Origin of the sequence: Lancefieldella rimae ATCC 49626, assembly GCF_000174015.1 — a bacterium.
In the GTDB taxonomy this organism is placed as follows: Bacteria; Actinomycetota; Coriobacteriia; order Coriobacteriales; family Atopobiaceae; genus Lancefieldella; species Lancefieldella rimae.
Window position 1 is genome coordinate 1 of record NZ_ACFE01000004.1, and the last position, 115,343, is coordinate 115,343.

Consider the following 115,343-nt stretch of genomic DNA (forward strand, 5'->3'; position numbering starts at 1 on the left):
ACATTTACGGAGATTATCAAACTGTCCCTTCCAACCGCTAGCTTCATCAAGCGTTACCGTCTTACCGGTGTCAACACCGTCAGCAAGAAGGTGTACGGTGACAGGTCCTACCTTAGGACCAATCCAGCTCTTCTTTACAGGAAGCGAAATCTTAGTTGGCTTATTGGTGACTTTCTGAATGGCACCGCCTGTAGGAGTTACCTGAAGTGTGTACTCATCAGTTCCAAGCTCATAGCCTTTAGGAGCAGTTTTTTCCTTAACCTTATAGGTGCCTTGTACCAACACACCAGAGGTTACCGTACCATCCGCTCCTGTAGTAAGTTCAAAGGTGCTACCGTCAGGTTTAGTTACTGTAAATACAGCATCCTTCAGAGGTGTCGTACCATCTTCATCAACCTTGACAAGTTTGATTTTGCTTGCAAGATCACCGCTTGCGCTACCGCCACTTTCAGCAGATTGGTGCGTTGCAACTACTTCTTTCTGCTTCTGGTCAGAATCAAGCTTCATATGATTCTTGAGTACTGTACCAGGAACATACGTAGTTCTATATATGAGTCGGTATTGGTCGCTCGTATTTCCCAAACTAAGCGTAAACGACGTCATATCTGCTGAGAATTTCAATTTACCACTATTAATAAGATCATTCGCCTTGTATTCTTCTAAGACGCTGGTATCATCACCCATTTTGTCATATACAACTTTTCTAAGAATAAAGGAGTCTTTAATATAAGTCATACCTGAAGAGCCGAGGCTATCAGTAACTACCGCATTGGTTAACGAGGCCTTACTAAAGTTAATTCGAGACCACCATTCTGCTTTTGTTTTATCAGAAGTACCTTGGCCCCATTTTGTTAGATATTCTTCCTGAATTGGCTTTGAACCATTAATGTTTACACCTGTAGTAGCCGTATGTGAATGTCCTGCAACGTTACCATTGACAGTTATATCAAACTTATTTTCTTGATCTTTTTTAATTTTTGTTTCATCAAAACGGGCAGCTAAGTTAATACTTCCTTTTACGTTATATTTATTCTCCACGCCTTTACCGAAGGTAACATGTACCTTACCACCAGTATCATTGGGACCAGGAGTTACATGGGCATGTGCAATAACATTCCCGTTATCATCTGTGATATCAAAGTCTCTTGCTGTTGTACCAGAAGGGAACTTCATATTATTTGGAAGATCAATATCAAAGTAGTCTCCCTCATGCAAATCAGTACCATGCCCCGTTGCATTCCAATCCATCTTTAAAAGGAACGTATCTGAGTGAAAGAGGGTATCTGCTTTTTTATGATCTACAGTTTGAATCTCAAAATTCGTAATATTTACATCAACAACCTTAGGAGCTGCAACAGCACTCATAAGCGTTACAGGAGCAATCAAATTGCTCGAAAAATTTTGTTCAGTCGTTGTTTCAATATCTTCTCTAGACGAAGGGCCTGCCCTTGTACCATTGATGTCCTGATTAGCACCGTCCTCAGATACCTGTTGCTCTGAAGAGGAGCTTTGCTTATCCTCGGGAACAGTCTTGACTTGCTCTTCTTGAGTCTCTTGATCTTTAGCCTCAGAGCCATTCAAAGCTTGCTCAGTAGCTGCCTGAGAAGCATTGTTTCAGATGTACTCTCATCAGCAAATGCATTAAGAGCACCTCCTGGAATCATAAGACTCACGGCAAGTACTACTCCCAAGAAATTGCAGAATTTCTTTCTCATGGTGTACCTCACCTTTCTTTCTGCTTAGCTGCCTTGCATCTAACATACCGACATAAAAAACCTTTTTCCAAGCTGATAGCAACCATCGTTATCACACTTGGTAAAAGCTAAACAATGCTTGATAAGCATACTTTTAAATTTGTGGTGAATCAACTAACATATGCAGTATCTTCATGAATCCACATTTTAACTTCACAATTATCCAAAGAAAGTTTTGGACTCTCAGAGATACCTCTTATTTTAGAAGATATCTATCTACCTGTATAATCATGAAAAAGTATTAACTAGTTAACTTAATCAGATAACCAAAAGACTCAATACTCTTTAAGTTTTTAAATACACTTTAAAACTCTCTTGTCTGTCCGATAAAAATAATTAGAAGTTTCGATATCACTATATCCTTTAAAACTTTCAACCCTCAATAGCCGAAAACCTCTTATATAGAAGTCTTCGTTTTTTATTACTGCCTTCCTATTAATAAGGCCTAAACGTGCTATAGTTTTCGTGGAAGTTTCAGGGATGGGTGCAATTCCCTACTGGCGGTAACGTTTAAGCGCATAACAGAATGCGCCATCAAACGAAGTCCGCGACCCGCGCAAGCGGCTGACTTGGTGAGAATCCAAGACCAACGGTACAGTCCGGATGAAAGAAGCGGAGATATCAATATGTCTACAGCTCATACAACTAATCAGTCTCATGCAGTGCATGCTACCAGCGCATCTGCAAATGGCTGGTCAACCAAAAAAATTGCAATCCTTTCCATGCTGTGCGCAGTATCGGCAATCTGCACTCTTGTATTGCAATTCCCTATTTTGCCTGGTGTAACCTTCCTTAAATATGATCCGTCCGGCATTATCGCCCTTCTCGCCGGCATTGCATACGGACCGGCAGCAGGAGCCGTTGTATCAGTCCTTCCCTACCTCGTACACCTCGCAACCGAATCGGGAATCTACGGAACCGTTATGGCTATCTTGGCAACGCTTACCATGACGCTTCCTGCGACTGCCATCATTCACGGCCGCACAACTTCCACCAAGGTCATGGTTTTTGGTCTTGTCGCAGGCGGTGTCTGCAGCGTCATAGTCTGCATCGGAGGCAACCTCGTCGTCACACCAATCTACACCGGCATGAGCACAGATGCCGTTATTGGGCTTATTCTGCCTGCGCTTCTCCCCTTTAACATCGTTAAAGTTCTTATCAATGGCATCGTATGCGCCCTTATCGGTAAGTCTGCTCTCCGTGCTCTTAACGTCTTTTCTCCTCATGCATAATCCAGCGAACACTACGGCAAAAACAGAGACCATCGCATCTTTAGAGGACGTCACTTTTGTCTACGAAAACGGTACGGTGGCCCTCGACCACATTTCATTGAGTATTGAGGTCGGTAAACGTACCTGCATTATTGGAGCTAACGGCTCCGGTAAGTCAACCTTAGCCTCGCTTCTCTCCGGCCTTTCTGCTCCTGATTCAGGCTCAGTAACACTCGTTGGCGAGAAGGTCTTTGTTGCCGGAACGCCCAACTTTCAAGCGTATGAACAGGCTCGACGACAGCTCGGGTTGGTGTTTCAAAATCCAAAAGATCAAATAGTTACGAGCATCGTTGATGAAGACATTGCTTTTGGCCCTGAAAACCTGCAGGTTCCCAGCAATGAAATTAGTAGACGCGTAGCACGGGAGCTCAAACGAGTGGCCCTTCTCGACCGCGCTCATGCAGACCCCGCAACGCTCTCGGGAGGCCAACAGCAACGCGTAGCCATTGCCGGAGCGCTCGCCATGAATCCCAAGGTTCTTATTCTTGATGAACCCTCCGCTTCGCTGGATGTAATTGGTAGACGCGGCGTCATGAAACTGGTTAATACGCTTTGCGGTGAAGGTCGCACCGTTGTCCATATTACACACTTTATGGAAGAAGTAGTTGGCGCTGATCGCGTGGTTGTTCTGAGCCATGGACGGATTGCCTTTGACGGAACGCCGACCGACTTTTTTGCACGAGAAGCGCTTGTGACGTCTCTCAACCTCAGAGAACCCTTTGAGGTCAAACTGGTAAACATTCTGCGCGCGCACAACATAACGCTCCCCTGGACCATCTCAGCGGATGAACTGTTTCAAAATCTGTGTGCACTTCTCGGCCAAGTGAGTGCACACTCAAAAGCTAACGATCCAAAACGTGATGAAAGTAGCCTTGGCCTCACAAAGTCCCAGCCGCCCACAACAGACACCAAGAGTCCCATCGTTCATGTTGAAGATGTTTCTTACGCATATAACCAAGCTGCCCTTACCGATGTTTCATTTGAGATTTTAGCCGGCACGACCACCGCACTCATTGGCGCTACCGGATCAGGAAAGTCTACGCTCGCGCGCCTTCTGTGTGCCCTTGAAGTTCCTGACTCAGGTCACATTACCGTTGACGGGATACCCACGGATTCCAAGAAAAACCGCCGCCTTTTGCATGGCGTCATTGGTTATGTGATGCAACACCCCGAGCGACAACTTTTTGCGCAAACCGTTTTTGAGGACGTCGCGTTTGGTCCCACTAACTTGAAGCTCTCCAAAGAAGATGTAAAAGAGCGCGTGGAAGAAACGCTGAGTCTGGTTGGGCTTTCTCACAAAGCGCAGGCCTCGCCCTTTGAGCTTTCTGGGGGACAGCAGCGACTTTGTGCTTTAGCCGGTGTTTTAGCCATGAATCCACGTATTTTAATACTCGACGAGCCAACTGCGGGTCTTGACCCTCACGGCCGAGCGCATCTGCAATCTGTTTTGGATGCCGTCCGAAAAAACGGTACCACCATCGTGGAGATTACCCATTCCATGGACTACGCAGCCCTTGCTGACCAGGTAATTGTCCTACACAAAACTCACCTTATTGCCACGGGTACACCACACAAGGTCTTCTCCTCCCTTGGCGAGAAGGAACTTCTCTCTTTGGGCCTTGGTCTCCCACGACCACTTCTATGGTCAAAGCGAATCTGGGAGAAAACCGGCATAGATCTTGGTCAGCCTCTTTCCCTGCGTGAACTTGCAAGTACTCTTCTCCGCCAACTGAAAGATCAACAACTGCGAGGTGAGACGCATGGCGCTTAAAATCTCTGTCGGCCAGTATTACCACGCCGATTCTCCTGTCCACGCGCTTGACCCTCGAATCAAGTGTGCATGCGCACTCACACTTATGATTTCAACGTTTTTTGTACATTCGGCATCTCAACTGGCATTTCTTTGTATTAGTGCACTGTTTTTCATGGTTATGGCAAAAGTTCCTGTCAGGCAGGTTATTGCATCGATTATTCCCATTGCCTGGCTCTTGGTGTTTCTCGCCATCTTCAATGTTTTGCTTACACAAAACGGAAACCAGCTTTTTGCCTGGGGACCTTTTACCATTACCGATATGGGGGCGTGGTCGGCAATCCTCTATCCCGTGCGTATTTTAGTTGCAATTTTGATTGGTGCGCTGCTTATGCTCACCACAACGCCAAAAGAGCTTGGCGACGCATTTGATGCCGCATTTTCTCCCCTGTCGCGCATGGGTCTTCCCGGGCACGAGCTTGCCATGATATTCTCGCTCATGCTGCGCTTTATCCCTACACTTGCCCACGATGCCGCCGCAATTTCCGATGCCCAGGCCTCTCGAGCCGGAGATGTGGCACACGGATCAATTATCGCGCGTCTGCGAACTTTGAAATCTGTACTGGTAGCACTTCTTGCGAGTGCCACTCGACATGCAGAGAACCTGGCACGAGCGCTTGACGCTCGAAACTACGTGGCTGGAGCAGAACGTACCCGCTGGCATCCCTATACGCTGCACATCCGTGATGGAATCGCACTTCTCGTTACGTGTGTGTATATTGGCGGACTGGTGGCTTTGAGGTAATGACAACCATATACCGCTATCGGTAGTTCAGCAGACTAAATCCCCATGCCTTCAACGTGTCCTGTCTTTCTCTGAGTGCTCACGCTGAGCTTCCACAACAAAATCGCTGCAACCGTCCAAAGGGCGAGAAGTGCCGTCAAAGCTCCAATCCATGCGGTGATTTCAGAGCTACCAGCGCTCCCAAGTTCTCTTGCCGCATCGGTAAGCCAGCAAAGTGGTAACAGATGCAAGGCTTTTGTAATTACAGGGGGAAAATATGTAAGAGGAATGACGCTTCCACCCACAAGAGGAAATACAACGAGAAGGACGTTAGTTACCGCAAAGCCATCAGAAAAGAAAAGACCTGCTATAGAACCTAAGGCTCCAAAAATGCTGCCTCCCACGGTAGCGAAAAACAACAAGATACTCAGCGATAGTAAAGAAAATCCACCAAATCCTGCCAACCACACTGCAATACCTGACGTAATAAGTGAGCTCAGAAAACAAATGAACACAATCACAACGTATCGCCACATAAACATGCGGGCGGTTTGATGAGACGAAAGGGTCAAAAAGGTCGTAGTCTTGGCAAAACGGTCAAACACCACGATGTTAGCGGAGCATTGCAAAGCCAAAATCCACGCAGGCCCCACAAATGCCGCAACCAGAGCAGACAGCGACGAGTCAGAAAGCTGCATACCAAAACAATAAAAGAAGAGGTATGTCAGAAGTGGTTCGACCAGAAACTGTACTACAAATGCGTGCAGAGATCCCCAACTCTGAAGTGACGTAAGGGCAATCCGCGTACACGAGCGCAAAGTCTGCGCATACCACCTCATGCGTTGACGTATCAAGAGAAGTCTCCTTCCCTGCGTACCCGCGCAAATGAAGCAGCAACTACCTTGCTTCCAACAATGGCAAAACAAATCGAAAGCGCACAGGCAGCGATACAAAGCAGTACCAGCTCTTGAGCGCTGACAGCCGCAAGAATCTTTACCGCAACGGTGAGCGGATGGATACAAAAGAGCAACTGCACAGGTCTGCTAAAGTTTGAAAGTGGTACTACGATTCCGGAGATAAGCCATACACCGGTAAGAATAAGACCTTCGTAAATTGAAGCTCTTCTCGTCAACAGATATAAGGCAGAAAGACAAAGAGCAGACGCAGCACAAGCAAGTGTTGCAAGAAGAATTGCAAGCAAATAAACCGGGCGAACCACGACTTGATGAAACCAAAGGAAACCAAATAAAAGCGACGCTGGTATGCCCAAAACAAGTCCCAAAAACGCTGCCGATGCAATAAGAGGTACAAAAACCGCAGGTATTCCTTGTGGACTTAGTAAAAGATATGGAAACGTGCCTTGAAACCGTTGGTAGCCGATAAGACCGGTAGCAAGGGTGGTAGCAGCCCACAAAGAGGCGATGGCCGAATACACCCAAAACGCTTCACTGCCAGCCGTATCACCTGCAAAGGAGAAAGCCTTCAGAAAGGAAAAACTTACGCCCGAGCCTAAAACGCTGATAATAAAAAACGGTGTATGCAGAAGCGTTCGAACATGAAAGCTTAACATCATAAGTTCGGAAGGCAAAAAGTCCAAAATGCGTATCTCTAAAATGTGCCTCGCTTTATCGTTCATCTTTCTTGCACCTTCCACTCAAAAGACCCAGATAGACTTCTTCCAGCGAGGGGTTTCTCTCATTAACCTTTTTCCACGTAAACGTTCGCTCGTCAAGCTCGTTCGGGACAGACGCGGTCCAAGCAACATCAATGTAGTACGAATCAAACTTGTCGAGAACCTCAACGGATGAAACACCGGCCTGTTCTTTAAGCTTTTTGATCTGGTCTTCAGAAACAGCATGCGCCAGATAGGTAGACACATGATTGATCTCAACGCTGTTTCTCATCTCTTCAAGAGTTCCTTTGAAAATACTCTTGCCATCTTGAATGACCACGACCTTGTCAGCCAAAAGCTCAACTTCCCGCATGGTATGTGTAGTCAGAAGAATACCGCTGGGGACATGACGCAACTCTGAAATGAGCTGACGAACACCTGACGCGCTCTCTGGGTCAAGCCCTGCCGTAGGCTCGTCCAACAATATCAGGCTGTTTTGTGCGACAAGAGCACGTGCAATATGCAGCTTCTGTCTCATTCCACGCGAAAATGTTCGAACCGGCTGATCTCTGACTTCAAAAAGATTAACTTTTACCAGCGCTTCATTGATAAGAGCTTTCTGCTTGGTTAAAGGAACACCGGATACCTGCGCAAAGAAAAGCAAGTTGTCCACCGCAGAAGCACTCAGATAAAAGCCGTCTTCTCCGCCAAGAAGCAAAGAAAGGTGTCTGCACGCCTTACGCGGTTGCCGTACCGCATCAGCGCCGCAAATCTCCACAGTGCCGGAATCGGGAAGAAGCAGCGTGGAGGCAATTTTTACGGTGGTAGTCTTTCCTGCTCCGTTGGGACCAAGCAAACAGACTATCTCTTGGGGATGTATATCCAGCGACAAATCAGAAAGGACACTGCGTTTTATTCCCTTTACTTTATAGGAACGGCAGACGTTTTCCATATGAAGTATCGGATGTGTATGTTGCATTATTTAAGCCCTGCCGATCAATTCATGTATTACTACTCACAGTATAGCAATTACCCTCGTAGCACCTTCAGTTGATTTCAATACAACCTTTCACACTAAAAACTTGTTACAAAAACAGACACTTCTCGCCAAACGCAACACCTGCGTTGTAATCGTACCGTAGAATAGAGATGGTTAACTGAGCGCTCTGCACGGGAAAGGTGGACCTATGGTCTTGCGCGTTTATGTTCAAAGAAAGCCCGGTTTTAAGGGTGAGGCAACTTCCCTTCTCAAAGAGATTCAAGACTTACTTGGCATTACTGAACTGCGCCATATAGACCTCATCAATCGCTACGACGTTGAGGGCATCTCCGAAGAGCTTTTTGAATCGTGCATTCCCACCGTCTTTTCCGAGCCACAGTCTGACATTGCAACGCGCACTATGCCAACGCCGCACTACGCCGGCGAACAGGACCTTGACGAGCAGGGCCTTGGTGAGAAGAGCCTTCCCGTCCACACGTTTGCCGTCGAGTTTCTCCCCGGCCAATTCGACCAGCGCGCCGAATCCGCTGCCGAATGCGTGCAGCTCATCAGCCAGGGTGAGCGTCCGACGGTGCGCTCCGCTCGCATCTATGTCATCACCGGAAACTTGAGCGAAGCCGACGTCGTCGCCATCAAGAACTATGTCATCAATCCGGTTGAAGCGCGCGAAGCGTCACTTAACCTGCCTGAAACACTCAAAACCGCCGTTCCCGAGCCCGCCGATGTCGAGATTTTGAACGACTTTCGTGAGCTGGACAAAGCGGGGCTCAAAGATTTTCTCGCCACACGCGGCCTTGCTATGGACGCATCTGACCTTGCATTTTGCCAGCACTATTTTTGCGAGGAACACCGCGACCCAACCATCACTGAAATTCGCGTGATTGACACCTACTGGTCGGATCACTGCCGGCACACCACCTTTAACACCGGCATCACGGGCGTACAGATAGACGATCCCGTCATACGGGCGGCCTTTGAGAAATACCTTTCCCTGCGCCACGAACTCGGCCGAGAAGACCGAGCCGTCTCGCTTTGGGATATGGCTACCATCGGCGCCAAGTACCTGCGCCACCGCGGCGTCCTTACGACTTTGGATGAGTCCGAAGAGATAAATGCCTGCACCGTTAAGGTAAAGGTTGACGTCAACGGTCATGATGAAGACTGGCTTTTTCTCTTTAAGAACGAAACTCATAACCACCCCACCGAGATCGAACCGTTTGGCGGTGCGGCAACGTGCATCGGCGGAGCCATCCGCGATCCGCTTTCCGGACGCAGCTATGTCTATCAGGCCATGCGCGTAACCGGCGCGGCAGACCCCACGGTTCCCGTATCCAAAACGCTCCCCGGTAAACTTCCGCAGCGCACCATCGTCCGCACGGCGGCAGCCGGGTACTCTTCTTACGGCAACCAAATCGGTCTTGCAACGGGTCAGGTTTCGGAGCTCTATCACCCGGGATATGTGGCTAAACGCATGGAAATCGGTGCCGTTGTCGGCGCTACACCTGCCGATCACGTCCGCCGCGAACGCCCCGCTGACGGTGATGCCATCGTGCTCTTAGGAGGTCGCACCGGTCGCGACGGTATCGGCGGCGCAACCGGCTCCTCCAAAGCTCACGACGCCTCTTCCATTGAACGCGACGGCGCGGAGGTCCAAAAGGGCAATGCCCCTGTTGAGCGCAAGCTTCAACGGCTTTTCCGCCGCGGTGATGCGTGCCGCCTGATTAAACGCTGCAATGACTTTGGTGCCGGCGGCGTATCCGTTGCCATCGGCGAGCTTGCCGACGGTCTGGACATTAACTTGGACGCAGTACCTAAGAAATACGACGGTCTTGACGGCACGGAGCTGGCCATTTCCGAATCCCAAGAGCGTATGGCCGTGGCGCTTGACCCCGATGACGTTGCGGAGTTCTGCCGCTATGCCCGCGAGGAGAACCTTGAGGCTACCGTGGTTGCCCGCGTAACCGAAGATCCTCGTCTGGTGATGCGCTGGCGTGGCGAGAAGATCGTCAACATCAGCCGCGCATTTCTCGCCTCAAACGGCGCTCCTAAGTCTACGACCGTACGACTGAAAAAGCCTGAGGCTTACACGCGTTACAGACACGCCTGGGCAGGATCTACGCTGCGAGAAAAGCTCCACGCGTTGGTGCAAGACCTCAACGTTGCCTCCAACAAGGGTCTTTCCGAACGCTTTGACTCTACCATCGGCGCAGCTACCGTGCTTATGCCCTTTGGCGGCACACGTCAACTGACTCCTGCGCTTTCCATGGTGGCAAAGCTGCCGGTTTTTGGCGAGACAACCACGGTCTCGGGTATGGCGTGGGGCTTCAACCCTTACCTCATGGAATCCGACCAGTTCCGCGGAGCGTATCTTTCCGTTGTTGAGTCCGTTTCGCACCTGGTGGCAACGGGCTTTGACCACACACGGCTCTACCTTACCTTCCAGGAATACTTTGAGAAGCTTCGCGACGATCCCGCTCGTTGGGGCAAACCTGCAGCGGCGCTGCTTGGTGCTCTCATGGCACAGATTGACCTTGGGATCGCAGCCGTCGGCGGCAAAGATTCCATGTCCGGCAGCTTTGAGGACTTGGACGTCCCGCCCACGCTGGTCTCTTTTGCCACCGGTCTTGCACGCGTATCCGATGTTGTTTCACCGGAGTTCAAAGGTGCGGGACACCGGCTTGTTGTTATTGCCCCTACCTACGATGATAACGGCTTGTTGCCTGAAGCGACATCTCTCAAGACAGTCTTTGAGCTGGTCACGTCACTTGCGCGCTCCGGAGCTGCCCTTGCAATTACCACACCCGGCTACGGCGGAGATGCCGAGGTGCTTTTCAAGAGCTGCCTGGGCAACGGAATCGGCGTTGAGCTTGAGCCGGAATATGCGGCCGATAAACTCTTCTCGCCGGCATACGGTTCTTTTATCGTCGAGCTTAAACCCGGAGCTTCCCTTGATGACGTTGACGGCATTACCATAGCTCCGCTTGGAGTCACGACCTCCGAATACACGTTTTCTGCGTGTGGCGAGAAGATCGACCTCGCCTGGCTTCAGGAGGCGTGGGAGCGTCCGCTTGAGGGAGTGTTCCCGTATCGCAGCCACGGCGCAGGTGAGGATTCCGACGCTGTCGAAACTGTCACGTTTGACGGTACTGCCATACGACACAAATACAGCGGTCCCGCACTCAACCGCCCCGCAATCGATCACCCCGCGCTCATCCATCCTGCACGGCCCCGCACGGTAATCCCCGTTTTCCCAGGTAACAACTGCGAATACGACGTTTCTCGTGCCTTTGAGCGAGCCGGTGCCGAGCCCACGACGCTCATCATCAACAACCTTACGGCTTCTGACATTGCCGAGTCCGCAAACGCACTCGCCGCAGAGATCGACCGCAGCCAGATTGTCATGATTCCCGGCGGATTCTCGGGCGGCGACGAGCCCGACGGTTCCGCCAAGTTCATCTGCGCGCTGTTCCGGTCGCCCCAGGTCACCGAAGCAGTCCGCCGACTCCTGAACGACCGCGACGGCCTTATGCTGGGCATTTGTAACGGCTTCCAAGCCTTGATTAAGCTGGGGCTCGTTCCTTACGGCGACATTCGCTCCATGGACGACACCTGTCCGACGCTCACTTTCAACACAATCGGTCGCCACCAGAGCAAACTCGTTCGCACTCGCGTGGCATCCACGCTGTCGCCATGGCTTTCTCGCTGTACGCCCGGCGACATCCACACCATTGCTATCAGCCATGGCGAGGGTCGCTTTGTAGCTTCCAAGGAGCTTCTCGCCCGCCTCAAAGACGCAGGTCAGATTGCCACACAGTATGTTGACGCGGAAGGCGTCCCAAGCATGGATCTCTCGGTCAATCCCAACGGATCCATTTGGGCTATTGAAGGCATTACCAGCCCCGACGGTCGCGTGCTGGGCAAGATGGGGCACACCGAGCGCGCAGGTTCCGGCCTGTACCGTAACATTCCCGAGCTTACACCGGGCGACCAGTTCCAACCGCTCATCGAAGGCGGCGTTGATTATTTCGCATAGAGCAAGGGGGCGCAAACGACATCTAAGTATCTAGGTATTACCTGATTGGCTTAGGGTGTCGTTTGTGCTTCTCGACGTTTGTGTCTCTCGGCTATATGGCTATATGCTTTGTAATTTATATGCTATCTTACGGTGCTTCAAAGAATGCGGCTTAATGCGCGCACGAAATTTCCGTACTTCAAAAACACCTACAACTCAATTTAACGAAAGAGGTACCAAACCCGGTGTTTAGTGGTGATTTGATTCACCACTAAACGCTCAAATTCCGAGAAAACCACCACTAAATGCCATTTTTTCGGAAAAAACTACCACTAAACCTCACAAATAGTAGAAATCCGAGAAAAACCTGTTTAGTGGTAGTTTTCTGAAACGCCAAGACGTGCCGACATTAGGTGCGCGGCTTCCTTACTCTTTGTGGCAAAGCCTGCTCAGAGCGGATTCGACCATAGTCCGTCTCGTAAGGATCGGTGGCATCAACAACGTCGTCAAGCGAGAATACCGCGCGACATACATTAAGAAACGTTGCAAAACTCACCGATGGATCTCCGTTTTCAAGTCGCGAAATGGTAGCACGCGATACGGCGGCTTTATCGGCGAGTTGTTGGGAGGTAATACCGTACAGCTTCCTCCAAGTAGCAATATTCTCGCCAATGCGCCTTGCTGCTATTTTTGTCTGTGCAGGAATGGGTCTGTACACGGTATCCTAACGTCAATAATCTGATACGATATAGCCATTGGTGTAGCATATTTATTTCGTTATGTAGTACATACATCCGAAAGATCTCAGATCAAAGACTCTTTAGATTTTTTCCAGATATTCCGCACGCGAGAAGAACCATTCCGCTATCGGCCTTATCCGCTGCCGCTCACTATATGAGACTATAAGGCGTTATTCAAGAGGACCGGCATACCCTCGGATACCACCAATATTGCGTATATTCGTATAGCCCATCTGCTTCAAGGCCTTCTCGGCACGCGCACTACGGGCTCCGCTTGCACAGTACAGAAAAAGCGGAACCGTGCGGTCCGCAACGACTGAGGATATCCGCTCAATATCGGAAAGGGGAACATTTACGGCATCTTTTATATGACCGGACGCATATTCATCTGCCTCGCGAACGTCCACCAAAACAGCGCCCGAGGTCTCGCGAGCCTCAGCGACACCTTCGTTGATATTTGCCCCACCGCTAAAGAAAGAAAAGATACTCATAGAATTCCTCGCTTCAAAATGAACCGCAACACACCCATACGGATAACAGGATAAAACATCCTCGCGTTCTGAAGCTCCCAACGTTTTTATCATTTCAGCTTGACCCTTACGCAACGTAAGGGATTACTATCCTGTCATGGACCATGGCCATGATTCACACAAAAGATGTTGAAGGTATAACCGATACCGGAGGTTACAACCGTGGCAGAACAATACTCTGTAGGAGCACTTGCCAATATGGCGGGAATTTCTGTCCGAACCCTGCACCACTTTGAAGCGCAGGGATTGCTGCACCCCAAGCGCCTGGCAAACGGCTACAGAGTCTACGGAACAACTGAGACAGACCGGCTGCAGCAGATCCTGCTTTATCGCGAGATGGGCGTGTCGTTGTCGGATATTCGTCAGATACTTGACGATCCATCCTTCGATCAAAAAGCCGTTCTCGCCCAACACCTCAAAGAACTGCAAGCGCGCAAAACACACATTGAACGACTTATCAAAAGCGTAACAAAAACACTTGAGAGCTTAGAAGGAGGTACTCCCATGAGTACGGAGGAAAAGTTTGAAGCATTTAAACAGGACCTTATCGATAAGAACGAAAAGAAATATGGAGCAGAAGTGCGCAAACGTTGGGGAGATACCATCGCTGATGCGTCAAACGAAAAAATAAAGAAGCTCACTAAATCCGAATGGCAGCATCGCGACGAAATCGAAAAAGAGTTGAAAGCCGAACTCATTGCAGCCGTCAAAGAAGGAAACGCAACGGGTACCCATGCTCTGCATGCCGCTCAGCTACATGCTGAGTACCTGCGCTTATCTTGGCCAGACGGGCTATACTCCGCAGAAACGCATCGAGGGCTTGCACACGCCTATCTCGCTGACGAACGATTCAGGTCTTACTACGATGCATGGATTCCCGGGGCTACTGAAGTTCTTGTAGATGCAATCGACCATTTGTTGTCTGAGTCCACTGACTAAACAGCCGAGAAGGCTCACAAAGACAAAGCTTCAGCCAGAAAATTCAGCTGGAAAACTACACGAATATATGGCGGGGTAAAGAAACTGCGTGGTTAGATAATGTACTTTAAGGCTTGTAGGCGATGTACCACAATTATGGGACATCGCCTACAAGTACAAAATAAGAATCAATGGCAAAAAACTCATATTCCACCTACAAAGCCTGACAGCTTTTCACTAGAGCGCCAAAGCTTCTTGCTAAAGCGCCCATCCGGAAGATTGTTGCTGCAACTCAGACATATGGCGGAACAGGCCACCTTCTTTTGCGCGCAGCTCGGCGGGAGACCCTTCCTCAGCAACTTTGCCGTCCGCCAACACCACGATCTTATCGGCATTTTCAACTGTACGCATGCGGTGAGCAATCACCAGAACCGTCTTGCCGGCAAGCAGTCGAGTGAGCGCTTCTTGTACCTTAGTCTCGTTTTCCACGTCCAATGAGGCGGTTGCCTCATCCATAAGCACGATTGGCGCATCTTTTAGGAGCGCTCGGGCAATCGAGATGCGCTGGCGCTCCCCACCCGAAAGCCTGCTGCCGTTCTCGCCAATCATGGTCTGGTAGCCGTCAGCGAGCTTGTCGATAAATTCATCACAGTTGGCAGCGCGAGCCGCCGCCAACACCTCTTCATCCGTAGCATCTTTGCGCCCGATGCGAATATTTGCCATCACGGTATCGTCAAAGAGTGTGACATCCTGAAACACCATGGCATAGTCGGTAAGGAGCACCTCAGGATCAATATCGGCTATGTTCACGCCGCCCACGCAAATCGTGCCGGAAGAAGCATCCCAAAGACGAGCCGCAAGACGTGCGCAGGTGGATTTCCCCGAGCCTGACGGTCCGACAAGAGCCGTCACCTCGCCCTCCTTTGCCGTAAAGCTCACATTGTTGAGTACCGAAGACGGATTTTCTTCTTGGATGTTCTTCTCGCCATGTGCGCTTTTTGTTTTGTATGCAAAACTCACGGAATCAAATACGATATTGTGCCCGTCTGGAGCAAACGTGTCTGCTCCTTCAGCAACGGGTTCATCGTAGATAGCCTGCAGACGCTCAGCCGAAACCTCGGAGATAAAAAGCTCCGCGATAAGCGCCAACGCCTGGTCAAAGGGGGCATATATGCGGCTTACGGTAAGTAAATACATAAAAAAGACCAAAAAATCAATCTGACCGGCCAGCATGAGGTTGACACCCAAGATAATCGTTGTTGCCACGCCAAGGCGCATGATGACAGAGGCTGCGTTGACTACAAGCCCAACCCTCAGCTCTGCAAAAGCAGTACTTTGTTCGGACGTATCAATCTTAGCTTCTAGTTCACCAAGGTGGCGCTCAACCTGATTGGTAGCACGAATCTCACGTGCGGTATCGAGCATTTCCTGAATGCCGTCAGATACAATCAGGGCGTCGGCACGAGACCTTCTGGTGCTTTTGGCAAAGACTTTGCGCAGGCCAAAGAGCAAGCCAAACGCTACGGGCACACCCCACATAACCGCAATGCCCATACGCCAATCAAACGCAATAAGTGCAACGGCTACCACGGCCGTCGAAATATATGAGCCGTATAAATAACCAAGCACATGCGACCACACATGTTCCAAGCGATCAACGTCGCTCATGATGGTCTCGGCAAGATCGGCCAGATCACGACCGGCAAAAAAGGAGAGCGGAAGTTTACGCAGACGTTCGGCCAAACTTATGCGGATTTTTCCAACTTCTCCGTATACGGTGCCGTAGGTATTTTTGTATTGCATCTTATGGGCAACAAACGACACCACCAGAAACACGACGATGCCGCCAACATACGGCAATAACTCCGGAGAGGGAGCACCGCCAAGCAACGTCGCCATCAGTTGTTTCATGAGCATGAATAAAATGCCGATACCCGCAAAATCAATAAAGTTAACGATAACGGTCCAAAACGTGCCCTTCTTAACGTTTGCGACACCTTGGTCGGTAAGAGCAAACTTGCGCTTAAAAGCCTCACCAAACATTTACGCCACCTCCTTTGAAATCTTCCACGAAACAGCCTTCTGATAGTCGGCCCACATGCGCGCATACAGGCCGTCCCCATCCACCAGCTCTGCATGGGTACCCTGCTCAACTACCCGTCCTTCATCAAGCACCACGATGTTATCGGCACCCACGACGGTAGAGAGACGGTGCGCAATCATGACCACTGTACGACCTTGCGTAAGCTTGGCAAAGGCCTTTTGAATAAGGACTTCGTTCTCAGGATCGGCAAAAGCCGTTGCCTCATCAAGAACCACAATCGGTGCATCTTTCAAAATGGCGCGGGCAAGAGCAATGCGCTGCTGCTCACCGCCAGAAAGGAAGGTTCCGTGCGTTCCGATAATCGTATCCACGCCGTTCGGCATTTTCTCGATAATGTCGCTGCATTGAGCAGCCTCAAGCGCACGTAAAACTTCCTCGCGCGTTGCCTCGGGACGAGAAGCGCGCACGTTTTCCAAAATCGTCGTCTTAAACAGACGGTTATTCTGAAACACGAAAGCAACCTGCTCCATGAGTACTTTGGGATCGATCTCCCGTACGTCAACACCACCAACCGCTACCGAGCCCGAATCGACATCCCAAAAGCGAGGTATAAGACTTGCAGCCGTAGTTTTGCCACCGCCGGAAGGTCCCACAAGAGCCACGGTAGATCCTGCGGGAACCGTAAACGTCACAGTATCCAGGGCTTTCTTCTCGGCCCCTTCATACGTAAAGCTCACCGTCTGAAACTCGATGCCATTACCTGCAGGTACCTTGGGATTTTTAGGCACGCTCACCTGCGGAGCGGCGAGAATGTCCTCAACACGCCGCAGCGCGTCTTCTGCCTGCATCATGCCACCGGCGGCAAACATAATCTTTGCCAATGCGGTAGACATGACTGCCGAGAAGATCGCATAAAACGCAAAGTCTGTCACGAGGCGCACAAAATTACCGGAAGAAATTGCTCCCGGTACCAAAAAGATTGCGACGGGAATCAAAAACACGAAAGCCGCTTCAGTGAAGCTGAGATTGACACTATACGGGTTTTCACAGACCTCACCTTGGTACTGCTCGGCCTTAGTGCTGTATTCGTCAATGGCTTTTTTGAATACCGTAAAGGTATGCACCGTCTGCTGAAATACCTTTACCACAGGGATACCGCGCACGTATTCGGTACTGGCTTTGCCCATTTTATCGAGTGCCGTCTGATACTCGGTCATATAATTTTTGCCTTTACCGGACATTATCAAGGACATTGACGTTACGGAAATAATCACGATCATGAAACACGCAAGTCCCATGCGCCAATCAAATATAAATAGAAGAACCAACATTGAGACAAACATCGAGATAGAGCCTGCGATATCTGCAAGGTTATGAGCACACAGCTGCTCAATATTGAGCGTTGCCGCATCCATACGACGTCGCAGGATACCTGATGCATGGGTATCGTAATAGCCCAGAGGTGCTGCCATCAGGCGTTTTGCGCACGCTTTGCGCATGTTGGTCTCAATACGAAATGCCGCAAGATGCGTACACATAAGGCCGCCAAAGTAGATCACGATACCCGCAACGGCAAACCAAAAAGCCATCCACCCGTAGCCTGCAATACTCGTTGCTTCCCCCCATTTTGGCGCAACCGCAATAAGGTCGCGAACAACCAGCCAGATAAAAACGTAGGGCATCATGGTAAAAACCATGGAGATAGCCACAAGAACACAGCCGATGATGGTAAGCGGCCGTCGTGTTCCTGCAAAGTCCAAGATGCGAGAGATTGTTCCTCGCTTCTTTTTATTTTCTTGCTTTTTCTTATCCACCATATAAGCCTTCTTCCCCAACGCTTCATTTTTAACGAATAATGTTATCTTAGGCTAACTTATGGAAAAAAGTAAGACTGTTATTCCGGCATTCTCATGGGCGCAATTGATTCTTAATTTGATTTCAGAGAAATTTTCTGCTTTGAAGCGGATTTTGATTGAGCGTACGATTCATGAGAAGAGACCCCAGATCGACGGCGTATCATACCTAACTTGCCGATGGGGTCTCTACTCTATCTACCAGCTACGGTGTCCAGTCTATCCGTCAGAAACGACACCGCGAAGGATCTCCAGACCGTGAAAGACAGGTTCGATAACTGCAGAAATGTTTTCAACTGCAGCTTTGGGACTACCCGGCAAGTTGATGATAAGCGTGCGTTTCGCAATACCGGCAACCTCTCGTGACAGACAGGCCTTGGGCGTTATCAGCATCGACGCGCTGCGCATGGCCTCGGGGATGCCGGGTGTCAGGCGCTCACATACTTCGCATGTTGCCTCGGGCGTTATGTCGCGTGGCGAGAAGCCCGTCCCACCCGTCGTTACTACCAGCGCAACGTTGTCGGCAACGGCGGCGTGCAAGGCGGCGACAATCTCTGCGTGCTCATCGGGTACCAGTACTACCTGCTCTTCAACCGCAAAGCCCTTCTCGCCCAAAAAGGCAACGAGAGCCGGGCCACTGGTGTCCGCTCGCTCCCCACGTGAAGAGCGGTCGCTCACCGTGATAACCCGCGCCGTAAATGATTCTTCGTGTGTCGCGGCAGCTCCTTGGTGTGCCATGGCTACTCCTTTACGATAAGGCCGCCCTCACCCAGCACTACGAAATCGTGTTTGGTAAGTTCAATACCGGCAGCAATACGAGGAAGTACCAAGTCAAAAACAGTCGTGGCACTGTACATGACGCAACCGGGAAGGCCGAGGACGGGAATGGCGGAGGCACCCTTGTCGGCAGCATCAAGATATCCCAGACACATCATCGCACCCGGAAGCACCGGAGCACCGTACGTTACAATCCGCGCACCGGAGCGTTTAATGGCGCCGGGCGTGTTGTCGTCAGGATCAACGCTCATACCGCCCGTACACGCAATCAGATCGACTCCCAAATCCCGCGCTTCATGAATGGCCGCAACAAGCGCGTCCATATCATCGCCCGGCTTTGCGCAGTGCACCGTCTTAATGCCAAAAGCAGCAAGTTTTTGTTCAACGACCGGCGTGAACTTATCCTCGATAAGCCCTTTCTGCACTTCGGATCCCGTGGCGATAAGAGCCGCAGTTTTCACGCAAAATGGTGCTACCCGCATGAGTGCTCCGCGGTGCGCAACGTCAGCGGCGGCTTCTGCGGCCTCCACAACAGACGCATCAACCACCAGAGGAATAACGCGTGTGCCGGCAAGCGGGGTACCCTTCTTCACCGCAGTATGACCGCGACGAGTGGCAATCATTACCTCGTCAACCGCATTAACGGCATTCAGACGTTGCGTATCAAGCTCAAAAACACCGTCAACCGCTGCGGTAATGGTGAGTTTTCCTTCATGGGGCTCTTTGGATACCACGCAATTCTCGCCATGGCAAAGCGCCGCCATACGGTATGCCGCGTCGTTTTCGTGAAGCTGATCCTTCCCCAGCTCCCACACAAACAGATGCTCCTTGCCCATGCTGAGCAGCACGGGAATATCGGCTTCTTCCACTACGTGGCCTTTCTTAAAGCGCACACCCTTAAAGCGCGTTTTGTCGTCAGCGCTCTCACCGGGAATGATTTGGGTCATGTCGTGGCACAGCACGTGCCCGACCGCATCTTCCGTTCTAATCTGCTTCATGCCGAAGCTCCTTTGCGTCTAAAACATGAATAATATCTCCGGGTTTGATAGTACCGCCACGCAAAACCACCGTAAAAATACCGTCGGTGGGCATGACGCACGTACCAATGAGTTTCCGAATCTCGCAGTCATGATGACAGGTCTTGCCGATCTGTGTCACCGCGAGAAGAGCCTCTCCTATTGCAAGCACCGTACCAACCGGCAGCGCGCGCAAGTCAATGCCGGAAGTAAGAATATTCTCGGCAAAATCTCCCGGATGCAGCTCTGCGCCCTTCTCGCGCATGGTATCAACGGACTCGTTGCCTAAAAGACTCACCTGACGGTGCCAGTTTCCGGCATGCGCATCGCCTTTGATACCTTCACCCACACAAACCTCAATGGACTCAACGGGCTTTTTGCGTGTACCCTTTTTCACGCTGATGCAGCAGCTGAGCACCGTACCCTCTGCAGCGGATTTCACGTTCTTAAAACTCATTCGCAATTTTCCTCTCGCACAAAATGACCGGATGCTCCGCCGTCTTTCTCAAGCAGGCGAATCCGGCTGACAACCATGTCTCGCTGATGAGCCTTGCACATATCATATATGGTCAGACAGGCAACGGAAGCCGCCGTGAGGGCTTCCATCTCAACACCGGTCTGCCCTGTACAACGACAAAACGTCTCAACAGCAATGCCGTCTTCTTCAAACGAAAACGAAATATTTACTCCGGTGAGCTGGAGCGGATGACACATGGGAATGACATCTGAAGTGCGCTTTGCCGCCATGATGCCAGCCACCTGTGCCACTGCCAAAACGTCACCTTTTTTAATGCCGCCGGTACGCACCAACTCAAGCGTATCGGAGCGCATGAAAATCTTCCCTCCCGCGCGAGCCGTGCGCACCGTTATATTCTTGGCAGAAACATCCACCATACGAGCCCGTCCCTCTTCATTAAAATGGGTAAGCGCCATCTTAGCCTCCAATTTCATTCATCGCCCGAAGCGATTTGCTTGCGTGCGTCAAATCGATTGCATGACCTTTAGGTTTTTGAGCAATCCCCTTGCTTAAGGCAGACAAGAGTTCCTCACCCGAAAGTCCCCGGAGAGCAATCTCATGGGCCGAATGCAAACAAGGCTTTAACATACCGTCTGCGGTCACGCGAATCCTGTCGCAAGAGCTGCAAAACGTATGCGTCATGGGGCGGATAAGTCCCACCTTCCCCTGCCAACCGGGCGCGCCAAACAGCTCCGCCACACCGCCTGAGCCAAGCGGTATAAGTTCCGGCAACACATCGAGCACGCAATCGGCACTCACAAAACGCTCGGTCGGCCATCTTGAGCATTCGCCCATACGCATAAGTTCAATAAAGCGCACGTCAACAGGCTCATTTTTAGCCATTTCTGCAAGAGGACGAATCTCATCCTCATTCAGGCCGCCCAACAGCACAGCGTTGAACTTTGTGTGAGTAAATCCCGCTTCCCGCGCCGCTGCAATACCGGCAAGCGCATCGGCAAGCGTTCCGGTACGACTCAGCCTTGCGTAGCGTTTGGGATCAAGCGTATCAAGCGAAATATTGAGGCGAGAAAGACCGGCCTCCTTCAGATCTTTGGCGAGAGGTGCAAGTAAGGTGGCATTGGTGGTCATGACCACTTCTTCGATGCCATCTACCGCAGAGATCATACGCGTCAGATCCACAATGCCTCTACGCACCAAGGGCTCGCCTCCGGTAAGACGAACTTTTTTCACGCCAAGTTGTGCCGCGGCCTCAACAATCATGCGCATCTCTTCAAACGAAAGAATATCTTTATGGCAAAGCATGGGGACACCCTGCGCCGGCATGCAGTAGAGACAGCGACAATTGCAGCGATCCGTAACCGAAAGCCTGAGGTAGCGAATATTTCTTCCCAAATCATCACGCATGTGGCAACTTCTTTTCTTCCGCCGCGTCATATTCTTTTGCACTATCACAAAGAGGCATAACACACTCCGGGGCAATGTAGAACAAGATCCGTTGAGGTTCACCCAAGCTCGCCCAAGACTCTTTAGAACACTCATAGCGAAGAAGTGTGCCTCCGGGTGTTCGGGCCATCACAATGGTTGAAAACGTATTGTCAATCACACGATCAACCTCACAGGGAATAACATTTTCGTATTCAGTGGTGCAACCAACTACCTTAAAATAATGCGCGCGAATCCCAACGTATGTCACACTATCATCCATGGGCAACGCGGTGGTAAGGTTCAATCCCCAATCATCACAGAAAAGGCACTTCTCGCCCACCTTATGAGCACGGGACACGTTCTTGCATCCGGAAATACGTGCGGCGGCAAGCGTCACGGGTGTCGAAAAGAGCTCTTTTACCGATACTTTTTTATCGGAGTTCCCCTGGTTTATGACGCACACGGAATCACAGAGGCGATATACCTCGTCGCGATTATGGGAAACGTAAACTGTCCCTCCCGGAAATGTACGCAGCGTATCGCTCAGTTCAAACTCAAGCTGCCAGCGAAGATAACTGTCGAGTGCCGAGAAGGGCTCGTCGAGCAAAATGAGATCGGGCTTGCTGGCAAGAATACGCGCCATGGCACAGCGTTGCTGCTGACCGCCGGAAAGCTCATGGGGACGACGGTCAAGAAGACTCTCAAGCCGCATCTTTTTGAGTTGTTCGAGCGCACACGCTTCACGCTCTGCCCGTGTTGCCCCTTGGGCCCCCACCAGCACGTTTTGCATCACACTCATGTGCGGAAAGAGCGCATAGCTCTGAAACAGATACCCAACACGCCGCTCTTGCGGCGGCACATTGACGTGGGCTCCGGAATCAAACAGAATCCGATCGTTGAGAACAATGCGTCCACTGTCAGGCTTCACGATACCGGCAATGCACTTGAGCGTCATTGATTTACCGCAGCCCGAAGGGCCGAGAAGCGCCAAAACCTCATTGCTCTTCTCGACGGCAAACGAAACATGCAGATCAAAGCCACTCAAGTGCTTGGTAATGTCAACGGAAAGCGCCATGATCAAGCCCCCTGAGCAGGAGTTGCCACATGCGTCCGGCGGCTCCCTTTTTCAAAAACATTAAGGGCGAGAAGCACCACGGCCGAGATGGCGAGGTTGATAAGCACCCACTGCATGGCAGCCGCATCGTCGCTGGTTCTCCACAGCTGGTATACCGTCGTTGACACGGTTGCCGTCTTACCGGGCGTATATCCGCAGATCATCGAAGTGGCTCCGTACTCGCCCAGCGCACGTGCAAATGCCAGGACGGTTCCCGCCACAACACCTTTCATGCAGCACGGCATTTTGACATGCCAAAACACCCACGTGTTTGATTTGCCCAGTGTCCGGGCCGCATCGGCAAGCGTTTCGTCAAAGCTCTCAAATGCGCCTCGAGCGGTACGGTACATAAGCGGCAAGCTCACCACAACGGTGGCAAAAATTGCCGCGTACCATACCATGGTGAGTTTTATGCCAAATACGTCCAGCACCCAAAGGCCAATGGGACGGCGTGGACCCAAAAGCAGAAGGAGCAGATAGCCCACAACCGTCGGTGGCAGCACCAAAGGCAGCGTCAATATAACGTCCAAAAACCCTTTAACAACCCGAGGCGTTTTGGCAACAAAGTTTGCAAGAGCAATGCCCAACAAAAAGACAAGGGCAGTTGATGCCGCAGCAATCCTCAGCGAGTTATACAGCGGATACCAATCCATAAAAACCAATCCAGAGAGAAACGTGAAAACCCGAACAACTATGCCTTCGAAAGCGGAGTAAAGCCGACCTTCTCAAAGCACGCGCTGGCATCAGAGGTCTTCAGGAACTCAAGGAATTTCTTTGCGAGGTCTGCCTGCTTTGCATTTTTGGTTGCAGCAGCAGGATACACCACGCGTCCGCACATCTCCTCGGTTGCCTCACCGACCATCTGAAGCTTTGCAGAGGTGGCATCGGTCTTATAGATAACGCCGCAGTCAACGGAAGCTTCTTTAACCTGTGTAGTAACTTCCTTAACATTGGTTCCGTATGAGATATGCCCCTCTTTGGCAAGCGCTTCTTCATCGAGTTTGTAGTACTTCAAAATCTTCTGCGTGTACTGACCAACGGGGACATCTGAGTTGCCCATGCCAAGCAAAATCTCACCTGCACCAAGCTTTTGAGCCATGTCATCAAAACTCTGAACGGCTTTGGGGTTATCCTGAGGAACGCACAGGGTAACCTTATTCTCAAGGATGTCAAAACGAGTATCGGATGCAATGAAGTCCAGATCTTTATCGTGATCTTTCTTGGCGTTTGCATCAAGCTGATTCATCTGCTTCTGGCCGGCAGAAATGAAAACATCACAGTCAGAACCCTCTTCTATCTGCGTCTTGAGTGTGCCTGAAGAATCAAAGTTGAAACTGATATCAACACCTTGATTGTCATTCTTAAAAAGCTCTCCGGCCTCGGTCAGACTTTCGGTCAGAGATGCAGCCGCAAAAACAATGAGCGTTTGAGCATCGGCTTTCTTCTCGCCACCGGACGTGTCTTCCTTTTTAGCTCCGTTACTACCACAGGCGGCAAGCCCAAGTGTGGCAACTCCTGCTGCGCCGACAATGAACGAACGACGGGAAACACTGTTTTCGAACTTCATACAAACTCCTTTAAACGAACCTAACCTTATGTGACAGACCCTCCAACATACTCCGTTGGAAAAGTCCGATACACCAAACTATCTGCAGGCGAAAAGTACCTCTTCCCGCAGCACCACACCACGCATTTTATGTTGAAGACGGCCTCTTCTGATGCGGCTTCTCCGGGCGGAAATTGGCGCGACAACGAATCATCTCGGCTGCAATGGAAATGGCAATTTCCGACGGGGTAACAGCCATAATATCATCTCCGATAGGCATATAAATGGCGTCGGTCCACTCCTTGGAAATACCACGTTCCCCCAACGTTTTGCGGGCAAACGCTGACTTTCTCGCACTGCCAATGCAACCTACATACGCAGGCTTACATGGGTAGAGCTGTTCAAGTACGTCAATGTCAAAGGCGTGGCCGTGCGTTGTTACTACCGTGTAATCGCGACGGGTCACCTGCACATGCTCTGAAATATTTTTGAAGTCACCGCAAAAAACCGCCTCAGCGGCAGGGAAATCTTCCTTTACCGCCACGCCCTTGCGGTCGTCAAAAACCACAACCCGAAAGCCTACGCCGGCAAGCACGGGCGTGAGCGCACGGCCAACATGCCCTCCTCCAAAAATATATGCTACGGGATCAGGTCCCAACGGCTCCGTATACGTTGCCGTTGCCTCGTCCCACACGGGCATATCAGAAAGAGCACGAGGATCATCTTGCGACAACTCTTCAACAGGAAGTGCCTCAACGATTACATGAGCGGGATCTGCCCACTGTTCTGTAACGATAAACGGCTTTTTGGAATCAATCAGGCTAAGCAGCCGGTCTGCAAAAAAATCCTTTTGAGCAGACGTAACCAAGCGCAACGCAATGAGCGCGTCCCCACCGCATGCCATGCCTGTTTTGGCGTGGGTCATCCATTCGATCTGATCATGCTCCGTACCGGCCAGTATGTCACGCGAGCGCTGTTGTGCCATCAGCTCGATGGAACCACCGCCGACGGTCCCCAAAAACGTTCCGTCCTCTAAAAGTATCATACGGGCACCGGCATGCCGTGGCATCGACCCCTTTGTGGAAAGCAGCGTCGAAATTACAAAACTCCGACCTGCTTCAAGCTCCGCCAGAAGACGGCGCACCAAATGCTCATCGCAAAGTGTACCCTGTGAATCCGCCATGTCAGCCCTCCGTTCTTACCTGATGAAACGCACATCTCGGTTTCTCTTCTTGTCCCTGTGCAAGGTATGCCTGCGCAAATTATTCCTGCACAAGCTATCCCTGCACAAGCCTAATTCGCTTGGCATCCTGCGTACTTTCCTCATACTCCGTCATACGCCCCACCACACGCGCGGAAGAAACTTGCTCATCGGCGCAAAGTGCGGAAAGAAGCGCATCCGCATCTTCAGGCGCCACGGCAATAAGCAAGCCGCCCGAGGTTTCGGGACAAAAGAGCACGTCAACTCTTTCACGAGCAATCCCCGTGGCTTCCACGTACTTCTCGGCATAGTGACGATTACGATACATTCCTGCAGGTAAAATTCCAAGACGTGCAAGCTCAAACACATGGGGCGAGAGAAACTCAGGACCGTCCACGTTAATCTCGGCAGCAAGATCTGCTCCCTGGCACATCTCAAGCAGATGACCCATAAGCGAGAAACCCGTCACATCCGTTACGGCATGAACGTCAAAGTTCACCATAATGTCGCGGGCATACCGGTTGAGCGTCATCATGGAGCTCTCGGCAGCATCAATCTCTTCTGCGGTTGCCATATTGGCTTTTACTGCCGTGGTAATCACACCTACGCCAAGTGCCTTGGTAAGGATGAGCACGTCACCCGCATGTGCCCCTGAATTGGTATACATTTTTGACGGATTCACAAAGCCGGAAACCGCCAACCCATACTTGGGCTCACTGTCATAAATGCTGTGGCCGCCCACGATGTTTGCTCCGGCTTCATACACCTTGTCATAGCCACCACGCAAGATTTCATGCACCACCTCAGAGGGCATGTCTTCAGGTACCGCCATAACGTTAAGCGCAACCTTGGGCTCTCCGCCCATGGCATACACGTCGGAAAGCGCATTTGCTGCGGCAATGGCACCATACGTATATGGATCGTCGGCAATGGGCGGGAAGAAATCAATGGTCTCCACCAGGGCAATGTCATCGGTGACCTTATAGACCGCCGCATCGTCTGCCTTATCAAATCCAACCAGTAAGTTGGGGTTTTTGCGTACCTTGATATCCGAAAGAAGCTTTGCAAGCTCTCCCGCGCCAACTTTCGCACCGCATCCCGCACATTCGGCAAGCTTTGTCAGCTTTACGTCTTTTGCAGCCATTATCCATCCAGCCTTTCCGTAAAGTGACAGAGAGCCTCAAGTACGCCTCCGCCTATCGCACGAGCCTTATCGGATGCGGAAAAACAATGTCCTACCTTACAGCGAGGATCAATGTCGCCCGATTTCATACCCTTGGTTACCGGCACACCTTCTTGCAAAAGACCTCGCAGAACACCGTCAATGGTCGCTTTGACCGGAATGCCTGAAACCATGGCCACTATATCGCCGCGCTTAACCACGTCTCCGATTTTTGCCACAGGCTCAAAGATGCCCTCAGCTGGTGACCACAGCACGCGCTCTTTGGTAAAGCCACCGATGTTACCTGGAACACCGGTGTTCGGGATGGGCGTGCCGTCATAGATAACCTTCCCCAGATAGTGGCCTCGCTTTGTCTCAATTACCGCATGACAGTCAGACTTCGAGTCTGTACCGGCCTTAAACCCCGGCCCCACTCCGATTACGACAGGAGCCATATCCTTGGTAGTACCAATATTTCGTTTTGCGAGAATGGCATCTACCAACACGTCCGGCTTGAGCTCTGAAATACATGCACCTTCAGGGTCAACCAAAACCGCAATGTTCTTCTCGCCCACAATACGAAGCGCATCTGTAATGTCTTTTGCTCGAAACGCCTTGATACCCTCTACCTGAGCTTCGCCCAGGCGAATGGCCTCGGAAAATGCAACGGAGCGACGCACTGCCGTGGGAACCTCCACATCAAGCATCACGATGCGTGCACCTGCACGATAAAGTCTGAGCGCAATGCCTGAAGCAAGATCTCCTGCACCTCGTATTACTACCAGCATATCTTTCCTCTCCTTGCCGAGTTTTACGGCATTGGTATCACTGATCACAACTCAAGCTCATATATACCCACCGGCACAAAGTTTCCCCATGCCGCTTTTTCAAACGTCTCTCGCGCCTCTATCGGCATAGCCCACGCCAATCCACAATCCGCCTTAATTGCAACGGGAGTTGGAATAAGGCGGCCTGGTATCTCCTGTTCTTTACAGACGCGCTCACATTCGAGCGCCTCATGCGTGGAATCAAACGCCACCACCGCCCGCAGATGCCGAACGTGTATCTGATGAGTATGTCCGCGCTGATCCGACCCACACATCTCAACGCATCTCCTTGGCAAGCTCAAAAAGTGCCGAAAGCGCAGTATCTGTCTCATCCTCTGTCGTATAAAAACCAAACGAGAAGCGCACGGCGCCCGTCTCTTGCGTGCCAAGAGCTCGGTGCATACGCGGTGCGCAATGCGCGCCTGCGCGAACCGCAATACCGTAGTTCATGTCCAAGGTCTCCGCTAGCTCAGAGGAAGTCCATCCGGCCAGATTGAGTGTCACAACGGGAGCATGGTCACAATTTGGTTTTGAACCGTCAAGAATCGCAAGGTCATCAGGGTAGTCACCATAGAGCACCACCCCGGGGATACGGCGAACCCCCGCAACAAAGCGCTTGGTTAACGCCAGGTCATGGGCGTGGATGGTATCTACTCCTTGTTCGGCGATGAAGGCAACCGCTGCAGACAGACCGGCTATGCCATGTCCGTTGAGTGTTCCTGCTTCAAGATGTTCGGGATAGCGCTCAGGCATACCTTTCTCAAAGGAGAGTACTCCCGTACCGCCTTGAACTACCGCCTCAAGGTCAACGTGTGGACCTACGAGAAGAGCGCCCGTTCCCTGGGGCCCCATCAGTGCCTTGTGTCCGGTACATGCCAAAAGATCAAGACCAAGACCGTCGAAGTCAATCCGGAAAGATCCTGCCGTCTGTGCGGTGTCTACCAAGAGCAGTGCACCGGCCGCATGAGCGATGGCGACTGCTCGCGTAAGGTCGCAGACGTTACCGGTGAGATTTGAGGCATGCGTCACCACCACAAGCTTTGTGCCAAAAGTCACCAGCCGCTCAAACGCACTCCAGTCAAGACGACCCTGCCTGTCTGCGGGTACAAAATCAACGTTTACGCCGTGCTTCTCGCGAAGACGATAGAGAGGACGCAAGACGGAATTGTGATCCCAATCGGTTGCCACGACGTGATCGCCGGATTTCACAATGCCGAGAATTGCCTTGTTCAGAGCATCCGTTGCGTTTGCGGTAAACACCACGCGTTCCGGATGAGAAAACCCCAGAAGCGAGGCAAGGCGTTCACGCGCTACCATAACCGCGCGAGCCGCATCGAGTTCGGCGGCCGCAGCTCCGCGACCGGTGCTCCCAAGCGAGCAAAGTGCGCAAGAAACGGCATCCACCACGCAGGGAGGACGCATATATGATGTGGCGGCGCAGTTGAGATATATCATTCGAACGCCTTACAGCACCATTACACCCGGCTGCTTTGAGATAATCTCGGCAATGGCGTAGAGGTTGGTAACTTCACCCACCGCCAGCTTGTCTTTAATGCCATAAAAATCAAGACAGGTACCGCAGGTTAAAATCTTGGTGCCGCGCGATTCAAGCTCTTTGATATCCTCAAGCGACTCCGAACCCTCACACGTCAGATGAGCACCGCCGTTGTAAAACAGCATGGTCTCAGGAACGCTCTCTTGGTGCGCAAGAGCATAGATGAGGCCTTTCATTAAAATATGCCCAAGCTCATCATCACCGCGACCCATAAACTCAGCATCAACCGCAACAACCGTAGCGGAACGATCGGGAATATTGCAAAAGAACGAAGCCTCGGTAGCTGCGGACGCACTTGCCGCGACTGCTTCGTGAGGGGTAAAAGTCATAACGGTGTCTTCGCCGTCTTTTGTCGTGGTAAGCTCACAGTTCTTCTCGTCAGCCAAGCGCGTAAGGTTACCGAGAGCAACGGTATCGTTTATCACCACTTCAAGCACTTCTCCCTGTGCCAGTTTTGGCAACGCTTCAAGCGTCAGGATAACCGGCTTGGGACACGTTAGGTTGCGCGCATCAATTTTCATTGCAATCCCCCTCTTAAAATTGCACATTCTGCCTACGTATAGCGGGCAATGTGAGTGCTTTTTGCAATAAAATAAGTATATCGCTAATAAAAAACTTTTAGTTAGGCAACCACATGAACTGTTATGAAGTGCTGGGCGTTTTACCGGGAGTTACCTCAGTTGTCGGCAGTGGAGGCAAGACCACGCTGCTCTCAAAACTTTCCCAAGAAGTTCGGGGAACGGTCGTTTTAACCACGTCAACGCACATCCTTCCGTTCCCGAATATGCCTCTTTTGGAAAACCCCACGCTCTCTGAGATGAAAGACGCTTTGACAACACACCGCGTCATCTGCGTCGGAACCTTTTCAGGCGAGAAGCACAAATTGGGACCCTCAGCGCTTTGTGCCCAAGAGCTGGCGTCGGTTGCCGACTACGTATTTGTGGAAGCCGACGGATCAAAACGGCTGCCCCTGAAGGCTCACTCCCCACATGAGCCCGTCATTCCCGAAGGTAGCCGGCTCACCATTCAAGTCGTCGGACTTTCCGGCTTTGGGCTACCCGTCAACCAAACAGTTCACCGCAGTGAGATTTTCTGCGACCGCGCAGGCTGCTCGCCGGACGATCTCGCTACACCGGCTCGCATTGCTATGGTCATTGCCGCAGAACACGTTTCAGGAGCCGTACAAGCGGACGTTATTCTCGCCAATCAAGCCGATTGCGAGAAAAACCTCGCTCTGGCAAGAGACTTTACAAAGGAGCTCCGTTTGCGGGACGACAACACGCCCGTTGTTGCGGGCTCGCTTTTTAATTCGACTTTTGCGGAAATGCGTGATAGGTGATAACTACCGGCGCATCTTCGTTGTACTTCTCGCCTACCGAAAACTTTTTATCGCCGTCAATGGTGATTTCTTTGACCTGGTTCTCGTGATTGAGCAGGCCAATCTTGAGGTCCTCGTCCTTTTTGGTTGTGATGTTTGTAAAGCCCGCATGCTCAAATTTCTTTTGAGCTTCCTCGTAGTCATACTCGGAGACGTCTTTGCTGGCGAGAGGAACCTCTACCTTCACCGGCTCTTTTTTAACAGTCTCGGTTTGGGTGGGCTGTACGGATTGCGCCTGTTGGTTTGATGTCCACGGATGAAACGCTATGAGTATCACGCACACCACAAGCGCAACGATTGCGGTTACTGCAACAATAAACAGCTGGTTATTGGTGGTTTTCTTGACCGCTTCCGCTGCGATTTCTTGCTTGCTCTGTATGGGTCCTAACGATTTTGCAGCGGGATGGGGCAGGGTGGCTTGCTCTTGTGAGAGCCGACGCGTAACTTTATCTCCAACGTCCAGCGTCTCGCCTGTCAGCAAATCGTGATCAAGCGAGTCCATTGCTTTTTGCACGTCGGTATTGTTCTGTGTATCGGCATCGTCTTCACGGAAGTTCAACTCGTATCTCCTTTGTCCGCCACCGGACTGTCTTTCATACATACTATTTTCACACATAGCGCTATAGGAATATTACAACACCTACAAAGATGGCAAGTTCATACTGTATTTTTCATACTGTGTATTGCATAGTATGCGTGAGTAATATATACTATGTATCGCATAGTATATTGAAGGAGACGTATTGTGGATGCACAGCTGAAGCGTGGATTTCTTGATATCTGCGTCCTCGCAGCCATAGCCCGCAAAGATTCCTACGGGTATCAAATCATCCGGGATGCCCCTGCGTCACTTGAGCTTTCCGAGTCAACGCTCTATCCCATTTTGAAACGTCTTGCTAAGCAACATTTCCTTTCCGAATACACACGTGAGCACAACGGTCGTCTCCGCAAATATTATTCGATTACTGACACGGGACGCTTAGAGCTCTCACGATTTACCGCTGATGAGGCCTCCATTACAGACATTCTCTCCTACATTAAAGAAGGAGCATCGTCATGAAAAAGGATGAGTTTCTTGCCGAACTTCGCGCAAACCTTAAGAAAAAGCATGTTCCCAAAATCAGCATTGATGATGCTCTTGCCTATTACGACGAGGCAATACGCGACCGCATGGAAGACGGTATGTCCGAGGAAAAAGCCGTGGCAGCCATGGGAAGCATTGATGATGCGGTTCAATCAGCACTGGAGAGTATGCCTGCGTTTCTACGCGCAACTCAGCGTATCCGCTCTGATTCGGTACTTATGTCCATAACTATCGTACTTCTCGTCATAGGCGCCATTGTCTGGATACCCCTTACGTTTGCCCTCGCACTTACGGCATTGAGCATTTATTTTGTGATTTGGGCACTTGTTATTTCATTATGCTTTGCAGTTGCCTGTGGTCTTTTCTGCGGAGTAATGAGTATCCCGGCACTTGTAGTGGGATTTCTGCACGACATGTTCCTTTCCGGTGCACTTTCTGCCGGTGTGTTTCTACTTATAGGAGGTATTTCAATACTGGTAATACCGATAGTAGCTCGCATAATGCATTCTCTCGTACAAGGCGCACGATACTATGCAAAGTGGATTGCTCATTTCTTTGCACAAGTTCCTGCCGAGAAGAACGATGTCTCTACGGGGCGAACAAATACAACGCCATGGTCAGAGAGACATTCGAAAAGACTGCTCTCGCTGTTCGGTGGCATTTTTATCGCAATTGGCCTTGTGTTGATTCTTATTGCGTATATGGGGTCAGGATGTAACCTTGCACGTTTACCTGAGCTTCCTGCACTACAGATTTCTTCTTGCTCGCTTTATATGAGTCCACATACTATTGCGTTTATGTAACTCAATTGACGCAACTCATCCACACACGGATATCCGCAGGTATCCAGATTCTACGTTACGCATCCGGAATGATCGTGAACAACATATAGAACTGTTGCGGGATCACTTAATTTTCGGTTTCTGAATCCAGTGCCGAGCCTATCGCTTTTATGAGATATCCATTCTCATCGAACTCATAATAGTGGTCATCAACTATTCCTAGCCCATGTAAAAAAAGGTAGCCGTTGATTTGTCGGTACGCTTTACATCCATCGACCGTTACCCAACCGAAGGGAAGTTTCCATTCAAAAGGTCCAAGTTCTACAGAGCTGTCTTTCACTTTTTTGTAGTCGTCAAGAGAAATTTCCTCCAAATCCACGAGTTTGAAGGACTCGTAATTGCCGGCAAGAGCGGAGAACCTTAAAGTTCCGAGATCTTGCATGACATATCCCACAGGTTTATCTCTATATCGAATCTCCCAAATAAGGTTGTTCCGGGTTTCTGGTTTTACTCCTATATAGCAACTACCAAGCGTGAGCTTCATATAGTCGATGTCTTTCAGGTAAGGCTTTCCTGCATCTCCTTCCTGACGGGCAGTATTGATGGCCTCTTGTGTAGCCTGCTTTACCGCTTTTTGCTGAAGTGAGTCAATTGCCCATGGGTAGGGCGTAGCAAATGCATTCCATGCAAGAAGAACCGCGACGGCAAGAAACAGAACTATAGAGATAATCTTTAGAGGTAGCCATTTACGTTTCTTGTTCATAGTCATCACGCAACCTAAGTAATTAAGAACTTGGCAGCTCATTCCTCTACGAAGCGCAAGCTCCTTGTATAAGACCACCTACACACCAAGAGCAAAATTTATAAATCCGGTCAAACAAAGTGTCTTCTTCTGGCTCTGATATCTTCCCTTGTGTAACAAGAGAGTTTATAAGAGCCTCATTAGAGTCTTTAATTTCATCTCTACTAGTTTTTTCTATAAGAGTTATATGCTCATAATGCCAAATATACGAACCTGAAATAACATACCAATCATGCGAGTAAAAATCCGTCACAATGGTTATATCTGAGTAATCAATGTCTTCTCCATAGTAAGCCCTACCCTCAATTGATGAAAACTGATCAGATAGCTTTGATCCATCTTTGTCATATCCTGTCATATAAAGGGCAAAAAGTTTTCCATTGGAGTAGATGGGATAGTCTACAAATCCGGTATCGGTAAGCTTTCCGTTTTTGAAACTATAGGTCTTGTACCCTTTACCTATAATGACATTGTCAAGATTGATCTCATCGGCCTCATCAGGAAACAAAAATTGTTTTCCTTCTTCATTTATCTTTGAAAGAAACTCCCTTATATGTTCGTTTACCGCCTCATCCGGATTAGGGACGATCTCAGAGGCATAGCAAGGGGCATATACCTGCCAGAACAAAAAGCCAGCAGCTATAACGAAAAGGAAAATAGCTCTGTGGACCTTCTCCCTCATACTAACCTCCCATAACCATAAAATTACAAAAGGATAGCTATTCAGATTATTTCATGATTTGATTTTCAATTACCAGACAATTCTGTCAATGGCTTAAAAATATCAGCTAGTGGTCATTAAATTCTTTAAGAACCTTACGCTGTATTAAATACCTATCATTATCTCCCTAGCAAAAATGTTATAGTCAGAAATCCGATAAGGTAAGACATCCGAAAAATTAAGGACGTAGTGTGATCTTTGAAACAGAACGGCTTATACTTCGCCCATGGGAATTAGCTGATGCAGAATACTTATTCCAATATGCCAGTCACCCTGACGTTGGACCCATTGCAGGATGGAGTCCTCATACCAGTGTCGAAAACAGTCGCGAGATAATCGAGAATATACTCTCTGCACCAGAAACGTATGCGGTAGTTTTAAAAGAACTCAGCCATCCGGTAGGTAGTATTGGACTTATGATTGGATCTGCCAGCAACATAGGAATCCCTGATACCGAGGGGGAAATCGGCTATTGGATAGGAGTTCCTTTTTGGGGACAAGGGCTCATTCCCGAAGCCACTCGTAAAATAATGCAACATGGATTTGAAGACTTGGGACTCCAGCGACTCTGGTGTGGATATTTTGACGGCAACATCAAGTCAAAGCGTGTCCAGGAAAAATGTGGCTTTATCTATCACCACACAGCAAATAACGTTCCCTGTGCAATCGAAGGACTACTGAGAACAGAGCATATTACCTGCATAACAAGGCAAGAATGGGAAAGATTGCGCTAAAATCTGACTATATACTCTATAATCAAGCCAATAAAAGGTACTGCAAATTAACAGGAGCAGCACATGACACCAGAAGAAAGAGCAGAGAAATGGTTCCGCGATGTCCCGGAATCAAAAACGATTGGTCTTGAAAAGAAAGTAGAAATATCCAAGAAAGCATCCTTGAGAATAGCATTGATATTTTCCCTTTTGCTGGTTATTGAGTGCGTTGCGTTATTTCAGATTAATGATGGAGCGCTGTTTCTCTGGCTGGCGGATACGGTCAATGGATTTGCAGAGAACAACCATACCTACAAAGGACTGGCTCTGGTTGGTTCTATTCTGGTGCTGCCTCTTTTGGTTTTTCCGCTCTTAATCGCATTTATATTTGGTAAGAAATGGATCCGATCTGAAACACGCAAATACGTACAACACCAAGAAAGAGATAGCTAAACAAGGACTTGCCAAAATATCAAAGGCTGTAATGCCTGTTGCTACTTGTCAAGGACCTTTTAATCAAAATCATCTTTTTTCGTCCGATTTTCTCCTAAGCTCCCTCAGCATTATCCTTGTAAGTTTATCTTGCATTGTTTCAGTTGCATTTTCATTGAAATGAACAACAACCTCATAGGTGGACTTTCCAATCTTTCTCTTTGTACTAATGCCTTTTTTGCCGGTGTTTTTAGTTCTTCCGTAAATTCTCTTTTCCGTTTTTTGAATTTTGACAACAAAAAAGGAAGTATCAGCTATTTGCTTTTACTTCCTCTCTATAATTTTATTTAATTGTTTTACTTCGAAAAACTGAGATTTAGATTTTAACCCTTACGGAAAATAAAATGGGCTATTCTCCTGAAGTATGTTCTATAACATTATAGTTTAATGCAAAGTGTAGCTATATAGTCATTTCCATATTGTGACAGCCTATGCCTTTTATCACATGATTCATAAAAATCAATCATAGCGAGACCATTTTTAAGTTGGCCTCTAATCTGAGTTTCTAAGGTATGGCTAAATTCGTATCCATATTCTGGATTTATGGTTATTTTGCCTTCCTCTTCAAGCTCTCTTGAATTAAAAGGTATTGAAAACTTTAAAAGTAATTCCTCATCGGGTTTGTCCCATACAATGTCAGCATCATACATGTATATCCAAGGATTCATAAATCCAACCATTAACAGTCCGCCCCTTTTTAATACTCGAGAGGCTTCTTTATACATGTTTTCTAAATCTTCTATATATACATTTGAAACCGGATTAAAAACAATATCAAAAGTTTCATTTTCAAATGGAAATGGTTTTGTCATATCGCTTTGAACTGTATTGATTTTTAAGCCTTCTCTTTTAGCAACCATATCATCTCTTTGTAATTGTGATTTAGAAAAATCCATTATGGTTACGTCATAGCCTTTTATGGCAAAAACTGGACCCTGCTGTCCACCACCACAAGCTAAACCTAATATCTTTTTTCCGTTGGCTTTTTCAAACCATTCTTTTGGAACTTTTTTCCCAACAGTTAATGCAACAGAAATTGGATTATTTCTAACTTCTTCTAATTACTCATGTGTCAATGGCTCGGTATAGTCATTTTTTACATTATTCCATCTATCTTGATTTAATTTTATATAATTGCTCATCTTATAATCTCCTCGTAATTTTATATTATTTCAATTTAAGTTGAATATGTTGCCATTACATTTTTCTCATCTCTACAAAATTCAGTCACGTCCCAAAAAGTGGTGTAAGGGCCATTTCCTTACTACCTTCTAGCCTACATTATGCCACCTCCTATAAGACGAAGCATTGCTTGCTTGGAAGGAAATACGCCAACAACACAACTGCGCCTTTTGGATCTATCTTTTCATACACCTCACAGAGATGCTCAAAGCCTGTGCGTACAAGGTTTGGTTCTGTCTTTTAGCTTCTGTATTTGTGGCTATAGCAATAACAGTTGTACGCTTGGTGATATGTCCTGCTTCAAGCTCTTCTACTTGCTCGACCATTACGATATTTACCACATCTTCAAGCAGTGTTCGTGCAATACCATTAACCGCACTTCTTTTACATCACTGAGGTGCTTTCTTACACCACTTTTCGGGACACAACCGTTTACGGGTGGTTTTTGGAAGCAAAACGTGTGTTTAGTGGTGGTTTTTCTTTGATTTGAGCGTTTAGTGGTGAATCAAATCACCACTAAACACCCAGTTTGATACCAATTGCCTACGTCACAAGAAAACCACCACGAAAGCAAAACGCCTACCTGCGGATTTGCAGACAGCTGTTGATGCGCAATTTCAACGATCCGACAATAAAGCGAGAAAACCTTACGAGCATGATCATACTGCCTAGTGCTGCCAAAAATGCGCCAAGTATGGCTTGGATTGCCATACTTACTGCAAGTTTGGTATATATTAACCATACTTGCTGCAAGTATGGTTAATCGTGCTCAACTTGCTGCAAGTTTGGCAGCGCTGTTCCGGCAGCGCCATTATGACGACCCAACTTGGCGCATTTCTGGCAGCACCCTCTTGGCAGCACCATTCCGACGGCACCAACTTGGCAGTACTAAAGCAATCAAAGAGTTCCAGATATCTCGCGCAAAAACCAAAGCCACCCACATAGCAGGTAGCTTTATGTTTCGTGCGTTGCTCGCGCTCAACAGGCTAAGGCCTTGAATAAGCTTTGGAGCGGAATTTCTCACTGAAACCCGCTCCAAAGTCCCCTATTGCTCGGATATGGAAACGCAAACCTAGATACGGGCAACGGCCTTAATCTCAACCTTGGCACCCTTGGGAAGCGCTACCACCTGAAATGCTGCGCGTGCAGGATAGGGCTCAGCAAAGAACTCAGCATAGACCTCGTTCATGGCACCAAACTCGTTGATGTCGGAAAGCAAAACCGTAGTCTCAACAACGTCAGCCATGGAAGCACCGGCTGCCTCAAGGATGTTTTGAATGTTGGTAAGGCTCTGACGTGTCTGGGAACGAATGTCCTCACCGGCGAACTCACCGGTTGCGGGGTCAACCGGAAGCTGACCGGATACGTTAATGGATCCGTTTGCAGAAACAGCCGCAGAATAGGGTCCAACTGCTGCAGGTGCCTTGTCGGTAACGATTGCTTTCTTTGTCATAAAATTCTCCTTCTTTCCGCTCAAACACGAATGCGCTTGAGCAACGTACAAACCTTACATTAACTTCGGAATCTCAGCTTCACTGTCTCAGGTATCGGTTCTGATAAACTCTGCAAGAGCTTTATTCCGGTAAGTAATATCCTTCCTAACGGTAAAGCCCTGTTTCTCCCAGAAAGCATTTCCGATATCGTTGCGATTAAAGACGAGTAATGCCACCTTATAAATGCCTTCTGCCTCCAGAGCCTTGAGGCTATGTTTCAATAGCTCCTCAGCAATCCCCTGTCTTCTATATGCTTCAGCCACAGCCATGTGATAAATATAGCCTCTTCGCCCGTCATGTCCCGAAAGTATGACTCCCACAAGCGCATCTGCTTCTTCCGCTACGAAAACAGTATTCGGATTACGCAGCAAAAAACGATTAATACCTTCCCTGGAATCATCCAGATTATTGAAGCCCATGTTCTTACAGGACATCCAAAGCGTATACACCGCGTCATAATCGTCGATGCTCATGGTGCGAATCATCATCAGCTTTGCCCATCCTCTAACGTTTGACGTATGCGCCCGGTTTTACACCAGTAGGCTCACCATCAACCACTACCAGCTCTCCGTTTACAAAAACATATGCTGGACGTCCATGAATCTCAAAGCCTTCATAAGGCGTATAGTCAACATTTTGATGTTGGTTCTTCTCGCTAATGGTCCACGTCACACTTGGATCCCATACCGTCACGTCGGCATCTGAGCCAACACGCAAGACACCTTTGCGTGGATACATTCCAAAGACGCGCGCAGGTCCTTCACTCATGAGACGGGCAAAGTCTTGAGCACCCAAGCGATTCTCAAACGAGGTCATGATAAGACCGGGTCGATGTTCTACACCAGGACCGCCATTGGGAATGTGAGTGAAATCATCAATGCCACGGTCTTTCTGACCATGAAGATTAAAACTACAATGATCGGTAGCAATGGTATCAATCTCACCATCACATACGGCCCGACGCAAAACCTCAATGTCATGTGGCTTGCGTAAAGGCGGACTCATAACGTACTTGGCACCCTCAAAGTCACTCTCAAGATAATGTGAATCGTCCAACAACAGATACTGCGGACAAGTCTCAACATCCATCTTTACTTTTCCACGTGCCTTAGCCGCACGAACCGCCTCAAGTCCAAGAGCACTGGACAGATGCACGATATTGATACGGGCATCGGCAAGCTCCGCTAGATAACACAGACGAGAAATAGCCTCTGCCTCACAGGCAGCCGGACGGCTCATGGGATGGCCTTCGGGGCCGGTAATGCCTGCCGCTATCATGCGCCGCTGCATCTCGTTGACAAGAGTTCCGTTTTCACAATGGACGCACAAAACACCGTCAATATCGCGGATACGCTCAAGTACCTCAAGCGTCTGAGCGTCATCCAAGCGCAGATGATCGTAGGCAAAGTAGGTCTTGAATGACATAACTCCGGCATCACGCATAACCTGCATATCGACCTTGGCCTGCTCGTTCCAATCGGCAATGGCCATGTGGAATGCATAGTTGGCGGTACAGGTACCGTCGGCGCGCCGGTGCCACTCATCAAGCGCTTCGGTCAGCGTCATGCCCTTGTCCTGCGTAGCATAGTCCACAATCGTGGTGGTTCCTCCGCAGGCAGCGGCGCGCGTTCCCGTCTCAAAGCTGTCGGCCGTCCAATCCATGCCCGTCCAGCATTGCATGTGCGTATGAGCATCGATAAAACCAGGGAATACGTATTTACCGGTGACATCGATAACACTGTCATCTGCGCTCGCCTCGTATGTACCTCCCACCTGGACGATCTTCTCGCCATCCAGCACTAAGTCTCCGCAGAAGACGCCTTCGGGCAACACAAGAAAGCCGTTCTTTATTACGTTCATCAGTCAACTCCCAATCTCTCGGTCGTTAAACCGCTTATAGATACCGATGTTTTTGTAGCCAGAGCAAGGCGTTCAAGTTCGGCGGGGGTGTCAACGTCCATGAGCTCCTCAGCACACGTTGCCTCAACAAGCACCGCTGACGCTTGATACTCCGGGTGTACTGCAAGCACGCCCGAGCCTCCCGTATCTCCTTTAACCTTGCGCAAAGCATCGAACAGGACGGCGGGAAATACCACGGGGCTTCCCGGCGTCCTGTGCCATGCCAAACGCGAAACTTTATCCGGCGCTGCCTCAAAGCTGGCGAGAAGTGCCCTCAGGCTTGCAGGACGCAAAAGTGGCTGATCGCCCTGAAGAAACACCGCTCCCGACCACGGCTTTCCGGCCGCAGCGTCAACGTTTGCCTCTTGCATCCCGCAGCGAACGGTATCGCTTTGAAGTGTGCCGGTATGGAGTGCAAGGCGCACGCCAAGCTGCCGACACAGAGAGATCACCGGAGCGTGAAACGCGTCATCAACGCTTGCCACGATGGGATCCAAGCCCGCGGCTTGAGCCGTTTCAATAACGCGCCGGATAAGGGGCTTGCCGTCCAGCTCTGCCATAAGCTTGTTTGAGCCAAAGCGCCGAGACGCACCGGAGGCCATGACTATGCACCCGATACGTGTCATAGCATGGCCTCCTTTCAGATATGTGAAACTCTAATTACGCCTGGAACCAGCGCGGGGTGTTGCCCTGTTCAAGTGCCTTAAGTGTAGCAATGGGATCCTTTGCCTTCTGCAAGAAAATCATTGCAGCAATAGCGTATGGCTTGTAAGAAGCCTCTTTGTAAAGACCGTCGCGATGGTAATCAAAGACCTCATTAGCAACCTCGCCGTGCTCGCAAGAAACACCGTTGATGTCTGCAGGCAGCGGGTGCATATAGATGGTATCCATACCATGAGCCGTCTTTGCCATAAGATCGGCCGTGCAGCACCAATCCTTGTGAGTGGCGTTTTCGGCGAGAAGGTCCTTCTCCAGAGCATCAATGCCTGCATCATCGCCGGCGGCATAGAGATTGGTACGCTTCTCCATGGCGGCATACGGAGCCCAGCTCTTAGGGATGACGATGTCAGCGCCCTCGAAGGCCTCTGCCATGTTGTGCGTCTTCTTGAAAGTTGCCCCGGACTCGGTGGCAAACTTGCCGGCCACATCCACAAGCTCCGGCATGAGATCGTAGCCCTCGGGGTGTGCTAGGGTAACGTCCATACCAAAGCGAGGAAGAAGGGTGATGAGGGACTGCGGGCAAGAGAGCGGCTTGCCGTAAGAAGGAGAATATGCCCACGTAACGGCAACTTTCTTACCACGAAGATTCTCAAGGCCACCAAACTCATTGATAAGATAGAGGATGTCGGCCGTGGACTGAGTGGGATGATCCATATCGGACTGAAGGGATACCAGCGTTGGACGATGATCCAAAACGCCGTCTTCAAAAGCCTGCTTAACGGAGGCAGATACCTCACGCATATAGGCGTCGCCCTTGCCAATAAACTTATCGTCGCGAATGCCGATGACGTCAGCCATAAAGGAGATCATCGTTGCGGTCTCGCGGACGGTCTCACCGTGAGCAATCTGAGACTTGCCCTCGTCCAAATCCATCAGCTGGAGACCAAGAAGGTTAGAGCCCGATGCATAGGAAAAACGCGTGCGAGTTGAGTTGTCACGGAAGAGCGAAACGGCAAGACCTGACTCAAAAAGACGGGTGGAAATATTGCGCTCGCGAAGATTGCGCAGTGCATCGGCAACTGCATAGAGTGCCCTCAGCTCATCGGTTGACTTCTCCCACGTCAAAAGGAAGTCCTCGTTATACATCTTGGAAAAGTCAAGCTTTGCAAGCTCGTCAAGATACGGCTGGATGGTGTCGGCCATAGTAGATCCTCTCGTTGAAATTACCAGTCCCAGATGGGACGTCTACTTGAACAAACGGTGAGAAGTACGTGCTTTGAGATTCAGTGCTTTGAAATCAGAGGTGCTTCTCGCCGGAAAACTCTACATCGGGCGGCTCCAATGTATGTGAGGAGTGGGTTGGAGCCGCCGATGCGTATGAGGGGGGGTAGCTTACTTGATATCGTTATCGGTCAAGCTGGCGCGGAACTCAGTGGCATCGCCGGTAACGGCAGAGCCATCGTAGAGATTCAGAGCTGCAACATAGAGAGCCGCGCAGGTAGGAAGATCCTGCTTGAACGTAATCTCGTTGGGAGCGTGTGCCTGAGACTCAGCGCCTGGTCCAAAGCCAACGCAAGGAATACCATAACGACCCTGGATGGAGACGCAGTTTGTGGAGAATGTCCACTTGTCGCACAGAGGACGACCGGTGCGGGTTGCCATGGACTTCTCGCAACCAATGCGCTCATCGCCAAAGAGTGCCTTGTGAGCATCAACAAGAGCCTTAACGTGTGGTGCGGACTCTTTGTTGATCCACGTTGGGAAGTATGCCTCAGTCTCATAGACCTCGCCGGTCCAGGAAGGACGGTCATACATATACATGGAGACCTTGACGTCGTCGCCATACTTCTTGACAGACGGAAGCTCTTCAATCTCCTTGAGGCAGCTCTTGTAGGTCTCACCGGCGGTCATACGACGGTCAATGGAGATGGAGCAGGAGTCTGCGACGGCGCAGCGAGAAGGACTGGTGAAGTAGATCTGAGAAACGGTGCAGGTACCACGACCAAGGAAACGGGCATCCTCGTAGTGGTCAGGGTTGTACTTGGGATCAAGCATCTTTGCGAGACCACGAATGGCAGTGGATTCCTCAGCACCGTTGTTGTTAAGTGCTCGAACGTCGTTAATGATGTCAGCCATCTTGTAGATAGCGTTGTCACCACGCTCAGGAGCAGAACCATGGCAAGAGATACCCTTAACGTCAACGCGGATCTCCATGCGACCACGATGACCACGATAAATGCCGCCATCGGTAGGCTCGGTTGAAATAACAAACTCAGGCTTGATTTTATCGACATTGTAGATGTACTGCCAGCACATGCCGTCGCAGTCCTCTTCCTGAACGGTACCAACGACCATAACCTTATAGCCCTCAGGAATGAGGTTCATATCCTTCATGATCTTGGCGGCATACACACCGGCGCACACGCCACCCTCTTGGTCGGAGCCACCGCGTCCACCAATGAGCTGGTCGTCCTCAAAGCCCTCATAGGGATCGAAGTTCCAGTTATCACGATTACCAATTCCGACGGTATCAATGTGGCCATCAATAGCGATGATCTTATCGCCCGTGCCCATGAAGCCCATAACGTTGCCAAGGCCGTCAACCTTAACCTCATCAAAGCCGAGCTTCTCCATCTCTGCTTTAATACAGGCAACAACCTCGCCCTCTTCTGAAGATTCACTAGGGTGTGAAATCATGGCGCGCAAAAATGCAGTCATATCCTTTGAATACTTGTTGGCCGCATCCTTAATTGCACCGTAATCCAAATCCTTCATACATCCTCCTTTATTCTTGGAGTGAAGCTGGGATCTTCACTTCCTTCAGTACCCAACTCGTCTTAAAAGCAGATGTGCGTTCACAGAGATACATGAGCTGTTTATACATCTGTCCTCGTGTTACAAACCTTTTTTCTGCTTACCAAACTTTTTGTTTGGTACCATCAATTAAAGCACTTGTGGCCGGTATTGCAAGAGAGAAAGAGCAAACTTCTTGTTTTCTCGGCAAGCGGCACCTTTCAAGCGGCAAATGGACTGTACCCACGGTAATTCTGTGTAAACGATGGTTCCGTGCGATAAACACTACGCAACGCAGAGATTAGCGAACCTCATCCGTTGACTGCCACGCACCATCCCATACAATCTCACGATACCGTAGCGGATCAGTGTCGCCTTCGGTTGAGAACAGAAGAACCTTGGAATCTTTGTCAAGCTCAAGCGCACTACGGAGTTCTTCATACGCAGGATCACCCATAAGCGTTGCAATAACGCCCATACCGACGGCGCCGGACTCGCCTGATATGACTTTCGGATCGCCCGCAACAGGAGCCGCAAGCATACGCATACCCTTCGCAGACACCCAATCCGGACACGAAATAAAGGCCGTTGCGTGGTTGCGGAGAATATCCCAACCAATAGTATTAGGCTCTCCGCATGCAAGGCCAGCCATAATGGTTTGAAGATCTCCTCCAACGATACGAGGTGAGCCATCGCCCGCAAGAGCTCCTTGATAGAGACAATCCGCAGCGCCGGCTTCCATAATGATAAATTTTGGCGGATTTGACGGGAAAAGGTTCGTAAAATAGCCAACCATGGCCGAAGCAAGAGAACCAACGCCGGCCTGTACAAAAACATGGGTTGGACGATTTACTTCAAGTTCACGGAGCTGCTCTGCGGCTTCGTTGGCCATGGTGCCGTAACCCTGCATAATCCAGGATGGGATTTTTTCATATCCGTCCCATGCAGTATCCTGAACGATAACGGCATGTTCGGTTTCTTCCGCTTCTTTTGCAGCAAGGCGCACACAGTCATCATAGTTGAGTTCTTCGATGGTAACCTGAGCGCCCTCTTTTGCAATGTTGTCAAAGCGCGTCTTGGTAGAGCCCTTGGGCATATGGACTACGGCTTTTTGACCCAGGCGATGAGCCGCCCATGCAACGCCGCGACCATGGTTGCCGTCAGTTGCGGTAAAGAAAGTTGCCTGACCAAAATCTTTTTGGAGCTGCTCTGAGGTGAGGTAGTTAAAGTCACATTCCGCAACATCTTTGCCCGTCTCATCGGCAATGTAGCGCGCCATTGCAAAAGAGCCGCCAAGCACTTTAAAGGCGTTCAGGCCAAAACGATACGATTCGTCTTTTATGAACAGACCGCCCAAACCAAGATCTGCGGCCATACCTTCAAGGTTAGCCAGAGGTGTCACCGAATACTGCGGAAAGCTCTTATGGAATGCACGAGCTTTTTTGATATTCTCAAGCGACATTACCTCAAGGTTCTTGTCCTCGCTTTGAGGCATTTTGTTGCATACCCACTTCATCTTTGGCTGCATAGTACAAACCCCTTTCTCTCTCCCCTATTCTTTACGAGCATTACATACCTAGCGCACTTCGCCATCTTCCATATCATTGTACGCGAGCGGACGAAGGTTCTTCTCATCAGGCATTTCTTTGTTCTCTGGTGGCAAAACACTGTTCAAGATAATGGCCATGATGGCGCAGGGTGTAATAGCCGAAGTGCCAAAGATAGTATTCACCCATGCAGGCATGCCGGGACCGGTAAGGGACCCTGCAACCTGCGCAATTCCAAGGCCAAAAGCTACCGAAATACCAAAAACCGTGCATGCACGCGGAGTCAATCCATCTTTGACAAGGATTCGAATACCGTTTAAGGTAATCGTTCCAAAAACGCTGATGGTAGCTCCGCCGATAACCGGCTGCGGAATCATTAAAAGCGTTGCCGAGAGTTTGGGGCAAAGACCCGCCGCAAGAAATACGAAGGCAGCTCCGCCAAAAACCCAACGATTGATGACGCGGTTTGAAACGATGATACCGACGTTTTGACCAAAGGCCGATGTTGGAAGACCACCAAAAAACGACGAGATAATACTGACAACGCCTTGAGCTTTAATGGCTCCGCCAATCTCCCGCTCATTTGGCATGCGATCCATACTGCCGGCCGTTGCCGCAGAAAGGTCACCGATAAGCTGTACGTTTACCATAACGTAGACTACGCCAAGCGTCATGCAGGCAGCCGGATTAAAGATGATTTCATACGGCATAAACCTTGGAAAAGAGAACCATGAAGATGAAAGAACTTCCGAGACATCCACCATACCAAAGGGAATGGAAATAATTACACCGGCAATAATTCCAAAGAAGATTGAGCCAAGTTTTAAGACACCCTTGCCAAAGTTTGCAAGGAAAAATACTACGGAAAACGTGAGAAGTCCCACTATCCAGTTATTGATGCTGCCGAAATTTGCTGAACCGGCACCTCCTGCCATATATCTAATGGCCGTCGGATACAGAGAGACGCCGATGGTAAAGATGACGGTACCCGTTACCAAAGGAGGAAAAAGCCATTTGACCTTGGAGTAAAACATACCGAAGAGTATGGCGACAACACCGCCTACCAACTCGGCGCCAAGGAGCGTAGGAAAATTAAACTGAAGTCCGACCGCTTGAAATGCCGGCAAAAATGCGAACGAAACGCCGGTCAAAATCGGAAGCCCGGCACCGATACGCCCAAAAAGCGGAAATTGCTGCAATAAGATATCAATACCGGAAAGGATAAGAGCCACCTGGATGATGGCCGTTTCTTGATCCGGTGTAAAACCACACGTTACCGCAATCATCATTGCAGGCGTAATGACGCCTGCAAAAGAAGCTAAAACATGTTGCAGTGATGTTGGAACAAGATCTTTTATCGGCGGAAATCCACTCCTGCTAAAGAGCGCTGCGGATAAATCTTGACCGGCGGTTTCGGATGCCGCTACTTCTGACGTACTCATAAAGTCCCCTCCCTGGAATTACCCACGTCTTTTGTAATTCCATGACTATTCAAAATAATAGTGAGCAAACCTTACAAATAGTTTGGAAATTGAAAAAAGATTATCAAAAAACCGTAAACGGTAGCTTTCAACGCATAAGCGGTCATTAAAAGAACCTGAACTTGAGCACACGCGCAACAAACGTACCATACGCCTACAATACGCAAGATTCGCTACACTAAGAGTGACCGTAAAAACTGCCCGGACAGGAGAAGAGATGATAGACGTTACTGAAGCAAGGGCACTTGTCAAAAAAGCCATCCCAGGCAGAAGTCGCGCCGAAGCCGACACACTTTCCACCGCTGCCATAAACTGGGCCATTAAAAATCTTATTGGCCGCACCGAAGCTCGCATACGTACCTATGCAACCTATGGAAAGACGGCCATTGCGGTAAAAATTGCCCCCGGCGTCGAAGATGGGGATGGAAGCGGCAACTCGTTTTACAGCGATTTAGTTGCGGAGAGTAACACCGAAGTTGCCGATGCCATTGCCGATCTCATTAACGGTCGCGAGCAGACGCTCCTCTCGCCCATTCAAGTTTCTCGAATTCTCAACACCTATAACGCTCGTACCGTAAAGTTTGTACGTTCGCTCAGACAGCTGGGTTTCACGGTTAAGACCGGCAACGAACCCTACGGTAATGCCCGTCTTGATAACAGCACCATCGTCGTCATTTGGGAATAGGACGTATTTCAAAAGCGGTGCCTGGAATGCAGACACCGCTTTTGCACAATCTTGACGAACAGTTTAAAGCAAACGTACCGCTTAAGCCTCGCTATCAATAACCAATGGCACAAACTGGAACGTATCCGTGTCCACATAGCCGCGGTTGGTAAGGCGCAGGCTTGGAATGCACGCCAGCGACAGCAGACCCATGGTCATGAACGGAGAAGGCATGGTGCAGCCCATGTTCTCCCATGCCGCCTCAATGTTATCAACATCGGCCGCAACCTTCTCAACATGCTCGGGACTCATCAAACCGCAGATGGGAAGCTTTACCAGGCCGAGAATCTTTCCGTCCTGCACGGCAACTTCACCGCCGCCGCACTCAACGAGCGTCTTTGCGGCCAATGCCATATCGGCATCATTGTCACCGACAACGAGCAGATTATGCGCGTCATGGGCAACCGTTTGAGCAAGGGCACCATGGATGCCAAAGCCCTTTACAAAGCCGTATGCATACGTACCGGTATCGTGATGGCGCTCAAAGACAAAGGTCTTGAGAAGATCCTGCGACGGATCGGCAGTCAGGCAGCCGTCAACAATGGGTGCTTGAGCCTCGGTGCTGCCGGTAATGGTGGAGCCGGGGGCCACTACCATAGACCTCACGGTAGCAAAATCGCCTGAAAGAGCCTTACCGTCTGCATCAACGGCCGGAATGTGGAAGGTATTCTCGTCAATCTTGACGGAAACATGCATGGTGTCCGTCATCCATGAAGGATATACGTAGCCGCCCGCCTCAAAGAGAGCTTTACCGTCTTCGGCCACAACCTCACCATCGATGATGGTACGCGTTACACGGAAGTCTTTGAGGTCCTCAAGGAAGACAAGGTCGGCACATTTGCCCGGAGTGACGGAGCCCATGTCCTCGCCCACCTGGAAGTAGGTGGCAACGTTGATGGTAACCATCTGAATGGCGGTAACGGGATCAATGCCCTCACGCACCGCCATGCGCAGGATTCGGTCAAGGTGTCCGTCGGAAACCAGCGTGTTGGGATGGTTGTCGTCGGAGACAAGGTTGCACAGACGCGTATCAATCTTGCCGTCTGTAACAGCGGGAGCAAGATCATGGAGATTCTGCCATGCGGAGCCCTCACGGATCTGGGCATACATGCCCAGGCGCAGTTTGGCAAGGACATCTTCCGCCCTGATGGACTCGTGGCAAGAAGAAACACCGGATGCGATATATGCATTGAGCCCGCGGTCCGTCTCGCAAACGCTGTAGTGACCGGTAGCGGTACATCCGGCTTTCAGTGTTGCGTTTACCTCCTCAATGGCATTGTCTTGGCACGAAAGGATGCCGGGATAGTTCATCATCTCTCCGAGAGCGACCACACCGTCCCAGCTCATGGTTTCCTCAACACCCGCGGCATCAACGCTTGCGCCGGTATCCTCAAAGCCTGGAACGGCCGGGACACAAGAAGGCGTGGTAATCATTGCTTTCAGCGGAACCTTTGCGGCAACTTTGGCAACTTCGGCAACACCTTCAAGACTGGTCACGTTGCAAAGCTCGTGGGGATCCCAATAGATGCCCGTGGTGCCATGAGGCACGACGGCGCGCGCATACTCGTCCACTCCGACCATGGAGCTCTCAACGTGAATGTGTCCGTCCATAAAGCCCGGTGCTACAAGAGAACCCTGAGCGTCAATGACACGGGTCTTCTCGCCAATGCAATGCTCGGCCGTATAGGGGGCAATGCCCACATACGCCACGCGCCCGCAGGCAATAGCGATATCGGTATCCTCAAGAATCTCGTGCGTAGTGACGCTAATCAGGCGAGCATGACGGATAACCAGCTCAGCGGGCTCTTGTCCCTGTGCAACCCTAATAAGGGTCCTGTTGCACTCCCACAAAGGCATCTTACAAAACTTGTTAAGCATATCGGTCTCCCTTCGGTGTGACCATGAGTGATGCTAAAAACATCGCTACCTATATTGAAAAACAAATGGAACTGCCAGAACAGACCTAACCGGACAAACGGTTATACAAAGAAGTACTTGACAATAAACAGCAGTGCAATGACATACATGGCAATGCTGACCTTCTTACGACGCTCTTTTCCTCCCAAGGCATTGATGATTACATATGAAATGAAGCCCGTTGCCATGCCCTCAACAATGCTGTAGGTAAACGGGATGGTAAAGAGACAGATAAATGCCGGCATTGCCTCGGACATATCGGAAAAATCAATGCTTAAAAGCGAAGATATCATCAAAAATCCCACAATAACCAAGGCGGGAGCCGTTGCAAATGAAGGAATTGCCAAGAAAATTGGCGAGAGGAACAGTGCAATGCCAAACATGATTGCCGTCACCAAAGAGGTGAGTCCCGTCCTACCTCCTGCGGCGATGCCGGCAGCACACTCAACGACGGCAGTGGTTGCAGAGGTACCGGTAGCGGCTGCGGTCATGCAGGAAACGGACTGCGACACAAGAGCGTTCTTAAAGCGCGGGAACTTACCGTTATCGTCAAGAACACCGACCTTAGTAGCTGAACCCACAAGGGCGCCAAACGTCTCGGAGATGTTGGTAAACAGATAGGCAATAACGATGGTGGCAAATCCTACGCTGAATACCTGCGAGAAATCCATCTTAAGGAAGGTAGGTGCCATGGACGGAATGGCAAGGCCGCGAGAAAAATCAGGAATGAGGCTACCGTATCCGGCAGCAGGATCGGGAACGTAAATACCTGCAAGCTGGCAGATGAGACCCAGACCCCAGGTAATGAGAATACCGAGCAAAATGTTGCCCTTAACGTTATAGATCATGAGAAGTGCCGTTATCACGATACCCACAAGCCCCAAGATGGCGGAAACGCCGCCGGTAGAGAACGTACCGGCCTCCATGCTACCGTGGAAGGGGAAAATGGTTACCAGTGTAGAAGGACTGTCAACAACAATGCCGGCACTCTTGAGACCAATGAAAGTGATAAAGAGCCCGATACCGGCAGTAATGGCAAGCTTCAAGCTGTGCGGAATTGCATCGAGAACCACTTCGCGAATCTTGGTGAGCGAGATGATGAGGAAAATGAAACCCTCAACGAAAAACGCCGCAAGAGCCACTTGCCAACTGTACCCCATGCTCAAAACAACCGTGTAGATCATGAACGCATTCAATCCCATACCCGGTGTAATGATGAAAGGATAATTTGTCGACAGCGCCATAAGGAGCGTGCCTAAGGCAGATGTAACCGCCGTGGCCGTAAAGACCGCACCACTGTCCATACCACCGGCGCTTAGTATTGACGGGTTGACTACAAGAATGTATGCGATGGTAACAAATGTGGTAATACCAGCGATTACCTCGGTTTGAATATTGGTATTGTGCTCTTTTAATTTAAAAAATGACTCAATCTTACCCTTCATGAGCACACCCCTCCTAACTACTCGTTTTATGTATCCCTATACTGTGACGGTTGTATTTCTCGCCTCCCTCTCCGCCGAAATGACATGTTTTGATATGCATGTCTCTATACACCGCTTTTTACACATACAACCGAAATCGCAAACGACGGCCATATGAGCTCAAAAAACATACCGAACTTGATGAAGCAAAAAACCGAGGAAACTCTCGAAATCAAACAAACAGTTTGTAATGCAAACTAAAATACTGTTATAGATACAATACAGCTCCCCTTTATAAAAAGAGGAGCTGTATCGGTGATTGGTCGAAAAATGCAGGCGACCGGTAGTTTTTTCAGAACCGTATATAAAACTTACAGAACCCTGACACCCGCCACATACTTCTGAGTTATGGTTCCGCCTTCACTTGAAAGGTACGCAAAGCGTTCGATACGCTGTGCTATATCCAGCTCGCGCACGCTGCGAATACCACTATCATCCAGTACGAGAGCATCGAATTCATATCCTTCAGCAAAGCTACCAACCTTGCCAAAGAAGGAACCTCCGCCCAGGGTAGCCAGGTAGAATGCTTCTTGAATGGTCAGAGGGGCAAAGCTCTGATCCACACACCTCCAACGCAGCTTAGAAACACCTACGGCATCGGAAACAGCTCTGAACATGGAAAGATTTGCTCCACCGGCAACGTCGGTACCAAGTCCAACATTCAATCCTTCATCCAAATATCTCTTGATAGGCGCAATTCCTGACGAAAGGAACATATTAGATTGCGGACAGTGGGCAATATAGGTTCCCGCCTGTTTCATAAGAGCAATCTCTTCATCGGTCGAATACACACAGTGCGCCATGACGGTCTTGGTTGAGCCACCGAGAAGACCAAAATGCTCATAGGTCTGGCCGTAGCAAGTTGACCAAGGACAAAGCCCCTTAACCCAGTCGATTTCCGAGAGATTCTCCGAGAGATGAGACTGAACCGGCAGACCATACTCCTGCACTAAATCGCCGAGGCCTTTCATAAGTTCATCGCTACAGGTTGGCGTAAAACGTGGGGTAAGGACAGGCTGTGTATTGTTATATATGCCTTTTGTTTCTTCAATCCACTCCCTCGTTGCCACAAGGGAAGCCTCGGCGGAGTCCTCACAAAGGAATTCCGGACTGTTACGGTCCATATTCACTTTGCCCACATAGGTTTTAAGTCCCGTGGCTTCAAGCTTATCCATAAGAAGCTTTGTTGCAGGAACGTGCAGCGTTGCAAAGATGACGGCACGAGTAGTCGGAGAATGCTTCAGGTCATCCGTAAAAATATCATACGCCGCTGAGGCATATTCCACATCCTTATACTTTTTCTCCTCAGGGAAGGTATAGGTATTAAGCCAGTCAAGCAACTCAAGATCCATGGCAATACCGCGGAACGTATACTGCGGAGCATGGACGTGGATGTCATTAAGGCCAGGAGTAACGAGTTTGCCGGTGCAGTCAATAAGCGGCAATCCCGTATATTTCTCGGGAAGCTCGCTAAACACACCTTGCGAAACTCCGTCAACACAGACAACATAAGCGTCCTTGCGCGTATCAAATTGTGTTGGAGATACGTTGTAGCAAACGTCACCTTTTATAACAAACGAACGAGTATTTCTCTCTTCCATAATAAACTCCTCCTTAACGGTTCTTCAGTGCATGTCTTTTTTCTACCTCATGCCTCTTGTGCTCTTATATGAATACGTATTTAACGAGGAAAGCAACGGCCAAGATATACATCATGGGGCTTACCTTCTTGCGGCCTTCTGCACCAAAGAATACGTTGATAACAACGTATGAAATAACACCTAAATATATGCCCTCAGCAATGCTATACGTAAAAGGCATGGAGATGGCACAGAGAAATGCCGGGATACCTTCGGTCATATCGTTAAAATCAACGCCAAAAAGAGCACCCATCATCGAAAAGCCCACTACGACCAATGCAGGTGCCGTAGCAAACATGGGAATTGCAAGGAAAAAAGGCGAGAGAAGAAGTGAAAGCAAAAAGAGTATGGCGGCAACCAAAGACGAAAGACCTGTCCGACCACCGGCTGTAATACCTGCAGCACACTCCACAGAAGTACAAGTCGGAGAAATACCAAATGCAGCTCCGACCATAGTAGTAAGAGACTGAGCCATAAGTGCCCCACGCGCATTACGTAAACTGCCATCTTCTTCAAGAAGATTAGCTTTAGAAGCAGCTCCTACAAGAGTCCCGATAGTGTCAAAGAGAGAAGCAAAAAGGATTGCAAAAACAACAGTCACAAACCCAATCTCACCCATATGTGAAAAATCAAATTTTAAGAATGTGGGCTCTATTGACGGTATAGCAAGGCCGCGAGAAAAATCCGGAATAAGATTTGCGTAACCCAAAGCTGCATCAGGTGTATAGACTCCGGCAAGCTGACAAATAATGCCTAAAAGCCATGTGATAAGAATACCTAACAGGATACTCCCTTTGACATTCTTAGCCATAAAAACTGCCGTAATGAGAATGCCCACCAAAGCGAGGACAGCAGAAATACCGGCGGTCGAGAAAGTACCGTTTGCAATGCTGTCGTGAAAATTAAACATACCTACAAGCGTTGCTTCATTACCAACGATAATGCCGGCACCCTTCAAGCCAATCAAAGCAACAAAAAGGCCAATACCAGCAGTAATAGCAAGCTTAAGGCTGGGTGGAATGGCATTGATAATTAAATCACGCAGCTTGGTAAGTGAGAGCAGCAGGAAAATGACACCTTCTACGAAAACCGCCGCTAATGCAATCTGCCAACTATAACCCATTCCTAATACCACCGTATAGGCAAAGTACGCATTAAGTCCTAAACTCGGCGCAAGAATGAAGGGATAATTACTCAAAAGAGCCATCAGACACGTACCGACAAACGAAGTTACAGCTGTCGCTGTAAAAACCGCACCGCTATCAATACCTGCTGCTGAGAGAACGCTTGGATTGACCGCCAAGATATACGCAACGGTAATAAATGTTGTTAAGCCAGCAATTACCTCAGTCCTTATAGAGGTATTACGCTCTTTTAGGTGGAACCACCTGTCTAATGTTTTTTCCATAAAGGATTACCCCTTACATTTCGCAATTCAAACAAAACACAACTCTGCAGAAATATGTGGTCCAGGAAGAAGCATAGTAAGATTTACGCATCCTCGCCAACCATGCCGTTAACAAGATTGACGGCCTTCTCGACTGCATTAATAACATCCTGATAACCCGTGCAGCGGCACAGGTGTCCGGAAAGCATTTTTCTGATTTCGTCACGCGAGTACGTTTTTCCGGTGTTGACAATCTCCATGGTACTCATAATGAGGCCAGGAATACAAAAACCGCACTGCACGGCGAACTCGTCAACAAAAGCCTGCTGAACCGGGTTAAGAGTGCCGTCAGCAGCCTGAAGGCCCTCAACCGTCAGGATATCCTTACCTTGCGCCCACTCAGTCAGATAGAGGCAGGTATCGGTAGCTACGCCGTCAATGAGAACGGTGCAGGCACCGCACTCTCCCACCTCACAGCCACGCTTGACGCTGGTAAGACCAAGCCTGTTGCGCAAAGTATCCAGAAGCGATTCACGCGGATCAAAACCAACCTGAACCTCTTTGCCGTTTACCGTACATTTGAGAATTTTGTGATCCATTACAGTTCAGCCCCTCCCCTGCGAGCCGCTTCAGCAAAGGAACGTTTCGACATTTCCTTGATCAGCTGAAGTCTGAATTCTTTTGACGCACGCCAGCTGTCGCGCGGATTGGTGTCGCCGGCCGCAAGTTCGCCGATCTTCTCGACAGCCTCAATAACAGGCATACCACGCAGCGCCTCTTCAGTGGAAAGTGCACGCATCGGCGTTGGCCCCGCAACGCCGAAGGCAAGGCGAATATCCTCAACGGTCTTTTTATCTGCACTGAGCTTTACCAAACAGCAGCAGCCCATCGTAGCAATCTCAAGAGCCCTGCGTTTTCCATACTTAAAATAATAGCCGGTAAATCCCTCATAGTGGCTCTTGGGAATTCTGATCTTAACCAGAATCTCATCGCGCTTTTTTGTAGAGCGACCAGGACCTGCATACCACTCTTCAATAGGAATGGTTCTCGCGCCTTCAGGACCCTTAACATCGAGAAGCGCACCGTAGGCATAGAGAGTAGATGCGGAGTCGGCCGATGTGGCAGCATTGCAGACATTTCCTCCGATGGTACCTGAGACACGAAGCTGAGGACCTCCAGGGGTATCGCAAGCCTCTCCCAACACCGGTACGGTCTCTTGGATAACCTTGCTTGTGGTTACATGATGGAACCATGTGATTGGTCCTATCTCAACAGTACCGTCCGCGCCGAGACTGACACCGTCAAGCTCATCATGAAGCTCATGGATGGATACCAGATGGGCACCGGCAAATTTGCCTTCACGTATCTTTACCAGCACGTCAGTACCGCCGGCAACCACGATGGATTCAGGATCTTCCGCAAGAGCTCGGATTGCGTCGTCAACGCTGGTGGCGCTATACAATGATTCAATATCGTACATTTAAATCAGCCCCTCTCTCTTAAAGCCCTCGAACAAACGTTGAGGGGTCATGGGCTCTTCGTAGAACTTAACCCCGGTTGCATCCAAAATGGCATCGCGAATGGCGGCAGCCGGAGAAATGGTTGGTGTTTCGCCCACAGCCTTATTGCCGTACGGTCCCGTAGGATCATCGGTCTCTACAAACTGAGCCTCAAGATCAGGCACATCCATGGTTGTAGGAATCTTGTAATCCAAAAGCGTAGGATTAAGCACGCGAGCGTTCTTCGGATCTACCAGAATTTCCTCGTAGAGGGCAAAACCGATAGATTGCGACATGCCGCCGTGAACCTGCTGCTCCACAAGCTTGGGATTGATAAGCCTGCCGGAATCCTGTACGTTAATAATCTTGTTGATGGTAACTTGGCCCAAAGGCATATCTACCGTAACATCTGCAAAGCTGCAGCCAACGGCAATGGTATTGGAGTGTATATTGATGGTGGCGCGCCCATAGAGCTGATCGTTGTGCTCCATGTTGTAGTACGCCTCAAGGGCAAGTTCGTCCAGATTACAAACCTTATCGCCAACCGCATCAAAGATTGCATGATCGTGTAAGTCAAGGGTTCCCTGTGCATTGGGATATATATACGATGCAAATTCAAGGATCTTTGATCTGAGTTGCTCGCCCGCCTTCTTGACGGCCGTACCTGAGACATAGGTCTGGCGAGAAGCATACGCGCCTGAGTCATACGGGGTTACATCGGTGTCTTGGAATGAAACGATATGCACGTCTTCACTATCCACTCCGATGGCCTCCGCTGCCATCTGCGTAAAGACCGTATCCGCACCCTGACCAATCTCGGTTGCTCCCATCTGCAGCTGAACGCTGCCGTCTTGGTTAAGCGTTACTGCAGCCGTGGCAGTCTCAAGCGCAAACGGTGCCACCGCCGTCTTATAGACGAAACATGAAACACCAACGCCGTGACGGATGGGGCCGGTCTCGTTTGCATACTCTTTCTTCTTTTTATCCCACTCGATATACGCCTTGCCCTTCTCGATACATTCAGGCAGGCCGCAGGTATTTGCCGCAACATAATGTCCGGGGCTGAACTCATCCACATAGCCTTCTTGAATGGCATTGGCCATACGGAATTCAATGCCATCCCAGCCCATGTCATACGCGATGTCGCCCATGAGACACTCTGCGGCCCAGTTACCTTCGGGAACGCCGTACGCACGCATGGCACCCGTGTGAGGTCCATTGGTGTGAACGGTCCATGCCTCGCACGAGATGGCATCCTCGCACGTATGATAGAGCCAACGGAACGTATTGACGGAATTCAAAATCAGGGCGTGGCCGTGGTGGATATAGCCTCCCGTATTAGACCATGCTTTGATGGAACGAGCATGCAGGCGCATATCGTCATCCACGCTTGCCTCAACATCAAAACTCTTGGGCTGACGACCACTCGTAGCATAAAAGAGCTCTTCACGGCTGAGTTCAAGTTTCACGCACCTGCCGCCTACCTGACGGCAGAGCCATGCATTCAAAGGTTCGTAATGTACATCCTGCTTGGTGCCAAATCCGCCACCGATATAGGGCTTGATAACCCGAATCTTTCCCCAAGGAATACCAAGTGCCTGACCAATCACACGGCGAACGATATGAGGAATCTGCGTTGATGAAACACAGACAATCTTGTCATTTTCCTCATAACAGTACGAAACACAGGTTTCAATATGAGCCTGGCTTTGCTCGGCCGTGGTGAGATGGGCTGAAAAATGATGATAGGCAGGATCGTGCAAGACCTCATCAACACTCTTGTAGCCTTTTTTGGCAAGATCTTCCTCGCTGGTCTGCACATGCGTATGCGCAACCACATTGTCAGGCTTTCCTTCTTGAATAGGATGCTCGGTACCTGCAAGAGCGTCCTTGGGATCATAGACAACCGGCCACTCTTCATATTCAACTTTGATTTTGGCAAGAGCCCTGTCGCAGGCTACAGTGTCCTCGGCAACAACGGCGGCAATATTGTCTCCGTAAATGCGTACGCGCGCACCCAGAAGCTTACGATCGGGAAGATCGCGTTTCTCGGCACGCGAATCCGCATACCACGGGTGACCGGCCACAGGATAGGGATGTTCAGGCACGTCGAAGCACGTATAGACACCGACGACACCAGGCACCTTACAAGCCTCAGACGTATCGATAGATTTGACAATGCCGTTTCCTATGGTTGCATGCAAAATCTTCGCTTCAAGGCACGGTTTGGGACAGAGGTCATCGGTATAGTTAGCGCGACCGGTGACCTTGTCATACGCATCAACTCGTATGAGCGGTCTGCCAACTTCTTTTAATTTCTTCATTAAAACTTCCCTTCCTGCAAATAAAGTCTCGGTGCTCTTGCGTCAGGCAAAAGGGCGCCAATCCTATAGTCCGCACATCTTACAGACACGATATGTGCGATGACGCACGCACAGAGCTTTCAAGGTCAGACGCACCTACCTGTGCGCCTGACCTTTATGACGGCGCCTTACAACGGCACTGATTCTTATACGAAAGAGCCGTCGGAGATCTTCTTGACAATCTCTTCATACTGCGACTTAACGTCAGCAGAAACAGCATCGGAATAGGTACCCACAGCCACACCACCGTTGGAGAGGTCTCCATATACGGTCTTCTTGCCAAACTTGCCGGCTTCAACGTCATCAAGAACCTCATTGGTCATCTTGACGTTATCGGTCACCACGGAACAAATGATGCAAGGGCTATCCTTGGTAATGTCTCCCGGCTGTCCGATATCGTAGCGATCGCTGCCGGCTGCAACCAAAGCTTCACGGGCACCCGTATCAACGATTGAAGCATCACCAAACATGACATCGATATTCTGGGTGCTGATCATACCGCTTGCAAGCTCCTTGCCCTTGGCGGCATCGGAGAACGATCCCGCGTAGGCGGTGGTTACCTGGATGCTCGAGTCCACCTTTTTAGCCGCCTCGGTATATCCCTTAATCTTGTTCTTGGTGGTGTCAAGCTCAACGCCGCCGATAAAGCCGATGCTCTTGGTCTTTGTCATAAGTCCGGCAAGGGCGCCTGCAAGCTGACCTATCTGGATGGTGTTTGGAATGGTGCACTCGATGTTTGCAACATCGGAGACCTCATCGTTAAAGATGCAGAACTTGGCATCGGGATTGTCTTTTGCCACCTGTTTTACATCGGCGGTGTACTGATTTCCCGGAGCAACAATCAGATCGTAGCCTTGGTCAACGTAGTTCTGCATGGTGGAAACCCAGTCTGCCTGAGCAACGGACTCAGAATATGCTGTCTCCCAGCCATGCTGCTTTGCGGAGTCAACCATAGCACCATAGCAGCTTGCACCCCAACCACCGTCATTGACGGGGCCGTCTAAAAACATGGCAACTTTTTTGGTCTTTTTGGACGAATCCCCACCGCCCGATGAGGTTTCTTTGTCGTCACAGCCCGCAAGGGACAGACCCGCGGTTGTTGCTGCTGCCGCTCCGAACAGACCCAAGAAACCACGACGACTCACGTTACGATAATCCATGACTTCCTCCATTCAATGTACCGGAATCCTTTCCGGTACTTCTTTTATCTCAGCGACAGCACCTGTCGCACAAACCCCACACCAACATATACGTACGAGCTAACGTGACTCCCGGTAATACGGTTGACCGTTGGCCTTAGGACCAATCTTTCCGGCTCCAAAAAACACGAGTGCCAAAATCGTAAAGACATATGGGAGCATCTGGAAGAACTGATACGGAACCTGTTGCGCAAAAATCTGCAAATTGATCTGGAATCCGTCGAAGAAACCAAAGAGAAGGCAGGCGCCCAAAATACCCTGCGGACTCCAACGACCAAAGATAACGGCAGCGAGGGCGATAAAACCACGGCCGGCCACGATACCATCAGCATAGGTAGAGGTATACACCAACGTCAAAAATGATCCGCCAATTCCTGCCAAGGCACCGCACACAATGCATGCCAGATATTTTGTTCTAATAACATTCACGCCGAGCGTCTCTGCTGCCTGAGGATTCTCTCCTACCGAACGATAGCTTAGACCGGAGCGGAACTTCGTAAAGAAGATAATCGACAGCGGAATAGCAAGATACGCAAGATATGCGAGAAGAGACTGCCTAAAGAAAATCTTTCCGATAAAAGGAATATCGCTCAAGAACGGAATGGCAATAATGGGCATCGAGGCACCCTGGACAAGTCCTGAACTATCGCCAAAGATAATCTTATAGGCAAACATCGCAATACCGGGTGTGAGAATATTGATAGCCATGCCCACAACTACCTGATTTACGCAAAGCGTAACGGTACAGAAGGCATAAATGAGGTTTACAAGCACTCCTGAACATGCTCCCACCAAAACGCCAAGCCAAAGATTGCCACTCTTATATGCGACAACAAAGCCAATAAAGGCGCCAATGGTCATAAGACCATCAAGACCAATGTTTACAAGTCCTGCACGCTCAGAATAAAGCTCACCAAGAGCCACCAGCAGAAGTGGCACGCACATTCTCACTGAGGCAGCAAAAATATCAGGAAGCGCAGCAATAAGAACATCCATTATGCCTCCACCTCCGCTTTCTTAGGATCGTTACTCTTCTCGTCCGTTGTCTTTCCTGTAATCGCAGGAAGAAGAACAGCCTTGATCTTAGGCAGCTTCAGCATGGCAATACCGGAAACCGCAAAGATAATGATAAGAGCGCGAATAATCTCGGTAATGGCGGTAGGCACCATGATGCCAACCTGCATGGAAGTAGCTCCGGTAGTAAGCATTCCGAAGAAAAGCGCAACTACCATAGAACCAATGGGATTAAGTTGGGCAATAAGCGCAATGGCTACGCCGTCAAAGCCAACTCCCGTTCCAAAACCGGCGAGCAGACGATACTGCTTACCCAAAATCTCGACAGACCCTCCGAGGCCGGCAATGGCACCGGAAATGATGAAGGAAAGCACCATGAGTTTGCCAACCGAAAAACCGTTCACGCGAGATGCAATGGGGTTAATACCAACCGCACGAATCTTAAAGCCAAACGAGGTCTTAAAAATGACGTACCAAAGGAAAAACGCAAGCAGGATTGCAAGGATGACGCCTACGTGAAATTTGGCAATACGGGGCAGTTGCGCACTATCGGGGATAGGAAGTGTCTCGGGGTTATCTCCACCGCGGAAAGGTCCCGTATAGACCCAGCTCATAAACAAGACGGCCACATAGTTCAACATAATTGACGTAATCATCTCGTTCAGGCCTCGAGTGATTTTCATGATGCCGGGGAGCAAGCCCCAGATGCCACCAACCAAAATTCCCACGAGAAGCGCGACAACAATAGCCACTATGCCTTCAAGATGAAAACCAAGAACCGTCATAATGGCGCAGGTAGCACCCATGACAAACTGACCTTCTCCTCCCAGGTTAAAAACGCCGCACTTATATGCAAAGGCAGCACACAGTGAGGTAAAGATCAGAGGGCACGCACTCATAAGCGTCTGTGCAATACGTGACTTACTGCCCACAGAACCTGAGAACAAAAGCGCGTATCCCTTAATAGGGTTTTTGCCCAAGCACGCAATGATAATGGCACCGATTATGAGAGCCAAAATAATGGAAATAACCGGAACGAGCGCAGAAATAAGATGCTCTCTGTTGGTTCCTCCAAAAACGCTAAACGTTTTCTTACTCACGAGACTGTCCTCCTGTCTGGCCTGCCATAGCAAGAGAGATTTCTTTGACAGGTGGATTATCGCCGGGATAGATTCCCATAATTTCGCCCTCAAAAAGAACAACGATTCTGTCGGATAGTTTCAAGACCTCGTCAAAGTCCGCACTAATAAGCAACACCGCACAACCTGCATCACGTTGCGCAATAATCGAGTCATGTACAAACTCAGTAGCTCCAATATCCAAGCCACGTGTTGGATACACTGCAACCATAAGCTTGGGATTTCCGTCGAGCTCACGGGCCAGAATAACCTTTTGTTGATTGCCGCCCGAAAGACTACGAGCAGACTGATTCACGGAGACGCAGCGAATATCGTTCTTCTCGCGCATATCTTCTGCGTATTGCTGAATTTTATCGGTTCTCAACCATGCACCATGACCAAAGGAAAAACGCTCCGATGTAGTCTGCTTAAGAATCAGGTTGTCGGCAATGGACATGTCTCCCACAAGACCCATTCTGTTGCGGTCCTCCGGGATGTTTGCCATACCAAAATCAATGAAATCTTGGGGCGAGAAGAGTGCAACTTTACCCTCCGTTGTCTCCACTTCACCCTTTTCGGGAGCAACAAGACCGGTAATTACCTGTGCAAGCTGAGATTGGCCGTTACCGTCAATACCTGCTACACCTAACACCTCTCCTGCGTGGATGGTCAAAGAGACATCCTTGAGACCGCCGTGTTTGATTTCCGGATGGAGCGCCACGTGTGTCAAGGTCATAATTGGCTGATCGGAGCTGGTGTGTTTTTCGTAATAGCTTTCCGTAAACTCTCGCCCAATCATAAGATCGGCAAGTTCCTGCTCGGTTGTATCGTTGATGTTCACCGTTGCTATGGAACGTCCGGCACGGAGCACGGTTATGCTGTCGGAAATACGCATAACCTCACGCATTTTATGAGAGATGAAGATAATGGATTTACCCTCGGCCGTCAGGGAATTCATGATATCAAAGAGACCTTCGACCTCAATGTCGGTGAGTACGGCGGTTGGTTCGTCAAGAATGAGGAGGTTGGCACCGCGGTACAAAACCTTGAGAATCTCAATTCTTTGCTGTTCTCCGATGGACATCTCGGAGACCTTTGCGTCAAGGTTGACCTCAAGGCCATAGCGAGCAGCCAAAGCTTCAATGTCTTTCTTGTCTTGCTCTTTTTGCATAATAGGAGATGCGTGCATCTTGGTTCCGAGGATGACATTTTCCAGTCCTGTCATGGCTTCTATCAGCATGAAGTGCTGATGCACCATACCAATTCCCTGCTCCACGGCATCACGGGGAGAGTCTATCTTGACTTCTTTTCCGTGCATGAATATCTTTCCCGCCGTAGGAGTATAAAGACCCATAAGGCAGTTCATGAGCGTTGACTTGCCCGCGCCGTTTTCTCCTAAAAGGGTATGCACCTCCCCTTCTTGGATAGACAGGCTGACATTACGGTTTGCATAAAATGAACCAAACCGTTTGTCAACGCCTTCCATCCTGAGAAGCTCTCCCATACCGTACCTCCTCTTTTAACACATATCGATCAGATCACATACAATTACGAACACTTTATGAGAACGCACACGGCGCAACTCACATTGCATTACTTCTTAGTTTTTGGCTTGCTATAGTACGAGTCTTCCATGGGAAGTTTGGTGCGCATAACGTGATCCAAAGCGTAATAGGCATTTGCAACGGCGGGAGCTGTTGGAATCGTTGCAATCTCACCGATACCCTTACCTCCATAAGCAACCGGAAGCAGGTGTTCCTTCTCGACATAGATTGCCTCAATATGAGGGATATCAGGAGCATGGAAGAGCCCCAGTGTGGCATACCTTGATTTCGGAACACAATCCTGGAGCTTAAAGTTTTCCGTAGTTGCATAGCCAAGAGACATCAAGACGCCGCCTTCAATTTGCCCTTGGATCGCAATGGGATTGATGACCTTGCCCGAATCATGGGCGGCATATACATCGGTAACTTTACCCTCATCATCAAGCACTACGCATGTAGTGGCAAAGGCATAGCAGATATGGCTCTTTGGATTGGGCTTATCGGCACCGAGCTTATCGGTTGGTTCGAAGTATACGTACCGGAATTCATGACCCTCGAGCTTCTGAAGACCAGCAACGGGGTCTTTTGGATGGACGCCTCCACCCGCGATCAGCGCCTTTCCGTCTGCATATCCCACGCCTTCATAGGGACGGCCGTCGGAATAGACGATGGTCTTGCCATCACCGTTTGCCTCAACGGGCTCAGGCGATACTTCCTTGCCGGCTTCAAGATCCAAGATAGCATCGCGCAGCAGGAACGCTACGCCACGGACGGCCTCACCGGTAACCACCGTCTGACGAGAACCGGAAGTAGTACCTGAGTCAGGCGCATTTTCTGTTGAGCATTCGCCGTTGACGATAACTGATTTGGGAAGCCCCGTTGCTTCTGCCACGTCTTGCAAAAAGACCGTATTGCAGCCCTGACCGATATCAGAGGTAGCAGAATAGACGACAACCTTGCCGTTTTCAATACGGATGTTTGCGCGTCCCGCATCAGGAAGTCCAACGCCAACGCCCGAGTTTTTCATGGCGCATGCAAGACCGGCATGATCTTTATGTGCCTCATATACATCTTTAACCGCTAAAAGTGTTTCTTTGAGAGCAGTGGATTGATCGCAGATTTGACCATTGGGAAGCACGTCTCCAGGAGCAACCGCATTTCTCCAGCGCATCTCCCATGGACTTATACCAACCTTCTCGGCGAGAAGGTCTATGAGCTCTTCAAGGGCAAACTCAGTTTGACAAACGCCAAAGCCGCGGAATGCACCCGCCGGCGGATTGTTGGTGTAATAGCCAAAACCACGGATGTTGGTATTTTGATACTTATAAGGACCGACCGCATGCGTACAAGCACGTTCAAGAACCGGGCCACAAAGCGACGCATACGCACCGGTATCAAAGTTGACCTCACAGTCAAGACCCGTTAAATGACCTTCTGCGTCGCAACCAAGGGTAAAATCAGCCTCCATGGCATGACGTTTTGGATGGAAAGCCAAAGACTCGTTGCGCGTAAACTTACATTTGACGGTTCGCTGATATTTGTATGCGGCAAGTGCGGAAATATGCTGGACGGTAACGTCTTCCTTACCGCCAAAACCACCACCTACCAGCATGGTTTCAACTACCACACGATCAGGCGTCTCATCCCATCCAAACATGTGCGCGACTTCTTTGCGCGTATCATAGGCACCCTGATCGGTGGAGAGGATCTTGACACCGTCCTTATACGGGAATGCAACCGCACATTCAGGCTCAAGGAATGCATGCTCGGTAAAAGGTGTCGAGAAGTGCCTGGTTACGGTAAAGGCAGAGTTTTCCAGCGCCTCTTTTGCGTTGCCGCGTGTGATATGACGGCTTTGACAAAGATTGCTCGTTGCTTCTTCATGTACCAGTGGCGCTCCCTCGGCACGTGCCTCATAGATATCACGTACCACTGGAAGCTCTTCATACTCAATTTTTACGAGTTTCTTTGCGGCTTCCAAGATCTTCTCGTCTTCCGCCACAACCATGCAGAGCGCATCGCCCATATCGCGTGTAATGGAACCTTCAGCGATAAAGACATCCCAGTCCTGCTGAATATGCCCAACCTTGTTTACGGGCACATCTTCTGCTTTAAGAACACCAATCACACCCGGCAGAGCTTCTGCCTCCGAGACATCAATCTTTAACACGCGCGCACGAGGATACTTGGAGCGCACACATGAGCCATATGCCATATCAGGATACTCAACGTCCGTAACGTCATCGGGATATTTGCCATAGCCAAGAACCTTGGGGCGCACATCGACACGAAACGCCTTAGAGCCAACGCCGTAGTTGTCGCCACGCTCAAGCTCCGGATCAATCTGTTCTTCTCCGCGCAAAATACGCGCAGCCTTCAAGATGCCTTCGATAATTTTCTTGTAACCGGTGCAGCGGCAGATATTATTTTTAATTGCCTCTTTGACTTCATCCTCGGAGGGATTGGGATTGCGGCGGATAAGCGCCGCCCCGCTCATAACCATGCCGGGAATACAAAAACCACACTGAACTGCACCGACGGAGCCAAATGCGTATACAAAAGCTTCTTGCTCTTCATGAGAAAGACCTTCGACGGTCTCTATAACCTTGCCGTTTGCGCGTTTGGTATTCATAACACAGCCGCGCGTGGCAACCCCGTCAATAACAACCGTACACGTGCCGCAGGCTCCCTGCGAACAGCCATCCTTTACGGACAGCAGGTGTAAATCATCACGAAGAAAACGGAGCAGCGACTTATTCTCAGTCGTTGTAACCGTCTTGCCGTTCACCGTAAAGGTGTACCGCTCAACCTCTTCAACCATGTGCCTCTCCTTACGTGCTTGGGAGAATGTTGTGTGTCGTACCCCAGGCCCGCTCGTTAAACGATTGTCTCATAGCAAAAGCGCTATCAAACATCTATCACATTAAAACAAAAATTTAGACTACCTAACAACTTTTCGGTGACCGTATGAAAGTAAGCGGCAAGCGAGAAAAAACCTATTTTCTCGCTTGCATTATGCTTCTTCTAGACACTCATAAGATAGCTATATGAATCCCGTACCGTGACAATCATCTTGCGAATATTCTCCGGAAGACCGCAAGCTTCATCATCAACGTTATAAATAGCTGTGCTGCCATCAAGACGAACCAAGAAGCCATCTGCCGTGGGTAAGAAACCTTCGTTTTCGGAATTGTCAAAGTCTTCGCGACTCCAGAATGCAGTGAATTTATCCTTGTATGGACGGCCCTTAGAGTATGGGCAAAAGACTGCACAGTTACCGCACTCATTACACATACCGTCAACGTGAATAATTTGCTGCTGGCGGATGCCGGGAACCTTAATGGCAACATTTGCACGGTTGGGGCATACCTCAACGCATGCCTCACATACCGAAGGACAAGAAAGGCAGCGTGATTGCTCGCACGCCTCAGTATCACCACAAAGCTGTCCGCGCTTACCAAAAATCTTAGCGACGTCTTCCTCAAGGTTGGAAAGTTCCTTGCCTGAGAAATTAAAGTCTGCAATGGCAACGGAAACCATCATAGCGTCTGCAATACCTTTGACAACGGTTGCAGGACCACGGCGTCCATCACCAACTGCATAGACATGCGCAAGAGAAGTCTGAAGGTTGTTGTCCACAACAGGGAGACCCTTCTCGTCACACGCAATGCCGGAGGTAGTGTAGAGATCGGGTTCAACCTGCTCGCCAACTGCCGTAATAACAGCGGTTGCAGGAACCGTCACAAACTCGCCCGTACCCTCGGGACGACGACGACCAGACTCATCAGGAGCGCCAAGTTTCATGACCTCACAGGTAAGCTGGTTATTGGCCAAATCTCCCGGAGCGAGAAGCTCCATGAACTCCACGCCGTCATCAATGGCCATCTGGAGTTCTTCCTCATCGGCAGGCATATAGCGCTTGGTACGACGGTACACCAAACGTACGTTTTGTACACCGGACACGCGTTTTGCCGCACGAGCCACGTCCATGGCGGTATTGCCAGCACCGATAACGACCACATCAGTACCAAGATCAACGGACTCAGGCGCACGCTTGAACTCCTCAAGGAACTCAAGGGCATCCAGAGCCTCGCCGGACTTCAAGGTCTTGCGGCCAGGCGCCCACGCACCAATGGCTACCACCACGTCGGTATAACCCTCAGCAAGCAGGGCGTTTACGTCTTTGACTTCAACTCCAGTATTGAATGTTGCGCCGTATGCCTGACAAAGTTTGACATCGTTATCGATGGCTTCCTCAGAGATACGGAAACCTGGGATGACGTGGCGAACAATACCGCCCAGTTTATTGGTACGCTCAAAGACAACTACCTCAATGCCCGCACGCGACAAGAAAGAAGCTGCGGAAAGACCGGCGGGGCCACCGCCGATGATGGCGACTTTCTTGTCTTTAACGGCACCACGAGAAGCAAGCGTTGGAAGAACTTCCATAAGGCCGTTCTTTGCAGCGGTAAGTTTGCAGCTACGGATATGAACATGCTCATCAACATAGTTACGCATGCAGGAATTGGTGCAGGTATGAGGACAAATGGTACCGGTAATAAAGGGAAGGGCATTGCGCTCAAGAATAATATGCAAAGCATCGGCATAACGACCTTCATCTACTGCCTTAAGGTACCCCGGAATATCCTGATGAATTGGACAAGAATCACGGCACGGTGCAATAAAGCAGTCAGTCAGCGGAAGTGCCCCACGAACGTGGCGATCAGGCTGCGGTTTAATCTCTTTGTGATAGCGCGCGTCTTTAAGTGAGCTTTCAAGCAACGCAGACACCTTTGCCACATCAACACCGGAAAATGCTTCCGTATTTTCGTCTGCAAAGAGTCCGGCAATCTGTGTCATGCGCTCATAGCCACCAGGCTTCAAAATAGTGGTCGCCATGGTAACAGGCCAAATTCCGGTATCGACAAGATCTTTAATGTTGTTATAGTCTGCGCCTCCGGAATACGAAATGCGCAGTTTGCCGTCAAACTGCTCGGCAAGACGCTTGGCCAGCGAAAGCGACAAGGTCCAAAGTGAGCGTCCGGACATATACATCTCTTCGCTTGGCAACTCACCGCGAGTAACGTCTACCGGGAAGGTATTGGTCAGCTTGACACCAAACTCAACACCCTTCTCTTTGCACAGTTTCATAAGACGCTCAAGCATAGGCACTGCATCAGCCCATTGCAAATCTTCTAGGAAGTGATGATCGTCAAAGGCGATGTAATCAAAGCCGAGGGAGTCCAGCGTTTTACGCGCGTACTCATAGCCTAAAAGCGTAGGGTTGCACTTAATGAAGGTATTGAGGTGCTTCTCGGTAATGAGATAGGTAGCAATCCGCTCAATTTCATCAGGTGGGCAGCCATGAAGGGTGGACTCGGTGATGGAATCGGAGATACGAGAAGGAATGGAATCAATAAACGCCTCGTCAACGTTGCGGAAGCGACTCACATTGGCCTTGGCCCATGCAATTGCTTCTTTAAAGACGGGAGTTTGGGATGCATCTTTCATGTCATTGATATACTTATCTACCTTGGGCGTCTTAATTCCCTCGAGGTCATATCCAACGGACATATTAAAGACAAAGCCATCGGCATCTCCCAGACCAAGCTCTTGGGAAAGAATATGGCAGATAACCCATGCCTTGACATACTCATCAAATGCCTGAGGAACCGTTAACTCCGTAGACCACTCGCAGTTATATCCCTCGTCAGATGCCAAAATACAGGGCTTGTTAACGCAAGCTGAAAGCTCTTCGCCGTCCATCTTCTGAACCGTCTTCAGCTCAAAGAAGCGAGCACCGGTGACGTAGGACGCCACGATATTCTGAGCCAGCTGCGTATTGGGGCCAGCCGCAGGACCGAATGGTGTCTCAATCTTCTCGTTAAAAATGGGACGAGCCGTACCGGATGTTTTGGCAAAAGCGCGTACTCCAAAAATAGTCTTCTGATTTTCGTGCTCGCCTAAAATCCAGTTCATCAGGTGGTCGAATTTCATGGGACGCATAATGTCGCTCATTTTGGTTCCTCTCCTTTTAACCAATGTGAGTTATAGTCCCCGCACTTATGGCGTCCGCGGGCGACGCCTTATCTGCGCGTATGCGCAAGACGAGAAGAACTTCGCAGTTCTTCTCGCCATACCGACTTAATACTGGCGGCCGTTGAGCTCTCCCCAGAGCTTCTTGGCCTCACCCATGGTCCAAGCGTTAATCTTGTCCTCATCAAAGGCAACAAACTCACGATCTTTATAGAGAACCTTGCCGTTGACAATGGTAGTGCGGCAGTTCTTACCCTCAAAGCCAAAGAGCATGTGACCGTCGATGTTCTCGTCAGAGAACGGCGTGAACGGTTTGTAATCAAAGATTGCAATGTCTGCGGCAGCGCCCGGTGCGAGTTTGCCCAAAGGCTTGCCGTTAGACTTTGTTGAGAAGTACTTCTCGGCCATCTTGACATTGTTCTTGAAGAGCATGGTCATAGCCTCAACCCAGCCAACATTTGGCATGCAAGCGTTATGGCGCTGCATGGGCAAGAAGACCTTAAGCGATTCAAGCATATCGTGCGTATATGCATCGGTGCCCATGCATACATCAATACCACGCTTAAAGAACTCGAGCACCGGCGCACACCCAACAGCATTACCCATATTGGACTCAGGATTGTTAACAATACTGGTATGAGTATGAGCAAGGATGTCCATATCAGCAGGAGTTACGTGGATGCAGTGGCCAAGCATGGTCTTCTCGCCCAAAAGTCCGTGGTCAAGTAAGCGATGCACCGCGGTGGTACCGTGATTGAGGGCGGAATCATACACGTCGTCCATGCCCTCGCAGACGTGAATGTGGAAGCCGGTCAGACCGTTGTTGGCCTCAACCATTTTATCCAGCGTCTCGTCGGAAAGCGTAAAGAGCGCGTGCCCGCCAAACATGGCAGCAATCATATCGTCGTCTTCATCGGCGGCCCATTTGGCAAACGCAACGTTTTCAGCGATGGACTCATCACGTTTGACCTCTCCGTCACGGTCAGATGTCTCGTAGCAAAGGCAGGCACGGATACCAAGCTCTTTCGCAACGTCCTTAATGGCAAAGAGCGAATCGGGGATCTCACAGAAACTGGCATGATGATCAAAGATAGTGGTAACGCCATCACGCAGTGAGTCAAGAATGGTTGCATAGGCGCAGGCACGGGTGCCGTCAAGCGTCAGGTGACGGTCAATGTTCCACCACTGCTGCTCAAGGTTTTCAAGGAAGTTGTGAGGGTTGCAGTCTTTGATGGCAAGACCACGTGCCAAACCAGAGTAAATATGGGTATGGCAGTTGATAAGACCTGGCATAATGACGCCGCCGTGCGCATCAAGCTTTTCTGCATCGGGATAGGCAGCTTCAAGTTCCGCACGCGTATCGACAGCAACGATCTTATCGCCATCAATTGCTACGGCGCCATCTTCGATGTACGGATGAGCTTCGTCGCGCGTAATAACACGACCGTTCACAATAAGCAGCATGGGGACCCCTTTGCCACGTGCCGCAGATCAGCTACGGCGTATAAAATGACGGATGTGCCCTCTCCGACACCCCGTTCGGACGTATCTGAAGGGAGTCCGACTTCCCTGTATTGCAAAGCGTTTCTCGCTCTTAAGAGCGTTCTGCAAACAGTTAGTTATTAAACCTAACTTTTAATTAGATTTATGTTCTCATAGTTTCCCCGTATGTAAAAGAATTATCGGTGTACGGTCATTTATTGGGGTAAACGGTTCAATTCAAAAAATTTGCTTGCGAAAAAACACAAAATGTTAGGATATATAAGCGCAACGAAACATACACGAGAACCATAGACCACTTACAAGGAGTATCCGTACATGGATAACCAGCAAATTGAATTCTTGAAGCGCTTAGCCCATGGCATAGCTCTGCAATTTGGTCCCAGCTGTGAGGTTGTCGTTCATGATCTGCGATCCGACAATCCCGCCAGAACCATCGTTGCGATTGAGAACGGTCATATCACCGGTCGCAAAATTGGCGATGGCCCCTCAAACGTAGTGCTTAAGGCACTTCACTCCGATTCCGGAAAACTCCATGATTCCTACTCCTACCTTACTAAGACTGAAGATGGCAAGATTCTCAAATCTACGACCATCTACCTGCGCGACGATGACAATAAGCCCATTGCAATCTTTGCCATTAACTATGACATCGCGCTCTTCTCGGCAATGGAAGAGGCTTTGCACGCGTTTACCACACACAGTGATTCTTCCGATACAGCTCCGCAAACCATTCCGCACAACGTTACCGATCTTTTGGACGAGCTTATCGATCAAAGCGTTCGTTTGGTAGGACGCCCGCGCGCACTGATGACAAAGGACGACAAGATCAAGGCAATCCGTTTCCTTAACGACTCCGGCGCATTTCTCATTACAAAATCAGGTCAAAAAGTTTGCTCCTACTTTGGCATCTCAAAATACACGCTCTATAACTACCTTGACGAGGCAAAAAACCAAGACTAGATTGAGGTATAAAATCAGCGCATTAACCTGAAGCCTACGCTGATTATCCGTGCCAAAAATCCGTCTCGTAAGGTCTGGTGCTCCATGAGCGAGAAAAACCCTGAGTCCGCACTACATCTACCTGAAAGCCTCCCTGAAGTGGCAGAACTTACCGCTCAGCTGGTATCGATTGAGAGTACTGATCCCGGTACTTTTGAGGCAGATGTTGAGACCTTCATCAAACACTGGATTTTTGAAAACTGTACGTTTGAGCTGGCGGGGTCTACCTATCCCCTGATACAAGAGGTTGAAGCTCTCCCGGGGCGTAAGTGTCTGCGCGCCACAATTCCAAACGTCAACTGCGGCGTTTCCAAAGACGTATCCTGCCCGCCTTCCGATCTCACGTTCATATGCCACATGGATACCGTAACAGACGGTGACGGCTGGAGTCCCAAAACGCCCGCATTTGCGCCCGTTTACAAGGACGGTCTTCTTTACGGCCGCGGTTCATGCGATATGAAAGGCGGCCTTGCCTGCGCGCTTCTTGCTTTCAGAGATGCGTGTCAAGCCGTTGCTCGCACCGGCGTGCTCCCCCAAAAATCCCTTTCCGCCGTCTTTACCGTTGACGAAGAGGCTGACATGCGTGGCGTTGAGCGTGTTATTGCGGCCGACTGGGTTGGCGAGAAGGGCTGGGTGCTTGACGCCGAACCTACCAACAACCGTATCCGCGGCTCACACAAAGGTCGCACGTGGTTCAAGATTACCGTCAACGGTATTACCGCACATGCCAGCACACCGTGGGAAGGTGCCGATGCCATCGCCGCCATGGCCATCGTCATCAATGAAATCCGTACGAGCGTAGGCTCACTGCCCACACATCCCGAACTTGGTCGCTCAACCGTTACCTTTGGCCAAGTTATGGGAGGATATCAGCCCTATGTTGTCCCCGATAAGGCGGAGCTTTGGATTGATATGCGCCTTGTGCCACCGGCTCATACCGCGAGCGCCGAGAAGATAGTCCAGGCTGCACTGTTGAAGGCAGAGACGCAAATACCCGGTGTACATGTCCACTACGACATAACCGGCAATAGGTCTCCTGTGGTGCTTCCTGCTGAGTCCGAGCTTCTCGCCACTCTGCGCTCTTGTGCCGAGGCGTGCAAAACACCGGCGGACCTTGATATTTTCACGGGCTATACCGATACTGCCGTTATAGCCTCTACGTGCGGAAATCCCGAATGTTTGTCATACGGACCGGGTGAACTTGAGCGCGCTCACAAACCCAATGAATATGTTCCTGTTGTCGATCTTGAACGTGTATATCACGTATTTAAAGAATTGACCACTCGAGTTCTCCAAAAACAGTAGAAGAAACCCAAAGAGACCCGTAACAGTCTTTGTGTAGTGAAAAATCCATTACACAAACCTAGTGTTTCTTCCTATACCTTCTTCTTGTAGCATGAGCACTCCCCCTTCGAGCACCTGCTTTGAGTCTCTTAATAACGTCATCAGATGTGGTGCCTTCAAGCTGACTTCTTATACGGACAATCTGATCACGAAGCTGTGCCGCCCGCTCATAATCCATATCAGTGGAAGCCTGAGCCATATCTGACTCAAGATGAGCAAGCATGGTCTCAACCTCACTGCGAGGCAACTCCGAGAATTCTTCGACCATGGCTTCAATGCTGTCCACCTCGCCGGGAGCTCCTTGTGTTTCTGCTCCCTCGCCTGAGGCGGTATAAAAAATGCCATCTTTGCGCTGACGCTTGTCTACGTTTTCAGCGGCTTCATCAATAAACTGTGAGATATCTGCTATAGATTTATGAATCGTCTGCGGAACGATACCGTGCCTGGCATTGAAGGATTCCTGCAGCTCACGGCGGCGCCGCGTTTCATCAATCGCAATGCGCATGGAGTCTGTTATACGATCGGCATACATAATGACCGACCCCTGAGCGTTTCTTGCCGCTCGACCCATAGTTTGGATAAGCGATCTTCTGTTACGAAGAAATCCCTCTTTATCCGCATCCAAGATAGCAACAAGAGATACCTCAGGAATATCCAAACCCTCACGTAAGAGGTTAATACCCACGAGCACATCAATCTTGCCTTGCCTGAGCTCTTTTATGATTGCAACGCGATCAAGGGTTGCGGTATCCGAGTGCATATAGTTGACTTTTATTCCCTCGTCAAGCAGGTGATCCGTTAAATCTTCTGCCATCCGCTTAGTCAGTGTAGTTACAAGAACTCGTTCTTTTTTGGCAACGCGTTCTTTTACCTCAGAGATAAGGTCATCAATCTGACCACGTATGGGGCGCACCTCAACGGAAGGATCGAGAAGACCGGTAGGGCGAATAATCTGCTCTACCTGTTGCTGTGCCACCGACTCCTCATAATCACCTGGAGTAGCAGATACGTAGATAAATTGTGGGATACGTGCTTCAAATTCATCAAAGCGGAGCGGCCTGTTATCAAGTGCTGACGGCAGACGAAAACCATGCTCAACCAAAGTGACCTTACGCGAGCGGTCTCCCTCATACATTCCTCGGATCTGAGGAACCGTTACATGGCTCTCATCAATGATGCAAATCATATCTTTGGGGAAATAATCAATGAGCGTATACGGGGGCTCACCCGGAGCGCGTCCGTCCAAATGCCGAGAATAATTCTCGATACCGTTGCAGTATCCCATGGTCTCAAGCATCTCAAGATCATAGCTCGTTCTTTGTGCCAGCCTCTGGGCTTCCAGCAGCTTATCGTTTGCTTTAAGCTCAGCCACGCGATGCTCAAGTTCTTCGCTTATTGTCTGCAGTGCATGAGTAACCTTTGGACGCTCGGTTACATAATGGGATGCGGGCCAAATGGGAACGGCATCAAACTCACGGATGACCTCACCGGTTACGTTGCTTATCTCAGCAATGGTTTCCACCTCATCGCCAAAAAACTCTATGCGCAACGGATTTTCCGCATAGGGAGGAAAAACATCGACAACATCGCCGCGAACACGGAACATTCCGCGCTGAAGGTCATAGTCATTGCGGTCATACTGGATATCTATTAAATCTTTTATCAGATCATCACGCTCAAGCGGAACCGATTTATCTACGTTGGGAGCAAGGCCGGCGTAATCTTGCGGGCTGCCAATACCATAAATACAGGAAACAGAGGCAACCACAATAACATCACGACGAGAAAGCAGACTAGACGTTGCCTGGTGACGGAGCTTTTCTACCTCTTCATTGATGGAAGCATCTTTTTCAATATAGGTATCTGATTGCGGAACATATGCTTCTGGCTGGTAATAATCGTAATAAGACACAAAATAGACGACGGCGTTATGGGGAAACAACTCTTTCATTTCAGAGGCAACCTGTGCCGCAAGGGTTTTATTGGGCTCCATGATAAGCGTGGGACGATTAAGCTTTTCTATGGTTTTAGCCATGGAAAACGTTTTACCGGACCCCGTAACTCCCAACAGCGTCTGGTATCTCAATCCCTCTTCAATGCCCTGTGCAAGCTTCTGGATGGCCTGCGGCTGATCGCCGGCCGGCTCAAACGAAGACACGACAGAGAGGCGCTCTTCTCCGCTTTCACGACCAAAACGACGGAGCTCTGCTCCTACCCGTTCTGATTCTCTATCATGATTTGAAACTGCCACAGAGCCCCCTCCCTTGAACCGTAGTATACCCTATTCCTTCACAAATTACAAACATTTGTTCTATTTTTCGTATCCGAGAAACCCTGAGCCATCACGAATACGCTACACTTGATACCCGTATACAACCGACTCATTTCTATTGAGGAATCAAAATATGCCTTCAGAGCTTCCGCCTTCCAACACGCCATCACCAAAGCGCCCGTACCCTCCTTCCATGAAACTCTTTCTCTTTGTTTTAGGTACCGGAGGTACCGTGTTTGGGCTCTCTCAATTTGTAAGATCCCGTATCTCTGATGAAGCACATATGAGCGCAACACTTCTTATGATCTACGGCATCGTTCTTCTCGTTATGTTGTTTCGAGATAACGGCACGTCTGCAGAAACCATTGCCGCAACACAAACGGATATACCGCAAGAACAAACCGCCAGCCATTCGCAGGACGCTGTTTTACCAGAACCTGCAAAAAGCGCTCCGTCAGCTTTTGATTTGGCCATGTCCCGCTCAGACAATATTCCTGCTTCCCTCAAAGATCTTATCGATACCAACCAGCTCCAAAGACCCGAGCTTCAAGAGATGCTCGTGCGTTCAGGCCTTCTCGATTCTCATCGGGTACCTGATACCAAGGGGTTTAAATTTCCTAAAAACAAGCGATATTGGCTCAACGCAAGGACCAAAGATTTTAACGAAGACCAGTACAATGACTTCATCGCTCTTGAAGCAACCTTAAACATCGCAGATGACATTGAAGCTCTGCCGGTACATTACCGCGACGAAACACTCTCAGAAAAAATTTCCACGGTACTGAGAAACATACTTACCAAGGTGCCTCAGCCGCAAAACTATCTTCCCGCCCACACAACTCTTTCCTCCAATGAGACCGACTGGAACGTGAGGTTTTTCGTAGCGTCCTATCTGGAAAATCTCTCTTTGCCTTTTAGACAACCGACACTGTTTGCGTATGACCCGGACACGGCAACGCTTATATTTGACACTAAAGTACCGGCTCCCCGGGCATTCTCTTTTGTGTCTTCCGCGCAAAATGTACAAACTACCTACGCTCGAGCCTATGCCTTGCGAGTGGCCGCCGTTCTTTCCTCAGGCATCCTGAATAACTATCCAATTTCCCGTGTTGTCATCAATGAATTTGTCAACGCACATACGGAACACCCCATCCTTTCCTGCAATGTTAATGCAACCTCCCTGGAAAGCCTCGTTTCTGCAACTCAAAGCCCCACACTTGAAACCGATGAGTTTCCGCAAATATCGTGTCTGCGCTTTAGCCTTACCAAGGATGGTTGGTTTGAGCCGACAGAACCATATAAGGCGCTCAACAGTCCTTCCGAAGAACATCCTCTCTTCTATGCTCAGGCTGAAGTACGCGATGAAGCAGCACCCAAAGACGTCCAAGAGATTACCTCTGCAAAACGTATCTCCGATTTAAGCTTCAGGGAGGATTGCGGACGCATTGAAACGTGGAACGCCATTGTTGCAGAACTTGGTGATTCAACTGCTCACGCCGTAGCCGTCCTTAAAAATGCGCAGCAATCCACAAAAAATACCGTCACCATGGAGGCATTCTCCCGTGTTATCCATGCGCTTGTTTCAGGATCGGTTGACGTAAGCAATAAGCCTGAGCTTGCTCATCTGTTTATGTCGGGTTCCGATCTTGATGGCGCAATTGCTCACATGAGAGAGGTTTTTGATACGGAAGATGTCAGCAGAGAAACTTTTGTGGCATCTCTCAAGGTTCTTGAAGAAAAACTCGAACCCATTACAAATCTGGGAATGTACCTTGATGACACCGATTCGGTGTACCGATACTTTGATTCCATTACCGACCGTATCGACTACAACCGAGCGCACTCTTCGGATTCCCGACAGGTTGTTCTTGTCCCCGATGCATATTATGACGCAAATGCTCTGCTCGTACGTGCATATAACCAAATTGACGAGCCGGAAAAGGCATTGAGGTATGCCGAAGAATGTGTCCGCATAGCCCCTCTGAATGCCGACGCGCTGCTCTATAAGGACCGCACGCTGCAGGATCTCTCGCGTAATGCAGAAGCGGCAAAACTCGTTCGCGAGCTTATCCCCTATAAACTACGCCAATATGATGTTGCGTTTCTCTATTACCGTCTCGCATATCTTGAGTGGCGACTTGGACATGGAGATATTGCCGTTGCTTGCTATCAGCAAGTTCTAAAAATGGATACCGAGTTTTCTTATCACGCACAAGACGAGCTGACCGAGCTTATGAAAACCGATCCGACGCTTGTAAAAATCGATGACGATAAGCTCAACGAATTCTTCAACATTCATGGTATTCCCATTGATGACCAAGAGGCGCGCTACCAAATACTGCGCTCTGCAGCCATTGCGTGTACAAACAACAAAATATATGCGCCGGCAGCGCTACTCCTTCACCAGGCGCTTTTCATTACCTACGACGATGAAACGGACGCGGTGCGTATGTCTCTCACGGCACCTGCTCAGTGACGCATATCAAGTTTTGTCATCAGTGCATCCCACCACGCGTTCACGTATGTAGCGAGAAGATCCTCGTCTTTAGAGTTATCAATGACGGTGGCTGCCTTTGAGCGTAGATACTCATCAGACGGCTGACCCGCTACGCGTTGCTCAAAATCCTTTAAAGAAACTCCGCGCAACTGAGCTCGTTTCTTTCGAAGTTCATACGGACTTACCACCGCTACCACTTCATCTGCCAACATCAGAAGCGATTCTATGCGGTCGAGCAGGGGAACTTCAACCACACATACCGCAGGCGCATCCTCTTTGAGGCTCACCTCAACAAGAGTCTCCTTCAGAGTCCGGATAATATAGGGCATCTCAATGGCTTCAAGTTTCTTGGCGGCCGCGGGCGTTGCAAAAGCTTGCATGGCCAATTGATGTCGATTAAGCCGGCCGGTTTTTTGGTCCACTACATCCTCTCCGAACGCGCGGACAATCTCTTGCACACACCCAGATCCTGGAGCAAGCACGTCTCGAGAAATGCAATCCAAATCAATCCGATATGCTCCTTTTTCTTCAAGCATACGAGCAACCGTTGATTTGCCCGATGCCATCCCACCTGCAAGAAAAACGGTATACATCAGGCCTCCTTAAGCTCTATGACATGGGCTTTCCCCAAAAGAGTTACATCTTTTCTGTCATGTGTGACCCAAAGCACCGTTTTGTCTTCAAGAAGAGGCAGAAGGTAGGCCATAACTTTCTCTTTTGTATGATCATCCAAGCCTTTGAGTGGTTCGTCAAAAAGCATCACATCGGCATCAGACAGCACTGCCCGCAGAAGCGCCACACGACGCTTCTGTCCGCCAGAAAGCCCTTTAACCACACGATGTTCAAATCCCTGAAGGTCAACGCAGGCGAGCGCCTGGATAATACGCTTCTCAAACGCACGTTTTTCCGTGCGATTCAGACGGCTTTTTGCAAGAGCAATATTTGCTCTCACACTGAGGTTTTCGCAGAGTCGATCCTCCTGAAAAACCACCGCTACCCGTTGCCCGCAGATTTTCGGAAGATTGGTAATCGTGCCTTCATCCGCTCCTTCAAGACCGGCAATCATCCGAAGTATTGTTGTCTTGCCGGTGCCGGACTTTCCTAAAAGCATGTTCTTCTCGCCACCGTAAATGACGAAAGAAACATCTGAGAGCGCACGCACGTCCCCAAATGTCTTTGAAATATGCCTGCACACAATGTCATTTTGACAACACTGCTTCATGCGCCCTCCTCAATACGTCTCACAATCATGCGTATAAGGCGAGAAAAACCTTTTTCTATCAGCGCGCTAATACAGACAATGACAACGGTCCAAGCAAAAAGATTTGGCGTATCGAGAAAAACCTTGGCACTATAGAGCTCCCCACCAATGGAGGATGCCGGCGTGGAAATAACTTCTGCGGCAATTCCCGCCTTCCAGCAAAAGCCCAACGCCAGCGAGGTTGCCGCTTCAAAATAAGGAAGTACCTGTGAAAGGTAAAGAGAGCGAATCCGTGCGCAACCTTGTATCTGAAATATGTCTGCCATCTCAAGCAGCTTCGTATCGGTGGACTCCAGCCCGCGCAGAAGATTGGTATAGATGATGGGAAACGCTATCAGATGAGCCACTACCACCGAAAGATACGACGCGTGCATCCACACCAAAAGCAAAATAACAAACGATGCAACCGGAATCGATTTAATGGCCATGATAAGAGGAGATATCAAAGTTTTAATCAGTCGTATCCGATACGATGCAACGGAGGCAAGAACTCCGCCCACAAGCGCACTAAAAAACCCAAGTGCAATATGCAAGAGCGAGTGAGCGGTAATTACCCAGAACTCTCCCGTACCTATAAGCGTACCCAGACAGCCCAATGTCTCCAACGGAGAGGGTAAAATGAATTGCTTCCCTACAAACAGAGCCGCAAGCTGCCATATAACCAGCCAAAAGAGAATGGCGAGCAGGCGGAGCACTCCGGAAGAGAGCCTGTCCGTCTGCCCCCTCAGAAACAGATGCGTTTTGAAACTTCTTTGTGGCGTGTGCTTTGGCATTCCGCTTATGCTGACTTTTTCACCCCAAAGTAAAAATCGTCCTCGGGAAGCTTTCCGCCTACCGATTTGGGGTTTGCATCAGCCAAAACGCCCAGGTAACCAGAAAGTTTCTGCTTCATATCATCCTCTGCAATATAGGTAATGTTACATTTAGGAAGCGCAACTTTGGCAATCTTTTCCGGAACAATATCGGCATCGGCAATAAGTTTTGCCGCCTCGTCAACATGATCGTTTGCAAACTCAACGGAATCCTTGTAGTGGGAAAGAAATTGAGTGATGGCATCAGAGTTCTTCTCGGCAAAGCCTTTTGAGACGATCGTGACGCCGGTAACAAGCTCAGAGGTGGAATCAATGGCCTTCCACTCGTTGCCAAGATCAAGCGCTTCTCGAATACTTGGATCTTTGGCCTGCGCAACGCTTACAAACGGCTGCGGTAAAAGCGCAATGGCAGATTCATCGTTTGCCAGTGCCGCAACGCATTCGGCGTGTTCGCTCTTCCACTCTACCGAAACATCTTTTCCAAGCTCAAGGCCATTCTTTTTGAGAATGTAGGCAAGCACGTACTCAGGAGAAGCTCCCTTGCCCGCCGCATAGAGCGTCTTGCCTGCAAGGTCGTGTATTGAGTTAATGGCATTTCCGCGCTCAACGATATACAGAACATTCAAAACGTTAATGCAGAGCGCCTGAACCTTACCCTCAGTTTTGTTATAGAGAACCGACGAGAGATTTGAAGGTATCGATGCAATATCAACGTCGCCTTTTGCCACCTTGGCAACCACTTCATCCGGAGAGGCCACAATATCAAAGGTGTAGGAATTGTCGGTAATTGAGCCTGCCTTTACATCGCTCATGAACTTTGCAAGACCCATGGCTGTTGGACCCTTGAGCGTTGTAATACGCACATCCACCGGCTGTGCTGCCGGAGCCTTTGTCTCCTCCTCCTTTGTATCTTCCTGCTTACACCCAAAGAACGCAGCAGCAGGAGCAAGGGTAATGAGTTTCAAAAATGATCGTCTATCCATGGACAATCTCCTTTCAAATAAAATACAACGGTATTTTAATCTTTTATGAGCTCTTCTTCGCATAGAGCGCCACAAGAGCCTGAAGCATATCGACCATTGCCTCCAGCTCAGGAACCGGTACAAATTCCCGCACGCCGTGAGCGTTGTAGTAACAGGCGGATAAATTGGCACACGGAAACCCGCGGAACGAAAGTTGAGAACCATCCGTGCCGCCGCGCATGGGTATGCATGTCATTTCCTGACCAATGGCAGCGTATGCGACACGAGCATTTTCAATCAGATGCTCGTTTTCAGGGCGCGTAATAACGTCTGCAAGATTGTGGTATTGATCTTTGACGGAAATTGTCAGTACCTCAGAATCAAGCTGGTAATTGATATATGACACGGCATCTCGCATCATCTGTTTGCGCTTCTCGACCTTTTTTTGGTCGTGGTCGCGAATAATATAATCTGCCTGCGCATACTCACAATCACCTTGCATGCGCTCAAGATAGAAAAATCCATCATAGCCTTCGGTATACTCAGGCCGATCCTGCGGCGGAAGCAGTTGATGGAACCGCATAAGAGCCTCGGCGGCATTGATCATAATGCCTTTGGCGGTACCCGTATGAACCGAGAGTCCCATTGCCTGAACATGTACCTCAGCCGCATTGAACGTCTCGTAACAAAATTCCCCCAACGGGCCTCCGTCAATGGTGTACCCGTATGCGGCACCAAATGTATCGAGGTCGAGAAGGGCCGCACCATGGCCAATCTCTTCGTCCGGAACAAACGCAATTGCAAGACGCGGGTGTGGAAGCTGAGGGTTTTCACGCAGACGATGCAGGAGGCTGACAACCATTGCCACACCGGCCTTATCGTCACCACCAAGCAGCGAGGTTCCATCACTTGTTACAAGGTCAAAACCTACCATGTGCTCAAGTTGTGGATTGGTTTTGGGGCTTATGGTTACTTCTCTCCCATCGCGATCCGTTCCAATACCAAGTACTCCGCCCTCATATCGAACAACACGTGGATGAACCTCGGCTCCAAACGACTGCCATGCGGTATCCAGATGGCAACAAAAACCGAGGGTTGGAAGGTTTTCCGCACCGGCACTTGCGGGCCAGTGAGCCGTAACGTATGCATGCGTATCAACCACGATATCTTCGGCGCCAAGCGCTTCCAGGTCTTTGGCAACCGTCTGCGCCATGACGTGTTGCGCTGGTGTTGAAGGTACCGTATCTGTAGTAAGCGGATTGGATTGTGACGCCACCTCGCAGTAGCGAATAAAGCGTTTTAAGACATCGCTTTGCTCTGACATAGTCTCTCTTTTCTGTTGATTATTTGGCGCAGGATATGCCACGCGAACGTGATACACGGTACTCGCGCGCGGCGTCAATAAATGACTTCCAAAGCATGCAGTCCGCCTTGCTGAATTTCCAACCATACTCCGGATGCCACTGAACACCTATCATCCAACGCTTATGGGGAATTTCGGCGCCTTCGATAATCCCGTCGGTTGAGTGCGCCACCACGTGAAGTTCAGAGGCCACCTTGCAGAGAGCCTCATCGTGAAATGAGTTGGCTTGGATGCTCTTCTCGCCACCAAGCGCGCGGCACAAGAGCGAATCTTCATCTACCTCCACCATATGTGCCGGAATGGTCAGGTCCACTATATGGGACCAATACGCATGGCCTTCCCTGGGAGCCGGAAGTTTGCGAAGCTCCTGGGTAAGCGTTCCTCCAAAAACAACATTTAAGAGCTGAAGACCACGGCAAATGGCAAAAAGAGGCTTGTCCGCTTCGTAGACCTTTTTCACCAGCTTGAACTCAAGCGCATCTCGGCGTGGATTCAAACGCTCTAAGTCTCGCGGCTCTTCTCCCCAGTTACGCGGGTCTACATCTTGTCCGCCGGGCAAATTAAAGCCATCGCACATCTCAACATAGCGGTCAATAAGGGCGTCGTCATCGGTGAGAGGCATCATAACCGGAATGCCTCCGGCAGCGAGAATGGCGTCCATCTGTACCTCAGCGATTGACTCCCCATCGGAAAAGCCGCGTTCTTTCATAAATCGTGGCGTAAGGCCAATAAGCGGCCGCTCGTCAACGGGAATAGCCGCACTGTCTTGAAACACCTGCTGAGCAAAAGATGGAATCTCCAACATAACCTCTCCTGAACGAATTGTGCGTGTTCAAAACTTTACTGCAAACTGCCACACATACGAACCACAGCGCAAAATTGCACGGTATCTCTTTGATTCTGTCGTCAAACCGTAACAAATCGGAGCCGGAATGTTCCACGTAGCACACAGATCTTCGTAAACTTCCTAAGACATCTGACGTACTTTGGTAATTTATTGTGCAGGCTGGGTATTAATTAGAAATCTACTTTACGAGAATCGTCCAAATGGAAGGCCTCCTATGAATATCTCACGTACCGCTCTTTCCCGGCGCAGCTTTCTTGGTGCTTCCCTCATGTCGGCTGTGGCAGCGGGTTCGGCAACGCTTCTCACTGCCTGCGGAAACGACGGATCCTCTGATGGCGATAAGCTCATTTTGAAGTTTGGCGTCAATAATCCCAAAGTCACCTTTGATACACAAAAGACCTCGGGTTCCATTGGCGTCTCAGAGGCTGTGGGAGAATCCTTGCTCAAGCTGAATCCGGACACCAAGGAAGTTGAGCCATGGCTCACCACAAAGCTTCCCGACATCTCCGACGACGGACTTACCTACTCGTTTGAGCTGAAAGAGGGCGTTAAGTTCCATGACGGAACCACCCTCAAATCTTCTGACGTAAAGTACTCCTTTACTCGTATGTTCCTGCCGGATACCAAAGCAACCTCAATCGACTCCTACATCTACATTGAAGGCGCTCAAGATATCGTTGACGGCAAGACCACTGAACTCTCCGGCATTGCCATAAGCGATGACCGTCACTTCACCATCACGCTTACCCAGCCCTATTCAACCTTCAGCGCACTTCTCGCCCAGTTTTATGCGTTTATTTATCCCGAGAAAAGTTGCTCCGAGGCAGGAGAAAAATGGGGATCCGACACCACCTTCTATGGCACGGGCCCGTTCAAGCTTGTCTCCAACGACAACTCAACCGAGGTAGTGCTTGAAGCCTTTGCGGATTACCATCAGGGTAAACCGGCCCTTGATGAGCTGCACTTTGTATATATCGATGACGGCAATACGCGCATGATGAACTATAAAAACGGCGATATTGACCTGACTTTCATTAACCAAGCGCTGATGCAGCAATATAAAAACGACCCGGCTGTCTCCGATCAGATTGTTGACTACAATCCTGCTTCCACGCAGTTTGTAAACCTCAATCTTAAAAACACCTATCTCTCAGACGTACGTGTCCGTCAAGCGCTCTCCCTTGCGATCGATCGGCAGACAATATGCGACACCGTTCTTTCAGGTGTTGCCAAGCCTGCAACCTCGTTTATTCCGGCATCCGAAACCGGTAACGACTCATCTCTTGAAGTATTTGAATACAACGTTGATAAGGCAAAAGAGCTGCTTTCTGAGGCAGGTGTTTCAAACATAACTCTTGACGCCCAGGTTCGCGCCCAAGACCAAAACCTCATGGTTGCCATCCAAGATGCATGGGCAAAGATCGGCGTTACCCTCAATGTGTCCGTCATTGATGCCGGTGTCTGGAGCGATGCGCGTAAAAATGGAGACTTACAAGTAACGCTCGTTACCTGGTCAACCCTCTCATTCCAAGGCATCGAGCATATGGGATCATACTTCCGCTCCGATCGCGCCGCTCTTAAAAGCTCGTTCTACAATAGTGAGAAGTTCGATGCACTCGTAGACGCAGCCCGCCTCACCGTCAATGATCCCGACAAAGTTATCGAGCTCACCAAACAAGCAGACGCACAGCTTACCCGCACCGATTACGGTTGCTTGCCGATTGACTGGACGCAGATGCCCTATGCGCTCAACAAAAAATTCACTGGACTGAGCGTGCTCGTCAATCCCCTCTTTGGCGGAGTCAAAAAAGCCTAGCCTGTATTGCCGTTCTCTATGGACGGTAACCATACCCTCTGTGCCCGGTGTCTCAATTCAAGCTGAGATACCGGGCACAGCCTTAAAACAACAGGCGAAAACCAAAGATGACAATTAACCTAACGCATTTGTAAGATTTGCCGCGCGAACGGCCTTCTCGGCAGCTTCAATGGCACGCGCTACTGCCGGTTTGCGCTCATCATCGCTCAGACTGTCATCGTATAAGTGACATGCGCAGTGATGCCCCGGCTCCGGCTCAAGAAGTGCGGGAACCCGCTGTGAGCATACGTTCATTGCACGCGGACAGCGCGTGTGAAATACGCATCCTCTTGGAGGATCGGCAGGGCTGGGAACATCTCCTTGTAAGATCTTTTTATCTTGGATACGCTCATGCCGAATACGCGGGATAACGTCGAGAAGAGCCTGCGTATAGGGATGTAGAGGATGCGTAAAGAGCTTTGATTTGGGGGCAAACTCCATCTCATGGCCAAGGTACATCACCAAAACCGTATCGGCAATATGGCGCACGACGGAAAGATCATGGCTGATAAAAATATATGACAGACCATGTTCATGCTGGAGCTGCTCAAGCAAGTTGATAACTTTTGCTTGCACGGAAACATCCAACGCTGAAACCGGCTCATCACATACGATGATTTCAGGTTCCAACACAATGGCTCGGGCAATGCCAATACGTTGTCGCTGGCCGCCTGAAAACTCATGCGGATAGCGATATTTAAATGCAAGATCAAGTCCAACCTCTTGCATGACTTCCTCAATACGGGCATCACGCTCTGAGCGAGTGGCATACGTCTTGGCAATATCTATCGGCTCTCCGATGATATCCATCACCGTCATACGAGGGTTCAGTGAGCTGTACGGATCTTGAAAGATAAGCTTCATCTTTTGTCGTGCGTCTTTCAGGGCGCTCCCCGAGAGCTTTGTGAAGTCTTTTCCATCAAGCATCACTTCACCTGACGTGGGATCTGTCAGGCGCAATATGCATTTACCTGCCGTAGATTTACCGCAGCCCGACTCGCCCACAATACCCAACGTCTCGCCACGATGAAGCTCAAAGGACACGCCTTCGACGGCGTGGACGGTGGCATTTGCGCGGCCAAACACGCCGGATTTTATCGGATAGTGCTTAACGAGATTGGTAACGCGTAAAACCACGTCGGTCTGATCGATATTTTTTTGTGGGGAGCTTTTTGTATCCGTCATTATGCATCCCACTCCTTACGATATTTCCAGCATGCAACGCTGTGACACGCATTTCCGTCAACCGCCTCTGACTGCGGACGCTTCTTGCGACAAATGTCTTTTGCGAACGGACAACGTGGATGAAACGGACAACCCTCCGGCATATGAGAGAGCATCGGCACATTACCCGGAATGGCATAGAGCTCTTCGGATTGCTCGTCAAACGATGGGATGGAAGCAATCAGCCCTTGCGCATACGGATGGAGCGGATTGGTAAAAAGCTCTGCTGCTTGAGCATACTCAACGCGATGTCCCGCATACATAACCAAGACCCAATCCGCCATCTCGGACACCACGCCCATATCATGCGTGATGAGCATAACGGCAGTTCCCGTCTCACTCTTCATGCGATCGATAATCTGCAGGATCTGAGCCTGAACGGTCACGTCAAGCGCCGTTGTGGGTTCGTCGCAAATTAAAAGTGAGGGTTGGCATGCAAGCGCCATGGCTATCATGACGCGCTGGCGCATACCGCCCGAGAGCTCATGCGGATAACTCTTGAAAACTTTCTCCGGTGCAGGTATACCCACCAGCTTGATCATCTCAAGCGCGCGATTGTCTGCTTCTTTCTTCTCCATCTTGGGATGATGAACCAAAATACCTTCGCGAATTTGATCCCCTGCCCTCATGACCGGATTCAGCGATGTCATGGGCTCCTGGAAAATCATACCTATACGGTTTCCGCGAAACGGTTTCATCTCCGTGCGGGAAAGCGGGGCCAAATCAACACCCTCAAAAACAATCTTGCCGCCCGTAATATGTGCGGGTGGTTGTGGTAAAAGTCCCATAACCGAAAGCGCCGTCATGGATTTACCACAGCCGGACTCTCCCACAACGGCAAGCGTCTCTCCGCGGCTCATGCTAAAAGAGAGATCATCCAAAGCGGGAAGTTTGCCGTCTTCAGTAGACAGCGTAACGCTCAGGTGTTCTACGCTCAGAAGAACTTCCTTGTTGCACTGTTCTTCTCGCTGTTTACGTGTAGTTTCTTGGGCAAGTTTACGCTCTTCAAGGCTGCAAAACTCAGCAATGTTTTTCGTGTTTCCCATGTTTTCCTCCTTACGAGCGCATCTTTGGATCAAGAGCGTCGCGCAAGGCGTCACCAAGTAAATTAAATGCCATGACCGTAATAATGATGGCAATACCCGGAATGATGCTGTAGGTTGGATTGCTTTGGATATATGGTTGTGAGGCTGAAATCATCTGACCCCAGCTTGCCATCGGTGGCTGCACACCAAGGCCCAAAAACGATAGAGAGGCCTCAGATAAAATGGCACTTGGAATGCCTAATGTAGAGACAACGATGAGCGTTGACATACAGTTGGGCAACAGATGACGCAGAATAATACGTAGATTATTGCCGCCCGACAGAATGCACGATTGAATATACTCCGAACCTTTCAGCCGCATCACGTCGCCGCGAATCAGGCGTGCGGTTGTTGTCCACATTAAAAGGCCAAGTGCCACGTACAGGTTGATAAGACCGGGCCCCATAACAAACATAATCAAAATGGCAAAGAGCAGAAACGGAAAGCTCGAGAAGACCTGGATGACAAAGGAAATGACCGCATCAATCCAGCCGCCATAATAGCCCGCCAAAACGCCCATTGTAAAACCGATAAACAGGGCAATGATCTGCGATATCACACCGACCGACAGTGAAATTTGACAACCGTATATAATGCGCGACAAGATATCGCGGCCAAACTCATCCGTACCAAAAAGGTGGGACGCACCAGGCTTTGCCAGCATGTTGGAGAGCTCTTGTGCTTTAAAGTCGTAAGGGGCAAGTACAGGTGCAAAAAGCGCTATAAGCACCAGAAGTCCTACGACAATCAAACAAAACACACCGAGGCGATTACGCTTAAAAATGTTCCAGCTTACCGCCCAATAACTTGTAGCACGAGTCTTACCGGTACGCGATACTTCCTCTTCTTGCGCACGGGCGGCTCGGGTGGCAACACGTTGCGCTTCTTGAACCTTCTTGCTGTTCTTATCGCCCGTAAAAAATGCCATTATTCCGATGCCTCCCCTCCGAGTCTGATACGCGGGTCAACAACCGCGTACAAAATATCCACTGCCAAGTAAATTGCTACGCAAATAACGGCAATATACATGACACTTCCTTCAATCAAGGGCAGGTCGCGAGCGTTAATTGCATCGAGCAAAAGCTTGCCCATGCCCGGCATTGCAAAGATGGATTCAATCAAGATGGAGCCGGTGAGGATGTCGCCCAACTGCGTACCCGCAATGGTAATGATTGGAATCAATGCATTGCGCAATGCATGTTTGATAATGATTGTCCACCGAGAAAGACCCTTTGCCTCGGCTGTCCGTATATAGTCCTGGCTGAGTACGTCAAGCATACTGGTACGCGTCACACGAGCAATGCTTGCGGCATAGCGTGTTCCAAGGGCAAGAATTGGCAGTACATAAGCCGCAGCCGTCTTAACGCCGGACAGCGGGAACCACTTAAGATTGAGCGCGAATACAATCTGAAGCACAATGGCCACCCAAAAAACCGGCGCGGAAATACCAAAAACCGCAAGCGACATAAGCGTGCGGTCAAGCCATCTTCCGTGATTGACGGCGGCGATAATACCCATTACAAGACCCAACACCACGGCAAAGATATAGGCACAAATTGCCAGCTGTAACGTTACCGTAAGCGCCTTGCTCATAAGTGCAATGACGGATTTCTTCTGCATGTACGAAGTGCCAAAATCGCCATGCAGCATTTTGCCAAACCAATTTGCATATTGTTCCGGCACGGGCTTATCCAAGCCCATGGTATGACGCACCTGCTGGACGGTCTGCTCGTCAGCCATATCGCCCATCATAACGCGAACAGGATCTCCCGGAACCACATTTAAAATGAAGAAAGTCAACGCAGAGATGCAGATGACAACTCCTGCTGCCTGAAGAATCCGTTTAATGAGAAAGGACCTCACCAACACTCCTCTCCTAGCTTAAGGACGAGGCGACGCTCACACGCCGCCCCTTCCTGCTCAAACGAGAATCTCGATTAGTCCTCGGGCGCCTTGTAATCAGCACTGGACGCATCGATGTCAAGATCAAAGAAGTGGTAAATCAGGTTTCCTACTTTAGCACCCTTAACGTAGTCTTTTGCCACAAAAGAGTTCTTTGGCCAAAAGAGCGGAAGAGTTGCATAATCGGTGCGGGTCAAAAGATTGTCCGCGGCCTTATAGTCCTCCGCGCGCTTATCTTTGTCCGTTTCCTTGCGTGCATCTTCCAGATAGGTATCAAAGTCGGCATTGTTGTAAAACGAGGATTTCTTTGCCGCATTCTTACTGGAGAAGTAGGTGTCCAGGTGCTGAGATCCGTCAGCAAAGAGTGCATACCAGCCCAGCGTTGTCACCTGAAGGTTACCGCCTGCCCAATCTTGGTTCCATACGGCATTATCTTCCACCTGCACATCAAGCGTTATGCCCGCTTTTTGCCAGTAGTCCTGTACGGCAACGAGGAGCTTCTCACTTGCCTTGCGGACCTTGCCCGTCAGTTTAAGATCGGATACACCTGCTTCAGCGAGAAGCGCCTTGGCTTTCTCAACGTCATACTCAAAGACCGGAGCATTCTTATCGAAGCCGGGAATCTGCTGTGGAAGCCAACCTGAACAGGCAATGCCATTACCGTGAGCAAACGTATCCACAAGCTCCTGACGGTTGATTGCAAGAGAGAGCGCCTGACGCACTTTTACATCATCCAAGCCATTTCCCTCTTTGAGGTTCAAATTAATGAAGTTCACGCCAAGGGTTGGATAGCTTGTAATCTGATCCTTAATCTCCGCATCATCGGAATACTGCTTAAAGAGAGAAGACGGAAGATCACACCAATCAAGGTCGCCATTTTTATACGCCAAAAGCTTGGTGTTGTCATCGTCATAGTAAGTGATACGGATCTCATCAAGCGCAGGCGTGCCATCATGATAGTCATCAAAGCGTACAAGCTTCACTGCAGTGGTGTCGTCATTTTCCGCAAGCTTATACTTACCGGTACCAATGAGATGTGTGCCCGTTCCCCAATCCTTGCCGGCTGCTTCACATGCCGTCTTTGGGAAAATACACGCGTATGAAATGCCAAGCGCACTCACAAAAGCAACGTTTGGCACCGTGAGCGTAAAGGTCAGATGCGTGTCATCTTCGACGCTTAAACCTTCAAGCTCCGTAGCCGTACCTGCCAGCATTTCTTTGGCACCCTTGATGTCTGTAAAGTAGCTGGTAGAAAGTGCACCTGTTTCAGGTTTGAACATACGCTCAAAGGTATATTTGACATCCGATGCCGTAAGCTCGGTTCCATCGTGAAACTTGACGCCACTTTTAAGCTCGACTTTGAGCGTAACGCCATCAGATTCAAACGACGGGACTGCTTTGGCAAGACAAGGTACCAACTCATTGTCCTCAGTCCAACGCAAAAGACCCTCGCAAATTGAATCAGCCACGGCCGCTGATTGCGAGTTATTTGCCCGCTGCATATCCAAACCCTGCTTTGAGTTGGTAGAGCCAAAACGCAGAACCTTCTTTTTGTCGCTGCCGCCGTCGTTCTTCTCGCCACCACTGTTGTTGCATGCAGCAAGCATCATAGATGCGCCACCACCTGCTGCTGTCATAGCGGATGCCTTCAAGAAATCACGACGGCTAAAAAATTTGTCCAGCATTGCGCACCTCTTTCATAATCGACGTTGATAGGCTACCCTGCTGGGGGCTTGAACACTATACAAAAGTCTTGAACCATCACAAGCGAAAGTACTGTCTACGAAATAGGTCAGTAACATTGAAGTCGATTGGTCTTCTTGATACGACTATGGCATTCTTGTTTTCTGATAATTACTGGCCAACTTCCGTGGTGGATTTTGGCTAATAGTTTTGATCGATACAAACTCCTCAAGTTTGAACCGCGCTCCAAATTGAAGAAGCACCGAGAAACCACTATGATTAACCGCATTGAACAAGCAAACCGCCCAAAAGCATCCCAAGGAGGGTTTATGGAACGTCCCAGCGCATGGAAGTCTTACTCGCCTGAACAGCTCGAAGAGCTCCATTACTTCAACGAAGGCTACAAGGCATTCATCTCCGACAACAAGACTGAGCGTGAGTGCTCTGCAACGGCCATTCGCCTTGCCAAAGAAGCTGGTTACATCTGTCTTTCTGATGCTATCGCAGCTGGTCAAAAACTCAAGACCGGCGATAAGATCTATGCCGACATCCGCGGCAAGTCCGTCATCTTTGTACAGCTTGGTAAGCAGCCGCTTCAAAACGGTCTCAACATCCTTGGCGCTCACATTGATTCACCGCGACTGGACGTCAAACAAAATCCTCTTGAAGAACGCAGTGAAATTGCAACACTCGACACACATTACTACGGCGGCGTAAAGAAGTATCAGTGGGTTACTATCCCCTTGGCTATTCATGGTGTAATTGCTCTGAAAGACGGTTCAACGGTCCCGGTGGTAATCGGTGAAGACGAAGACGACCCTGTCTTTTGTATCTCTGATTTGCTCATCCATCTCAGTCGTGAACAGTTGGGCAAAAAAGCTTCCGAAGCCATCGAAGGTGAGATGCTTGATCTGATTGTTGGCAATCGCCCGCTTGTCCTTGTCGAGAAGAACAACGAAGTTGACGGTTCCAATGCCAACGCACAAAACATCACAGCCGACAACGCATGCGATGCCGAAAACCCTTCCGCAAAAGAAGCCGTCAAGGCCTCTGTACTGGCACTGCTTAAGGACTCCTACGGCATTGAAGAAGAGGATTTTCTTTCCGCTGAACTCGAGATTGTTCCTGCAGGCGCTGCGCGCGACATGGGTTTTGATTGCTCAATGGTCTTGGGCTATGGCCACGATGATCGTTCTTGTGCGTATCCGTCATTGATTGCTCAGCTTGATGCTCATGAGGTTGAACGCACCGCAGTTACCGTGCTTGCCGATAAAGAAGAAATCGGATCGCGCGGTGCAACGGGTATGACCAGTAGGTTCTTTGAAAATACGATTGCTGAGATTTTGGAACTTGCAGATGAAGGCGGTAGCCTGGCACTTCGTCGCTGTCTTAAAAACTCCCGTATGCTTTCAAGCGATGTTTCCGCCGCCTACGATCCCAATTTTCCGAGCAGCTTTGAAATTAAAAACTCGGCGTTCATGGGCCATGGCCTAGCGTTCAACAAATACACGGGCAGTGGCGGTAAGGGTAACTCAAACGATGCCGACGCTGAATACATTGCACTCATCCGTCAGATTATGGATGACGCCGGCATTACGTGGCAAACCGCTGAGCTCGGCCGTGTTGACGCGGGTGGTGGCGGAACCATCGCGTATATGCTCGCCCGCTATGGTATGCAGGTCATCGACTGCGGCGTTCCCGTGCTTTCCATGCACGCTCCGTGGGAAATTGCAAGCAAGGCAGACCTATATGAGGCCTATCGGGGATACATGGCGTTTTTGTGTCATTGTGCATAATCCGCGCGCATAATCCGGTCTTTGTTTCTGGTACCACCTAAACTCGTCCGGCATAAACCGCTAAAATAGAGAGAATTGATTAAAACCGATTGCTTCTGTGACACTCTTGGAAGCACATGATTGGAGCTTATATATGTGCGGCATCGTTGGTTTTACCGGACACCAAAGCGCAAAAGACATCCTCATCGAAGGCCTGAGGCGCCTTGAATACCGTGGGTATGATTCTGCCGGTATTGCTTTGCAAAACGCAACCAACGAAGAGCTTACGGTTGTACATCGTGTAGGAAAAGTTGCGGGATTAGCTGAAGCGGTGGAGTACCTCGATAACGCAAGCTCTTGTGGCATCGGACATACCCGCTGGGCAACGCATGGCGCTCCAAGCGAGCGCAACGCCCACCCGCACACCTCTTGCGACAACAAAATTGCCGTCGTACACAACGGAATCATCGAGAACTTTGCCGAACTCCGCGAGCAACTTGAAGCTCGCGGACACAAATTCCGTAGCGACACCGACACTGAAGTTGTTGCCCACCTTATTGAAGAAGCCTACGACGGCAACCTCCGCGAGGCTGTTGCTAAAGCGTGTTCACAAATTGTAGGCACCTACGGTCTTGCCGTCGTCTGCTCCCAGGAACCCGGCCGTATCGTAGTCACTCGTAAAGATTCCCCCATCGTTCTCGCACATGGCGAGAAGGGCAGCTACGTTGCATCCGATATCATCGCGGTCATTGAAGCCTCCCGAGACGTTACCGTTCTCGGTGATAATGAATTTGCCATTATGGAGCCCGATGGTATCAGCTACACCGACGCAGAGGGAAACCCCGTCCAACCCAAGATTATGCACGTCGATTGGGATGTTGATGTTGCCGAGAAGGGCGGCTACCCCGATTTCATGCTCAAAGAGATTCATGAGCAGCCCCGCGTTATCCGCGATACCCTTGCAGGACGTCTGACCAACGGTGTGCTCTCCATTGATGAGCTGGGTATGTCCTTGGAACAGCTCCGTTTAATTGACCGCGTCTATATTATTGCCTGTGGAACCAGCTACCACGCCGGTCTTATCGCCCGTCAGCTTATCGAAGGCTGGGCACGCATACCTGTCGAAGTTGAAGCTGCAAGTGAATTTCGTTATCGCAACCCCATTATTACTCCATCAACACTGGTAGTTGCCGTCTCTCAGTCCGGTGAGACCGCTGACACCTTGGCTGCCATTCGCGACGCTCGTATCAAAGGCGCCAAGGTTTTTGGCATCACCAACGTTATTGGAAGTCCCGTGGCCCGCGAGTCTGACGGTGTGATCTACACTAAGGCTAACAAGGAGATTGCCGTTGCCTCAACCAAATCTTTCCTTGGCCAGATTGTGAGCTTGACGCTTCTTGCTATGGTTCTTGCGCAGGCAAAAGGAAAGCTCTCAATCGCTCAGATACGCTTGCTCTTTAGGGAGCTTGCCGATACCGCCGAGCAGGTTGAGGAAGTTCTCGGCGATACAAAAGCCATTGATATCGCAGCGCAGGCTTGTAAGGATGCTAATGACGCTCTGTTCATTGGCCGTGGCATGGGAGCTGCCATCTGTTACGAAGGTGCTCTCAAACTCAAGGAGATTAGCTATCTTCATGCTGAGGCATATGCTGCAGGAGAGATGAAGCATGGCCCTATTGCGCTTCTGTCCAAAGGCTATCCTGTCATTGCTGTGGCAACTAACTCTCCGGTATACGACAAGATGATCTCTAATATCCAAGAATCTCGTGCACGCGGTGCCATGATTATTGCCGTGGCGACCGAAGGCGATCAGGAAATCAAAAAGCATGCCGACTATGTCATCTACGTGCCTAAAGTCAGAGATGCCTTCTCACCAATTATCGCTTCGGTACCTCTTCAACTTTTTGCGCGCTCCGTGGCCCTTGCTCGCGGTTGTGACGTTGATAAGCCGAGAAACCTTGCAAAGTCAGTAACGGTCGAATAGGATCCTGACGAACCTGAAAAACGGCAGATCAAATGGAAGTTTGGCGCAATGTTCGTTTACGTACACACTGTGCTTATTCTGTTGTTTATCTGGTAAGCCCGTTATCAAAAGACCAATGCAATCTTTCTTGAGTATGTATTGCAATCGTGATACATTGTATACACGTTTAGATAAACGAGGGGGATACATGTCAAAGACTGCAACTATTAATATGCGCGTGAGCCCAGAGGTAAAGGCAGATGCTGAGTCTATTTTTTCCAGCCTTGGGATGACACTGACCGAAGCTATCAATATATTTCTCCATAAATCTGTCATAGAAGGTGGTTTACCTTTTGAAGTACGTCAACCCCACTACAACGCAGCCACTGAAAAGGCAATGAAAGAAGCACAAGATATCATGGCAGGTAAGGTTAAAGCAGTTAGCTATGACTCAATTGATGCTATGTTTGAGGCCCTTGATAAATAGGTAGCTGCATGAAATTCAACCTGATCCCTACGACACAGTTTAAGAAAGACTATAAGCGTATCAAGAAGCGCGGCTATGACATGGCTGCATTTCAGAAGATTCTTGACAAACTATGCCATGGAGAATCTCTGGACACTTGCAATAGAGATCACGCTTTAGTAGGAGTCTATATTGGCTTTCGGGAATGCCATATTAAATCTGACTGGCTTCTTATTTATGCAATCAATGACAATGACCTGGTCCTTACCTTATCACGAACAGGAACCCACGCCGATCTCTTTGACGAATAAAAAACCTCAAAAAATTTTCTAAAATCTTCTTGACAACTATTACGACTCTCGATATATTATGTATAACGATATAACGTTACTCGATATATCGAGAGTCGTAGTTCTGTTTTTCGTCATAGTTACACAACGAAAGGAGGGGTTATGGCAAAGGCAATCGATTCCGGTACACTCACTGAACCGACGTTTTACATTCTTCTTTCTCTTTATCAACCTATGCACGGATATGCCATTATGCAAAACGTCCAAGAGATTACTGACGGTCGAGTTGCCATCGGAGCGGGCACACTTTACGGTGCCATTAATTCGCTCATTGAAAAAGGTTGGATAGAAGCTCTGCACAACCAACCCAGCGACCGTAAAAAAGAGTACCGAATCACTCAGCAGGGCAAGCAAGCTTTTTTGCAGGAAGTTAATCGACTACAGGCACTTCTCGCTAACGCACAAAACGTCATCAACACAGCCAATACAAAGGAGTCTTGATTATGAGCACCTCAACAACAATCAAAAAATTCTTTACCGACTTTGATGCAGAAGAAGCATGGCTCAATCAAATGAGCGCCCAGGGTAAAGAGCTGGTTAACTATCGCGGCGGAACGTACACATTTACTACAAGCGAGCCTCATATGTGGCAATATGCCATTGAGATCTTGGGTACAACCTCAAAAGAAGGTCGCGATTACCTCAGCTTCCTTGAAGACATGGGTATTGAAACCGTATCCACCTATGCCGGCCGAGCTTATCTGCGCAAGAAGGATGACGGAACCCCCTTTGTTCTCCACAGCGATCTGAAGTCTCGCATCGCCCAAGCTCAAAAGGCCAATTTTTGGCCCCCCATTATAATTACACAACTTTTCATTGTACTGGCACTTTGTGTAAACGGAGTTTTCCAACAGGTATCTCCTGTCGCCTTCGGCATTCTCGCTGGAATAGGTATTGCATTCATAATCGCTGCGGCTATTGAATTCTTTGTTTTTGCAAAACCGTATCGCAAGCGCATCCGTCAGCTAAAGCAGGAGCTTGCTATTAAAGAGTAGCGAGAAGAACTTGTTGTAATGTATGTGATAACTGTTCAGTAATTGTCATGTAAACTTAGTCTTAGTTGATACAAAGCGTCATACAAACAGGGTCGCACCTTTTAGATGCGACCCTGTTTTGCTCTTACTTTTGAGACTTAGCCAATGGGGGCGTTATTCACGACGAAGGTATACTCCTCCACCGATAAGAACCACGCGAGAAGACCCTACGAGCATGATCATACCTGACTAGAGCTGCCAGAAATGCGCCAAGTATGGCTTATATTGCCATATTTACTGCAAGTTTGGTATATATGAACCATACTTGCTGCAAGTTTGGTTAATCGTGCCCAACTTGCTGCAAGTTTGGCAGCGCCATTATGACGATCCAACTTGGCGTCATTTTGGCAGCACCATTCCGGCAGTACCCTCTTGGCAACACTAAGATAATCAAAGAGTTCAAACCGTTCACTCAATAAAAGACCCCGAGTATACAACATACCCAGGGTCTCTTTTGCGGAAAGCAAATCAAAATTTACTGCACTCAAATCCGCTCAGTACGTGAACGTACTGTACAGGCGGCTTAGCCGGATAAACTTTAGTTCCAGCCCTTACCGTCAGAGCCAAACTGCTTAATGAGCTCTTCGGTGCGAGCAACAATAGCCTCGCGACCAGGCTTCAGGAGCTTACGAGGATCGTAGCCCTTGCCCTCTTCAATCTTGCCAGCCTCAACATACTTCTTCGTTGCCTCAGCAAAGACAAGCTGAAGATCGGTATTGACGTTAACTTTAGAAACGCCCATAGTAATGGCCTTTTGCACCTGATCAACAGGAATACCGGAGCCTCCGTGCAAAACGAGTGGCAGATCGCCGACCTTATCCTTAATCTTCTGAAGCTGTTCAAAGGACAGACCTTCCCAGTTTGCAGGGTAGATACCATGAATGTTGCCAATACCGCACGCAAGGAAGTCAACGCCGAGATCGGCAATCTTTGCGCATTCCTCAGGATCAGCAAGCTCACCTTGTGCAGTTACGCCATCCTCGGTACCACCGATACCGCCGACCTCAGCCTCAACAGAGATACCCTTAGCATGAGCGGCCTTAATGACTTCTGCAGTACGCTTGAGATTGGTTTCAAAATCGGGCTCATGGGAGCCGTCATACATAACGGAGGTAAATCCAGCCTCAATTGCCTTGAAGGCGTCCTCATAAGAGCCGTGGTCAAGATGCATTGCTACAGGAACGGTAATGTTCATGTCTTCAACAAGATTACGAACGATATCGGCAACAACGCGGTAGCTGGTCTGCCACTTTGCCGCACCACCTGTGCACTGGATAATCATAGGAGACTGTGTCTTCTCCGCTGCTTCCAGAATGGCAGATGCCCACTCGAGATTGTTAGTGTTGAATGCGCCGATGCCATAATGACCCTTTTCAGCACTTTGGAGCATAGCTTTTGCGCTTACTAACATAGTAAAACCTCCGTTTGACGGATAATCGATACATCTAAATGATACCGCGATTCTCAAAGAATTATTCTCGCGTAATTGAGCTTTTGGAAATTACCTAAAGTCGTTATCTATCCGTTGACATCTTTGCAAAGCGGCGTAACATCAGGTACTCACGGCTGAGCCTTCCAATTCCAACCAGTTGGCTCCGGCCTTGTATAAGGAGGAAACAAAGTGGCTTCTTTTGATCACGATACCTCACGAGATACCGTTTATACCAACAGCTCACACGATGCCGCCCATGCCAATACCTCACGTGACGGCATTTCAACCGACGCCTCTGAAGAGTCTCCGTCACTGCTTAAAGACCTCTCAATGGCTCAAGTTCTTGCATCATCGCTTGCTGCCGTAACTGCCTTTGCTCTTTCGTCTCAGATTGGTATTGCAGGATCCATCATTGGCGTTGCCGTCGGTGCAGCAGCATCCGGCATTGCCTCTCAGGTATACCAGAATATCTTAAAGAAATCGGCTCATAAGCTCCGTAACCTCACAAGCACCAATGAGGTTGTCAACTCACAAAACAATACCTCTCAAGGCAATGGTTCCCAAAACAGTGGCTCGCCTTCCAACGACAACTACAACCACTCTTTTGCCACTCATACTGGCGCTCATGTAGCAACCTCAACAGAGCGTAGTCGTCAATATGGTCGTGTGGCACCGGACAGGCTGCGTGAGCAGGCTGCTCATACCCATAATGTCAAGGTTGCTCGCCGTGTCGCATTGGTTACCGCACTTGTCGCGGTTGTTGTAGTGCTCGTATATGCACTTCTCGTCAATGTCTTTACGCAAGGAAGCGGCCTTGGCCCACAAGTAGGCCTCACGTCAATCGTATCTACTCAAAGCAGCGACACCGACAGCACAAAGGCAGCCGACACATCAACTTCTTCAAGCGAGAAGACCTCGCAAGACACCTCGGACACAAACAGCAAGCAGTCCGATGCCGGCAGCACAACCGACGACTCAACAAAAAACTCCACCGAAGACTCTCAAAAGTCCGGCTCTACCTCAACGGACAGCTCCACTGATTCGGAAAAGACGTCTAACTCTTCATCAAACAATAGCTCTACGAGCAACTCTTCAAATACGTCGACAGATTCAAAAACTTCTCAGATCGGCTCGAAATCATCGAGTTCTTCAGCAGACTCTCATTCAGATGACTCAAGCAACTCGAGCAGCTCAGACACCAGCCACTCAAACTAAATGAATGCCTGCGTCCGCAAATTCGTGATCGAGAAGAGCTTGCACGCTGTCAGGGTTGATTCCCACGACAAAATCTTTTAGGAGTTTGGTTGTAAATCCGGCTTTAACGGCGTCAAGTGCGGTTTGCTTGACGCAATAATCAGTTGCAATACCGGCTATGTAGACAGTGTCCACCCCAAGTAACCGCAGCTTTTCTGCAAGTGTTTGACCCGTGGCTTCTTCGATTCCTTCAAATCCCGAATAGGCTGCCTCATGCATACCTTTGTGGATTTGCGCATCAACACCATGTGCCTTAAGCGATGTTGACAGTGGTTCAACAATTTCCGCTCCATGCGTATGAGCGACGCAGTGCTTCGGCCACGTATCGATAAAATCGGGCTCATCCGCAAAGTGACTACCCGGATCAATGTGCCAGTCTTGCGTGGTAATAATATGTGCAATGCCGTTTGCACCTTGGTCCACAAACGTGGCAAGTCGGTTTGCGAGATTCGTTCCGCCCTCCACCGCAAGGCTTCCGCCTTCTACAAAGTCATACTGTACATCAACGATTATCAGTGCTTCATTTTGGCGTTCCATACACAAACTCCTCTTTCGCGGATCTTATTGCCGGCTTCCTGTCTTTCCCGCTCGCCTCAGGCAGCCTTCCCGAAGCGGCAAGACGTGGTTCTTCTCGCCTTATCTCTTGCGGCTCTCTTTACCATTCTAAACTCACTTTGAATATCATTGTGTGGTCTTGACGTAAAAACAAAAAGGGCAGCCGGAGCCACCCTTTAAAATACACTCTAAAAGACCTGCACATCGCGCCGTTGGCGTTTGTGCAAACCGCCGGTTTAAAGCCGGTCTGAATTACTCGTCGCTCTTCTCGACCTCAGCGTCTGCATCGGCCTCAGGTGCAACCTCAGCCTCTGCGGCAGTCTCAGCCTCAGCGTCTGCCTGAGCAGCTTCCTTGGCAGTCTCGGTTGCCTCAGCGGCGGCTTCGTCTGCCTCAAGGGTTGCCTCGGCCTCAGCGGCGGCAGCCTCAGCGGCAGCGCGCTCCTCTTCAGGAAGAGGCTTGACGTCAATGTCAATTCCGAGAGTCTCGGCAGCTGCCTTCATGGACAGAGAGATACGGCGGCGATCAAGGTCAATCTCCATAACCTTAACCTGAACCTTGTCGCCCACAGTGCAGACCTGAGAAGGAGCAGTGACATGCTGCTTTGCCATCTCGGAGATGTGGACAAGACCCTCAACGCCATCACCAAGGTCAACGAAGGCACCAAAGGTAACGAGCTTCGTAACGGTGCCCTCAACAATAGCGTCAACGGGGAACTTGGAAACGAGAACGCGCCATGGATCCTCAGTGGTCTGCTTGAGACCAAGGGAGATGCGCTCACGGTTCAGGTCAACGTCCAAGACCTGGACCTCAACTTCCTGACCAACCTTAACGACCTCAGACGGGTGATTGACGTGGTTCCAAGAAAGCTCGGAGATGTGAACCAGACCATCGATACCACCAAGGTCAACGAAGGCACCAAACTCAACGATGGAAGAAACGGTACCCTGGAGCTTCATGCCAACCTTAAGCTTGCCAAGGATGTCCTGACGCTCTGCCTTACGTGCCTCTTCAAGAACCACACGACGAGAAAGAACGACGTTATTGCGGTTGCGATCCATCTCAATAACACGAGCCTCAATACGGGTACCCATAAAGGTGCTGAGATCCTTCACGCGGCGAAGGTCAACAAGCGATGCAGGCAAGAAGCCGCGAAGACCGATGTCAAGAATCAGGCCGCCCTTGACAACCTCGATGACCTCGCCCTCAACAGTCTCGCCGGCGTTGAACTTCTCCTCAACGGCTTTCCAAGAGCGCTCGTACTCGGCACGCTTCTTGGAGAGCACCAAACGACCCTCTTTATCCTCTTTCTGAAGAACCAGAGCCTCAATTTCATCACCCATGTGTACAAGCTCAGAGGGCTCAACATCCTTGCGGATAGAAAGCTCGCGGGCAGGAATAACGCCCTCAGACTTATATCCGATGTCAAGCAGGACCTCATCGCGCTCAATCTTGACGACGGTGCCGGTAACAAGGTCTCCCTCGTTAAAATCGGTGACAGTGCCGTCGATGAGATTGTTCATCTCCTCATCAGAGATGTCATCCAGCGAAAAGATGGACGAATTCTGAATCTCACTCAAAGGTGGACCCCTTCCAAAACGGGGCCCCGGTCGTCATGGTCTGTGCCTGCAGTGCCAAATCATAGTGGGCGTCTACGGAAACTTACATGCTCTCAGGGGCCAATAGATACGTTGTATGTCCTTGTGGGCATACGGTCATAAGAATAACGAAAAGAGCGTCTAGCTGCAAGTGTTTCGAGTAAAAAGAGTAAAAACCTTTAGGTTCTATGAATTTTTACACATGAAGTCTGTAACCTGCAGATTCTACGGCCTTTTTGTATGCGTCAACATTCAAGGGATTCTTGGAACGAACGCGAGCTTGGCCGCCTGCAAGCGTAACAGTCGCCCAAGTTCCCTCTACGGAATTGAGAGCCGAAGTCACATGGCGCACACAATTCTCACACGTCATACCACCAATTTCATAAACTGCCGTATAAGGGTAATGAGATTCGTCTTGATCTTTTGGTGCACCGGGATCGGGAGCTTTTGCGGTGTTGCAAGTTGAGATACCGGTTCCTTCATCACTGCAACAGCCCTTCTTGCCCGACGCAACGCCCACAAACCGACGAACCGCAACAATAAGGATTATTACCACGATAATCCCAACAACAATATTGATACCCATACACACCCCTCCTGTTTTGATGAGAAGAACCCGAAAGATCCGGGTTCTTCTCGCTTAGAACTGTTTTGCCACACGCGAGCACGTCTATCGCACGTGGTATTTTTATCACGCGTAATTACACGTAATAATAGCTCGCCGGAAAGCTTCCGGAAGCGACGAAATCCTTAGGCGGAAAGCTTCTCTCCCAGCGCCTGAAGTGCCGTAATTGCCTCATCATCAGGCTCAAGGTTGCAAATGAGCGTGTCGACAACGTTAACGCCTGCCGCCTCGGCATTCTCGCGCCATGTGTCCATCCAGTCGCCGGTTCCCCAGTCATAGGAGCCGAAAAGAGCGACGGGCTTGCTGTCAAACTTTGGAGCGCACTCGTTCCACACTTCCTCGAAGTCAGGATCGAGCTCCTCATCACCCATTGCAGGGCAACCAAATGCAAAGGCATCATAGTCAGCCACGGACTCCGGTGAGAATGTTGAAACCTCAATGGCTTCAGTTCCGGCGGCAGAAGCAAGCTCGTTTGCCATGGCCTCGGTATTTCCGGTCTGTGACCAATACACGACAGCAACTTTACTCATGTTTCCTCCTTTTACCCGAGCTATCGGGTCTCGCCCAAGCTTAATCGCATATGCTTGGGAATTTCCATCTTATGCAGCGGATACTTTGGTATCGCCTGCAGATTGAAGCAACTCAAAAAGCGACTCTCCCTGAGAAAATCTTGTGCGGAAGGCTCGTTCAATGAAAGCAAGCCTCTCAAAACTTGCCTGCGCCGCCGCCGCATTTCCATACGCCCGCCACGGACCACGGCAGGTCTCGCGCGCACCCGATATAAAACCTTTAACATCCTCAAGAGGATATCCAAGGATAAGTCCAATTTCATGAGGATATTCCTGCGACAGACCACAGTGGTAGCGTGTCAGTCTCACACGAAAATCTCTCATGATGTCCTGCCAGGAAGACGACGTAAAGCCGCGCTCACGCAAAAACTCCCACGACTGTTTTTTTGAGATGATGCTCTTTACATGCTCGGTTCTATATACAAGAAAATGAATTCTCTTATGAAGCGGGCTGATCGGTACAATCTTGACACCAAAAAGCTCAACTTCGCGAGCAAAATCGCACATCATTGCACGGTACTGCACGGCAGGACACACCCTTGACAGACACGACTCGCAATGCGGCACAACCTCAAACGAATACAGGGCACCAGGCTTTATCCCCGCCACAACACCGGCGGCACAACGTACAAAAGCGCCTATGAATTCCTGACAAAAATCTGACGAAAAGAGCTTCTCGCAATGCGACGACACGTGCATATCAGAAACATCTGACAGAGGCATAACGTCCACACGGCTCCTTTCGTACAAAATGGCGACGCCAGCCAGGTAGAGCTGGCATCGCCGAGAAATACCGGTTACTTGGGGAGAGGGGTCCAAGCCCGGTCGGATAAAACAGACGCGAAAACTAAGATTTCCCCACTTGAGACACACGGTAACGACATGCTCTCTATATGAGTTAGTCTTAGTTAACAAGAAAAGTGTAAACTAAGACTAACTATTTTTCTAGAGTTTTTTGAACTTTTTAGATGACCGATTTTGGAGCTTGGTTTTGGATAGCCTCTATCCAAAACGCCCGACTCAGCAGCCTCTATCCCACGTGACCGACTCTGAGGTCTCTAAAAAACGCTACGCCACATGATGATTCTCAAGCAAAGCCCGCGTCCTATCGGAAAGCTCGGCATTTGCTTTTGCGCTCTTCAGCAAAGAACGCGTATTGGCAACCGTCACCGCAAACGTCAGCTCATTGTGCAGGAAGGCGGCCGTTGTCGTAGTGATGAGACCCGTAACGCCTCCGGCAATAAATCCTGTGTTCAAAGCGACAATAGCACGATAATCCCGGTGAATCCGCTGCATGACACGTTGTGAAAGCAGGCGCATGATAACCAGAGACTCCAGAGACGTATTGCGAATGGAGATATCCGCAACGGCTCGTGCGATATCACTCGCATCGGACATTGCCAAAGACACATCTGATGCCGCCAGCGCAGGAGAGTCGTTGATGCCGTCCCCTACCATGGCAACGGTATATCCTTCTGCACGATACTTCTCGACGTAAGAGCGCTTGTCTTCCGGAAGTACGCGAGAAACATACTCGTCAATGCCAAGCTGCTGCGCCACATTTGCAGCAACATTTTCCGAATCGCCGGTAAGCATGACAAATCGCTTAACGCCCAATGCACGCAGCTGTGAGATGACCGAAGCGGCTTCTTCACGCAGAGGATCGCTGATACAGATTGCACCTACAAGCTTTCCGTCTTCTGCCATATAAATGATGGACGCAGTAGGAGCCAATGCATAAATACGCTCGCGTGCACCCTCTGGATATGCCACACCCTCATCGTCAAACAGGAAGTGCGAAGATCCTATGCACACCTCTTTACCACCGACCTGTGTGCGAATACCGTGCGCCACAACATATTTGACCTCAGCATGAAGCTCTTTTTGATGGTCAAGGCCGCGACGCTCAGCCTCGGAAACGATTGCGCGGGCCATACTATGTGGGAAATGCTCCTCGATACAGGCGGCAAGTTTTAAGAGCTCGTTTTCGGAGCGATCATCAAAGCTAATGACGCTTTCGACATGCGGTACGGCTTTGGTCAAAGTACCCGTCTTGTCAAAAACAATGAGATCGGCCGCAGCGAACTTCTCGAGATATTTACCGCCTTTGACGGTCATACCAAAATTGGCAGCCTCATCCATTGCACTACCCACGGCAACCGGTGTCGACAACTTAATGGCACACGAATAATCGACCATCAGCACCGTCATAGCCTTTTGAACATTGCGTGTTATGGCGAGAAGTGCAAAAAACGCCGCAAAGTTATACGGAACCAGTGCATCAGATAGACGCTCGGCCTTTGACTGAGCTCCGGCTTTTAGCTGGGCCGATTGCTCAACCATCTCAACGATGCCATCAATGCGAGAAACTCCTGGAGGGGCAGTAACGCGAATCTTCAGATCCCCGTCTTCAAGAGCCGTGCCTGCATAAACGGTAGATCCCTCACGCTTGTGCACCAAACGTGACTCTCCCGTCATGGACGCTTCGTTCAGCTCGCCTTCACCCTCCACGACGCTGCCGTCAACGGGCAAAACACTGCCTGCATTCAGATGTAGAATCTGTCCCTTTGTAACAGACGCAATAGGAATGCGAACATCTTGCCCATCAATAACTGCCCAAACGTTATCGGCACGGGTAATGAGACCGTTGCGGAGCGCAAGGCGTGCACGGCTTGCCACGTGATCTTCCATAACGCCCGACAAATTGAGCAGGAACATGATCTGTCCCGCTTCTCCCCAATTGCCGTTCATAATGGATGCGGAAATGGCCGCCGCATCAAGAAGTTCAACTTTAAGCTCACGATGTATAAGACGCTGCCAGCCTGCACGTAAAAACGGAATGGCACGCAGCAACACCCATATACGTTGCATTGCCAAAGGAAGCGGAAGAAGCCTAAACAACCAGCGCCGCATAAAGACAAAGGCAAGCTGCATTTGAAAACGGTTATTCTCGCTTGCCATTTCAATGGCATTGCAAAAGTCTTCAAGACCGGCCTCGTCTTCGCGGGGCAGTCTGAGCGGATCAAAGGCCGCGATAAAAGCCAAAACTTCCTCACGCCGGGCAGGGTCAAAGCGCACCAACAGTGATTGGTTGGCGGGGTGAACCTCTGCGTGCCGCACTAAACCCGAGCGCATAAGATCGTATGCGACGCCACGCGCTTCTCCGTCGTCAATGAAGCCAAGGTCGCACCGTAAACGGATGCGACCGGCTATTTCATTCGTAATGGTATAGCGCATAGGTTATGCCTGAGCGCCCTCGGCATCAATTTTCTTGGTGACCTCTTTGCGGATGTCCTCTTCCATCTCCGCAAGACGAGCATTGACCGCTGCCTGGATCTTGGACTCACGACGAGCCTCAGCGACAACGTCATTTGCCTCGTCAACAACGTTCTGAGTTTCAGCGGCAACGCAATCGGATACACGCAGACCGCAGACGGTTGCCTTTACCGCCGCCTTGTGAAGCGTTCCGTTTGAAGCAAGACCTGCAACAACACCGGCAAGAGCTGCACCTGCAGCACCAATGCAAAATCCGGTTCTCTTTTTCATGGCAAACTCCTTATCCTCTATGCTCCTTTTCCTGTATAAGATCAATCCCCCACAGGAAGGTTTGCAACAAATAATGTATCTGAACATACGAAGTTTTTTCTTACATTGCAAGGGTTAAATTTCACTTTTTTGAAATTTTTTGATAATGACGTCCAAGGTGATTTTGGTAGTACCTTCTCAAACAATTGGAACAGCAGATTGCAGTCGAACTTCTCCGTAAAATTTCTGAAAAAATTAGATTGTGCACAATTTATCTATTGTACACACGAGAAAACGGCTACACTTCTCGTATGCCACATGGCACACATACCTCAATATGAAAGGACTACGATGAGCACAAACATATATGACCTGTCCGTTACCGATCGCACGGGTGCAGCCGTTCCTCTTTCCGCCTACAAAGGAAAGGTGCTTCTCATTGTTAATACCGCAACCGGCTGCGGCTTTACCCCACAGTATGAGGACCTGGAAAAGATTTACTCTAAGTTCCGTGACGAAGGCTTTGAGATTCTTGATTTCCCTTGCAATCAATTTGCAGGCCAGGCACCGGAATCTGACGACGAGATCCATCAGTTCTGCACCATGAAGTTTGGGACCGAGTTCCCCCAGTTCAAAAAAATTGACGTCAACGGTGAAACCGCAGATCCCCTCTTTGTGCGTCTTGCCACGGCGCTTCCTTTTGAGGGTTTTGGACACAGCCCCAAAGCTCTTATGCTTAAGCCTTTTGCCGACAAGAACAACAAGCAGTTTGGTGATAAGGCATATATCATGTGGAATTTCACCAAGTTTTTGGTTGATCGTGAAGGCAACCTCGTCTCGCGATTTGAGCCAACCGTTGACATGAAGAAAGTTGAAGCCGCCATCAAAAATCTTGTGGAATCCGATGTCAAATAAAGACAGCATGGCTCTTGAGGATATGCTGCTTCTTGATAATCAGCTATGCTTTCCGCTGTATGCAGCGGCCAAAGAAGTTGTGAGGCGATATACGCCATTCCTCGCACCATTTGGCCTCACCTACACCCAATACATTGCCATGATGGTTTTGTGGGAGAAGAAAACCGTCAGCGTAAATGAGCTTGGCAAACAACTCATGCTTGACTCAGGCACATTAACTCCCCTGCTTCGAAAGCTTGAAGACAAGAAGTATCTTCTTCGCGAAAAAAGCGCCAAAGACGGTCGTCGGCTGATTGTCTCTCTTACGCCCGAAGGAGCATCCCTGAAGGATAAAATGGTTGTTGTTCCGCAAAAGATGGGAACATGCGTGCACTTGTCGCCAGAAGAAACTATCGAGCTCAAAAGGCTGCTCAAAAAAGTAACGGACAATATTCTTGCGAGCACGGACACCCCTACGTAAGGAAGATACATGAACGATTCCCAAGCTCAACACCAAACGGAACCTAAGCCAAACCGCATGGCCAATCGCGAGAAAATCATTGTTCAAACCAGCATCATTGGCATTGCCGCAAACGTAGCGCTTGCGGCCTTTAAGGCCGTCGTTGGGCTTCTTTCCAACTCCATTGCCGTCGTTCTTGACGCGGTTAACAACCTGTCCGATGCCATCTCATCCATCATCACCATTGCCGGCACAAAGCTTTCCAATCGCGCCGCAGATCGCGAGCATCCGTTCGGACACGGTCGTATTGAATACATTACGACCACGGTTATTGCCGCAATCATCATGTATGCAGGTATTTCTTCACTTATAGAGTCCGTAAAAGGAATCCTTAACCCCGAAACACCCGAGTATTCAACAACTTCGCTGGTAATCATTGCGGTAGCGGTTGTCGTAAAGATTGTTTTAGGTCGCTTTGTGCGAGCAAGAGGACGTCGCGTTCACTCAGATACGCTCATTGCTTCAGGATCGGACGCCCTCTTTGATGCCATACTTTCCACGTCAGTTTTTGCCGCCGCTCTGATTTTTACGTTCACAAAAATCAGTCTTGAAGCGTATGTAGGAGTTGTCATTTCAGGCTTCATTATTAAGGCCGCAGTTGAAATGCTACGTGGCTCCATGAAAGAGATTATTGGTATGCGCTCGGATTCTGAGCTTTCCATTCGGGTTGCTGAAATTGTGGCAAACGATCCCGAGGCAGAAGGGGTATATGACCTCATTCTCCACAGCTACGGGCCCGATCGCTATGTTGGTTCGTTTCATACCGAAATCTCCGATCAGATGACCGCAACTGAAATTGACTCCATGACGCGCCGTTTGACCAGTGAGATCTACGACCAGACAGACGGACAAATTATCGTAGCTGCCATTGGCATCTATGCACGCAATACGCAAGATAATACCGTCATCGGAATGCGTACGGAAATTACCAAGATTGCCATGCGACACGACGGCGTCATTCAGGTCCACGGATTTACCGCCAACATAGACGAAAAATATGTAGCGTTTGACATGGTTGTCGAGTTTGGCTTTGATTCCGAAGCACTTATGTACCACATCATGCAAGACATTAGCGAGAAGTACCCTGACTTCTCACTCAATATCAAAATTGATCGCGATACCAGCGATCTCGCATCCATGACGTGCGATCTGGATGCCGATCCCAACAAAAAGTAACAGACGGACGTAAATAAACACGGTGTAAGCGAACCCGAGCGTAAGTAAGTGCGCCAATAAACGCGGTATAGCCGCTTATTGGCGCAGCAGAGCTGCTCTTTGGCGCGGTGTAGATGTACATCAGCAGATACTTCATTGTTGCTTTTAAAAGGGGCGAGCCGCCGACACCCAGAGTCGGCGGCTCGTGTTCTTTGCCTAGAAAGTAGGGAGAGGGTCTACCGTCTTGGGCACGTGGAACCAAAGAAGAGAGCGATTAGGGAAATCGTCTCCCGGAAGGAGTATATCCATTCCGTGATGTAAGAATAAGTTAACCTATAGAAACTTTCTAGTGAGAATGGCATTCTTCTCGCTTCTTCACAAAATCTTCAAAGTTAGACAAATCTTACTTCTATACAAAGGTAGGCTGCGCGCACCCTGAGGTACCCACAGCCTGCCTGAAACCTAACGCTTACCGCAGGCGTTTACGAGAACACAGCCTCTGTCTGCATGAACATCACCCCTACTTTGCAGAAGCAACGTTCAGGCTTGAAAGGATCTTGTCGTCCTTCTTATCCCACTTAGGAGTTGGACGGAACAGCTGGAAGAGAATACCTGCCAGAAGCACAAATGCGATCACAGTCCAAACGCCAAACGTTCCGAGGACAAACAACTCCCAGAGCTGGTTAATAATCAAGCCGACAACCCATGCAAAGATGCACTGATAACCGATTGCAAACCAGAACCACTTGGGGCTGTCCATCTGACGGCGAATCGTACCGATTGCGGCAAAGCACGGAGCGTCGAGCATGTTAAACGCCACAAATGCACACATGGCACCAACGTGGAGAACGCCACCTGCGTCGGTAAACATGTTGCCAAACGCGGACCACATGTTGACGGATTTTTCGGAAGCTTCGCCAAGACCATAGAGTACGCCAAAGGTGGAAACAAGGTTTTCCTTAGCGATAAGTGCTGAGATGGAAGCGGAAGCCGACTGCCAGTTGCTGAAGCCGAGCGGAGCGAAGATAACACCAACTGCCTCGCCGATATATTTGAGCAGGGAGTATTCCATGGCGTCACCAGGAGCGCCATCAAAGCCAGGCAAGAAGCCAAAGGCGCCAGTTCCGCCGTCCCATGTGGCCCAACCAAAGTTGGAAAGCGCCCATACACCAACGGCAGCGGCAAAGATGATGGTACCGGCCTTTACGATATAGGCGGAAATGCGCTCCCACACGTGCATGGCCCATGAACGTATGGAAGGCCAGTGGTAATCAGGCAGCTCCATGACAAATGGAGCAGGCTCACCGCTAAAGGGCTTTGTCTTTTTCAGCATGATGGCCGAGATAATAATTGCGGCAACACCCATGAAATAGAACATGGGAGCAACCCACCAATTGCTTGAGCCACCAATGAGAACACCCATCACAAGCGCAATAATCGGCTGCTTGGCGGAGCACGGGATCATCGTGGTAAGCATGGCGGTCATACGACGATCCTTCTCGTTCTCAATGGTACGCGTTGAGAGAACACCGGGAACACCGCAGCCGGAAGAAATCAGAAGCGGAATGAACGATTTGCCGGAGAGACCAAAGCGACGGAACACGCGGTCCATAACAAAGGCAACGCGGCTCATATAACCGCAGTCCTCAAGGAATGACAGCAACACAAAGAAGACAAGCATCTGTGGGATGAAGCCCAAAACGGAGCCGACACCGCCAATGATACCGTCAATGATGAGGCCGACAACCACAGGACTTGCACCGGCACTTTCGAGCGCACCCTTCACTACGTCAGGGATACTCGGGGACCAAATACCATAGCTGGAGGCCTCGGGTTCATCCGCCGAGCCCTCGATAGCGGTCTTGAAGCCATCAGCGGTAACGCCGCCGGCCGTCTTGAGAACCTGGCCTTCAGCAAGAATGGGATTACCGTCGGCATCAAGCCTGACCGGATTATCATCGGTATCAATCAGATTACCGTCTTCATCGTGCAGCGGTGTGGTTGTCGCAATAACATTTTTCTTTGAGGCTTCCTCGATGAAATTCGCAATATCCTCGGAATCCCACTCTTTTGCCTCAACAGCAGCCTGAGCAGCATCAGTGTCAATACCGGCTTCTTTAGCAGCATCGAGATATGCATCAATGGTATCGCCATAGTGATGCTCATCGAACTCTGCCTTCGCTGCTTTGTACTCGGCGTCGCCAATACCAAAGACGTGGAAACCTTCACCAAACAGATTGTCGTTCACCCAGTCGGTAGCCGCGGTACCCACCGTTGAAATAGCCAGGAAGTATACGAGCGTCATGACTGCGATAAAAATAGGCAGACCCAAAATACGGTTTGTCACAATGCGGTCGATTTTTTCGGAGCGTGTGAGCTTCTTGGGAGCCTTTTTCACCGCGGCTTCCATAACCATTGCAATCCACTCGTAGCGATCAGAGGTAATGATTGACTCAGCGTCGTCGTCACGTGATTTCTCAACAGCGGAGATAACCTTCTCAAGCTGCGCGCTCTTCTCGGCAGAAAGACCAAGAGGAGCAATGGCGGATGCATCACGCTCAAAGACCTTGATGGAGTACCAGCGGGAAAGCGCAGCAGGAGCAACGTCAGCAATGAGCTCGGCAATTTTTGTAAGCGCTGTCTCTACTTCCGGCGAGAAGCACTTGGGGCCTTGAGCAGGGATGTCTTTCTTGCCTGCTTTAATAGCAGCTTGAACCAGCTCAGTAACATTTGTGTTATGAAGTGCTGAAACTTCAACAACGGGAACGCCGAGCTTCTCGGACAAAACTTTCGTATCAATAACGTCGCCGCGCTCTTTGAGCAGGTCAATCATATTCAAGCCAACGACAACCGGACGACCTGCCTCAAGAACCTGTGTGGTCAGATAGAGGTTGCGCTCAAGGTTGGTAACGTCAAGCAGGTTGATGATGGCATCGGGGCGCTCGTTTACAATGTAATCACGCGAGACCGTCTCTTCCGGAGAATATGGTGAAAGAGAATAAATACCAGGCAGGTCAACGAAGGTAACGTTTTTATCTACGCGCCATGTTGCCTGCTTCTTCTCAACGGTAACGCCCGGCCAGTTGCCGACATATCCGTTTGATCCTGTCAGTTCATTAAACAGAGTGGTCTTGCCGCAGTTTGGATTACCTGCAAGACCAATAATGGTTTTATCGGACATCCGTTACTCCTCTAGTGAACGTCAGTGACTTCGATACTTGCCGCTTCATCCTTACGGATGGAGAGCTCATATCCACGAACGGTAAGCTCAATGGGGTCGCCGAGCGGGGCAACCTTCTTTACATGAACCTCGGTTCCTTTGGTAAGGCCCATATCCATGATGCGACGCTTTACTGCGCCGGTACCAGTCAACTTGGCCACGGTACAACTCTGCCCCACTTTCACTTCCTTCAAAGTGGACATATTTCCTCCTCCTGCCAGTTTCTCTGGCATCTAAGCCGCAAAATGCAGCGCTATACAACAACAAAATTGCCACATGAAAGCGTTAAAAACATGGTTATGGTGTCACCATAATATGGTTGGACATCTGACGGTTAAGGCCTAGGCGAGCACCTTTGACGGTCACGATAACGTCACCGTTTACTCGTGAGACAACCGACACCTCTGCCCCATCGACAAAGCCTAATGTTGCAAGATGTTGGCGTAATTCAGAGGCACCTTTCACGCCCACAATATGAGCGGTCTCTCCCTCGCCAAGCATTGCAAGTGGAAGCTGTGGTCCTCTTTGAGCACTGTCATGCTCTGTATCCATGCGTCCCCCAACAGGTAACAACAAACTAACTTAGTTTGTCTCATCGAACTCTAATCTTAGATAGTATAGGACCAAAAGTTATACAAATTCAACTTTGATTGCCAAAAAACCAAATTTGCCATTATCCCGTATTCTGTAAACCTGCCGCTACACCGGATACCGTGCACAAAATAAGATAAATAAAGCGCTCGCGTTCTTCTGGCGTGAGAGACTCTTTATGGATACGCAACTCAGACAGGGCATGTACCTGCGTAACCGAAAGTACGTTTACAAAGGGAAGGCGAAGGCGAATAACCGGACCAAGTACGCGACGGTTCTCAAGGGGCCATTTATTGCCCGTAATTGCAAGCACCCATTTTCTTGTGAGAGCCATCTCGGACAGAACCATTTCAGAGAGCTCGGCCTGGTCTCCCAGTGAAAGATAGAGCCGCGCAATACGCGTATCAACTTTTGCCAAAGACATTTCGATATTGTCGATAAAGGTCGTAAAAAGCGGCCATTCCTTATATGCCGCACGCAGACGGCCCAAATCCCCTATCGCCTCACAAGCGGTTCCCAAACCATACCAGGCAGCAAGGTTAATGCGAGCCTGAGACCACGAAAAAATCCACGGGATCGCTCTGAGATCGTCAAGCGATTTTGCCCCAAGGCCACGCTTTGCCGGACGAGAGCCAATGGGCAGAAGACCTATCTCCGTCAAAGGCGTAACAACCGAGAACCACTCAGCAAATCCTTTTGTATCCAGAAGTGTATGGAAGCGCTCTTGCGAAGCGTGGTCGAGCTCTTTTGCCAAAGACGCATACTTTATGGTCATGTCGGTATTAACGTGCTCAACGGAAGGCGCGGATTGCAAAAGCGTCGCTCCCGCCACGGATTCAACATGACGGCACGCAAGCGTTGGATCTCCATAGCGGGCAAAGATAACCTCACCCTGTTCGGTAAGCTTAAAGCGGCAATTCACCGAACCCTTGGGCTGAGAGAGAACCGCGCGATTTGCCGGTCCTCCTCCACGTCCTACCGCTCCGCCGCGTCCGTGCATCAACACAAGATCAATGTCGTTCTTCTCGGCCCACTCTGCAAGAGCGGCTTGAGCGGCATGGAGTACCAAGGTGGCAGACGTTGGGCCGGCGTCTTTTGAAGAGTCGGAATATCCCAGCATAACCTCTAAGCGACGGCCTGTTTGTGCCAAACGTCGCTGCACGTCCGGCAGCTGAATGACCTTCTCCATTATGGTTACGGCGTTTTCCAAATCTTCAATTTGTTCAAACAGCGGAATAACGTCAAGCACGGGAGCGTCCTCTTCATGCGAGAAGGACAGGCGTGCAAGCTTATAGACGTTCTCAACATCCTCGGCACTGCGCGTAAACGAAATGATATAGCGCCGGGCTGCGTTGATGCCATTCTTGCGTTGAATGGATCCGATTGCACGGAACGTATCCATGACCTCATGTGTCATGCGGTCGAGTTCGCCCTTCTCGCCCGCACGGCCATGTTCGAGAATATCTTCAAGAGCCCTCGTGTGCACGAGTGAATGTTGGCGGAACTCCATTTCAACCAGATGGAAGCCAAACGTTTGCGCCTGCCAAATGATCTTTTGCATAGGTCCGTATGCGGCGCGAACGGCGCCTGCCTTGGCAAGTGAATCTTGAACGATACGAAGATCGGCAATGTATTCCTCTGCATTTTGATACATCAGGTCCGAATTACGCTTAATGGTGGCGTTCAGGCGATCGGATATCACGCGCATGGTGGCGCGATGCAGCTCGGATCCTGCCTTATCAAATGCGTGTGACGATAAGGTCTCACTCATTTCAGTCTGATGGCTCCATAGCTGAGCTAACTCATCAGAGGGCGGTGTGGAAATTCCATCCAGCGTAAGGGAACGAGAGATATCATGGGTTGCCCGAGCCAGAGCGTCCAACACGTGCACACGGTACTTCTCGGCAACTTTGCGAGAAACACGTGCGGTGACGTTGGGATTTCCGTCCCTGTCAGAGCCAATCCAGCTCCCGGGATGGAAAAAGGGCGGGCACACGGGAGGCACCGTTCCTGCGGCGTCTCCCAGCTCCCAGTCGTCAAAGCGACGATATACGCTGGGGATCATTTCAAAAAGCGTTGTATCGAAAAGGTTCAGAATGGTGTCCGCCTCTTCGATTGGCGTAGGTTTCTTATGCGCGATTGGAGAAGTTCTAAAGAGTGCGTCAATTTCCTCAAGCATGCGGCGTTCATTTTCAAGACGCGCAATGCCGCCAAGCTGAGAGCGCTCATCTAAGAGCTCCGATATCGTGCGGATACGCTTTTCTATCGTCTTGCGACGGGCTTCGGTGGGATGTGCCGTAAAGACAGGATGGAACTCCAGACGCTTAAGGCACAGGCGTGCAGTTTCCTCTCCACACTCCTCAATAAGCTGGCGATATGCCACCGTAATGTCGTTAATGGGATTCTCGGCAGCCGTCGTAGGAACCGCCGCTTCTCGTGCACGCAGACTCTGCACGCGATAGTTCTCTTCACAAAGATTTGCAAGGTGGAAATATGTCACGAACGCACGCATTAAAAGCGTGGACTTTTCAACGGAAAGATCATCAATTTTTGAAACAAATTGCAAAAACGAGTTGAGTGAGCGCTTCTCCGCATCGGCGGTTCGTGCAGAGTCAATAGCTGCGGCGATAGAAGCAACAAAGCCTGCGGGTGATCCTTTTTCGCTTACGCGAAGCTCCTCGATGCGTGCCGAAGCATCATCGGGACCTGCTGCAATGGCGTTTACTAAGAGCGTATCAAAGCTCCGCCGCAGATCCTCATCGTATTCGCTCAATACTTTACGCACCAGCCGCAAAAAGAGCGCAAGATTGTCCCGCAGCTCAGCAGGAGCGTTAACGGCATCAATCACCGTCCGTGCCGCCGCAATTTCTGCATCGCGACGCTCTATACCAAAATCTCCACGCCGTACGGCACCTCTGATATCATCAAGGTCTTCCTTTACCGCGCGAACATTTTCCCTGCTAGAACGAATGCTGTCTATCTTAGCATCAGACATCACATCGATCCCTTCATGTCTGGGATGAGTCTCTTACTCTTTTACTTTACTCATTTGTAACAGATTTCGTGCAAAATTATGCTTTCTGTAACCAGATGTACATCGTGCCGTACAATCATACTAGTCTGTCGAGAAGAACTTGAACACAAGCTCTTCTTGCCGGCGGGCAACGTATCGCTCAAAGACGTACACATAGGCACCCCATTGCCGAGGTGTACGCAGCGCTTGAAGACGTACTGAAAGGATTTCTGTCTGTTTATGTTTGGTCGAAAGCCACAGCCAACTGAAGCGCCCAAACACCGCACCCCTCGATACTCTGACAGGGCAATCGAAGCCGACCAGGGCAAAGGTGCATCCGGTACTTTCACATCATTAGTTGGACATTGGTGGGATCGGGTTATCTCGTCCATCTTCTCCGGAGGCCTTGCTCAGCAGAGCGCACAATATCTTGCTCACCAAACCAAGCGCGATTATTTGGCCAACATCGTAGGACAGAGTTCTTGGGGTGCACTTTTTCCCTTACTTACCGTTGTCTGCTCACAGCTTGTGGGAGTAGAGCAAGCGGGTCTTTTTTCGATGGCCTTTGTTGTAGGTATGCTTTTACTCTTTGTCGCTCAATATGGGGTACGGACATTTCAAGTTTCCGACCTTGACGAGATGCAGTCGTTTTCCGATTATCAGGCGCAACGTCTTGTAACCTGTATTGGCATGATACTTGCGGGGCTCACGTGGTGTTTTCTTCGTGGCTATAGTGAGCCCATGCTTTCCATTTGCACCGGTATATTTGCGTTTCGTTTTGCCGATGGTATGGCTGACGTATATGAGGGTCGCCTTCAGCAAAAAGATAAGCTCTATCTTGCCGGTATTTCTCAGGCACTGCGTTGCATCTTGGGA

At 49.7% G+C, this 115,343-nt stretch carries 102 protein-coding genes and 1 riboswitch (1 of these 103 running past the window's edge); of the genes, 27 read left to right on the forward strand and 75 right to left on the reverse strand.

All coding sequences use genetic code 11. The features are described from left to right. Both ATORI0001_RS06130 and ATORI0001_RS07895 read right to left on the reverse strand, forming a co-directional pair. Positions 1-1,581 (reverse strand): Ig-like domain-containing protein (locus tag ATORI0001_RS06130; protein ID WP_003150161.1); only part of this gene is annotated, 1,581 nt, incomplete at its 3' end. After that, complete coding sequence (locus ATORI0001_RS07895) at positions 1,578-1,715, reverse strand: hypothetical protein (protein ID WP_003150373.1); 138 nt, start codon at positions 1,713-1,715, stop codon at positions 1,578-1,580. The genes ATORI0001_RS07895 and ATORI0001_RS06130, both read right to left, overlap by 4 nt. Before the next feature lie 505 nt (positions 1,716-2,220). Then, positions 2,221-2,373, forward strand: a riboswitch (FMN riboswitch). Between the two features lie 7 nt (positions 2,374-2,380). Here ATORI0001_RS07895 and ATORI0001_RS06135 point away from each other — a divergent pair. From ATORI0001_RS06135 to ATORI0001_RS06145, 3 genes are read left to right on the forward strand one after another with little or no spacing between them, the layout of a single operon-like run. After that, positions 2,381-2,986, forward strand: coding sequence for an ECF transporter S component (locus ATORI0001_RS06135; RefSeq protein WP_040324647.1), 606 nt, complete (start codon positions 2,381-2,383; stop codon positions 2,984-2,986). Beyond that, the gene (locus ATORI0001_RS06140; RefSeq protein ID WP_040324648.1) at positions 2,979-4,796 is read left to right on the forward strand and encodes an ABC transporter ATP-binding protein; all 1,818 of its coding nucleotides are present in this window, start codon (positions 2,979-2,981) and stop codon (positions 4,794-4,796) included. Before ATORI0001_RS06135 ends, ATORI0001_RS06140 begins: the two co-directional genes overlap by 8 nt. After that, entirely contained in the window at positions 4,786-5,580 is a 795-nt protein-coding gene (locus ATORI0001_RS06145; RefSeq protein WP_003150368.1) for an energy-coupling factor transporter transmembrane component T family protein, read from the forward strand. The genes ATORI0001_RS06140 and ATORI0001_RS06145 overlap by 11 nt, the downstream gene beginning before the upstream one ends. A gap of 35 nt (positions 5,581-5,615) precedes the next feature. On the opposite strand, the gene ATORI0001_RS06150 is transcribed toward ATORI0001_RS06145, so the two are convergent. Genes ATORI0001_RS06150 through ATORI0001_RS06160 form a run of 3 tightly spaced genes read right to left on the reverse strand, consistent with a single transcriptional unit; the run spans position 5,616 to position 8,123 of the window. Next, positions 5,616-6,413 (reverse strand): hypothetical protein, encoded by a 798-nt coding sequence (locus ATORI0001_RS06150; RefSeq protein WP_003150278.1) that lies wholly within the window; start codon positions 6,411-6,413, stop codon positions 5,616-5,618. Beyond that, on the reverse strand, positions 6,410-7,195 hold the full coding sequence (locus tag ATORI0001_RS06155) for a hypothetical protein (RefSeq protein WP_003150413.1): 786 nt from the start codon (positions 7,193-7,195) through the stop codon (positions 6,410-6,412). Before ATORI0001_RS06155 ends, ATORI0001_RS06150 begins: the two co-directional genes overlap by 4 nt. Further along, positions 7,185-8,123, reverse strand: a complete 939-nt coding sequence (locus ATORI0001_RS06160) for an ABC transporter ATP-binding protein (protein WP_244851847.1) — start codon at positions 8,121-8,123, stop codon at positions 7,185-7,187. The genes ATORI0001_RS06155 and ATORI0001_RS06160 overlap by 11 nt, the downstream gene beginning before the upstream one ends. A 235-nt stretch (positions 8,124-8,358) precedes the next feature. Here ATORI0001_RS06160 and ATORI0001_RS06165 point away from each other — a divergent pair, with 235 nt between their 5' ends. Next, positions 8,359-12,204 (forward strand): phosphoribosylformylglycinamidine synthase, encoded by a 3,846-nt coding sequence (locus tag ATORI0001_RS06165; RefSeq protein ID WP_003150236.1) that lies wholly within the window; start codon positions 8,359-8,361, stop codon positions 12,202-12,204. Between the two features lie 388 nt (positions 12,205-12,592). Here ATORI0001_RS06165 and ATORI0001_RS06170 read toward each other — a convergent pair whose 3' ends face one another. Both ATORI0001_RS06170 and ATORI0001_RS06175 read right to left on the reverse strand, forming a co-directional pair. Beyond that, positions 12,593-12,901 (reverse strand): helix-turn-helix transcriptional regulator, encoded by a 309-nt coding sequence (locus tag ATORI0001_RS06170; protein ID WP_003150341.1) that lies wholly within the window; start codon positions 12,899-12,901, stop codon positions 12,593-12,595. Positions 12,902-13,093: 192 nt separating this feature from the next. Next, entirely contained in the window at positions 13,094-13,414 is a 321-nt protein-coding gene (locus ATORI0001_RS06175) for a rhodanese-like domain-containing protein (RefSeq protein WP_003150169.1), read from the reverse strand. A gap of 201 nt (positions 13,415-13,615) precedes the next feature. Between ATORI0001_RS06175 and ATORI0001_RS06180 the strand changes: the two genes are divergently transcribed. Continuing rightward, complete coding sequence (locus tag ATORI0001_RS06180; RefSeq protein ID WP_003150337.1) at positions 13,616-14,392, forward strand: MerR family transcriptional regulator; 777 nt, start codon at positions 13,616-13,618, stop codon at positions 14,390-14,392. 237 nt (positions 14,393-14,629) lie between these two features. Here ATORI0001_RS06180 and ATORI0001_RS06185 read toward each other — a convergent pair whose 3' ends face one another. The 16 genes from ATORI0001_RS06185 to yedF form a co-directional block, all read right to left on the reverse strand. Then, positions 14,630-16,414: an ABC transporter ATP-binding protein gene (locus ATORI0001_RS06185; RefSeq protein ID WP_003150176.1), complete on the reverse strand. Its 1,785-nt coding sequence runs from the start codon at positions 16,412-16,414 to the stop codon at positions 14,630-14,632. After that, entirely contained in the window at positions 16,415-18,232 is a 1,818-nt protein-coding gene (locus tag ATORI0001_RS06190; RefSeq protein ID WP_003150180.1) for an ABC transporter ATP-binding protein, read from the reverse strand. A 255-nt stretch (positions 18,233-18,487) separates the two neighbouring features. Then, positions 18,488-19,006 (reverse strand): MogA/MoaB family molybdenum cofactor biosynthesis protein, encoded by a 519-nt coding sequence (locus ATORI0001_RS06195; protein ID WP_003150282.1) that lies wholly within the window; start codon positions 19,004-19,006, stop codon positions 18,488-18,490. Positions 19,007-19,008: 2 nt separating this feature from the next. Next, positions 19,009-20,043 carry a molybdopterin-binding protein gene (locus tag ATORI0001_RS06200; RefSeq protein WP_003150247.1) on the reverse strand — a complete coding sequence of 345 codons (1,035 nt, stop codon included), beginning with the start codon at positions 20,041-20,043 and terminating at the stop codon, positions 19,009-19,011. Further along, positions 20,030-20,518, reverse strand: a complete 489-nt coding sequence (locus ATORI0001_RS06205) for an MOSC domain-containing protein (protein ID WP_003150336.1) — start codon at positions 20,516-20,518, stop codon at positions 20,030-20,032. Before ATORI0001_RS06205 ends, ATORI0001_RS06200 begins: the two co-directional genes overlap by 14 nt. Beyond that, entirely contained in the window at positions 20,515-20,994 is a 480-nt protein-coding gene (gene moaC / locus ATORI0001_RS06210; protein ID WP_003150197.1) for a cyclic pyranopterin monophosphate synthase MoaC, read from the reverse strand. Before moaC ends, ATORI0001_RS06205 begins: the two co-directional genes overlap by 4 nt. Before the next feature lies 1 nt (position 20,995). Continuing rightward, complete coding sequence (gene moaA, locus ATORI0001_RS06215; RefSeq protein WP_003150344.1) at positions 20,996-21,943, reverse strand: GTP 3',8-cyclase MoaA; 948 nt, start codon at positions 21,941-21,943, stop codon at positions 20,996-20,998. Beyond that, on the reverse strand, positions 21,936-23,039 hold the full coding sequence (locus tag ATORI0001_RS06220) for a sulfate/molybdate ABC transporter ATP-binding protein (RefSeq protein WP_003150409.1): 1,104 nt from the start codon (positions 23,037-23,039) through the stop codon (positions 21,936-21,938). Before ATORI0001_RS06220 ends, moaA begins: the two co-directional genes overlap by 8 nt. 2 nt (positions 23,040-23,041) lie before the next feature. Next, entirely contained in the window at positions 23,042-23,731 is a 690-nt protein-coding gene (modB, locus tag ATORI0001_RS06225) for a molybdate ABC transporter permease subunit (protein ID WP_003150266.1), read from the reverse strand. 38 nt (positions 23,732-23,769) lie between these two features. Beyond that, positions 23,770-24,645: a molybdate ABC transporter substrate-binding protein gene (gene modA / locus ATORI0001_RS06230; protein WP_003150322.1), complete on the reverse strand. Its 876-nt coding sequence runs from the start codon at positions 24,643-24,645 to the stop codon at positions 23,770-23,772. A gap of 127 nt (positions 24,646-24,772) precedes the next feature. Continuing rightward, positions 24,773-25,807, reverse strand: a complete 1,035-nt coding sequence (locus ATORI0001_RS06235) for an XdhC family protein (RefSeq protein ID WP_003150255.1) — start codon at positions 25,805-25,807, stop codon at positions 24,773-24,775. A gap of 94 nt (positions 25,808-25,901) precedes the next feature. Further along, the gene (gene selD / locus ATORI0001_RS06240) at positions 25,902-26,969 is read right to left on the reverse strand and encodes a selenide, water dikinase SelD (protein WP_003150392.1); all 1,068 of its coding nucleotides are present in this window, start codon (positions 26,967-26,969) and stop codon (positions 25,902-25,904) included. Continuing rightward, positions 26,969-27,775, reverse strand: a complete 807-nt coding sequence (gene yqeB / locus ATORI0001_RS06245; RefSeq protein ID WP_003150339.1) for a selenium-dependent molybdenum cofactor biosynthesis protein YqeB — start codon at positions 27,773-27,775, stop codon at positions 26,969-26,971. Before yqeB ends, selD begins: the two co-directional genes overlap by 1 nt. 44 nt (positions 27,776-27,819) lie before the next feature. Further along, positions 27,820-28,089 (reverse strand): putative Se/S carrier protein, encoded by a 270-nt coding sequence (locus tag ATORI0001_RS06250; RefSeq protein ID WP_003150146.1) that lies wholly within the window; start codon positions 28,087-28,089, stop codon positions 27,820-27,822. Between the two features lies 1 nt (position 28,090). Continuing rightward, positions 28,091-29,269, reverse strand: coding sequence for an aminotransferase class V-fold PLP-dependent enzyme (locus ATORI0001_RS06255; protein WP_003150435.1), 1,179 nt, complete (start codon positions 29,267-29,269; stop codon positions 28,091-28,093). 9 nt (positions 29,270-29,278) lie between these two features. Then, positions 29,279-29,890, reverse strand: coding sequence for a sulfurtransferase-like selenium metabolism protein YedF (gene yedF / locus ATORI0001_RS06260; RefSeq protein WP_003150251.1), 612 nt, complete (start codon positions 29,888-29,890; stop codon positions 29,279-29,281). Between the two features lie 113 nt (positions 29,891-30,003). Here yedF and yqeC point away from each other — a divergent pair, with 113 nt between their 5' ends. Then, complete coding sequence (gene yqeC / locus ATORI0001_RS06265) at positions 30,004-30,708, forward strand: selenium cofactor biosynthesis protein YqeC (protein WP_003150207.1); 705 nt, start codon at positions 30,004-30,006, stop codon at positions 30,706-30,708. On the opposite strand, the gene ATORI0001_RS06270 is transcribed toward yqeC, so the two are convergent. After that, positions 30,674-31,348, reverse strand: a complete 675-nt coding sequence (locus ATORI0001_RS06270) for a hypothetical protein (RefSeq protein WP_237755907.1) — start codon at positions 31,346-31,348, stop codon at positions 30,674-30,676. The genes yqeC and ATORI0001_RS06270 overlap by 35 nt on opposite strands. A 144-nt stretch (positions 31,349-31,492) precedes the next feature. On the opposite strand from ATORI0001_RS06270, the gene ATORI0001_RS06275 reads away from it, so the two are divergent. Next, complete coding sequence (locus ATORI0001_RS06275; RefSeq protein ID WP_003150320.1) at positions 31,493-31,807, forward strand: PadR family transcriptional regulator; 315 nt, start codon at positions 31,493-31,495, stop codon at positions 31,805-31,807. Continuing rightward, positions 31,804-32,634 carry a DUF1700 domain-containing protein gene (locus ATORI0001_RS06280; RefSeq protein ID WP_003150152.1) on the forward strand — a complete coding sequence of 277 codons (831 nt, stop codon included), beginning with the start codon at positions 31,804-31,806 and terminating at the stop codon, positions 32,632-32,634. Before ATORI0001_RS06275 ends, ATORI0001_RS06280 begins: the two co-directional genes overlap by 4 nt. Before the next feature lie 106 nt (positions 32,635-32,740). Here the strand turns inward: ATORI0001_RS06280 and ATORI0001_RS06285 are convergent, their stop codons facing one another. Both ATORI0001_RS06285 and ATORI0001_RS06290 read right to left on the reverse strand, forming a co-directional pair. Continuing rightward, complete coding sequence (locus ATORI0001_RS06285; RefSeq protein ID WP_003150298.1) at positions 32,741-33,382, reverse strand: hypothetical protein; 642 nt, start codon at positions 33,380-33,382, stop codon at positions 32,741-32,743. Between the two features lie 40 nt (positions 33,383-33,422). Further along, entirely contained in the window at positions 33,423-34,097 is a 675-nt protein-coding gene (locus ATORI0001_RS06290) for a hypothetical protein (RefSeq protein WP_003150151.1), read from the reverse strand. Positions 34,098-34,327: 230 nt separating this feature from the next. Here ATORI0001_RS06290 and ATORI0001_RS06295 point away from each other — a divergent pair, with 230 nt between their 5' ends. Both ATORI0001_RS06295 and ATORI0001_RS06300 read left to right on the forward strand, forming a co-directional pair. After that, the gene (locus ATORI0001_RS06295; RefSeq protein ID WP_003150405.1) at positions 34,328-34,870 is read left to right on the forward strand and encodes a GNAT family N-acetyltransferase; all 543 of its coding nucleotides are present in this window, start codon (positions 34,328-34,330) and stop codon (positions 34,868-34,870) included. Between the two features lie 63 nt (positions 34,871-34,933). Beyond that, positions 34,934-35,302, forward strand: a complete 369-nt coding sequence (locus tag ATORI0001_RS06300; protein WP_003150256.1) for a hypothetical protein — start codon at positions 34,934-34,936, stop codon at positions 35,300-35,302. Between the two features lie 69 nt (positions 35,303-35,371). On the opposite strand, the gene ATORI0001_RS08110 is transcribed toward ATORI0001_RS06300, so the two are convergent. From ATORI0001_RS08110 to ATORI0001_RS06345, 10 genes are all read right to left on the reverse strand, one after another. Next, entirely contained in the window at positions 35,372-35,599 is a 228-nt protein-coding gene (locus tag ATORI0001_RS08110) for a transposon-encoded TnpW family protein (RefSeq protein ID WP_202814001.1), read from the reverse strand. A 119-nt stretch (positions 35,600-35,718) separates the two neighbouring features. Beyond that, positions 35,719-36,378 (reverse strand): class I SAM-dependent methyltransferase, encoded by a 660-nt coding sequence (locus ATORI0001_RS06305; RefSeq protein ID WP_202814002.1) that lies wholly within the window; start codon positions 36,376-36,378, stop codon positions 35,719-35,721. A 1,217-nt stretch (positions 36,379-37,595) separates the two neighbouring features. Beyond that, positions 37,596-37,976 carry a RidA family protein gene (locus ATORI0001_RS06310; protein WP_003150292.1) on the reverse strand — a complete coding sequence of 127 codons (381 nt, stop codon included), beginning with the start codon at positions 37,974-37,976 and terminating at the stop codon, positions 37,596-37,598. An 87-nt stretch (positions 37,977-38,063) separates the two neighbouring features. Beyond that, complete coding sequence (locus ATORI0001_RS06315) at positions 38,064-38,504, reverse strand: GNAT family N-acetyltransferase (protein WP_003150153.1); 441 nt, start codon at positions 38,502-38,504, stop codon at positions 38,064-38,066. Positions 38,505-38,520: 16 nt separating this feature from the next. After that, positions 38,521-39,876, reverse strand: coding sequence for a dihydropyrimidinase (gene hydA / locus ATORI0001_RS06320; RefSeq protein WP_003150142.1), 1,356 nt, complete (start codon positions 39,874-39,876; stop codon positions 38,521-38,523). Then, positions 39,876-40,541: a nucleotidyltransferase family protein gene (locus ATORI0001_RS06325; RefSeq protein WP_003150309.1), complete on the reverse strand. Its 666-nt coding sequence runs from the start codon at positions 40,539-40,541 to the stop codon at positions 39,876-39,878. The genes hydA and ATORI0001_RS06325 overlap by 1 nt, the downstream gene beginning before the upstream one ends. Before the next feature lie 34 nt (positions 40,542-40,575). Then, complete coding sequence (gene ygeW / locus ATORI0001_RS06330) at positions 40,576-41,778, reverse strand: knotted carbamoyltransferase YgeW (RefSeq protein WP_003150433.1); 1,203 nt, start codon at positions 41,776-41,778, stop codon at positions 40,576-40,578. Positions 41,779-41,967: 189 nt separating this feature from the next. After that, on the reverse strand, positions 41,968-43,350 hold the full coding sequence (locus ATORI0001_RS06335) for a YgeY family selenium metabolism-linked hydrolase (protein WP_003150325.1): 1,383 nt from the start codon (positions 43,348-43,350) through the stop codon (positions 41,968-41,970). A gap of 319 nt (positions 43,351-43,669) precedes the next feature. After that, positions 43,670-44,896, reverse strand: coding sequence for a diaminopropionate ammonia-lyase (gene dpaL / locus ATORI0001_RS06340; protein ID WP_003150323.1), 1,227 nt, complete (start codon positions 44,894-44,896; stop codon positions 43,670-43,672). A gap of 48 nt (positions 44,897-44,944) precedes the next feature. Beyond that, positions 44,945-46,357, reverse strand: coding sequence for a uracil-xanthine permease family protein (locus tag ATORI0001_RS06345; protein ID WP_003150428.1), 1,413 nt, complete (start codon positions 46,355-46,357; stop codon positions 44,945-44,947). Between the two features lie 256 nt (positions 46,358-46,613). Here ATORI0001_RS06345 and ATORI0001_RS06350 point away from each other — a divergent pair, with 256 nt between their 5' ends. Beyond that, entirely contained in the window at positions 46,614-47,081 is a 468-nt protein-coding gene (locus ATORI0001_RS06350) for a hypothetical protein (protein WP_003150329.1), read from the forward strand. A gap of 81 nt (positions 47,082-47,162) precedes the next feature. On the opposite strand, the gene ade is transcribed toward ATORI0001_RS06350, so the two are convergent. From ade to ygfK, 13 genes are all read right to left on the reverse strand, one after another. Further along, positions 47,163-48,998, reverse strand: coding sequence for an adenine deaminase (gene ade, locus ATORI0001_RS06355; RefSeq protein WP_003150371.1), 1,836 nt, complete (start codon positions 48,996-48,998; stop codon positions 47,163-47,165). A 101-nt stretch (positions 48,999-49,099) separates the two neighbouring features. Continuing rightward, positions 49,100-50,482 (reverse strand): NCS2 family permease, encoded by a 1,383-nt coding sequence (locus ATORI0001_RS06360; protein ID WP_003150150.1) that lies wholly within the window; start codon positions 50,480-50,482, stop codon positions 49,100-49,102. Positions 50,483-50,832: 350 nt separating this feature from the next. Next, positions 50,833-52,122, reverse strand: coding sequence for an amidohydrolase family protein (locus tag ATORI0001_RS06365; RefSeq protein ID WP_003150284.1), 1,290 nt, complete (start codon positions 52,120-52,122; stop codon positions 50,833-50,835). 64 nt (positions 52,123-52,186) lie between these two features. Then, entirely contained in the window at positions 52,187-53,569 is a 1,383-nt protein-coding gene (locus ATORI0001_RS06370) for an NCS2 family permease (RefSeq protein ID WP_003150167.1), read from the reverse strand. Between the two features lie 83 nt (positions 53,570-53,652). Then, on the reverse strand, positions 53,653-54,147 hold the full coding sequence (xdhC, locus tag ATORI0001_RS06375) for a xanthine dehydrogenase subunit XdhC (RefSeq protein WP_003150311.1): 495 nt from the start codon (positions 54,145-54,147) through the stop codon (positions 53,653-53,655). Next, positions 54,147-55,028 (reverse strand): xanthine dehydrogenase subunit XdhB, encoded by an 882-nt coding sequence (gene xdhB / locus ATORI0001_RS06380; protein WP_003150411.1) that lies wholly within the window; start codon positions 55,026-55,028, stop codon positions 54,147-54,149. The genes xdhC and xdhB overlap by 1 nt, the downstream gene beginning before the upstream one ends. Next, complete coding sequence (xdhA, locus tag ATORI0001_RS06385) at positions 55,029-57,371, reverse strand: xanthine dehydrogenase subunit XdhA (RefSeq protein WP_003150258.1); 2,343 nt, start codon at positions 57,369-57,371, stop codon at positions 55,029-55,031. It lies immediately after the preceding gene. Between the two features lie 185 nt (positions 57,372-57,556). Continuing rightward, complete coding sequence (locus tag ATORI0001_RS06390; RefSeq protein ID WP_141752226.1) at positions 57,557-58,570, reverse strand: BMP family protein; 1,014 nt, start codon at positions 58,568-58,570, stop codon at positions 57,557-57,559. Between the two features lie 99 nt (positions 58,571-58,669). Beyond that, on the reverse strand, positions 58,670-59,605 hold the full coding sequence (locus ATORI0001_RS06395) for an ABC transporter permease (RefSeq protein ID WP_003150267.1): 936 nt from the start codon (positions 59,603-59,605) through the stop codon (positions 58,670-58,672). After that, the gene (locus ATORI0001_RS06400) at positions 59,605-60,723 is read right to left on the reverse strand and encodes an ABC transporter permease (RefSeq protein ID WP_003150205.1); all 1,119 of its coding nucleotides are present in this window, start codon (positions 60,721-60,723) and stop codon (positions 59,605-59,607) included. The genes ATORI0001_RS06395 and ATORI0001_RS06400 overlap by 1 nt, the downstream gene beginning before the upstream one ends. Next, on the reverse strand, positions 60,716-62,245 hold the full coding sequence (locus ATORI0001_RS06405; protein WP_003150334.1) for an ABC transporter ATP-binding protein: 1,530 nt from the start codon (positions 62,243-62,245) through the stop codon (positions 60,716-60,718). Before ATORI0001_RS06405 ends, ATORI0001_RS06400 begins: the two co-directional genes overlap by 8 nt. Before the next feature lie 89 nt (positions 62,246-62,334). Next, positions 62,335-65,106 carry a selenium-dependent xanthine dehydrogenase gene (gene xdh, locus ATORI0001_RS06410; RefSeq protein WP_003150424.1) on the reverse strand — a complete coding sequence of 924 codons (2,772 nt, stop codon included), beginning with the start codon at positions 65,104-65,106 and terminating at the stop codon, positions 62,335-62,337. A 203-nt stretch (positions 65,107-65,309) separates the two neighbouring features. Continuing rightward, positions 65,310-68,303 (reverse strand): putative selenate reductase subunit YgfK, encoded by a 2,994-nt coding sequence (gene ygfK / locus ATORI0001_RS06415; protein ID WP_003150270.1) that lies wholly within the window; start codon positions 68,301-68,303, stop codon positions 65,310-65,312. Here ygfK and ATORI0001_RS07900 point away from each other — a divergent pair. Beyond that, complete coding sequence (locus ATORI0001_RS07900) at positions 68,293-68,433, forward strand: hypothetical protein (protein WP_003150163.1); 141 nt, start codon at positions 68,293-68,295, stop codon at positions 68,431-68,433. The genes ygfK and ATORI0001_RS07900 overlap by 11 nt on opposite strands. On the opposite strand, the gene ssnA is transcribed toward ATORI0001_RS07900, so the two are convergent. Next, positions 68,430-69,785, reverse strand: coding sequence for a putative aminohydrolase SsnA (gene ssnA, locus ATORI0001_RS06420; RefSeq protein ID WP_003150201.1), 1,356 nt, complete (start codon positions 69,783-69,785; stop codon positions 68,430-68,432). The two genes, ATORI0001_RS07900 and ssnA, sit on opposite strands and share 4 nt — an antisense overlap. A gap of 354 nt (positions 69,786-70,139) precedes the next feature. Here ssnA and ATORI0001_RS06425 point away from each other — a divergent pair, with 354 nt between their 5' ends. Continuing rightward, positions 70,140-70,784, forward strand: coding sequence for a helix-turn-helix transcriptional regulator (locus ATORI0001_RS06425; RefSeq protein ID WP_003150262.1), 645 nt, complete (start codon positions 70,140-70,142; stop codon positions 70,782-70,784). An 84-nt stretch (positions 70,785-70,868) separates the two neighbouring features. Then, on the forward strand, positions 70,869-72,128 hold the full coding sequence (locus ATORI0001_RS06430; RefSeq protein WP_003150388.1) for a M20 family metallopeptidase: 1,260 nt from the start codon (positions 70,869-70,871) through the stop codon (positions 72,126-72,128). 58 nt (positions 72,129-72,186) lie between these two features. Here the strand turns inward: ATORI0001_RS06430 and uvrB are convergent, their stop codons facing one another. Beyond that, a complete protein-coding gene (gene uvrB, locus ATORI0001_RS06435) occupies positions 72,187-74,418 on the reverse strand; it encodes an excinuclease ABC subunit UvrB (protein WP_003150367.1) in 2,232 nt (743 codons plus the stop codon). A 304-nt stretch (positions 74,419-74,722) separates the two neighbouring features. Here uvrB and ATORI0001_RS06440 point away from each other — a divergent pair, with 304 nt between their 5' ends. Beyond that, positions 74,723-76,915, forward strand: a complete 2,193-nt coding sequence (locus ATORI0001_RS06440) for a tetratricopeptide repeat protein (protein ID WP_237755908.1) — start codon at positions 74,723-74,725, stop codon at positions 76,913-76,915. Here ATORI0001_RS06440 and coaE read toward each other — a convergent pair. The 6 genes from coaE to ATORI0001_RS06470 are packed head-to-tail and all read right to left on the reverse strand — an operon-like array spanning position 76,909 to position 82,139. After that, positions 76,909-77,529, reverse strand: a complete 621-nt coding sequence (gene coaE / locus ATORI0001_RS06445) for a dephospho-CoA kinase (protein WP_003150286.1) — start codon at positions 77,527-77,529, stop codon at positions 76,909-76,911. The genes ATORI0001_RS06440 and coaE overlap by 7 nt on opposite strands. Continuing rightward, a complete protein-coding gene (locus ATORI0001_RS06450) occupies positions 77,529-78,158 on the reverse strand; it encodes an ATP-binding cassette domain-containing protein (protein ID WP_003150301.1) in 630 nt (209 codons plus the stop codon). Before ATORI0001_RS06450 ends, coaE begins: the two co-directional genes overlap by 1 nt. After that, a complete protein-coding gene (locus ATORI0001_RS06455; protein WP_003150199.1) occupies positions 78,155-78,970 on the reverse strand; it encodes an ABC transporter permease in 816 nt (271 codons plus the stop codon). The genes ATORI0001_RS06450 and ATORI0001_RS06455 overlap by 4 nt, the downstream gene beginning before the upstream one ends. A 5-nt stretch (positions 78,971-78,975) precedes the next feature. Further along, positions 78,976-79,992 carry an ABC transporter substrate-binding protein gene (locus ATORI0001_RS06460; RefSeq protein ID WP_003150398.1) on the reverse strand — a complete coding sequence of 339 codons (1,017 nt, stop codon included), beginning with the start codon at positions 79,990-79,992 and terminating at the stop codon, positions 78,976-78,978. A 43-nt stretch (positions 79,993-80,035) separates the two neighbouring features. Continuing rightward, positions 80,036-81,295 carry a peptidase T gene (gene pepT / locus ATORI0001_RS06465; RefSeq protein ID WP_003150193.1) on the reverse strand — a complete coding sequence of 420 codons (1,260 nt, stop codon included), beginning with the start codon at positions 81,293-81,295 and terminating at the stop codon, positions 80,036-80,038. A gap of 19 nt (positions 81,296-81,314) precedes the next feature. Continuing rightward, on the reverse strand, positions 81,315-82,139 hold the full coding sequence (locus ATORI0001_RS06470) for a gamma-glutamyl-gamma-aminobutyrate hydrolase family protein (RefSeq protein WP_003150213.1): 825 nt from the start codon (positions 82,137-82,139) through the stop codon (positions 81,315-81,317). A 256-nt stretch (positions 82,140-82,395) separates the two neighbouring features. Between ATORI0001_RS06470 and ATORI0001_RS06475 the strand changes: the two genes are divergently transcribed. Then, entirely contained in the window at positions 82,396-83,997 is a 1,602-nt protein-coding gene (locus ATORI0001_RS06475) for an ABC transporter substrate-binding protein (protein ID WP_003150327.1), read from the forward strand. A gap of 114 nt (positions 83,998-84,111) precedes the next feature. Here ATORI0001_RS06475 and ATORI0001_RS06480 read toward each other — a convergent pair whose 3' ends face one another. The 5 genes from ATORI0001_RS06480 to ATORI0001_RS06500 all read right to left on the reverse strand — a co-directional run bounded on the left by ATORI0001_RS06480 (position 84,112) and on the right by ATORI0001_RS06500 (position 89,932). Beyond that, positions 84,112-85,221, reverse strand: a complete 1,110-nt coding sequence (locus ATORI0001_RS06480; protein ID WP_003150211.1) for an ABC transporter ATP-binding protein — start codon at positions 85,219-85,221, stop codon at positions 84,112-84,114. Next, a complete protein-coding gene (locus ATORI0001_RS06485) occupies positions 85,221-86,306 on the reverse strand; it encodes an ABC transporter ATP-binding protein (protein ID WP_003150290.1) in 1,086 nt (361 codons plus the stop codon). The genes ATORI0001_RS06480 and ATORI0001_RS06485 overlap by 1 nt, the downstream gene beginning before the upstream one ends. 10 nt (positions 86,307-86,316) lie before the next feature. Continuing rightward, complete coding sequence (locus ATORI0001_RS06490; RefSeq protein ID WP_003150390.1) at positions 86,317-87,273, reverse strand: ABC transporter permease; 957 nt, start codon at positions 87,271-87,273, stop codon at positions 86,317-86,319. Next, positions 87,273-88,208: an ABC transporter permease gene (locus ATORI0001_RS06495; RefSeq protein WP_003150271.1), complete on the reverse strand. Its 936-nt coding sequence runs from the start codon at positions 88,206-88,208 to the stop codon at positions 87,273-87,275. The genes ATORI0001_RS06490 and ATORI0001_RS06495 overlap by 1 nt, the downstream gene beginning before the upstream one ends. A 74-nt stretch (positions 88,209-88,282) precedes the next feature. Then, positions 88,283-89,932: an ABC transporter substrate-binding protein gene (locus ATORI0001_RS06500; protein ID WP_003150224.1), complete on the reverse strand. Its 1,650-nt coding sequence runs from the start codon at positions 89,930-89,932 to the stop codon at positions 88,283-88,285. A gap of 327 nt (positions 89,933-90,259) precedes the next feature. On the opposite strand from ATORI0001_RS06500, the gene ATORI0001_RS06505 reads away from it, so the two are divergent. The 6 genes from ATORI0001_RS06505 (at position 90,260) to ATORI0001_RS06530 (ending at position 95,479) form a co-directional block, all read left to right on the forward strand. Further along, positions 90,260-91,726, forward strand: a complete 1,467-nt coding sequence (locus tag ATORI0001_RS06505; RefSeq protein WP_003150376.1) for an aminopeptidase — start codon at positions 90,260-90,262, stop codon at positions 91,724-91,726. Positions 91,727-91,859: 133 nt separating this feature from the next. Next, on the forward strand, positions 91,860-93,689 hold the full coding sequence (gene glmS, locus ATORI0001_RS06510; RefSeq protein ID WP_003150234.1) for a glutamine--fructose-6-phosphate transaminase (isomerizing): 1,830 nt from the start codon (positions 91,860-91,862) through the stop codon (positions 93,687-93,689). A gap of 187 nt (positions 93,690-93,876) precedes the next feature. Next, positions 93,877-94,155: a type II toxin-antitoxin system RelB/DinJ family antitoxin gene (locus tag ATORI0001_RS06515; protein ID WP_003150401.1), complete on the forward strand. Its 279-nt coding sequence runs from the start codon at positions 93,877-93,879 to the stop codon at positions 94,153-94,155. Between the two features lie 8 nt (positions 94,156-94,163). Continuing rightward, on the forward strand, positions 94,164-94,445 hold the full coding sequence (locus ATORI0001_RS06520; RefSeq protein WP_003150375.1) for a type II toxin-antitoxin system YafQ family toxin: 282 nt from the start codon (positions 94,164-94,166) through the stop codon (positions 94,443-94,445). 141 nt (positions 94,446-94,586) lie between these two features. Continuing rightward, positions 94,587-94,925: a PadR family transcriptional regulator gene (locus tag ATORI0001_RS06525; protein ID WP_003150265.1), complete on the forward strand. Its 339-nt coding sequence runs from the start codon at positions 94,587-94,589 to the stop codon at positions 94,923-94,925. Between the two features lie 2 nt (positions 94,926-94,927). Next, positions 94,928-95,479 carry a DUF2812 domain-containing protein gene (locus ATORI0001_RS06530; RefSeq protein ID WP_003150416.1) on the forward strand — a complete coding sequence of 184 codons (552 nt, stop codon included), beginning with the start codon at positions 94,928-94,930 and terminating at the stop codon, positions 95,477-95,479. Between the two features lie 218 nt (positions 95,480-95,697). On the opposite strand, the gene ATORI0001_RS07950 is transcribed toward ATORI0001_RS06530, so the two are convergent. Then, a complete protein-coding gene (locus ATORI0001_RS07950) occupies positions 95,698-96,006 on the reverse strand; it encodes a hypothetical protein (protein WP_162010746.1) in 309 nt (102 codons plus the stop codon). 50 nt (positions 96,007-96,056) lie between these two features. After that, a complete protein-coding gene (fba, locus tag ATORI0001_RS06535; RefSeq protein ID WP_003150354.1) occupies positions 96,057-96,929 on the reverse strand; it encodes a class II fructose-1,6-bisphosphate aldolase in 873 nt (290 codons plus the stop codon). Positions 96,930-97,139: 210 nt separating this feature from the next. Here fba and ATORI0001_RS06540 point away from each other — a divergent pair, with 210 nt between their 5' ends. Then, positions 97,140-98,165, forward strand: coding sequence for a hypothetical protein (locus tag ATORI0001_RS06540; RefSeq protein WP_003150254.1), 1,026 nt, complete (start codon positions 97,140-97,142; stop codon positions 98,163-98,165). On the opposite strand, the gene ATORI0001_RS06545 is transcribed toward ATORI0001_RS06540, so the two are convergent. The 7 genes from ATORI0001_RS06545 to ATORI0001_RS06575 form a co-directional block, all read right to left on the reverse strand. Next, a complete protein-coding gene (locus ATORI0001_RS06545; protein WP_003150316.1) occupies positions 98,157-98,741 on the reverse strand; it encodes an isochorismatase family protein in 585 nt (194 codons plus the stop codon). The genes ATORI0001_RS06540 and ATORI0001_RS06545 overlap by 9 nt on opposite strands. 270 nt (positions 98,742-99,011) lie before the next feature. Beyond that, a complete protein-coding gene (gene rpsA / locus ATORI0001_RS06550) occupies positions 99,012-100,337 on the reverse strand; it encodes a 30S ribosomal protein S1 (RefSeq protein WP_003150156.1) in 1,326 nt (441 codons plus the stop codon). A gap of 214 nt (positions 100,338-100,551) precedes the next feature. Beyond that, positions 100,552-100,941, reverse strand: coding sequence for a heavy-metal-associated domain-containing protein (locus ATORI0001_RS06555; RefSeq protein WP_003150230.1), 390 nt, complete (start codon positions 100,939-100,941; stop codon positions 100,552-100,554). Between the two features lie 164 nt (positions 100,942-101,105). Beyond that, positions 101,106-101,510 carry a flavodoxin domain-containing protein gene (locus ATORI0001_RS06560; RefSeq protein ID WP_003150366.1) on the reverse strand — a complete coding sequence of 135 codons (405 nt, stop codon included), beginning with the start codon at positions 101,508-101,510 and terminating at the stop codon, positions 101,106-101,108. 69 nt (positions 101,511-101,579) lie between these two features. Beyond that, a complete protein-coding gene (locus tag ATORI0001_RS06565) occupies positions 101,580-102,272 on the reverse strand; it encodes a DUF3793 family protein (RefSeq protein WP_237755912.1) in 693 nt (230 codons plus the stop codon). Positions 102,273-102,617: 345 nt separating this feature from the next. Beyond that, positions 102,618-104,786 carry a heavy metal translocating P-type ATPase gene (locus tag ATORI0001_RS06570; protein ID WP_003150346.1) on the reverse strand — a complete coding sequence of 723 codons (2,169 nt, stop codon included), beginning with the start codon at positions 104,784-104,786 and terminating at the stop codon, positions 102,618-102,620. 3 nt (positions 104,787-104,789) lie between these two features. Further along, a complete protein-coding gene (locus tag ATORI0001_RS06575) occupies positions 104,790-105,095 on the reverse strand; it encodes a hypothetical protein (protein WP_003150394.1) in 306 nt (101 codons plus the stop codon). A gap of 330 nt (positions 105,096-105,425) precedes the next feature. On the opposite strand from ATORI0001_RS06575, the gene ATORI0001_RS06580 reads away from it, so the two are divergent. From ATORI0001_RS06580 to ATORI0001_RS06590, 3 genes are read left to right on the forward strand one after another with little or no spacing between them, the layout of a single operon-like run. Beyond that, positions 105,426-105,989 (forward strand): glutathione peroxidase, encoded by a 564-nt coding sequence (locus ATORI0001_RS06580; protein ID WP_003150294.1) that lies wholly within the window; start codon positions 105,426-105,428, stop codon positions 105,987-105,989. A gap of 7 nt (positions 105,990-105,996) precedes the next feature. Further along, positions 105,997-106,449, forward strand: a complete 453-nt coding sequence (locus ATORI0001_RS06585; RefSeq protein WP_244851848.1) for a MarR family winged helix-turn-helix transcriptional regulator — start codon at positions 105,997-105,999, stop codon at positions 106,447-106,449. A gap of 9 nt (positions 106,450-106,458) precedes the next feature. Next, complete coding sequence (locus tag ATORI0001_RS06590) at positions 106,459-107,664, forward strand: cation diffusion facilitator family transporter (RefSeq protein WP_003150159.1); 1,206 nt, start codon at positions 106,459-106,461, stop codon at positions 107,662-107,664. A gap of 499 nt (positions 107,665-108,163) precedes the next feature. Here the strand turns inward: ATORI0001_RS06590 and feoB are convergent, their stop codons facing one another. From feoB to ATORI0001_RS06610, 4 genes are all read right to left on the reverse strand, one after another. Continuing rightward, positions 108,164-110,824: a ferrous iron transporter B gene (gene feoB / locus ATORI0001_RS06595; protein ID WP_003150249.1), complete on the reverse strand. Its 2,661-nt coding sequence runs from the start codon at positions 110,822-110,824 to the stop codon at positions 108,164-108,166. Positions 110,825-110,835: 11 nt separating this feature from the next. Further along, positions 110,836-111,066 carry a FeoA family protein gene (locus ATORI0001_RS06600; protein WP_003150399.1) on the reverse strand — a complete coding sequence of 77 codons (231 nt, stop codon included), beginning with the start codon at positions 111,064-111,066 and terminating at the stop codon, positions 110,836-110,838. Between the two features lie 94 nt (positions 111,067-111,160). Then, positions 111,161-111,415, reverse strand: a complete 255-nt coding sequence (locus tag ATORI0001_RS06605) for a FeoA family protein (protein WP_003150218.1) — start codon at positions 111,413-111,415, stop codon at positions 111,161-111,163. A gap of 121 nt (positions 111,416-111,536) precedes the next feature. Then, complete coding sequence (locus ATORI0001_RS06610; protein ID WP_003150370.1) at positions 111,537-114,449, reverse strand: phosphoenolpyruvate carboxylase; 2,913 nt, start codon at positions 114,447-114,449, stop codon at positions 111,537-111,539. Between the two features lie 258 nt (positions 114,450-114,707). Between ATORI0001_RS06610 and ATORI0001_RS06615 the strand changes: the two genes are divergently transcribed. After that, positions 114,708-115,343, forward strand: partial view of a lipopolysaccharide biosynthesis protein gene (locus ATORI0001_RS06615; protein WP_003150431.1) — the beginning only. It continues 783 nt past the right edge of the window; 636 of the gene's 1,419 nt are visible here — the first part of the coding sequence; the start codon lies at positions 114,708-114,710; its stop codon lies beyond the right edge, outside the window.

Bases quoted from the DNA above. Each gene is read 5' to 3' on its own strand.
- ATORI0001_RS06555 (WP_003150230.1), bottom strand. From the start codon at position 100,941: ATGGGTATCAATATTGTTGTTGGGATTATCGTGGTAATAATCCTTATT.
- ATORI0001_RS06360 (WP_003150150.1), bottom strand. From the start codon at position 50,482: ATGAAGGGTAAGATTGAGTCATTTTTTAAATTAAAAGAGCACAATACC.
- ATORI0001_RS06525 (WP_003150265.1), top strand. From the start codon at position 94,587: ATGGCAAAGGCAATCGATTCCGGTACACTCACTGAACCGACGTTTTAC.
- ade (WP_003150371.1), bottom strand. From the start codon at position 48,998: ATGCTTAACAAGTTTTGTAAGATGCCTTTGTGGGAGTGCAACAGGACC.
- selD (WP_003150392.1), bottom strand. From the start codon at position 26,969: ATGGCTGCAAAAGACGTAAAGCTGACAAAGCTTGCCGAATGTGCGGGA.
- ATORI0001_RS06430 (WP_003150388.1), top strand. From the start codon at position 70,869: ATGAGCGAGAAAAACCCTGAGTCCGCACTACATCTACCTGAAAGCCTC.
- ATORI0001_RS06590 (WP_003150159.1), top strand. From the start codon at position 106,459: ATGAACGATTCCCAAGCTCAACACCAAACGGAACCTAAGCCAAACCGC.
- ATORI0001_RS06300 (WP_003150256.1), top strand. From the start codon at position 34,934: ATGACACCAGAAGAAAGAGCAGAGAAATGGTTCCGCGATGTCCCGGAA.
- ATORI0001_RS06165 (WP_003150236.1), top strand. From the start codon at position 8,359: ATGGTCTTGCGCGTTTATGTTCAAAGAAAGCCCGGTTTTAAGGGTGAG.
- ATORI0001_RS06570 (WP_003150346.1), bottom strand. From the start codon at position 104,786: ATGCGCTATACCATTACGAATGAAATAGCCGGTCGCATCCGTTTACGG.
- ATORI0001_RS06315 (WP_003150153.1), bottom strand. From the start codon at position 38,504: ATGATGATTCGCACCATGAGCATCGACGATTATGACGCGGTGTATACG.
- xdhA (WP_003150258.1), bottom strand. From the start codon at position 57,371: ATGAAGAAATTAAAAGAAGTTGGCAGACCGCTCATACGAGTTGATGCG.
- ygfK (WP_003150270.1), bottom strand. From the start codon at position 68,303: ATGAGCGACATTATGCGTCCCATGAAATTCGACCACCTGATGAACTGG.
- xdh (WP_003150424.1), bottom strand. From the start codon at position 65,106: ATGGTTGAAGAGGTTGAGCGGTACACCTTTACGGTGAACGGCAAGACG.
- ATORI0001_RS06350 (WP_003150329.1), top strand. From the start codon at position 46,614: ATGATAGACGTTACTGAAGCAAGGGCACTTGTCAAAAAAGCCATCCCA.
- ATORI0001_RS06195 (WP_003150282.1), bottom strand. From the start codon at position 19,006: ATGGCACACCAAGGAGCTGCCGCGACACACGAAGAATCATTTACGGCG.
- ATORI0001_RS06325 (WP_003150309.1), bottom strand. From the start codon at position 40,541: ATGACACGTATCGGGTGCATAGTCATGGCCTCCGGTGCGTCTCGGCGC.
- xdhB (WP_003150411.1), bottom strand. From the start codon at position 55,028: ATGTACGATATTGAATCATTGTATAGCGCCACCAGCGTTGACGACGCA.
- ATORI0001_RS06545 (WP_003150316.1), bottom strand. From the start codon at position 98,741: ATGGAACGCCAAAATGAAGCACTGATAATCGTTGATGTACAGTATGAC.
- yedF (WP_003150251.1), bottom strand. From the start codon at position 29,890: ATGAAAATTGATGCGCGCAACCTAACGTGTCCCAAGCCGGTTATCCTG.
- ATORI0001_RS06200 (WP_003150247.1), bottom strand. From the start codon at position 20,043: ATGAAGCAGATTAGAACGGAAGATGCGGTCGGGCACGTGCTGTGCCAC.
- moaA (WP_003150344.1), bottom strand. From the start codon at position 21,943: ATGCGTGATGATTTGGGAAGAAATATTCGCTACCTCAGGCTTTCGGTT.
- ATORI0001_RS06605 (WP_003150218.1), bottom strand. From the start codon at position 111,415: ATGGATACAGAGCATGACAGTGCTCAAAGAGGACCACAGCTTCCACTT.
- yqeC (WP_003150207.1), top strand. From the start codon at position 30,004: ATGAACTGTTATGAAGTGCTGGGCGTTTTACCGGGAGTTACCTCAGTT.
- moaC (WP_003150197.1), bottom strand. From the start codon at position 20,994: ATGGCGCTTACCCATTTTAATGAAGAGGGACGGGCTCGTATGGTGGAT.
- ATORI0001_RS06610 (WP_003150370.1), bottom strand. From the start codon at position 114,449: ATGTCTGATGCTAAGATAGACAGCATTCGTTCTAGCAGGGAAAATGTT.
- ATORI0001_RS06285 (WP_003150298.1), bottom strand. From the start codon at position 33,382: ATGACTATGAACAAGAAACGTAAATGGCTACCTCTAAAGATTATCTCT.
- ATORI0001_RS06505 (WP_003150376.1), top strand. From the start codon at position 90,260: ATGGAACGTCCCAGCGCATGGAAGTCTTACTCGCCTGAACAGCTCGAA.
- ATORI0001_RS06575 (WP_003150394.1), bottom strand. From the start codon at position 105,095: ATGAAAAAGAGAACCGGATTTTGCATTGGTGCTGCAGGTGCAGCTCTT.
- ATORI0001_RS06250 (WP_003150146.1), bottom strand. From the start codon at position 28,089: ATGTGTGGGTCGGATCAGCGCGGACATACTCATCAGATACACGTTCGG.
- ATORI0001_RS06470 (WP_003150213.1), bottom strand. From the start codon at position 82,139: ATGTTGGAGATTCCATCTTTTGCTCAGCAGGTGTTTCAAGACAGTGCG.
- ATORI0001_RS06370 (WP_003150167.1), bottom strand. From the start codon at position 53,569: ATGGAAAAAACATTAGACAGGTGGTTCCACCTAAAAGAGCGTAATACC.
- ATORI0001_RS06475 (WP_003150327.1), top strand. From the start codon at position 82,396: ATGAATATCTCACGTACCGCTCTTTCCCGGCGCAGCTTTCTTGGTGCT.
- ATORI0001_RS06160 (WP_244851847.1), bottom strand. From the start codon at position 8,123: ATGGAAAACGTCTGCCGTTCCTATAAAGTAAAGGGAATAAAACGCAGT.
- ATORI0001_RS07895 (WP_003150373.1), bottom strand. From the start codon at position 1,715: ATGAGAAAGAAATTCTGCAATTTCTTGGGAGTAGTACTTGCCGTGAGT.
- ATORI0001_RS06565 (WP_237755912.1), bottom strand. From the start codon at position 102,272: ATGCCTCTGTCAGATGTTTCTGATATGCACGTGTCGTCGCATTGCGAG.
- ATORI0001_RS06270 (WP_237755907.1), bottom strand. From the start codon at position 31,348: ATGTATGAAAGACAGTCCGGTGGCGGACAAAGGAGATACGAGTTGAAC.
- ATORI0001_RS06405 (WP_003150334.1), bottom strand. From the start codon at position 62,245: ATGGGAGAGCTTCTCAGGATGGAAGGCGTTGACAAACGGTTTGGTTCA.
- ATORI0001_RS06145 (WP_003150368.1), top strand. From the start codon at position 4,786: ATGGCGCTTAAAATCTCTGTCGGCCAGTATTACCACGCCGATTCTCCT.
- ATORI0001_RS06585 (WP_244851848.1), top strand. From the start codon at position 105,997: ATGGCTCTTGAGGATATGCTGCTTCTTGATAATCAGCTATGCTTTCCG.
- ATORI0001_RS06220 (WP_003150409.1), bottom strand. From the start codon at position 23,039: ATGGCGCTTTCCGTTGACATTACCAAGCACTTGAGTGGCTTTGATCTG.
- ATORI0001_RS06185 (WP_003150176.1), bottom strand. From the start codon at position 16,414: ATGTTTGGTGAGGCTTTTAAGCGCAAGTTTGCTCTTACCGACCAAGGT.
- ATORI0001_RS06580 (WP_003150294.1), top strand. From the start codon at position 105,426: ATGAGCACAAACATATATGACCTGTCCGTTACCGATCGCACGGGTGCA.
- ATORI0001_RS06335 (WP_003150325.1), bottom strand. From the start codon at position 43,350: ATGAAGGATTTGGATTACGGTGCAATTAAGGATGCGGCCAACAAGTAT.
- hydA (WP_003150142.1), bottom strand. From the start codon at position 39,876: ATGAACGTAATAAAGAACGGCTTTCTTGTGTTGCCCGAAGGCGTCTTC.
- xdhC (WP_003150311.1), bottom strand. From the start codon at position 54,147: ATGGATCACAAAATTCTCAAATGTACGGTAAACGGCAAAGAGGTTCAG.
- ATORI0001_RS06560 (WP_003150366.1), bottom strand. From the start codon at position 101,510: ATGAGTAAAGTTGCTGTCGTGTATTGGTCACAGACCGGAAATACCGAG.
- ygeW (WP_003150433.1), bottom strand. From the start codon at position 41,778: ATGGCCGACACCATCCAGCCGTATCTTGACGAGCTTGCAAAGCTTGAC.
- ATORI0001_RS06500 (WP_003150224.1), bottom strand. From the start codon at position 89,932: ATGCTGGACAAATTTTTTAGCCGTCGTGATTTCTTGAAGGCATCCGCT.
- ATORI0001_RS06155 (WP_003150413.1), bottom strand. From the start codon at position 7,195: ATGAACGATAAAGCGAGGCACATTTTAGAGATACGCATTTTGGACTTT.
- feoB (WP_003150249.1), bottom strand. From the start codon at position 110,824: ATGTCCGATAAAACCATTATTGGTCTTGCAGGTAATCCAAACTGCGGC.
- ATORI0001_RS06205 (WP_003150336.1), bottom strand. From the start codon at position 20,518: ATGAGTTTTAAGAACGTGAAATCCGCTGCAGAGGGTACGGTGCTCAGC.
- ATORI0001_RS06140 (WP_040324648.1), top strand. From the start codon at position 2,979: ATGCATAATCCAGCGAACACTACGGCAAAAACAGAGACCATCGCATCT.
- ATORI0001_RS06455 (WP_003150199.1), bottom strand. From the start codon at position 78,970: ATGCCAAAGCACACGCCACAAAGAAGTTTCAAAACGCATCTGTTTCTG.
- dpaL (WP_003150323.1), bottom strand. From the start codon at position 44,896: ATGCAGCCAAAGATGAAGTGGGTATGCAACAAAATGCCTCAAAGCGAG.
- modB (WP_003150266.1), bottom strand. From the start codon at position 23,731: ATGGATTGGTATCCGCTGTATAACTCGCTGAGGATTGCTGCGGCATCA.
- ATORI0001_RS06255 (WP_003150435.1), bottom strand. From the start codon at position 29,269: ATGATATATCTCAACTGCGCCGCCACATCATATATGCGTCCTCCCTGC.
- ATORI0001_RS06515 (WP_003150401.1), top strand. From the start codon at position 93,877: ATGTCAAAGACTGCAACTATTAATATGCGCGTGAGCCCAGAGGTAAAG.
- ATORI0001_RS06280 (WP_003150152.1), top strand. From the start codon at position 31,804: ATGAAAAAGGATGAGTTTCTTGCCGAACTTCGCGCAAACCTTAAGAAA.
- modA (WP_003150322.1), bottom strand. From the start codon at position 24,645: ATGAAGTTCGAAAACAGTGTTTCCCGTCGTTCGTTCATTGTCGGCGCA.
- ATORI0001_RS06425 (WP_003150262.1), top strand. From the start codon at position 70,140: ATGGATAACCAGCAAATTGAATTCTTGAAGCGCTTAGCCCATGGCATA.
- ATORI0001_RS06600 (WP_003150399.1), bottom strand. From the start codon at position 111,066: ATGTCCACTTTGAAGGAAGTGAAAGTGGGGCAGAGTTGTACCGTGGCC.
- ATORI0001_RS06135 (WP_040324647.1), top strand. From the start codon at position 2,381: ATGTCTACAGCTCATACAACTAATCAGTCTCATGCAGTGCATGCTACC.
- ATORI0001_RS06520 (WP_003150375.1), top strand. From the start codon at position 94,164: ATGAAATTCAACCTGATCCCTACGACACAGTTTAAGAAAGACTATAAG.
- ATORI0001_RS06480 (WP_003150211.1), bottom strand. From the start codon at position 85,221: ATGACGGATACAAAAAGCTCCCCACAAAAAAATATCGATCAGACCGAC.
- ATORI0001_RS06365 (WP_003150284.1), bottom strand. From the start codon at position 52,122: ATGGAAGAGAGAAATACTCGTTCGTTTGTTATAAAAGGTGACGTTTGC.
- ssnA (WP_003150201.1), bottom strand. From the start codon at position 69,785: ATGCTGCTTATTGTGAACGGTCGTGTTATTACGCGCGACGAAGCTCAT.
- fba (WP_003150354.1), bottom strand. From the start codon at position 96,929: ATGTTAGTAAGCGCAAAAGCTATGCTCCAAAGTGCTGAAAAGGGTCAT.
- ATORI0001_RS06490 (WP_003150390.1), bottom strand. From the start codon at position 87,273: ATGGCATTTTTTACGGGCGATAAGAACAGCAAGAAGGTTCAAGAAGCG.
- ATORI0001_RS06450 (WP_003150301.1), bottom strand. From the start codon at position 78,158: ATGAAGCAGTGTTGTCAAAATGACATTGTGTGCAGGCATATTTCAAAG.
- ATORI0001_RS07900 (WP_003150163.1), top strand. From the start codon at position 68,293: ATGTCGCTCATTTTGGTTCCTCTCCTTTTAACCAATGTGAGTTATAGT.
- ATORI0001_RS06390 (WP_141752226.1), bottom strand. From the start codon at position 58,570: ATGGATTATCGTAACGTGAGTCGTCGTGGTTTCTTGGGTCTGTTCGGA.
- ATORI0001_RS06175 (WP_003150169.1), bottom strand. From the start codon at position 13,414: ATGAGTATCTTTTCTTTCTTTAGCGGTGGGGCAAATATCAACGAAGGT.
- ATORI0001_RS06290 (WP_003150151.1), bottom strand. From the start codon at position 34,097: ATGAGGGAGAAGGTCCACAGAGCTATTTTCCTTTTCGTTATAGCTGCT.
- ATORI0001_RS06235 (WP_003150255.1), bottom strand. From the start codon at position 25,807: ATGGCGGATTCACAGGGTACACTTTGCGATGAGCATTTGGTGCGCCGT.
- ATORI0001_RS06440 (WP_237755908.1), top strand. From the start codon at position 74,723: ATGAGCGCAACACTTCTTATGATCTACGGCATCGTTCTTCTCGTTATG.
- ATORI0001_RS06460 (WP_003150398.1), bottom strand. From the start codon at position 79,992: ATGGATAGACGATCATTTTTGAAACTCATTACCCTTGCTCCTGCTGCT.
- ATORI0001_RS06530 (WP_003150416.1), top strand. From the start codon at position 94,928: ATGAGCACCTCAACAACAATCAAAAAATTCTTTACCGACTTTGATGCA.
- ATORI0001_RS06345 (WP_003150428.1), bottom strand. From the start codon at position 46,357: ATGAGTACGTCAGAAGTAGCGGCATCCGAAACCGCCGGTCAAGATTTA.
- glmS (WP_003150234.1), top strand. From the start codon at position 91,860: ATGTGCGGCATCGTTGGTTTTACCGGACACCAAAGCGCAAAAGACATC.
- ATORI0001_RS06395 (WP_003150267.1), bottom strand. From the start codon at position 59,605: ATGGATGTTCTTATTGCTGCGCTTCCTGATATTTTTGCTGCCTCAGTG.
- yqeB (WP_003150339.1), bottom strand. From the start codon at position 27,775: ATGCTGGTAGTAATACGAGGTGCAGGAGATCTTGCTTCAGGCATTGCG.
- ATORI0001_RS06485 (WP_003150290.1), bottom strand. From the start codon at position 86,306: ATGGGAAACACGAAAAACATTGCTGAGTTTTGCAGCCTTGAAGAGCGT.
- ATORI0001_RS06310 (WP_003150292.1), bottom strand. From the start codon at position 37,976: ATGACAAAGAAAGCAATCGTTACCGACAAGGCACCTGCAGCAGTTGGA.
- ATORI0001_RS06190 (WP_003150180.1), bottom strand. From the start codon at position 18,232: ATGGTGGATAAGAAAAAGCAAGAAAATAAAAAGAAGCGAGGAACAATC.
- pepT (WP_003150193.1), bottom strand. From the start codon at position 81,295: ATGTCAGAGCAAAGCGATGTCTTAAAACGCTTTATTCGCTACTGCGAG.
- coaE (WP_003150286.1), bottom strand. From the start codon at position 77,529: ATGTATACCGTTTTTCTTGCAGGTGGGATGGCATCGGGCAAATCAACG.